102 protein-coding genes, 2 tRNA genes and 1 pseudogene (2 of these 105 cut by a window edge) are annotated in these 114,234 nt (G+C 66.0%); 43 read left to right on the top strand and 62 right to left on the bottom strand.

Going from position 1 to position 114,234, the window contains the following annotated elements; all coding sequences use genetic code 11:
* The 3 genes in view from BXU09_RS08775 to BXU09_RS08765 are tightly spaced (at most 42 nt apart) and all read left to right on the top strand, a layout consistent with a single transcriptional unit that may run on beyond the window.
* A protein-coding gene (locus tag BXU09_RS08775) for a NupC/NupG family nucleoside CNT transporter (protein ID WP_205684139.1) crosses the window boundary here: on the top strand, nucleotides 1-869 show its 3' portion. The gene continues 367 nt to the left of window position 1, outside the view; 869 of the gene's 1,236 nt are visible here — the last part of the coding sequence; the start codon falls outside the window, past its left edge; its stop codon occupies nucleotides 867-869.
* A 41-nt stretch (nucleotides 870-910) separates the two neighbouring features.
* The gene (locus BXU09_RS08770) at nucleotides 911-1,270 is read left to right on the top strand and encodes an ArsC/Spx/MgsR family protein (RefSeq protein WP_205684138.1); all 360 of its coding nucleotides are present in this window, start codon (nucleotides 911-913) and stop codon (nucleotides 1,268-1,270) included.
* 42 nt (nucleotides 1,271-1,312) lie between these two features.
* Nucleotides 1,313-1,801 (top strand): DUF1801 domain-containing protein, encoded by a 489-nt coding sequence (locus BXU09_RS08765; RefSeq protein ID WP_346417586.1) that lies wholly within the window; start codon nucleotides 1,313-1,315, stop codon nucleotides 1,799-1,801.
* On the opposite strand, the gene BXU09_RS08760 is transcribed toward BXU09_RS08765, so the two are convergent.
* From BXU09_RS08760 to dkgB, 13 genes are all read right to left on the bottom strand, one after another.
* Nucleotides 1,798-2,340, bottom strand: a complete 543-nt coding sequence (locus tag BXU09_RS08760; protein ID WP_078301913.1) for a dihydrofolate reductase family protein — start codon at nucleotides 2,338-2,340, stop codon at nucleotides 1,798-1,800. The two genes, BXU09_RS08765 and BXU09_RS08760, sit on opposite strands and share 4 nt — an antisense overlap.
* Nucleotides 2,341-2,351: 11 nt before the next feature.
* Nucleotides 2,352-4,391, bottom strand: coding sequence for a molybdopterin oxidoreductase family protein (locus tag BXU09_RS08755; protein ID WP_078301911.1), 2,040 nt, complete (start codon nucleotides 4,389-4,391; stop codon nucleotides 2,352-2,354).
* A 75-nt stretch (nucleotides 4,392-4,466) separates the two neighbouring features.
* Nucleotides 4,467-5,132: a Type 1 glutamine amidotransferase-like domain-containing protein gene (locus BXU09_RS08750; RefSeq protein ID WP_078301909.1), complete on the bottom strand. Its 666-nt coding sequence runs from the start codon at nucleotides 5,130-5,132 to the stop codon at nucleotides 4,467-4,469.
* A 112-nt stretch (nucleotides 5,133-5,244) separates the two neighbouring features.
* Complete coding sequence (locus BXU09_RS08745) at nucleotides 5,245-6,354, bottom strand: oxidoreductase (protein ID WP_078301908.1); 1,110 nt, start codon at nucleotides 6,352-6,354, stop codon at nucleotides 5,245-5,247.
* Nucleotides 6,355-6,453: 99 nt separating this feature from the next.
* A complete protein-coding gene (locus BXU09_RS08740; RefSeq protein WP_205684137.1) occupies nucleotides 6,454-6,636 on the bottom strand; it encodes a hypothetical protein in 183 nt (60 codons plus the stop codon).
* 42 nt (nucleotides 6,637-6,678) lie between these two features.
* The gene (locus BXU09_RS08735; RefSeq protein WP_078301905.1) at nucleotides 6,679-7,038 is read right to left on the bottom strand and encodes a DUF1801 domain-containing protein; all 360 of its coding nucleotides are present in this window, start codon (nucleotides 7,036-7,038) and stop codon (nucleotides 6,679-6,681) included.
* Entirely contained in the window at nucleotides 7,035-7,667 is a 633-nt protein-coding gene (locus BXU09_RS08730) for a dihydrofolate reductase family protein (RefSeq protein WP_078301903.1), read from the bottom strand. The genes BXU09_RS08735 and BXU09_RS08730 overlap by 4 nt, the downstream gene beginning before the upstream one ends.
* The gene (locus BXU09_RS08725) at nucleotides 7,664-8,059 is read right to left on the bottom strand and encodes a VOC family protein (RefSeq protein ID WP_078301902.1); all 396 of its coding nucleotides are present in this window, start codon (nucleotides 8,057-8,059) and stop codon (nucleotides 7,664-7,666) included. Before BXU09_RS08725 ends, BXU09_RS08730 begins: the two co-directional genes overlap by 4 nt.
* Before the next feature lie 33 nt (nucleotides 8,060-8,092).
* Nucleotides 8,093-8,452: a VOC family protein gene (locus BXU09_RS08720; RefSeq protein ID WP_078301900.1), complete on the bottom strand. Its 360-nt coding sequence runs from the start codon at nucleotides 8,450-8,452 to the stop codon at nucleotides 8,093-8,095.
* A complete protein-coding gene (locus BXU09_RS08715) occupies nucleotides 8,449-8,895 on the bottom strand; it encodes a YdeI/OmpD-associated family protein (protein ID WP_078301899.1) in 447 nt (148 codons plus the stop codon). The genes BXU09_RS08720 and BXU09_RS08715 overlap by 4 nt, the downstream gene beginning before the upstream one ends.
* A gap of 14 nt (nucleotides 8,896-8,909) precedes the next feature.
* Nucleotides 8,910-9,617, bottom strand: a complete 708-nt coding sequence (locus BXU09_RS08710; RefSeq protein WP_078301897.1) for a DUF899 family protein — start codon at nucleotides 9,615-9,617, stop codon at nucleotides 8,910-8,912.
* A 96-nt stretch (nucleotides 9,618-9,713) separates the two neighbouring features.
* Complete coding sequence (locus BXU09_RS08705; protein WP_078301896.1) at nucleotides 9,714-10,262, bottom strand: DUF4287 domain-containing protein; 549 nt, start codon at nucleotides 10,260-10,262, stop codon at nucleotides 9,714-9,716.
* Between the two features lie 244 nt (nucleotides 10,263-10,506).
* Nucleotides 10,507-11,334, bottom strand: coding sequence for a 2,5-didehydrogluconate reductase DkgB (gene dkgB, locus BXU09_RS08700; protein WP_078301894.1), 828 nt, complete (start codon nucleotides 11,332-11,334; stop codon nucleotides 10,507-10,509).
* A gap of 122 nt (nucleotides 11,335-11,456) precedes the next feature.
* Between dkgB and pnp the strand changes: the two genes are divergently transcribed.
* Nucleotides 11,457-13,622, top strand: coding sequence for a polyribonucleotide nucleotidyltransferase (gene pnp / locus BXU09_RS08695; RefSeq protein WP_078301893.1), 2,166 nt, complete (start codon nucleotides 11,457-11,459; stop codon nucleotides 13,620-13,622).
* A 90-nt stretch (nucleotides 13,623-13,712) separates the two neighbouring features.
* On the opposite strand, the gene BXU09_RS08690 is transcribed toward pnp, so the two are convergent.
* The 4 genes from BXU09_RS08690 to BXU09_RS08675 all read right to left on the bottom strand — a co-directional run bounded on the left by BXU09_RS08690 (nucleotide 13,713) and on the right by BXU09_RS08675 (nucleotide 23,208).
* A complete protein-coding gene (locus BXU09_RS08690) occupies nucleotides 13,713-13,952 on the bottom strand; it encodes a hypothetical protein (protein WP_078301891.1) in 240 nt (79 codons plus the stop codon).
* Nucleotides 13,953-13,979: 27 nt separating this feature from the next.
* The gene (locus BXU09_RS08685) at nucleotides 13,980-17,705 is read right to left on the bottom strand and encodes a DUF11 domain-containing protein (RefSeq protein WP_078301890.1); all 3,726 of its coding nucleotides are present in this window, start codon (nucleotides 17,703-17,705) and stop codon (nucleotides 13,980-13,982) included.
* A gap of 58 nt (nucleotides 17,706-17,763) precedes the next feature.
* On the bottom strand, nucleotides 17,764-20,064 hold the full coding sequence (locus tag BXU09_RS08680; RefSeq protein WP_078301888.1) for a hypothetical protein: 2,301 nt from the start codon (nucleotides 20,062-20,064) through the stop codon (nucleotides 17,764-17,766).
* A gap of 693 nt (nucleotides 20,065-20,757) precedes the next feature.
* On the bottom strand, nucleotides 20,758-23,208 hold the full coding sequence (locus BXU09_RS08675; RefSeq protein WP_078301887.1) for a transglycosylase domain-containing protein: 2,451 nt from the start codon (nucleotides 23,206-23,208) through the stop codon (nucleotides 20,758-20,760).
* A 280-nt stretch (nucleotides 23,209-23,488) separates the two neighbouring features.
* Between BXU09_RS08675 and ttcA the strand changes: the two genes are divergently transcribed.
* Nucleotides 23,489-24,379, top strand: a complete 891-nt coding sequence (gene ttcA, locus BXU09_RS08670) for a tRNA 2-thiocytidine(32) synthetase TtcA (protein ID WP_078301885.1) — start codon at nucleotides 23,489-23,491, stop codon at nucleotides 24,377-24,379.
* 72 nt (nucleotides 24,380-24,451) lie between these two features.
* On the opposite strand, the gene BXU09_RS08665 is transcribed toward ttcA, so the two are convergent.
* From BXU09_RS08665 to BXU09_RS08655, 3 genes are all read right to left on the bottom strand, one after another.
* Complete coding sequence (locus BXU09_RS08665) at nucleotides 24,452-25,435, bottom strand: acetyl-CoA carboxylase carboxyltransferase subunit alpha (RefSeq protein ID WP_078301884.1); 984 nt, start codon at nucleotides 25,433-25,435, stop codon at nucleotides 24,452-24,454.
* On the bottom strand, nucleotides 25,432-26,286 hold the full coding sequence (gene accD, locus BXU09_RS08660; protein ID WP_078301882.1) for an acetyl-CoA carboxylase, carboxyltransferase subunit beta: 855 nt from the start codon (nucleotides 26,284-26,286) through the stop codon (nucleotides 25,432-25,434). The genes BXU09_RS08665 and accD overlap by 4 nt, the downstream gene beginning before the upstream one ends.
* 92 nt (nucleotides 26,287-26,378) lie before the next feature.
* Complete coding sequence (locus tag BXU09_RS08655) at nucleotides 26,379-26,825, bottom strand: hypothetical protein (RefSeq protein WP_055363348.1); 447 nt, start codon at nucleotides 26,823-26,825, stop codon at nucleotides 26,379-26,381.
* A gap of 139 nt (nucleotides 26,826-26,964) precedes the next feature.
* Here BXU09_RS08655 and cutA point away from each other — a divergent pair, with 139 nt between their 5' ends.
* Nucleotides 26,965-27,288 (top strand): divalent-cation tolerance protein CutA, encoded by a 324-nt coding sequence (gene cutA, locus BXU09_RS08650; RefSeq protein WP_055363349.1) that lies wholly within the window; start codon nucleotides 26,965-26,967, stop codon nucleotides 27,286-27,288.
* 194 nt (nucleotides 27,289-27,482) lie between these two features.
* On the opposite strand, the gene BXU09_RS08645 is transcribed toward cutA, so the two are convergent.
* From BXU09_RS08645 to BXU09_RS08635, 3 genes are all read right to left on the bottom strand, one after another.
* Entirely contained in the window at nucleotides 27,483-28,130 is a 648-nt protein-coding gene (locus BXU09_RS08645; RefSeq protein ID WP_078301881.1) for a hypothetical protein, read from the bottom strand.
* Nucleotides 28,131-28,371: 241 nt separating this feature from the next.
* Nucleotides 28,372-28,447: transfer RNA gene (locus tag BXU09_RS08640), tRNA-Trp, on the bottom strand.
* A 75-nt stretch (nucleotides 28,448-28,522) separates the two neighbouring features.
* A complete protein-coding gene (locus tag BXU09_RS08635) occupies nucleotides 28,523-28,744 on the bottom strand; it encodes a hypothetical protein (RefSeq protein ID WP_078301879.1) in 222 nt (73 codons plus the stop codon).
* 87 nt (nucleotides 28,745-28,831) lie between these two features.
* Between BXU09_RS08635 and nth the strand changes: the two genes are divergently transcribed.
* The 3 genes from nth to BXU09_RS08620 are packed head-to-tail and all read left to right on the top strand — an operon-like array spanning nucleotide 28,832 to nucleotide 31,511.
* A complete protein-coding gene (nth, locus tag BXU09_RS08630) occupies nucleotides 28,832-29,506 on the top strand; it encodes an endonuclease III (RefSeq protein WP_078301878.1) in 675 nt (224 codons plus the stop codon).
* Complete coding sequence (locus BXU09_RS08625; protein ID WP_078301876.1) at nucleotides 29,503-30,753, top strand: MFS transporter; 1,251 nt, start codon at nucleotides 29,503-29,505, stop codon at nucleotides 30,751-30,753. Before nth ends, BXU09_RS08625 begins: the two co-directional genes overlap by 4 nt.
* A gap of 35 nt (nucleotides 30,754-30,788) precedes the next feature.
* Nucleotides 30,789-31,511, top strand: a complete 723-nt coding sequence (locus tag BXU09_RS08620; RefSeq protein ID WP_078301875.1) for a zinc ribbon domain-containing protein — start codon at nucleotides 30,789-30,791, stop codon at nucleotides 31,509-31,511.
* A 402-nt stretch (nucleotides 31,512-31,913) separates the two neighbouring features.
* On the opposite strand, the gene BXU09_RS08615 is transcribed toward BXU09_RS08620, so the two are convergent.
* The 3 genes from BXU09_RS08615 to hemC all read right to left on the bottom strand — a co-directional run bounded on the left by BXU09_RS08615 (nucleotide 31,914) and on the right by hemC (nucleotide 34,085).
* Complete coding sequence (locus tag BXU09_RS08615) at nucleotides 31,914-32,879, bottom strand: asparaginase (RefSeq protein WP_078301873.1); 966 nt, start codon at nucleotides 32,877-32,879, stop codon at nucleotides 31,914-31,916.
* 91 nt (nucleotides 32,880-32,970) lie between these two features.
* Entirely contained in the window at nucleotides 32,971-33,150 is a 180-nt protein-coding gene (locus BXU09_RS08610; RefSeq protein ID WP_078301872.1) for a hypothetical protein, read from the bottom strand.
* Nucleotides 33,151-33,155: 5 nt separating this feature from the next.
* Nucleotides 33,156-34,085 (bottom strand): hydroxymethylbilane synthase, encoded by a 930-nt coding sequence (gene hemC, locus BXU09_RS08605; protein ID WP_078301870.1) that lies wholly within the window; start codon nucleotides 34,083-34,085, stop codon nucleotides 33,156-33,158.
* A gap of 126 nt (nucleotides 34,086-34,211) precedes the next feature.
* On the opposite strand from hemC, the gene BXU09_RS08600 reads away from it, so the two are divergent.
* From BXU09_RS08600 to BXU09_RS08590, 3 genes are all read left to right on the top strand, one after another.
* Entirely contained in the window at nucleotides 34,212-35,543 is a 1,332-nt protein-coding gene (locus BXU09_RS08600) for a family 1 glycosylhydrolase (protein WP_078301869.1), read from the top strand.
* 114 nt (nucleotides 35,544-35,657) lie between these two features.
* Nucleotides 35,658-37,478 (top strand): ABC transporter ATP-binding protein, encoded by a 1,821-nt coding sequence (locus BXU09_RS08595; protein ID WP_078301867.1) that lies wholly within the window; start codon nucleotides 35,658-35,660, stop codon nucleotides 37,476-37,478.
* Between the two features lie 61 nt (nucleotides 37,479-37,539).
* Nucleotides 37,540-39,357: an ABC transporter ATP-binding protein gene (locus BXU09_RS08590; protein WP_078301866.1), complete on the top strand. Its 1,818-nt coding sequence runs from the start codon at nucleotides 37,540-37,542 to the stop codon at nucleotides 39,355-39,357.
* 337 nt (nucleotides 39,358-39,694) lie between these two features.
* Here the strand turns inward: BXU09_RS08590 and pyrE are convergent, their stop codons facing one another.
* On the bottom strand, nucleotides 39,695-40,255 hold the full coding sequence (pyrE, locus tag BXU09_RS08585) for an orotate phosphoribosyltransferase (protein WP_078301864.1): 561 nt from the start codon (nucleotides 40,253-40,255) through the stop codon (nucleotides 39,695-39,697).
* Nucleotides 40,256-40,352: 97 nt separating this feature from the next.
* On the opposite strand from pyrE, the gene BXU09_RS08580 reads away from it, so the two are divergent.
* From BXU09_RS08580 to BXU09_RS08570, 3 genes are all read left to right on the top strand, one after another.
* Entirely contained in the window at nucleotides 40,353-40,556 is a 204-nt protein-coding gene (locus tag BXU09_RS08580) for a helix-turn-helix domain-containing protein (protein WP_078301863.1), read from the top strand.
* Between the two features lie 151 nt (nucleotides 40,557-40,707).
* Nucleotides 40,708-41,460, top strand: a complete 753-nt coding sequence (locus BXU09_RS08575; RefSeq protein WP_078301861.1) for a ribonuclease H — start codon at nucleotides 40,708-40,710, stop codon at nucleotides 41,458-41,460.
* A 115-nt stretch (nucleotides 41,461-41,575) separates the two neighbouring features.
* The gene (locus BXU09_RS08570; protein WP_078301859.1) at nucleotides 41,576-44,038 is read left to right on the top strand and encodes a glycoside hydrolase family 31 protein; all 2,463 of its coding nucleotides are present in this window, start codon (nucleotides 41,576-41,578) and stop codon (nucleotides 44,036-44,038) included.
* Nucleotides 44,039-44,193: 155 nt separating this feature from the next.
* On the opposite strand, the gene BXU09_RS08565 is transcribed toward BXU09_RS08570, so the two are convergent.
* The 6 genes from BXU09_RS08565 to BXU09_RS08540 all read right to left on the bottom strand — a co-directional run bounded on the left by BXU09_RS08565 (nucleotide 44,194) and on the right by BXU09_RS08540 (nucleotide 49,261).
* Complete coding sequence (locus BXU09_RS08565; protein ID WP_078301857.1) at nucleotides 44,194-44,748, bottom strand: VUT family protein; 555 nt, start codon at nucleotides 44,746-44,748, stop codon at nucleotides 44,194-44,196.
* Between the two features lie 107 nt (nucleotides 44,749-44,855).
* Nucleotides 44,856-45,368, bottom strand: coding sequence for a hypothetical protein (locus BXU09_RS08560; protein ID WP_144012037.1), 513 nt, complete (start codon nucleotides 45,366-45,368; stop codon nucleotides 44,856-44,858).
* Between the two features lie 127 nt (nucleotides 45,369-45,495).
* Nucleotides 45,496-46,170 (bottom strand): arginase, encoded by a 675-nt coding sequence (locus BXU09_RS08555; protein WP_078301855.1) that lies wholly within the window; start codon nucleotides 46,168-46,170, stop codon nucleotides 45,496-45,498.
* Between the two features lie 114 nt (nucleotides 46,171-46,284).
* Entirely contained in the window at nucleotides 46,285-47,241 is a 957-nt protein-coding gene (locus BXU09_RS08550; protein WP_078301853.1) for a GNAT family N-acetyltransferase, read from the bottom strand.
* The gene (locus BXU09_RS08545) at nucleotides 47,238-48,227 is read right to left on the bottom strand and encodes a GNAT family N-acetyltransferase (RefSeq protein ID WP_078301851.1); all 990 of its coding nucleotides are present in this window, start codon (nucleotides 48,225-48,227) and stop codon (nucleotides 47,238-47,240) included. The genes BXU09_RS08550 and BXU09_RS08545 overlap by 4 nt, the downstream gene beginning before the upstream one ends.
* The gene (locus tag BXU09_RS08540) at nucleotides 48,224-49,261 is read right to left on the bottom strand and encodes a GNAT family N-acetyltransferase (protein ID WP_078301849.1); all 1,038 of its coding nucleotides are present in this window, start codon (nucleotides 49,259-49,261) and stop codon (nucleotides 48,224-48,226) included. The genes BXU09_RS08545 and BXU09_RS08540 overlap by 4 nt, the downstream gene beginning before the upstream one ends.
* A gap of 108 nt (nucleotides 49,262-49,369) precedes the next feature.
* On the opposite strand from BXU09_RS08540, the gene BXU09_RS20925 reads away from it, so the two are divergent.
* Both BXU09_RS20925 and BXU09_RS08535 read left to right on the top strand, forming a co-directional pair.
* Nucleotides 49,370-49,522 (top strand): hypothetical protein, encoded by a 153-nt coding sequence (locus tag BXU09_RS20925; protein ID WP_168174577.1) that lies wholly within the window; start codon nucleotides 49,370-49,372, stop codon nucleotides 49,520-49,522.
* The gene (locus BXU09_RS08535; RefSeq protein ID WP_078301848.1) at nucleotides 49,519-50,184 is read left to right on the top strand and encodes a PIG-L deacetylase family protein; all 666 of its coding nucleotides are present in this window, start codon (nucleotides 49,519-49,521) and stop codon (nucleotides 50,182-50,184) included. Before BXU09_RS20925 ends, BXU09_RS08535 begins: the two co-directional genes overlap by 4 nt.
* A 47-nt stretch (nucleotides 50,185-50,231) precedes the next feature.
* Here BXU09_RS08535 and BXU09_RS08530 read toward each other — a convergent pair whose 3' ends face one another.
* Nucleotides 50,232-50,528, bottom strand: coding sequence for a hypothetical protein (locus BXU09_RS08530; RefSeq protein WP_055363988.1), 297 nt, complete (start codon nucleotides 50,526-50,528; stop codon nucleotides 50,232-50,234).
* Nucleotides 50,529-50,631: 103 nt separating this feature from the next.
* Here BXU09_RS08530 and BXU09_RS08525 point away from each other — a divergent pair, with 103 nt between their 5' ends.
* Nucleotides 50,632-52,554 carry a bifunctional diguanylate cyclase/phosphodiesterase gene (locus BXU09_RS08525; RefSeq protein WP_078301846.1) on the top strand — a complete coding sequence of 641 codons (1,923 nt, stop codon included), beginning with the start codon at nucleotides 50,632-50,634 and terminating at the stop codon, nucleotides 52,552-52,554.
* A 175-nt stretch (nucleotides 52,555-52,729) separates the two neighbouring features.
* Here the strand turns inward: BXU09_RS08525 and BXU09_RS08520 are convergent, their stop codons facing one another.
* Nucleotides 52,730-53,842, bottom strand: coding sequence for a M20 family metallopeptidase (locus tag BXU09_RS08520; RefSeq protein ID WP_144012036.1), 1,113 nt, complete (start codon nucleotides 53,840-53,842; stop codon nucleotides 52,730-52,732).
* Nucleotides 53,843-54,063: 221 nt separating this feature from the next.
* A complete protein-coding gene (locus BXU09_RS08515) occupies nucleotides 54,064-54,255 on the bottom strand; it encodes a hypothetical protein (protein WP_055363991.1) in 192 nt (63 codons plus the stop codon).
* A gap of 335 nt (nucleotides 54,256-54,590) precedes the next feature.
* Here BXU09_RS08515 and BXU09_RS08510 point away from each other — a divergent pair, with 335 nt between their 5' ends.
* The gene (locus tag BXU09_RS08510; protein WP_078301843.1) at nucleotides 54,591-56,618 is read left to right on the top strand and encodes a S9 family peptidase; all 2,028 of its coding nucleotides are present in this window, start codon (nucleotides 54,591-54,593) and stop codon (nucleotides 56,616-56,618) included.
* Nucleotides 56,619-56,676: 58 nt separating this feature from the next.
* Here BXU09_RS08510 and BXU09_RS08505 read toward each other — a convergent pair whose 3' ends face one another.
* The 3 genes from BXU09_RS08505 to BXU09_RS08495 all read right to left on the bottom strand — a co-directional run bounded on the left by BXU09_RS08505 (nucleotide 56,677) and on the right by BXU09_RS08495 (nucleotide 59,974).
* On the bottom strand, nucleotides 56,677-58,587 hold the full coding sequence (locus tag BXU09_RS08505; protein ID WP_144012035.1) for a hypothetical protein: 1,911 nt from the start codon (nucleotides 58,585-58,587) through the stop codon (nucleotides 56,677-56,679).
* A gap of 164 nt (nucleotides 58,588-58,751) precedes the next feature.
* Nucleotides 58,752-59,615 (bottom strand): hypothetical protein, encoded by an 864-nt coding sequence (locus BXU09_RS08500; RefSeq protein WP_240501119.1) that lies wholly within the window; start codon nucleotides 59,613-59,615, stop codon nucleotides 58,752-58,754.
* A gap of 155 nt (nucleotides 59,616-59,770) precedes the next feature.
* Complete coding sequence (locus tag BXU09_RS08495) at nucleotides 59,771-59,974, bottom strand: hypothetical protein (RefSeq protein WP_078301839.1); 204 nt, start codon at nucleotides 59,972-59,974, stop codon at nucleotides 59,771-59,773.
* Nucleotides 59,975-60,071: 97 nt separating this feature from the next.
* Here BXU09_RS08495 and BXU09_RS08490 point away from each other — a divergent pair, with 97 nt between their 5' ends.
* From BXU09_RS08490 to BXU09_RS08465, 6 genes are all read left to right on the top strand, one after another.
* Nucleotides 60,072-61,016: an ABC transporter substrate-binding protein gene (locus BXU09_RS08490; RefSeq protein ID WP_078301838.1), complete on the top strand. Its 945-nt coding sequence runs from the start codon at nucleotides 60,072-60,074 to the stop codon at nucleotides 61,014-61,016.
* A gap of 322 nt (nucleotides 61,017-61,338) precedes the next feature.
* Complete coding sequence (locus BXU09_RS08485) at nucleotides 61,339-62,247, top strand: RIO1 family regulatory kinase/ATPase (protein WP_078301836.1); 909 nt, start codon at nucleotides 61,339-61,341, stop codon at nucleotides 62,245-62,247.
* Nucleotides 62,248-62,256: 9 nt separating this feature from the next.
* Nucleotides 62,257-62,658 carry a VOC family protein gene (locus BXU09_RS08480; RefSeq protein ID WP_078301834.1) on the top strand — a complete coding sequence of 134 codons (402 nt, stop codon included), beginning with the start codon at nucleotides 62,257-62,259 and terminating at the stop codon, nucleotides 62,656-62,658.
* Between the two features lie 105 nt (nucleotides 62,659-62,763).
* A complete protein-coding gene (locus BXU09_RS08475) occupies nucleotides 62,764-63,600 on the top strand; it encodes a CoA ester lyase (protein WP_078301832.1) in 837 nt (278 codons plus the stop codon).
* 578 nt (nucleotides 63,601-64,178) lie between these two features.
* A complete protein-coding gene (locus BXU09_RS08470; protein ID WP_078301830.1) occupies nucleotides 64,179-65,309 on the top strand; it encodes a carbohydrate kinase in 1,131 nt (376 codons plus the stop codon).
* A gap of 71 nt (nucleotides 65,310-65,380) precedes the next feature.
* On the top strand, nucleotides 65,381-66,319 hold the full coding sequence (locus BXU09_RS08465; RefSeq protein WP_078301828.1) for a pseudouridine-5'-phosphate glycosidase: 939 nt from the start codon (nucleotides 65,381-65,383) through the stop codon (nucleotides 66,317-66,319).
* A 66-nt stretch (nucleotides 66,320-66,385) separates the two neighbouring features.
* Here BXU09_RS08465 and BXU09_RS08460 read toward each other — a convergent pair whose 3' ends face one another.
* Nucleotides 66,386-67,714 (bottom strand): dicarboxylate/amino acid:cation symporter, encoded by a 1,329-nt coding sequence (locus tag BXU09_RS08460; RefSeq protein WP_078301826.1) that lies wholly within the window; start codon nucleotides 67,712-67,714, stop codon nucleotides 66,386-66,388.
* 254 nt (nucleotides 67,715-67,968) lie between these two features.
* Between BXU09_RS08460 and BXU09_RS08455 the strand changes: the two genes are divergently transcribed.
* From BXU09_RS08455 to BXU09_RS21440, 7 genes are all read left to right on the top strand, one after another.
* Nucleotides 67,969-69,678: an ATP-binding protein gene (locus BXU09_RS08455; protein ID WP_240501118.1), complete on the top strand. Its 1,710-nt coding sequence runs from the start codon at nucleotides 67,969-67,971 to the stop codon at nucleotides 69,676-69,678.
* Complete coding sequence (locus BXU09_RS08450) at nucleotides 69,675-70,346, top strand: response regulator (RefSeq protein ID WP_078301824.1); 672 nt, start codon at nucleotides 69,675-69,677, stop codon at nucleotides 70,344-70,346. The genes BXU09_RS08455 and BXU09_RS08450 overlap by 4 nt, the downstream gene beginning before the upstream one ends.
* A 157-nt stretch (nucleotides 70,347-70,503) precedes the next feature.
* Nucleotides 70,504-71,910, top strand: coding sequence for a dihydrolipoyl dehydrogenase (gene lpdA, locus BXU09_RS08445; protein ID WP_078301822.1), 1,407 nt, complete (start codon nucleotides 70,504-70,506; stop codon nucleotides 71,908-71,910).
* A gap of 173 nt (nucleotides 71,911-72,083) precedes the next feature.
* Nucleotides 72,084-72,158: transfer RNA gene (locus BXU09_RS08440), tRNA-Glu, on the top strand.
* Nucleotides 72,159-72,324: 166 nt separating this feature from the next.
* Complete coding sequence (locus tag BXU09_RS08435; RefSeq protein ID WP_078301820.1) at nucleotides 72,325-72,759, top strand: helix-turn-helix domain-containing protein; 435 nt, start codon at nucleotides 72,325-72,327, stop codon at nucleotides 72,757-72,759.
* Nucleotides 72,760-72,761: 2 nt separating this feature from the next.
* Nucleotides 72,762-73,097 carry a hypothetical protein gene (locus BXU09_RS08430; RefSeq protein WP_078301818.1) on the top strand — a complete coding sequence of 112 codons (336 nt, stop codon included), beginning with the start codon at nucleotides 72,762-72,764 and terminating at the stop codon, nucleotides 73,095-73,097.
* 374 nt (nucleotides 73,098-73,471) lie between these two features.
* Complete coding sequence (locus BXU09_RS21440) at nucleotides 73,472-74,170, top strand: hypothetical protein (protein ID WP_240501357.1); 699 nt, start codon at nucleotides 73,472-73,474, stop codon at nucleotides 74,168-74,170.
* Between the two features lie 806 nt (nucleotides 74,171-74,976).
* On the opposite strand, the pseudogene BXU09_RS21895 reads toward BXU09_RS21440, so the two are convergent.
* From BXU09_RS21895 to BXU09_RS08360, 12 genes and pseudogenes are all read right to left on the bottom strand, one after another.
* Nucleotides 74,977-75,255 (bottom strand): annotated as a pseudogene (locus BXU09_RS21895) (zinc ribbon domain-containing protein); the annotation flags it as partial.
* A gap of 501 nt (nucleotides 75,256-75,756) precedes the next feature.
* Nucleotides 75,757-77,106: an IS66 family transposase gene (locus tag BXU09_RS08415; protein WP_078301814.1), complete on the bottom strand. Its 1,350-nt coding sequence runs from the start codon at nucleotides 77,104-77,106 to the stop codon at nucleotides 75,757-75,759.
* Nucleotides 77,107-77,604: 498 nt separating this feature from the next.
* Complete coding sequence (locus BXU09_RS08405; protein ID WP_144012034.1) at nucleotides 77,605-78,651, bottom strand: transposase; 1,047 nt, start codon at nucleotides 78,649-78,651, stop codon at nucleotides 77,605-77,607.
* Between the two features lie 37 nt (nucleotides 78,652-78,688).
* Complete coding sequence (locus tag BXU09_RS08400; RefSeq protein ID WP_078301809.1) at nucleotides 78,689-79,243, bottom strand: hypothetical protein; 555 nt, start codon at nucleotides 79,241-79,243, stop codon at nucleotides 78,689-78,691.
* A gap of 62 nt (nucleotides 79,244-79,305) precedes the next feature.
* A complete protein-coding gene (locus BXU09_RS08395) occupies nucleotides 79,306-81,129 on the bottom strand; it encodes a nucleoside-diphosphate sugar epimerase/dehydratase (protein WP_078301808.1) in 1,824 nt (607 codons plus the stop codon).
* Nucleotides 81,126-82,691 (bottom strand): hybrid nucleoside-diphosphate sugar epimerase/sugar transferase, encoded by a 1,566-nt coding sequence (locus tag BXU09_RS08390; protein ID WP_144012033.1) that lies wholly within the window; start codon nucleotides 82,689-82,691, stop codon nucleotides 81,126-81,128. The genes BXU09_RS08395 and BXU09_RS08390 overlap by 4 nt, the downstream gene beginning before the upstream one ends.
* A complete protein-coding gene (locus BXU09_RS08385) occupies nucleotides 82,688-83,908 on the bottom strand; it encodes a glycosyltransferase family 4 protein (protein WP_078301806.1) in 1,221 nt (406 codons plus the stop codon). The genes BXU09_RS08390 and BXU09_RS08385 overlap by 4 nt, the downstream gene beginning before the upstream one ends.
* Before the next feature lie 9 nt (nucleotides 83,909-83,917).
* Nucleotides 83,918-85,117, bottom strand: a complete 1,200-nt coding sequence (gene wecB, locus BXU09_RS08380) for a UDP-N-acetylglucosamine 2-epimerase (non-hydrolyzing) (RefSeq protein WP_240501116.1) — start codon at nucleotides 85,115-85,117, stop codon at nucleotides 83,918-83,920.
* Nucleotides 85,056-86,165, bottom strand: coding sequence for an NAD-dependent epimerase/dehydratase family protein (locus BXU09_RS08375; RefSeq protein WP_078301803.1), 1,110 nt, complete (start codon nucleotides 86,163-86,165; stop codon nucleotides 85,056-85,058). Before BXU09_RS08375 ends, wecB begins: the two co-directional genes overlap by 62 nt.
* Nucleotides 86,162-87,211, bottom strand: a complete 1,050-nt coding sequence (locus BXU09_RS08370; protein ID WP_276205836.1) for a polysaccharide biosynthesis protein — start codon at nucleotides 87,209-87,211, stop codon at nucleotides 86,162-86,164. The genes BXU09_RS08375 and BXU09_RS08370 overlap by 4 nt, the downstream gene beginning before the upstream one ends.
* Nucleotides 87,208-87,951, bottom strand: a complete 744-nt coding sequence (locus BXU09_RS08365; RefSeq protein WP_078301802.1) for a glycosyltransferase — start codon at nucleotides 87,949-87,951, stop codon at nucleotides 87,208-87,210. Before BXU09_RS08365 ends, BXU09_RS08370 begins: the two co-directional genes overlap by 4 nt.
* Nucleotides 87,948-89,213: an oligosaccharide flippase family protein gene (locus tag BXU09_RS08360; RefSeq protein ID WP_168174575.1), complete on the bottom strand. Its 1,266-nt coding sequence runs from the start codon at nucleotides 89,211-89,213 to the stop codon at nucleotides 87,948-87,950. The genes BXU09_RS08365 and BXU09_RS08360 overlap by 4 nt, the downstream gene beginning before the upstream one ends.
* Nucleotides 89,214-89,379: 166 nt before the next feature.
* On the opposite strand from BXU09_RS08360, the gene rfbB reads away from it, so the two are divergent.
* From rfbB to BXU09_RS20205, 5 genes are all read left to right on the top strand, one after another.
* A complete protein-coding gene (gene rfbB / locus BXU09_RS08355; protein WP_078301799.1) occupies nucleotides 89,380-90,438 on the top strand; it encodes a dTDP-glucose 4,6-dehydratase in 1,059 nt (352 codons plus the stop codon).
* Nucleotides 90,435-91,334, top strand: a complete 900-nt coding sequence (rfbA, locus tag BXU09_RS08350) for a glucose-1-phosphate thymidylyltransferase RfbA (protein ID WP_078301797.1) — start codon at nucleotides 90,435-90,437, stop codon at nucleotides 91,332-91,334. Before rfbB ends, rfbA begins: the two co-directional genes overlap by 4 nt.
* Nucleotides 91,327-91,887, top strand: a complete 561-nt coding sequence (locus BXU09_RS08345) for a dTDP-4-dehydrorhamnose 3,5-epimerase family protein (protein WP_078301796.1) — start codon at nucleotides 91,327-91,329, stop codon at nucleotides 91,885-91,887. Before rfbA ends, BXU09_RS08345 begins: the two co-directional genes overlap by 8 nt.
* On the top strand, nucleotides 91,884-92,624 hold the full coding sequence (locus BXU09_RS08340; RefSeq protein WP_078301794.1) for a sugar nucleotide-binding protein: 741 nt from the start codon (nucleotides 91,884-91,886) through the stop codon (nucleotides 92,622-92,624). Before BXU09_RS08345 ends, BXU09_RS08340 begins: the two co-directional genes overlap by 4 nt.
* Before the next feature lie 172 nt (nucleotides 92,625-92,796).
* Complete coding sequence (locus BXU09_RS20205) at nucleotides 92,797-94,047, top strand: hypothetical protein (protein WP_144012032.1); 1,251 nt, start codon at nucleotides 92,797-92,799, stop codon at nucleotides 94,045-94,047.
* Between the two features lie 132 nt (nucleotides 94,048-94,179).
* On the opposite strand, the gene BXU09_RS08335 is transcribed toward BXU09_RS20205, so the two are convergent.
* The gene (locus BXU09_RS08335) at nucleotides 94,180-95,124 is read right to left on the bottom strand and encodes an IS110 family transposase (RefSeq protein WP_078301792.1); all 945 of its coding nucleotides are present in this window, start codon (nucleotides 95,122-95,124) and stop codon (nucleotides 94,180-94,182) included.
* 543 nt (nucleotides 95,125-95,667) lie between these two features.
* Here BXU09_RS08335 and BXU09_RS08330 point away from each other — a divergent pair.
* Nucleotides 95,668-96,675 (top strand): transposase, encoded by a 1,008-nt coding sequence (locus BXU09_RS08330; protein WP_144012031.1) that lies wholly within the window; start codon nucleotides 95,668-95,670, stop codon nucleotides 96,673-96,675.
* Between the two features lie 123 nt (nucleotides 96,676-96,798).
* On the opposite strand, the gene BXU09_RS20200 is transcribed toward BXU09_RS08330, so the two are convergent.
* Genes BXU09_RS20200 through BXU09_RS08320 form a run of 3 tightly spaced genes read right to left on the bottom strand, consistent with a single transcriptional unit; the run spans nucleotide 96,799 to nucleotide 100,924 of the window.
* Entirely contained in the window at nucleotides 96,799-97,656 is an 858-nt protein-coding gene (locus tag BXU09_RS20200) for a hypothetical protein (protein ID WP_144012030.1), read from the bottom strand.
* A 5-nt stretch (nucleotides 97,657-97,661) separates the two neighbouring features.
* Nucleotides 97,662-99,305, bottom strand: a complete 1,644-nt coding sequence (locus tag BXU09_RS08325; protein WP_078304884.1) for an O-antigen ligase family protein — start codon at nucleotides 99,303-99,305, stop codon at nucleotides 97,662-97,664.
* Nucleotides 99,306-99,307: 2 nt separating this feature from the next.
* Complete coding sequence (locus tag BXU09_RS08320; protein WP_078304882.1) at nucleotides 99,308-100,924, bottom strand: polysaccharide biosynthesis tyrosine autokinase; 1,617 nt, start codon at nucleotides 100,922-100,924, stop codon at nucleotides 99,308-99,310.
* A gap of 255 nt (nucleotides 100,925-101,179) precedes the next feature.
* Here BXU09_RS08320 and BXU09_RS08315 point away from each other — a divergent pair, with 255 nt between their 5' ends.
* The 4 genes from BXU09_RS08315 (at nucleotide 101,180) to BXU09_RS08300 (ending at nucleotide 105,205) form a co-directional block, all read left to right on the top strand.
* Complete coding sequence (locus BXU09_RS08315; protein ID WP_078301790.1) at nucleotides 101,180-102,238, top strand: glucose-1-phosphate thymidylyltransferase; 1,059 nt, start codon at nucleotides 101,180-101,182, stop codon at nucleotides 102,236-102,238.
* Between the two features lie 72 nt (nucleotides 102,239-102,310).
* Complete coding sequence (locus BXU09_RS08310; protein ID WP_078301789.1) at nucleotides 102,311-102,916, top strand: YceD family protein; 606 nt, start codon at nucleotides 102,311-102,313, stop codon at nucleotides 102,914-102,916.
* A gap of 1 nt (nucleotide 102,917) precedes the next feature.
* Complete coding sequence (gene moaC / locus BXU09_RS08305) at nucleotides 102,918-103,442, top strand: cyclic pyranopterin monophosphate synthase MoaC (protein ID WP_276205835.1); 525 nt, start codon at nucleotides 102,918-102,920, stop codon at nucleotides 103,440-103,442.
* Between the two features lie 68 nt (nucleotides 103,443-103,510).
* Complete coding sequence (locus tag BXU09_RS08300) at nucleotides 103,511-105,205, top strand: polymer-forming cytoskeletal protein (protein ID WP_078301788.1); 1,695 nt, start codon at nucleotides 103,511-103,513, stop codon at nucleotides 105,203-105,205.
* 156 nt (nucleotides 105,206-105,361) lie between these two features.
* On the opposite strand, the gene BXU09_RS08295 is transcribed toward BXU09_RS08300, so the two are convergent.
* Complete coding sequence (locus tag BXU09_RS08295; RefSeq protein ID WP_055362123.1) at nucleotides 105,362-105,751, bottom strand: helix-turn-helix transcriptional regulator; 390 nt, start codon at nucleotides 105,749-105,751, stop codon at nucleotides 105,362-105,364.
* A gap of 352 nt (nucleotides 105,752-106,103) precedes the next feature.
* Here BXU09_RS08295 and BXU09_RS08290 point away from each other — a divergent pair, with 352 nt between their 5' ends.
* On the top strand, nucleotides 106,104-106,355 hold the full coding sequence (locus BXU09_RS08290) for a hypothetical protein (RefSeq protein WP_055362122.1): 252 nt from the start codon (nucleotides 106,104-106,106) through the stop codon (nucleotides 106,353-106,355).
* A gap of 69 nt (nucleotides 106,356-106,424) precedes the next feature.
* On the opposite strand, the gene BXU09_RS08285 is transcribed toward BXU09_RS08290, so the two are convergent.
* The 5 genes from BXU09_RS08285 to tgt all read right to left on the bottom strand — a co-directional run.
* Nucleotides 106,425-107,960 carry a carboxypeptidase M32 gene (locus BXU09_RS08285; RefSeq protein ID WP_078304879.1) on the bottom strand — a complete coding sequence of 512 codons (1,536 nt, stop codon included), beginning with the start codon at nucleotides 107,958-107,960 and terminating at the stop codon, nucleotides 106,425-106,427.
* 56 nt (nucleotides 107,961-108,016) lie between these two features.
* Entirely contained in the window at nucleotides 108,017-109,312 is a 1,296-nt protein-coding gene (locus BXU09_RS08280) for a folylpolyglutamate synthase/dihydrofolate synthase family protein (RefSeq protein ID WP_078301787.1), read from the bottom strand.
* A 95-nt stretch (nucleotides 109,313-109,407) separates the two neighbouring features.
* Entirely contained in the window at nucleotides 109,408-110,352 is a 945-nt protein-coding gene (locus tag BXU09_RS08275) for a manganese-dependent inorganic pyrophosphatase (RefSeq protein ID WP_078301785.1), read from the bottom strand.
* Nucleotides 110,353-110,481: 129 nt separating this feature from the next.
* On the bottom strand, nucleotides 110,482-113,571 hold the full coding sequence (locus tag BXU09_RS08270) for an S-layer homology domain-containing protein (protein WP_078301784.1): 3,090 nt from the start codon (nucleotides 113,569-113,571) through the stop codon (nucleotides 110,482-110,484).
* A 346-nt stretch (nucleotides 113,572-113,917) separates the two neighbouring features.
* Nucleotides 113,918-114,234, bottom strand: the 3' end of a protein-coding gene (gene tgt / locus BXU09_RS08265; protein WP_078301781.1) for a tRNA guanosine(34) transglycosylase Tgt. 853 nt of this gene lie beyond the right edge of the window; the window shows 317 of its 1,170 coding nt (coding positions 854-1,170); the start codon falls outside the window, past its right edge; the stop codon is at nucleotides 113,918-113,920.

Here is a 114,234-nt window from a genome sequence, read left to right as displayed (position 1 = left end):
GCTTCCTGGGCGGCGGCCTGAGTCGCCTGCTGCAGACCAGCCGGGGCGAGAGCCTGTCGGCCACCGCGAACATCTTCGTGGGGCAGACCGAGGCGCCGCTGGTCGTGCGGCCCTTCATCGAACGCATGACCCGCTCGGAACTGTTCGCGGTGATGGTCGGCGGGCTGGCCAGCGTCGCCGGGAGCGTGCTGGTGGGGTACTCGCTGCTGGGCGTGCGGCTGGACTACCTGATCGCCGCGTCGTTCATGGCCGCGCCCGCCGGTCTGCTCATGGCGAAGCTGATCTTCCCGGAAACCGAACCCACCCAGGACTACAAGGGCGACATCCCCGAGGACCCGGAGGGCCGCCCCGTGAACGTGATCGACGCGGCGGCGCGCGGCGCGAGCAGCGGCCTGGGCCTCGCGCTGAACGTGGGCGCGATGCTGATCGCGTTCATCGGCCTGATCGCGCTGCTGAACGGCCTGATCGGACTGGTCGGCGGGCTGGTGGGCGCGCCGGACCTCAGCATCCAGCTGCTGCTGGGCTACCTGTTCGCGCCGCTGGCGTTCCTGATCGGCGTACCGTGGGAATCCGCGACGACCGCCGGGAGTTTCATCGGGCAGAAACTCGTCACGAACGAGTTCGTGGCCTTCGTCGAATTCGCCGAGACCCTCAAGGCCGGCGGCGTGAGCCCCAAGGTCGAGGCCATCGTGACGTTCGCGCTGTGCGGCTTCGCGAACCTGTCGAGCCTCGCGATCCTGCTGGGCGGCCTGGGCAGCCTCGCCCCCAGCCGCCGCCCGGACATCGCGCAGCTGGGCCTGCGCGCCGTGGCCGCCGGGACGCTCGCGAACCTGCTGAGCGGCACCCTGGCCGGAATGCTGCTCGGCTGACCGCCGGGCCTCCCCACGACGCTCCCCACTACACTTGAGGCATGACTGAACTGCAGGTACAGGTGTTCGGCACGCGCAAGAGCAAGGAAACGCGCGCCGCCGAACGCTTCTTCAAGGAACGCAAGATCAAGATCCATTTCGTGGACCTGAAAGAGCGGCCCATCGCCAAGGGGGAATTGAGCCGCTTCGTGCAGAAGTTCGGCCTGAACGCCCTGCTGGACCTGACCGGCAAGGCCTACGAACGCAGCAACCTCGCGTACCTGCGCACCACCGAGGACGGCGTGATCGCCAAGGTCATCGACGACCCGGACCTGCTGCGCCTGCCGCTGGTGCGCGCCGGGAAGCACCTGACGGTCGGTGAGGACCTCGAAGGCTGGAAGGCCATGCTGGCCGGATCGTGACCCACCCCGACCCGGTGGGCGAGCGGCTGGCGGCCCTGACCGATACGGATTCCGTTTGTTTCGTTAACAGATCGGAACACCACCGATCTGTTAACTCCACGTCCGGAACCCGTCTCTCTCCTACTCGCATCCGCTCGGATTGAACGGCTTTGTAAGCCATTCAATCGGATTCCGTATGACTGGCGCGGCGACACCCTGCGCCGCATACGCGCCCTGATCCAGGCGGCGCTGCCCACCGTGCAGGAGAGCGTGAAGTGGGCCAAGGCAGGCTCGCCCGGCGTGCCGGTGTGGGAGCACGCGGGGATCCTCTGCACCGGCGAGCCCCACGCGCGGGCCGTGAAACTCACGTTCCCTCGCGGGGCCAGCCTGCCCGACCCGGCCGGGCTGTTCAACGCCAGCCTGGACGGGAAGGTGCGCCGCGCCATCGACCTGCCCGAGGAGGCCACGCTGGACGGGGCGGCGTTCGGTGACCTGATCCGCGCGGCCGCCGCCGCGAACGAGCGGGCGCAGGCGGCGAGGAAAAGCCGCTAGCCTTTCGCGCTGGCGTCCGGCCCGTAGGTGAGGAGCAGCACGCCCGCACCCATCTCCCGCGTGTCCAGCAGGGTCAGGGGGACGTGCTCCAGCGTGTCGAAGAGGCGCCTGCCGCGCCCCACGATGACCGGAAAGACCATCAGGCGCAGTGCGTCCACCAGCCCACGGCGCAGCAGCGTCTGCGCGAGGGTGCCGCTGCCGTACACGAGCAGCGGGCCGCCCGGCTGTGCCTTCAGGGTCTGCACGTCTGCCAGCACGTCCGGCCCCAGTGCGGTGGCGTTCCAGTCGAGCGGGCCGGGACGGGAGGTCGCCACGAACTTGGGCAGGGCGTTCATGCGCTCCGCGAACGCGCCCGTCGCGGTCGGCCAGTACGCCGCAAAATCCTCGTAGGTGGTGCGGCCCAGCAGCAGTGCGCTGCTGGCGAACAGTTCGTCGCGTTTGAACGGCCCGTCGTCCGGGCGGTAGGGTGCGCGCCACGGCGAGTGTTCCTCGTACACGCCGTCCAGGGACAGGAACTCGGTGACGATCAGTGGGCGCACGCCTTACCTCCTTAAACGGGTTCGATGCGGATGCGGGTGTTGTGGAAGGTGCTGCCGCCCCCCAGGTCCGTCAGGGTCTGCGCGGTCAGTTCGTTGATGCTGCGGCCGTCCGGCGCGCTGAGGCCCCACCACGTCCCCTCCAGGATGGCCGCGCCGGGCTGAGCGGCGTCCGTGACCTTCACGCGGCGCTGCACGCTCCCGACCTCGCTGGTCAGCGTGGCGAGCCCCCCGTCGGTCACGCCGGACGCCTGCGCATCCTGGGGGTGCAGCAGCAGGTGCGGTTCACCCCCCTCGGCGCGGTTGAGGTTCGCCAGATTGCCGTAGGTACTGTTCAGGAAGTGATGCGCGGGCGGCGTGAGCAGCCGCACCGGGTACTCGGCACTCAGCGCCGCCAGCGGTTCGCGGTGGGCAGGGGCGGGGCTGAGCTGCACCCGCCCGCTGGGCGTCTCCGCGCCGTGCGCGTACGGCAGGAACCCGTCGGGGAGGTTCAGGCGGACGCTGCCCTCGGCCTTCAGTCGCTCGGGGGTGACGCCCGAGAGCAGGGGGTGGTCGGTGGTCAGCAGCTCGGCCAGCAGGTCGTCCACCGTCCAGTACACGCTGGGCTCGGTGACGCCCAGGCGCCGCGCGAGCTGCTGGAAGACCCAGGAGTTCGGCCGCGCCTCGCCGGGGGCGTCCAGCGTGGCCGGGTTGTAGCCCAGGTAGTGGTGGCCGTAGCTGGTGTACACGTCGGCGTGCTCGGCGAAGGTCGTGGCGGGCAGCAGGTAGTCGGCCAGCCGGGCCGTCTCGGTCATGGCCTGTTCCAGCACGACCACCAGCAGGTCGTCGCGTTGCAGGCCCGCGCGGACCCGCCCGGCATCCGGCGCGACGACCGCCGGGTTGCAGTTGTAGATGAACGTGGCACCAAAGCCCCGTTCCGGGCGCAGGGCGCCCGCGTACTCGTTCATGTTCACGCGCGCCGCGTCCGGGCGGATCAGGTGCGCGGCCCCCAGGCGGGCGCGGTTCAGCCGGAACGCGCCGCTGGTGCTCAGGGTGCAGCCGCCGCCCCGGTGTCTCCAGTCGCCGGTCAGGGCGGGAATCAGGGTCACGGCCCGCAGGTTCGTGCCGCCGTGCTCGTGGCGGGTCATGCCGTACCCCACTCGGAAGTACGTGGGGCGCGTCGTGCCGACCGCGCGGGCGAAGGTGCGGATCACGTCGGCGTCCAGCCCAGTGATCTGCGCGGTGCGTTCCGGGGTCCACTCGCGGGCCGCCTCGCGCAGTTCCTCGATGCCGGTCGTCGCCTCGGCGATGTACGCCTCGTCGGTCCAGCCGTGCGCGAACAGTTCATGCATCACGCCCAACGCCAGCGCGGCGTCCGTGCCGGGCCGGATCTTCAGGTGCTCGTCCGCAAAAGCCGCCGTGCGGTTGCGGTACGGGTCCACGCACACGATCCGCGCCCCGGCCTTGCGCGCCGCCGTCAGGTGCGGCGTCAGGTGACTGTTCGTACTCAGGGAATTGATGCCCCACAGCACGATCAGCCGGGCGTGCGCCACGTCGGCGGGGTCCACCCCGAAGCGCGTGCCGTAGCCCAGGCTCCAGGCCTCGGTGCCGGCCGTCGCGCAGATCGTCTCGTCCAGTTCCGGGGCGCCCAGCGCGCGGAACAGCGCGTGCACGTGCGTGCCCTCCATCAGGCCCATCGTTCCCGCGTAGTTGTACCGCAGGATGCTGCCGGGGCCGCGCGTGTCCAGCAGGGTGCGCAGGCGCGCGGCGATGTCGTCCAGCGCCGAATCCCAGGTCACGCGCTCCCAGACCGGCTCGGGGTCCGTCTTGGCATTCACGCGTTTCAGGGGGTACAGCGGCCGGTCCGGGTGGTTCGCGCGGGCCGGGTAATGCACGGTCTTGGCGCACGCGAAGCCCTTCGTGATCGGGTGCGCGGCGTCCCCGGTCACCTTCAGCATCCGCTCCGGCCCACCCGGCGTGTCGCGGCCCACCGTCACCTTCAGGCGGCAGGCGTCCGGGCAGTCCAGCGGGCAGGTGAGCAGCACATCACGCGAAAGAGAGTCGGGCGCGGTCATACCGCGAGAATACGCGCCCCCGCACCAAGTCGGGAGGGCCGGTTCAGGCGGACGGGGCCGGTAGGGTGGCGGCCGTCACGGGAACGCCCGCCACTCCCCTTCCGAGATGACCTGCACGGCGCCGTCCACCACCCGCAGGGCACTCTGGTCGTCGAGGGCGTAGGCGGGCCCGCCGATCTGCGCGGCCCAGGCCTCGGCGTCCGCCATGCGGTTGGTGGGGAACTCGGGGTAGTTCAGGTGCGGGAAGATCGAGAAGTCCACGAGGCCCAGCCCCCGGTCGTCGCCGTCCGCGCCGGGCCAGGACACGAACTGCGGGCCGATGCGGGGCGTCAGGACCATGCTCCCGGCGCTCACACCGACCCACACGGTGTCCGTCAGGTCGGGCAGCAGGTCGGCAAGCCCGGACTGACGTAGCCAGTGGGCCAGGAACGCCGCGTCGCCGCCGTCCACGAGCAGCACGTCGGCGGCCCGCACCCACGCCTCCCAGCGGTCGCGGGGCACGTGAGGCAGGGCGAGGAGTTCCAGCACCCCCACGCTCTGCCAGCCCAGGCCGGTCATGTAGGACGGCGGCTGACCCGAGATGAACCGCCACGCGCTCTCGGGCGTACACCAGGGGTGCCCGTGCTGCGCGGTGGGAATGCACAGGGCGCGGCACTCGGCGATGGGCTTGCCGAGCATCTCCACGAGCGCCGCGTGGATGCTGGCGTTCGTGACGCCCCCCGACGTGAGCAGCAACTTCACGCGGGGACCGGTCCGGTGGTGACAGGCTCCGGGGTACCGTCCTTCCTGGGGTTCATGGTGCGCTCAGTCTACTGCCCACGCACCGGGCGCCCCCGGTCAACCGGAGTCCTTATCAGACGGTGAAGGTCACGCCGGTCAGCCGTTCGGACAGCGCCCAGAGGTTCGCGGCGTCCTGCGTGTCGTGCGAGCGGGCGTTCGAGTCGACCCGTTCCGGGTTCCCGCCGAGTTGCAGCAGACCGCTGGGACCGTAGTACGCGCCGCCCGTCACGTCCGGGGCGGTCGCGGCGTACAGGGTGGGCAGCGCGCCGGTGGCCTGCGGCTGCGCGAACAGGCGGTTGGCGAGGGTCGAGCCCCGGCTGTCGCCCTGCAACCCGGTGGCGGCCCAGCCGGGGTGCGCGGCGACGGCCAGCACGTCCTTCCCGGCGGCGTTCAGGCGGCGTTGCAGTTCGTGCGTGAACAGCAGGTTCGCCAGTTTGCTCTGCCCGTAGGCGGGCATGGGCGCGTAGGGCCGGGCGTGCCAGTTGGCGTCCGCGAGGTTCAGTTCCCCGAAGCGGTGCGCGAAGGAACTGACGGTCACGACCCGCGCGCCCGCCGTGCGCTCCAGCAGCGGCATCAGCGCGGCACTCAGGGCGAAGTGACCCAGGTGGTTCACGCCGAACTGCGTCTCGAAGCCCTGCGCGGTGCGGCCCAGCGGCGGCACCATGATCCCGGCGTTGTTCACCAGGATGTCCAGGTGGTCGTACCGCGCCCGGAAGGCGTCCGCGAAGGCTTTCACGGAATCCAGGTCGCCCAGGTCCAGGGTCATCAGGACGACCTCGCCCTTCGGGTTCAGCGCGCGGATACCGGCGGCGGCCTTCTGTGCCCTCTGCTCGCTGCGGCAGGCCATGATCACGGTCGCGCCGCGCAGGGCCAGCACCCGCGAGGTTTCCAGGCCCAGGCCGCTGTTCGCGCCGGTCACGACCACGACCCGGCCGGTCTGGTCGGGCACGTTCGCTTCCGTCCACGCGCTGCCCTTGCGGCCCCGCGCGAGGTACGCGAGCGGCCCCAGCGTGTTCACGAACAGGCCCGCGCGCCACGCGGCCTTGCTGCCGCGCACGGCGTCCGGGCGGCGCAGGTTCAGATCACCCCACGCAGCAGCGAACAGGCCGACCTGCACGAGGCCGGCAGCCACGAGCGCGGCTTTCCGGGAGGCGGTGAGTTCAGAATGCTTCTTGAGCTGCATGCAGTCATCCTTTCAGGGCGAGGTGGGTGGACGGTAGCGTTCACCTGAAGGGGAACTGGGAATCATGCGGACTCCGGCCCGGCGGTCTGTACAAGGCATTTAACCGGAGTCCCTTTCATCGCTGAAGGCCAGTCCCCGCTCCCTCAGGGCCTCGCGCAGCAGCCCGAGTGCTTTCGGCCCCAGGCCGTGCAGTCCCGCGACCTCCTTCTCGGTGCGCGGCGCGAGGTCGGCCAGGGTGGTGATGCCCGCAGTCGCCAGGGCGCGTCGGGCTGGAGCACCCACGCGCGGCAGGTCGTCGGCCGGCGCGGCGTGGAGCTGCGCGATTCACTGCCGGACGATGCCCTGCACGGCGTCCGAGTGCGCGGCCACGGTGTCCGGGTCACGCAGGGTCAGCACCGCCCGGTCCGGCGTGACCCAGGCCAGCAGGCCCGCCGGATCGTCAATGTGCATGACCAGCGGCTCGGCGCGCACCTTCGCCCCGGTGTGCAGCACGACCTGCAAGGTCGATTCGGGCCGGAGTTTGAAGGTCGCGAAGTGATCCGCCAGCCGGAAACTCGGCGCGTTCCACTTCACCTCCTCCCGGATGGCCAGATCGGCCGCCAGGATCACGGCGCGCAGCTCGCCGATCTGCGCCCGGTGCGGGTGCTCCAGCGCGGCCAGGAACGCCGTCACGGCACTGTTCATGACCCGGCCCCCGGCGCGAGGCTCGACACGTCGTACACGTTCAGCACGTTCCCGGAGCCGGGGTAGGTCTGCGAGCGGATCAGCCGGAACTGCACCGGGGGGCGGCCCGTGAACAGCGGTGTACCGCCCGGCCCGGCCAGCAGCGGGAAGGTCGTCAGGTGCAGTTCGTCCACCAGTCCGCGCGCCAGCATGCCCTGCCACAGCAGGCGGCTCAGGATGATCAGGATGGGCGGCCCCTCGCCAGCCTTCAGGGTACGTACAGTCGCTTCGGCGTCCGCGACCTTCGCGGCGCGGGCGTTCGGGAACGGCGTCAGATCGCCCGGCGTGACGTGATCGGACACGATGACCGTCTCGATCTGCGCGATGCGACGCGCGAAGGCCCGGCGCACCGGGGTCGCCTGCGGGTCGCCTTGCACGCCCTGCCAGTACCGCAGGTTGTTCAGCGCGGACTCGTGCCCGGCGAGCAGCAGCGTCCCGGCAGCCTCCAGCACCTCCAGGTTGTGGTGGTCGAACTGATCGTCGCCGTCGTAATCGGGGTGCCGGTACTCGAACAGGGGCACCAGCGTCCGGCTGGCATCCTCGTAACAGCCGTCCAACGTGACGAAATTGCTGACGATCAGGGGCCTCATGGCGTCTGTGGGTGGGGTACGTTCAGCTGCCAGGACACGCCGTACGGGTCGTTCACCCACGCGAAGCGCGGACTGAAGTCGTAGTCGGCGGGTGGCATCAGAATCTCGCCGCCGTCCGACAGGCCCGCGTACAGCGCCTCGAACCCGGCGATGTCCGCGCAGTCCACGAACAGCGACGTGGACGGCGTGAACGTGAACGCATGCTGGACAGGACTGTCGGTCACGCGCAGCGCCAGGGTGTCCGTCAGGTGCAGGGTCGCACCGCGCACGGTGCCGTCCGGGTAGTGCTCCAGGCCCTCCACGCGGGCCTCCGGGAACACACGGGTGTACAGGGCCAGGGCGTCAGTGCACTGTCCCTGGAACATCAGGAAGGGCGTGATGGTGTGCGGCATGGTCAGTTCTCCTTCAGGGATGGGGGCGGTGGGCTATGGGCGGGCGCTGATCTGCTGCACAGCAAACCCGTTCCCGTCCGGGTCTTTCATGAACAGAAACCCGACATGGTTCAGGTCGTCGTCCGGGGTGGCGGGGCGCGGGGGGCCGCCGAGTACCTGGATTTCCGGGGCGTCCACGCCGCGCGCCAGGAGTTCCTCACAGGCGGCGCGCAGGTCATTCACCACGAGCTGCACGCCCTGAAGAGAACCGGGCGGCGTGAGCTGCACCAGTCGCCGCCCGCCGCCCATCTGGAGGTCGTGATCGACGTGAAAGTCCAGGCCGCCCTCGTAGAACGCCCTGGCGCGGTCGATGTCCGTCACGGGCACCACGACGACCTCCAGCGTCCAGTTCATGCGCCGCCCGACAGTGTCCCCACAGCCTTCGCCACGCGCCGCGCCCGCGTCTCCGGGTTCTTCGTGCCCTCCACGCTCAGGGTGTGCTGGCGTTTGCCGCTGTACGACAGCCGCGCAAAGGCGGCCAGTGCGGCGGGGTTCGCGTCCAGCGCGGCCTGGAGGTCTTCAGGCACGTCCACCTCGCGCGGGGCCGTATCGAGTTCCAGCGTGACCTGCACGCTGTCGCCGGCGCTCAGGCCCGCGTTTCCCCGGTGCCCGGCACTCACGGGAATCATGGAGCGTCCGCCCATCACGCCGATGGTGCTGCGGTACGCGTACCCGTTCAGGGTGACGGTCACGGCCGGTTTCTTCCCGCCGCCCAGCGCGTCCATGATCTGGGGGGGCACCTCGATGCCGGTCGCGGTCTTGCCCTCCTGCTTCAGGATTGCGCTGAATGTGGGCATGGAACCTCCGGTGCTCAGGGCTGCGTGGATGGAAGCGGCGCGTCGTACTCGTCGTGGCGTCTGGTCTTCGTGAAGGTACCGTCCTGCGGCCAGCCGGGCGGCGAGTCCTCCCACGCCTCCTGCCGGCCGTACGGGGTGATGTCCAGGTGCCCGGCGATGCTGGACATCAACTCCACTCCGCGCCCGTCCGTGCGGTATGTCAGGTGCGGCACGCCGCTGTGCAGCAGGTACACGCTGAAACCGGAGACCTCGCCCCCGCCGGGCCGTGTCCAGCCCCAGTCGTCGCCGAAGGTGGTGCCACCCGACGACACCCACGGCGCCGTCCAGCCCATCCGCGCCGAGTACGCCAGCAGCTTCTCCACGGGCGCGCGGGAGATCCGCACAAAACTGATGTCGTACGGCCCGAGGTGCGCGAGGTGCGGCACAGCGTTGTCGGCGTCATCCGAGCAAAACGCGCAGCCCTGCGACCACTGCGGCTCGAACATGAAGTGATGCAGGATCAGCTGCGAGCGCCCCGCGAACAGGTCGGTCAGCGTGACAGGGCCGCGTTCGCCCGTGAAGGAGTAGTTCTGCACGGGCGTCATGGGCAGGCGGCGGCGCTGCGCGGCGATGGCGTCGTGCAGGCGCGTCCCGGCCTTCTCCAGCGGCAGCAGCGCGGCGCGGGCGGCCGTCCATGCGGCCCGGTCGACGACGGGCGGGTGGGCGGGGGTGGTGTCGATCATCGTTGAACCTCCGGGGTGTTCAGGCAGGGCGCGACGACGGCGGGCAGCAGGGACGACGTGAAGGTGACGGACCGGGGGGGGTCACTGCGCGGCCCCTCACTGCGCGGCCCCGTACGCGGCGCGCAGCCAGTCCATGACCTCGGCGTCGATCTGCGCGGCGTCACCGATGCGCACGCGGTGCGTGACCATGCTGTTCCACGTTCCGGCCGCCTCGAAACGCTCCGTGGCCTGTGCGTCCCTGCGCTTGATACCCAGGTCCAGGCGCGCGGCGGTGGGCTGCACGACCGCGAATTTCTTGCCGCCCCGCGTGAAACTGACGTACGTGTCGGTGGGAGCGGTGTCCACGTCGGTCCCGAAGGCCTGCACAGACGCCAGCAGCGCGTCGTAGGCGGGTTTCCACGCGGCCTTCTTCCCGCTGAACACGGCGGCGACCCGGTCGTCCCTGGACGTGGTGGCGTGCCCGGCCTTGAGGAGCGCGGCGGCCACGGCGTTCGCGTGCCCGTGCCCCAGCCCGTAATCGCCTTTGAGCCACGTCACGATCTCGCCGTGTTTCGTGAGGCCCCGGTCTGCGCTTTCCGTGCGGAAGTCCGCGACGCTCTTGCCGGTCTTCGCCTGCACGCTGTCTAGGTACGCCTGAAACGACATCAGCGGTCACCCGTGCGGGCAGGGACAGGCGGGTGTGGGTAGGGCGGGACGGGGATGGGACGACGCATACAGCCTCCTGATACGGATTCCGTCTGACCTGACCGGCCTGAACGGGCAAGCCGGCGCTGGCAGGCTCGTAATCGTGGTTTTCCATACACTTCAGTTTAGCCTGGAACAGAATGACATGCAAGAAGAAGGGCCGGGAATGAATCTCTCCCGGCCCCTCCTCTCCCCGGCGGCGCGGTCAATCCCAGATGGGACGGGCACTCTCGGGATTGGCGATGCGCGCGGACTCGCCCTGCTCCAGCCCGGCGATGCGCTCCATGTCCTCGTCGGTCAGGCTCAGGGTCAGGGCGCCCAGGTTGCTCTGGAGGTTCTTGCGTTTGGTGCTGGACGGAATCACCGAGTATTCCTGCGCCAGCGCCCAGGCGAGCGCCACCTGCGCGGGCGTCGCGCGGTGCGCGCGGGCGATGTCCTGCAAGACCGGGTCGTCCATGACCTTCCCGACTGCCAGCGTCATGTACGACGTCAGGTGAATGCCCTCGCCACGCGCGAACTCCGCCAGGCGGCGGTTCTGCAGATACGGGTGGATCTCGACCTGGTTCGTGGCGATGGGCACGTCGCCCAGGATGGCGCGCGCCTGCTTCAGGCCCTCGATGTTGAAGTTCGACACGCCGATCTGCCGCGTCAGGCCCTGATCCAGTCCGTCCGCCAGGGCTTTCAGGTACTCCTCGGGTTTCACGGGGCCGTTCGGGACGGGCCAGTGGATCAGGGTCAGATCCACTGCCTCCACGCCGAGTTTCTCCACGCTGTCCTGCAGGCTGGCGACCAGACTGCTGCGGCCGTAGTTGTCGGGTTTGATCTTGGTGGTGATGAACAGTTCGTCGCGGTGAATGCCGCTCTCGGCCAGCACCTCGCCAATCTCGGCCTCGTTGCCGTAGCCCTGCGCGGTGTCGATGGCGCGGTACCCCACGTCCAGTGCGTCGCGCACGGAATCCATCACGACCTGATCCTTCAGGCGGAACGTGCCCAGACCGAACTTCGGAACGGAACCAAACTTGTCGATGCTCATACGGCGCACTATCCACCCGCGCAGGCCGGGAACTCAAGGTGCGCGCCGCGTGCATGAAGGGAGGGTGACGGGAGGCGTCTGGTCGCGGTGTCGGCCGCTCCGGGCGGGATAGACTGCCCCTTATGATCGGAAAGACTTACAAGACGATGCTGGGTGACCGGGAACTGAGCATCGAGACGGGCAAACTGGCCAAACTGGTCAGTGGCAGCGTGACCCTGCGTTACGGGGACACGATGCTGCTGGTGACGGCGCAGGCGCGCGAGGAGCGCAGCACGCTGGACTTCCTGCCGCTGACGGTGGAGTTCGAGGAGCGTCACTACGCGGTCGGGAAGATCCCCGGTAGCTTCCACCGCCGTGAGGGGCGCCCCGGCGAGAAGGCGATCCTGTCGGCGCGCATCACGGACCGGCAGATCCGTCCGCTGTTCCCCAAGGGCTACCGTCACGAGACGCAGGTGATCATCACGGTCATCAGCGCCGATCAGCAGAACCTGCCGGACGTGCTGGGGCCGATCGGGGCGTCAGCGGCGCTGAGCATCAGCGACATTCCCTGGAACGGCCCGACCGCCTGCGTGCGCGTGGGGCAACTGGACGGTCAGTTCGTGCTGAACCCCACCACCGATCAGCTGGAGCGCAGCAGCCTGGACTTGGTGGTGGCGGGCACGCGGGACGCCGTGATGATGGTCGAGGCGGGCGCGCAGGGCGCCAGCGAGGAGGACCTCGTGGCGGCCATCGAGTTCGCGCACGCCGGGATGCAGGGTGTCATCGACCTGATCGAGACGATGCGCGCCGAGCTGGGTCAGGAGAAGTTCAACATTCTGGCCGAGGGTGACCTGAGCACCGATCTGGTGCCCGAGGTGGCCGAGGCCGCCCGCGCCGCCGGTCTGCGCGACGCGCTGCTGACCGTGAAGAAGAAGGACCGTGGGATTCGCACGAAGGCCGTGCGTGACGCCGTGATCGCCGCGCGCGTGCCGAACCCCGACGCCGAGGGCGCCGCCGAGCAGATCGCGGCCCTGAAGGCGGCGTTCGGGAAGGTCGAGAAGCAGGAACTGCGCCGCCTTATCCTGGAAGACGACCTGCGCGCCGACGGCCGCAACAGCCGGACCGTGCGGCCCATCTGGATCGAGGCCCGCCCCCTGCCCCGCGCGCACGGCAGCGCGATCTTCACGCGCGGCGAGACGCAGGTGCTGGGCGTGGCGACGCTGGGCACCGAGCGTGACAACCTGCTGGTGGACGACCTGACCACCGACGAGAACGACAAGTTCATGCTGCACTACAACTTCCCCCCCTACAGCACGGGCGAGGTCAAGCGCATGGGCGGGCAGTCCCGCCGCGAGATCGGGCACGGGAACCTCGCCAAGCGCGCCATCCGCGCGGTCCTCCCGACCTTCGAGGAGTTCCCGTACGTGATCCGACTGGTGGGCGAGGTGCTGGAATCCAACGGCAGCAGCAGCATGGCGACCGTGTGCGCCGGAACGCTGGCCCTGATGGACGCCGGCGTGCCCATCAAGGCGCCGGTGGCGGGCGTGGCGATGGGCCTCGTGATGGAAGGCGAGAAGTACCGCGTCCTGACCGACATCCTGGGCCTGGAAGACGCGCTGGGCGACATGGACTTCAAGGTCTGCGGAACCGCCGAGGGCGTCACGGCCCTGCAGATGGACATCAAGGTGGGCGGCATCACCCCGCAGGTCATGCGTGAGGCGCTCGCGCAGGCCCGCGACGGCCGCCTGCACATCCTGGGCAAGATGGCCGAGGTGCTGGCCGCGCCCCGCGCGGAACTCAGCCCCACCGCGCCGCGCATCGTGAGCCTCAAGATCAACCCGGAACTGATCGGGAAGGTCATCGGGCCCGGCGGCAAGCAGATCCGCGAACTGGAGGCCATGGGCGCGCAGGTCACGGTCGAGGAAGACGGCACCGTGCGCATCTTCAGCGCCGACGGCAGCGCCGCCGAGGCCGTGAAAGCGAAGATCGAGAGCATCACCCGAGAGGCGAAAGTCGGCGAGGAATTCGACGGCACCGTCGTGAAGACCGCGCCGTTCGGAGCGTTCGTGAACCTGTACCCCGGCCAGGACGGCATGCTGCACATCAGCCAGATGAGCGAGGAACGCATCAACGCCGTCGAGGACGTCCTGAACGTCGGCGACAAACTGCGCGTGAAGATCGCCGGAATCGACGACCGGGGCAAGATCGACCTGATCCGCCCGGAACTCGAAGGCAAGATCGCGCCCCGCGAGGCCCGCGCGCCCCGCCCCGGCGGGGACCGTGGCGGCCGCCCGCCCCGCCGCGACTGAGGTTCACTGCGGTTCATGGTTGAAAGTTGATGGTTGATGGACGGGGGGCTGCGGCTCCCCGTTTCTTCTGTCGCAGCCGTGCGGTCTGCTTCAGCGTCTCAGTACGCGGCCCAGCACCAGCGCCGTGCCGGCCGAAGCGGCGATCATCACGATCAGCAGGGCGTACATCGGCGCGCCCTGGGTCAGCAGCACGCCCATCAGCGCGAAGGTCAGCAGTTCGCCGGCCACGCCGGGCCAGGACACGCGCGGCAGACTGCGGCCCAGCAGGGTCACGCTCCAGAAGGACAGGGCGGCGGCCAGCAGCGTGATCAGCCAGTGCAGGAGGCTCATGCGTCCAGTGTAGCGGGGTGGGGGGCTTCAGCGGATGGTGGTCTGAAAGCAGATGGTGACGGTCTCCCCGGCGGTCAGGACCCCCAGGTTCACGCTGAGCGCGCCGCTTCCGAAGGTGCCGCCCGAGTCGGTCAGGGTGGCCGCCACGCTGCTCAGGTAACTGGTCGAACCGCGCGTGAGCTTGACGCCGAAACCGGTCCCCGTGCCGGGCTCTTCGGCGTCGTAGGCGTTCAGGCGGGCGGTGACGTTGCCCGGCACGGCGTCCCTGACGACGTACCCGGTCGGGGCGCCCAGGTCCGCGCCGCCCAGGTTGTGGGTGATCAGGCAGTACTCCAGGATCTCGCCGGGTTTGCCGCCGCCGCTGGTGCCGAACGCCGTTCCCGCGCTGACGTTCCGCACCTCCTTGCGGACGCTGGTCAGGATCAGGCGGGTGTCGGTGGGGGCCGAGGTGTTGTTGCCCAGGGCCGTCTCGCCGGGCAGGGCGACGCTGGCCGTGTTCTGCACGCGGGTCAGGCCGCCCGTGACCTGCGCCTCGCTGGGCGCGGCAGCCGTGAGGGTCAGGGTCTGCGTGGCGTTCCCCGCCAGGGCCAGCAGCGTCCAGGTGACGGTGCGGGTGGCGCTGTCGTATGTGCCGCCGTGACTGGCGCTGACGAAGGTCAGGCCAGTGGGCAGCGTGTCGGTCACGGTGTACGCGGCGGCGGGCACGGCCGTGGTGTTCGTGACCGTGATGGTGAAGGTCAGGGCCTCGCCGGGCACGGCGTACGCGGGGCCGGTCTTGGTGACGCTCAGGTCCGTGATGGAGGACACGGGTACGGTGTACGTGGCGGGCGTGAGGTCGGTCGCGCCGTTGTTGTCGGTGGCCGTGAAGGTGAACGTGGCGTTCCCGGAAGATCCGGCGGTGGGCCGGAAGGTCAGCGTGGAGGCCTGCGCGGGCGTCAGGACGGCCCCGGCGGTCACGGGGGTCAGGCCGTCCGCGAACAGCAGCGTGCCCTGCGTCGCCAGGGGCAGCGTGGAGACCGTGAACGACTGGATGGTGCCGCCCGCGACGTCCGAGGCGCTCAGCGGGGCGATGCTGGCGGTGCCGGTGCCCGTGAGGGCCGCGTTCGTCACGTCGAGCGCCGTGGGCGGCACGTTGCAGCCCTTGGCTTTCAGCATGAAGTCGTCGAACAGGACCACGTCGCCCGGGTAGGGGGTGCCGTTGTCGTAGCCGGTCGCGCCGGGCGCGTACGGGTAGACGCGCACGTAGTAGGTGGTGGCGGGTTGCAGCGCGATCAGGTTGTCGGCGTTCCAGTGCAGGAACGTCTGCGCGTAGCTGCCCTGGTTCGAGTACGACGCGGCGTCGGCGGTACTGGCCAGTCCGTTGTCGAAGCTGATGGCGGCTCTGAACACCGTCGGGGACGTGAAGGCGGCGTTCGTGGCGACCTCCAGGCGGACGCGGTACGTGCCGGTCGCCTGCACGTTGCCGGGGCTGCTGTAGACCATGGCGCCCAGGCCGTACAGTTCGACGTGCTGCCCGCCGAAGCTGGAGTTGGTCGTGAAGGCGTACTGGAGGTACTTGCCGGTGTTCACGCCGGCGTCCAGGGTGCTGCGGCGCAGGTTCAGGTCGTAGGAGTTGATGGCGGCGGTGACGCCCGTGACGGCCTCGTTCGCGGCGGACGCGCCGACCGCGCCGGCCGGGTTGTTCGCGGCAGGTTCGATCGCGCCGGCCGGGCTGGTGCCGCCGCTGCCGTTGTGGTCCCAGCGGGCGAAGATGTCGGCGTAGGCGTTCGCGCCGGGGTTCGGGCGGCACAGGCTGGCCGGGAAGGGGTCGGTGGGCGTGGGGTTCACGGTGTTGGTGTCGGTGGCGCTGTTGTTGCCGGGGGTGGGGTCCACGGTTCCGCCGGGCGCGGTGATGGTGGCGACGTTCGAGACGCTGCCGGTGGCTGTCACGTTGGTGGTCAGGGTCAGCTCGTAGAACTGCCCGCTGTTCAGGGTGGGCAGCGCGTACCCGGCCTGCAACTGGGCGGTGGTGGGGCTGGACGCGCACTGGCCCGGCGTGCCGGAGCAGGTCAGGTTCAGGACCGTCAGGCCGCTGACGGCCGCGTCCCGCAGGACAGCGCCGGTCACGCTGCTGGGGCCGTTGTTCGTGACGCGGATGGTGTAACTGGTGGGGGTGTTCGCGTTCACGCTGGTCACGCCGTCGGTCTTGGTGACGCTCAGGTCGGCGGCGGGCGTGATGGTCAGGCGGGAGTCCTCGACCTCGCCGCTGTCCAGGCGGCCGGTGGGGCTCTGCACGCCGGTCGTGTCGTAACTGGCGCGCAGGCGCACGTAGTTCGTGCCGGCGCTCAGGCCGCTCAGGCCCGACCAGTTCAGGGTGACGCTGGTCGCGCCGGACGCGAACGCCGCGCAGGCCCGTTCGGACGCGACGTTCCCGAAGGTGCCGCCCCGGTCGAAGTCGATCCAGCCGCACACCTGCCCGGCGGCGCTGGCCCCGCTGACCGGGACGGTCAGGGCGTAACTGGTGGCGCTGGCGTTGATGGCCGGGAACGTCGTGACCGCGTCCTCGTCGGCCCCGTCGCCGCTTACGCCGGTGTTGTCCGCGCCGGGCGCCACGGCGCCGGGGCTGGGCGTGACGGCCGTCCCGCCGTTCAGGGTGCCGGTGTTGTCCGCGTCGGCGGCGCTGCCCAGCTTCAGGTCGCTCAGCACGTGGCTCGCGGCGGCGGTCGGATCGTAACTGGCGGGCGCGTCCCCGAAGTCCTCGGAGACGCTGACCGCGAAGTTGGTGGCGTCGGCGCCGATGCTCGCGTCACGGGTCGATCCGGCGGCCAGGCTGGTGTCGTACCCGGCGATGGGGTACACGCGGCTGGGCGTGCCGCTCAGGACGCGCACGATGGTCATGGACACGTCGAAGTTCAGCTGGCTGTACGTGCCGTTCACCTGCACGCTGCCGCACCCGGCGGGCAGTCCGGTGGCGGGCGTGCAGGTCCCCTGGATGTAGGCAGTGCCGGAGCGGAAGGCGGCGGCTCCCACTTGCGGTTGTCCTCCGACGGTGGTGATCGCCAGGTTGGCCGGTGTGCCGAGCAGCGTCATGCTGCCCCCGGCGTTCGTCAGGCGGAAGTTCGTGGCGATGCCCCAGGCGTCCACGGCGGGCGACCCGATGGCAGAGTTCCCGCCCAGGCCCGACAGGTGCAGCACGGGGTTGGTGACGGGCCGCGTGAACGTGACGGTCAGTTTTCCCCGGTCGCAGGTGGCGGCGCTGTCCAGCGCGCTGCTGCCGGGGTAGCAGGTCGTATCGGCGTAGAGGCGGATGAACTGCACCTGCGTGGTGTTGTTCGGGTTGGTGACGGAATACGTGGTGAACGATCCGTTCTGACGGGTGTCGCGGGTCAGCAGCGCCACGCCTTCCACGCTGCTGGTCGTGAAGCCCGGCGAGTACCCGGTGTACGTTCCGGCGCGCGCGTTCATCGCGGTTTTGATGGCACCCGCGCCGTCGTTCACGTACAGGGAGTTCTGGTTGGCGGCCGTATCCCTGGCAGCCGTGAAGGTGGTGCCCAGGCCCGAACGGAAGGTCGCGGAGGCCGTCCCACCGGCGTAGTTGCTGGCGGTCGTCTGGAAGGTGCCGGCCGTGCCGCTCCAGGTGGTGGGCGTGCCGCTCAGGTCGCCGACGATCTGGTACGCCCCGGCCGGGCCGGTCAGGGCGGCGGTGGCCAGCACGGCCCGCCAGGCGGCGCGCGACAGGGCGCGGGGGATCGTCGGTGTTGTCGTCTTCGTCACGGGCCACTTCCTTGCGTGCTGCGAATGTGAGGGTCACGGGGGGGGCGGTCGGGGCGGGTTACTGCACAGTTACCACGAAGTCGACCGTGAGGGTGCTGCCGGGCGCGACCGGGTCGGGCAGGTTGTTGCTGTCGGTGTCCGGGGCGATGTCGATGACGGTTCCGGCGGGCAGTCCGGCGGCGGGCGCCGTGGCCGTCCAGGTGCCGGTATTCCCGCCGACGCGGTAGATGGTGCGGGTGGGGAGCGGGTTGACGGTGAAGCTTTTCAGGATGGTGTTGGTGGGGACGGTGTCGCGCAGGAACATGGGGACGGGGGTGTTGTAGTTGTTCTTGGCGATGATGCGGTACGCGATGTCTTCCTGGGTGCGGGCGCCGGTCAGGCCGGTGGCGGTGTACCCGGCGGGGTTGTCGATGCCGTTGCGGGGGTCGCTGCCGGCCGTGACGCCGGTTTTCGCGGCGAATTTGGCGACGGCGACGTTCCCGGTGGGCGTGACGCGGATCAGGTCGTTGGGGTCGGTGACGCTGGTCTGGCTGTAGTTGCCGGTGGCGGTCTGGGTGACGGTGTAGTCGGCGGCGCGCGTGCCGGCGGGGATGGTCACGGCGGCCACGAAGGCGCTCTCGCTGCCGGCAGCCAGGACGGGCGTGATGAAGGTGTTGTAGTCGGGGCTGGCGGGGTTGGTGTTCAGGCGGGGCAGCAGGGTGGTGCCGTCGGCGGCGTAGTACTGGACAGGCAGGGTGGTCGTGGCGCCCGTGACGGCGTCGGTGACGGTCACGCTGCCGCTCAGGGCGTAGCTGTCGTTGTACTGGCCGTTGTTCACGACGTCCATGGGGAAGGCGGCGGTGGCGTCGGTGCTGACGCTGCTGCTGCCGTCGGTGGCGGCGCCGCTGGGGTCCACGGTCTGCACGGGGGTGGGGGCGGCGACCGCGCCGAGGGTGGGGGTGGTGTCTCCGAACTGCGCGGCGGGCGGCACGACCGTGTCGCGGGTGGAGTTGTTCGAGATCAGGTCGGCGTCGTTCAGGGAGTCCGCGCCGATCAGGACGCTGTACGAGGGGATGGCAGCGCTGTCGTCGGGGTCGGGGAAGGTGACCTCGGTGCGGTACACGGCCTGGGTGCCGCTGGGGACGATCAGGGTGGGGTACGTGGCGACCGTGGGGTTGGCCGGGTCGGTGGAGGGCCGGATGACGCTGCCCGTCACGGGGTCCAGGAAGCGGACGGTCACGCCGGTGGCCGTGTTCGTGAAGGTGCCGGTGGCGGCGTCGAAGGTGTAGGCGGGGTCGGCGGTGCCGTCGGCCAGCGCGGGGAACAGTTGCACGCGGTCGTCGAGGGTGCCGCCGTTCGAGAGGGTGTTCGTGAACACGGCCGTGTCGGCGGTGGTGTTGGTGTCGGCCTGCGGGTACGCGATCTGCTCGTCGCCGGAGATCCGGGCGATGGGCGTGCCGCCGGGGGTGGGGTCGGTGGTGGGCGTGCCGGGCGTCACGTAGCCGCTGCCAGTCACGACCGGATCGGGCGTCGCGCTTGTACCGGCCGCGACGGTGGGGACCGTGACGCTGGTGAGGGGTGGCAGCAGGGCCGGGTTGCTGATGGGCGTGCCGACCGAGTCGACGGGCGTCGTGGCGCCGCCGCCAGCGGTGTTGTCGAGGCTGGGGGTGTACACGGTGACGCGCGTGAATTGCAGGTCGGTGTCCACCGTCTTGCCTTCTTCCTGGTTGGTGGTGCCGCTGGCGTAGCCGTTGCCGGGCGTGACGAGCGGGTCGGCTCCGGCGGTGCCGAGGACGGTACCTTCGGGGGACGCGCCGAACACGCTGTCCTGGTTGATCTGAGTGGGGTTGGCGGGCAGGGTGATGACCTGCACGATCCGCACGGCACCCTCGTCGGTGCCGCTGGTGGCGGGGTCGTCGGCGGGGACGGTCACGGCGCTACCCAGGGTGATCTCGCTGCCGCGCGAGCCGTCCGTATTCAGGCGGTAGTACTGCACGGTCGCGCCGGAGTCGCTGCCGGTGGTGTCGGCGTTCAGGATGATGTCCAGCGTGACGTTCCCGTTGTTCAGCAGGGCGTAGCTGGTGGTGATGACCTGTCCGGGGACGGCGTTGGCGGTGACCACGGTGGTGGTGCCCAGCGCGGTCTGCGTGCCGCCGTCGGTGACGGCGCTCAGGTAGGTCACGTCGAAGTCGGGGGTGGGCAGCACGACGGTGGACACAGTGTTCGAGGCGGCACTCAGTTGCATGGCCGTGTCGCGGGGGTCCGGGAATTCGGCGCTGGCGGTGTTGGTGATGGTGGTGCCGGCCAGGGTGCCGGCGGCAGTGGCAGAACCGGTGGCCAGGGCGGCCAGCAGGGCAAGGATGCGGGGAGTGTGTTGCATGGGGGTTCCTCCGGTTCTGCGGGTGGGCGGGGCGTGGGGGTGGGCGGGGACTGGGGGCGGGCCGGATCGGGCCAGGGATCAGGACGGCAGCTGCCGGGAAGGGCAACTGCGATCTGAGGCGTCCGTACTGGGCGTCTCATGAAGGTTAGGCCAGTGGTTCTTACCTCTGGGTTGCTTGCCGGAAGGGCTTAAGGTCGCCGTTCCGGACACTCTCAGAACGATTCCACTGCGGCCTGAAGGGCTTCCACTGCCTTTATCCGGCCGCTGTAAGACGGCGTTATATCAACATGAAGACGGAATTCACTCCACGCTCACCAGACCGGATTCAGGCGTTCCGGAGCCGTTCAGCACGGCAAAAGGCCCACCTCGCATCAAACTGGCGAGGTGGGGGCTGGCGGTGAGAACAGGTCAGGCAGGGTGCGCCGGACGGGCCGAGCGTGACCGCACCACGGGGGGGAGGGGGCATCCGGGGGGATACCCGGAAGCGCCGTGCTACCGCCCCCGTCCGGGACCGTCACAGCGGGTTTCATACGGACTGCCGTCTGTTTCGTTAACAACTCGGAAGGGCACCGGGTTGCCAACTCCACGTCCGGAACCCGTGTTGTTCCCACTCTGCGGGGCAGCTCTACGAGTCGCATCCCCTCGGACCCAGCGGCTTTGCAAGCCATTCGATCGGAGTCCGTATCAGGACGGTCAGTTCAGCGGCTGAATCTCGTTCGGAGAGGGATCGGGGGTGACGGGCAGGGGCGGCAGCTCGTCCGGCTCCGGGAACTGCCCGTCGGGCAGGCCAGGGTCCGGCGTGACCGGGTCCGGAATCACGGGCTGCGGGTCGGTGCCGTCCGGTCCCGGTGGGGCCTCCGGCGGGGCGGGCGCCGGGACGCCCTGGCTGTCGTCCGGAACGCTGCTGGGGCCAGCATCGTCCGGCAGGGGGGCCGGGTCGGGAGCAGTGCCGGGCGGCTGGTTCTGCGTGGGGTCTGGGGTCTGGTCGTCCGGCCCGGCGCCGTCCAGGGTCTGATCGTCTGGCAGTGGGCTGTCCGGCGTCTGGGAGTCGGGAATCTGCGGGTCCGGTGCGGGGGGCGGGGTGGCCTGGGCGGGGTCGCTGCGGCGCTGGAAGAATCCGCCTGCGCCGCTGCGCGTCCCGCTGCCGTCACGCGCGACGGGTTCGTTGTCGGCTTCGCTTTCGCGGAAGGCCATGTTCACCTGCCGGACCACGCGGTACGTGATGCCCGGCGGTTCCGTGAAGCTGCTGGGGGTCTGCCCGGCCAGCGCCCCGGCGACCGCCCGCTGCCAGATGGGCGTGGGAATCTGACCGCTGAGCGCCCAGGACGGCAGCGAACCGCCCTCCTGCCGGCCCACCCAGACGGCCCCGGCGACGGTGGGGGTCACGCCGGCGAACCACAGGTCCTTGATGTCGTTGGTGGTGCCGGTCTTCCCGCCGACCGGCCAGCCGGGAATCTGCGCGCGGGTCGCCAGACCTCCCTGGGGGGCGGTCAGGTCGTTCACGACGCCGCGCAGCATGTCCAGGCCCAGCCAGGCGGTCTGGACGTCCCAGACGCGGCGGGGTCTGGGGGCGGGGCGGGTGTACAGGATCTCTCCGCGCGCCCCCTCGACCTTGCGGACCAGGGTGGGCGCGTAGTACAGGCCGCCGTTCGCGAAGGTGGCGTACGCGGCGGCCATCTGCAGGGGGCTGGCTTCCAGCGTGCCGATGGTCAGGGACAGGCCGCCGTCGGGGGGCGGCGTGAGGCCCAGGTCACGCAGTTTCGCCTCGAAGGTGGGAATGCCGAGTTCCTGCCCGATCCGCACGGTGGGCAGGTTCAGGCTGTGGTCCAGCGAGTAGCGCAGGGTCACGTACCGCCCGGTCCAGCGGCGGTCGTAGTTCATGGGCTGGTACGTGCCGCTGATGGGCGCGTCGAGCACGGTGTCGCTCTGCTTCCAGCCTTTTTCCAGGGCCAGGGTGTACAGCAGCGGCTTGATGGAACTGCCCACCTGCCGGCGGGCCTGCGTGGCGTTGTTCCAGTCGCTGGGGCGATCACCCGTGAGTTTCTGACCGACCAGGGCCAGCACCTCGCCGCTGTCGGGGCGGACCAGGGCGGCGCCCATGGTGGCGCCGTCGGGCAGGTCCGCGTCGCGGCTGGCCTGTTCGGCGGCGGCCTGCGCGGCGGCACTCATGCCGGTGTAGATCTTGCCGCCGCCGTACAGGGCCTTGGCTCCGATGATGGGCAGCAGTTCCTTCTCGACGGCCTGCAGGTAGAACTGGTTGGGGTAGAGGCGCGCGCCGCCCAGCAGGTTCAGGTTCTCGCCCAGCCGGGAGGGGCGTTCCAGCACGGCCGAGCGCAGCGTGCCGTCGTCGTTCCAGCCGATGCGCCAGCCTGCCGGGTAGATCGGGGTCTTCCAGGCGGCGTTCGCCTCGGCCTGCGTGACGTGACCGTCCTCGACCATCCGCGCGAGCAGGTCTTTCATCAGCGGCCGGAACGCCTGGAACTGCTTGTAACGCCGGTTCGGGGCGGGAATGATCGTGGCGAGGTACACGCTCTCGGCGAGGTTCAGGTCGGCGGCGTCCTTGCGGAAGTACGCGTTCGCGGCGCTGCCCGCCCCGATGATGTCGCGGCTCCCGCCGTCTCCCCAGTAGATGACGTTCAGGTACGCGTTCAGGATCTGGTCCTTGTTGAAGTTGCGTTCCAGCTGGAAGGCCAGGACGGCTTCCTTGAACTTGCGCTCGGCGGTGCGGGCGCCTTCCAGTTCGGCCAGCAGGGTGTTCTTCACGACCTGCTGCGTGATGGAGCTGCCGCCCTCCAGGTCGTTTTCCAGCACGCCCTTGACCAGACCGCGCGCAATGCCGATCACGTCCACGCCGCTGTGATTGTAGAAGCGGCGGTCCTCGCTGGTCACCACGGCCTTCTGCAACCACGGGCTGATCTGCGAGGCTTTCAGCAGGTCGCGGTTCACGCTGCCGCCGCTGCTGAGGCTGGGGGACAGCGTGCCCACCAGACTGCCGGCCCGGTCGTACACGCGGGTCTGACCGCTGTACTCCAGCACGTCCAGGTCCGAGACGCTGGGCAGGTCCCGCCCCCAGGCGTACCACGCGCCGCCCACTCCCGCCGCGACGACCAGCAGCGCGCCGCCCAGAACACCAGAGAACCTCATCCGGTTCACTGTATCGGGCAGACGGGGGCGCGCGCCGGAACGGCGTCACGGTCCGCCGGGACGGAACGCGCCGCGCCAGAGCACCCTGCGTCTGTGCGGGCCGGGGCGTGAGGGGAAGGCGTCATGCGGGGCAGTATGCCGCCCTTCAGCGCCGCGCGGCATCCCCCCAAAGCATGAGCGCCGCGTCAGGAAGGGCGGGTACGCCGACCAGCACGGACGCGGGCAGGCGCCGGGGAACACTTGACCCGCCGCGCAGCAGGTACCATCGTGGGCGCGCGCCATGAACCACACTCCCACCCCACCCGCACCCACCACCGATCCCGCCCGCCTGCTGGCCCCCATCGTCCGGGCGGCCGGGCAGGCCATCGGCGACTACCGCATGATCGAGAGCGGCGACCGCGTCATGGTCTGCCTGTCGGGCGGCAAGGACAGTTACACGCTGCTGGACGTGCTGCTGCACCTGCAACGCAAGGCCCCCATTCCATTCGAGATCATCGCCGTGAACCTCGATCAGGGCCAGCCGGGCTTCCCGACCGACGTGCTGCCCCGTTACCTGACCGAACTGGGCGTGCCGCACAGCCTGATCCGGCAGGACACGTACAGCGTGGTCCAGGAAAAGACGCGGCCCGGCAAGACCACCTGCGCGCTGTGCAGCCGCCTGCGCCGGGGCGCGCTGTACCGGCACGCCCGCGAGATCGGCGCCACGAAGATCGCGCTGGGCCACCACCGCGACGACATTCTGGAGACGCTGTTCATGAACCTGTTCTTCGGCGCGCGCCTGAAGGCCATGCCGCCCAAACTCCAGAGCGACGACGGCACGAACGTCGTGATCCGCCCCCTGGCGTACGTGCCCGAGGCGGACATCATCCGCTACGCGCAGGCCCGCGCCTTCCCGATCATTCCCTGCAACCTGTGCGGCAGCCAGGAGAACCTTCAGCGCAAGGTCGTCGGCGAGATGCTGCGGGGCTGGGAGCGCGAACATCCGGGCCGCCTGACGAACATCGCCCGCGCCCTGACCCGCGTGTCCCCCAGCCACCTGATGGACGCGGGCCTGTTCGACTTCGCGTCCCTGAGCGTCACGCCCGCCGAGGGCGACCGGGGGTTCGACCCCGACGACTACCCGCAGCGCGAATTCCTGAGCGGCGTGCAGGAACTGGAACTGCTGGGCTGAAGCCAGCCCCACCCGGCGTGAGCGCGGGGCCACGCACCCTTCAGTGCGTGGCCCCGTCCTGTGGTGTGGGCGTCAGGTCGTTTCGGTGTACGCGCCCAGGCGGCGGAAGCGCGCGGCGCGGCCGGATTTCAGGGTGGCGGGGTCCTGGGCGGCCAGTTCGCGCAGGTGCCGGGTGACGGCCTCGCCGACCGCGTGCGCGGCCTGCTGCGGGTTCAGGTGCGCGCCGCCGGCGGGTTCCGGGATGACTTCCTCGACGATCCCGAGTTCCAGCAGGTCCGGGGCGGTCAGGCGAAGCGCCTCGGCGGCCAGGGGGGCCTTGCTGGCGTCCTTCCAGATGATGCTGGCCGCACCCTCGGGCGAGATCACGGAGTACCACGCGTTCTCCTGAATCAGGACGCGGTTGCCCACGCCGATGGCCAGCGCGCCGCCCGAGCCGCCCTCGCCGATCACGACGTTCACGACCGGCACGCGCAGGTTCAGCATGCGGCGGATGCTCTCGGCGATGGCCCAGCCCTGGCCGCGCTCCTCGGCTTCCAGGCCGGGGTAGGCGCCCTGGGTGTCCACGAGCGCCACGACGGGCAGGCCGAACTTGTCGGCGAGGTCCATCAGGCGCACGGCCTTGCGGTAGCCTTCGGGGTTGGCGCTGCCGAAGCGGCGTTTGATCTTGCTTTTCGTGTCGCGGCCCTTCTGTTGCAGCAGCAGCATGACCGGCACGCCCTGCCAGCGGGCCGGGCCGCCGATCAGGGCAGGGTCGTCGCCGTAGCGGCGGTCGCCGTGCAGTTCCGTGAACTCGGTGCACAGGTGCTCCACGTAGTCCAGAGCCGTGGGGCGGCCGGGCGCGCGGGCCAGTTGCACCCGCTCCCAGCGGGTCGGGTCGGCCTTCGGAGCGGGCGGCTGCGCGGAAGTCTGGGCGGCGCGCAGGCGGTCCACCTCGGCGCGCAGCGGCGTGATGGCCGCGTCGAGGTTCTGCCCGGTGCGCTGCGCCGTGACTTCCAGGTCGTGCACGCGCGCCTCGAGTTCTTTCAGGGTGTCGAGACTGGTGGGGTTGGTGGTCATGCGCGGGCCTCTTGGCGGGTCAGCAGGCCCAGCAGGGACGCGAGGTACGCGCGCTGCTCGCGGCGGTCCACGACGGCGTCCACCATGCCGTGCGACAGCAGGAACTCGGCCCGCTGGAAACCGTCCGGGAGGCTCTGGCGGATGGTCTGCTGGATCACGCGGGGGCCTGCGAAGCCGATCAGGGCGCCGGGCTCGGCGACGATCACGTCGGCGATGGTGGCGAAACTGGCGGTCACGCCGCCGGTGGTCGGGTCGGTCAGGACGCTCACGTACGGCAGGCCCTGCTCGGCGAGCGTTTCGAGGGCGACGGTGGTCTTGGCCATCTGCATCAGCGAGAGCGCACTCTCCTGCATGCGGGCGCCGCCGCTGGCGGTCACGATGATCAGCGGCGTGCCGTGCCGGGCGGCGTGCTCGGCGGCGCGGGCGATTTCCTCACCGACGACGCTGCCCATGCTGCCGCCGCTGAAGGCGAAGTCCATGACGGCCAGCGTGACCGGCAGGCCCAGGATCGCGCCGGTGCCGGTCAGGATGGCGTCCGGGCGTCCGGTCTTCTTCTGGGCGCGTTTCAGGCGCTCGGGGTAACTCTCGGTGTCCTGGAAGTTCAGGGCGTCGGTGGGGTGCACCTGCCCGGACAGCTGCGTGAAGCTGCCCTCGTCGAGCAGGACCGCCACGCGCTGCGAGGCGTCCAGCCGCAGGTGATGCCCGCACTTGTGGCACACGAAGGCGTTCGTTTCGAGGTCGCGGTTGTACAGCCCCTCCTTGCACTTGGGGCACTGGGTCCAGAGATCGGGCATGTCCGCGCCACCCTGCTGCTGTGGGCGGCGGCGGCGGAAAAATCGGTCAAGCGCCATGTGGTGAGTCCTCCCGGATATGCATCCTTACCCGCGCATTCTAGTGGCCACCCGCACGGCAGTCTGCACCGGGTCCAATGCCGCCCCGGCCCTCAACCCAGCTTGCTTTTCAGGTAATCGTCCATCTGCGCGAGTTGCAGGTTCATATCCTTCTGCAAGGCGTCCACCCGCCCGGTCAGGGCCGAGACGTCCCCGGACCCGCCACGCGCGGCTTCCAGCACCCGGAACCGCTCGTCCAGGTGCGTCTGCAACTGCGCGAACCGGCTGCCTTCCTGCTGATCCAGACTGACGCGCAGCGCCTCCATATCCCGCAGCAGTTTGGCGCTGTCCGCCTGGGCGCGCAGCCCGGTGATGCCCGCCCAGAAGTAGAACACCAGGGTCAGCAGGGTCGCCACGACCAGCAGGATCAGCCCCATCGGCACGCCCCGGTACGTCACGAACCCCAGGCTCAGGGTGTGGGGGAACATCAGGGCGTTGGTGTTCAGCACGGCAAAGATCGCCAGGAGTACCAGCGCGATGATCAGGACAATGGTCCGCATACCCGCCAGCGTAACACCGCGCCTCTCATGAAGGCCCGCGCCGTCAGTTACGGGAACGTTCACGGTGTGGCCGCCGCGCCCCCCTCCCCCACCGCGCCGGGTGGTGCGGGGCGGTCGGGCGGGCGTATGCTGCGGGGGTATGTCACTCGTCGTTCTGGTCACACTTCCCCCCGAGCGGGCGCATGACCTGGCCCGCACCCTCGTCGCCGAGCACCTGGCCGGCTGCGTGAACATCGTGCCGGGCCTGCACAGCGTGTACCGCTGGCACGGCGAGGTCGCCGAGGACCCCGAGAGCCTGCTGCTGATCAAGACCAGCGGCGAGAAGTACCCGGACCTGGAGGCGCGCATCAAGGCGCTGCACCCCTACGAGGTGCCGGAAATCATCGCGTTGCAGTACGACCGCGCCCTACCGGAATTCCAGAGCTGGCTGCGCGAGGCCCTGAGCACCCCGCAGAAAGGCTGATACGGATTCCGTCTGTTTCGCTGACAACCCGGAACATCACCGGATTGCCAGCTCCACGCCCGGAACCCGTTTCTCTCCTACTCGCATCCGCTCGGATTGAACGGTCTTTGCAGCCCATTCAATCGGAGTCCGTATGACAGGCGCGGCAGGCGCCGCCCGGACAGTCCGGGCGGCGCCTGCCGGTGATGCCACGCTCAGCTGAAGTTCGACAGGATGACCTTCACGCCGCGCAGCTTGAAGGACATGGTGCAGCCCGCGAGGCTGTTCTGATCGGCGCTGATGGTGGCGTTCAGGCTGGCCTCGTTCGCGCCGCCCTCCGTGAGGGTGCGGATGAAGGCGTCCGTTTCCTGCGCGTCGGCTTTCAGGCTGACCTGATCGTCCGACACAGCGTACGTGACGCTGCCGCCCGCGACCGCGCCGCGGGTCAGGGTGAAGGTGACGTTTGGTTCGTCGCTGAAGCTGGCCTTGCCGGCGGCGTCCCGGACTTCCAGCGCCAGGGACTTGAGGGTCACGGCGACCGTGGCGGGCGCGGCGGCCACGCAGGCGCCCGTCACGACGGCCTCACTGAAGCCCGCCTGGAATTCCACGGCGCGCGGACGGATGCCGAACGGCACGTTGTCCGGGTACTCGATGTCGTCGAAGGTGCTGCCGGCCGTGCTGTAGCTGACGGTGCCGCGCACGGACTCGATGGTCAGCGGGGAGCTGGGGGCCAGGACCTTGCCGTCCAGCCCGGCCGGGTTCTCGACGGTCTGCGCGGGCACGAGGCTGCCGACGATCTTCCCGCAGCTGGCGAGGGTGGTGGCGAGGGTCAGGGCGGCGATCAGGGACAGGGTGCGCTTCATGGGGCTCCTTGAGAGGCAGGGCAGGGCGGGTAGGGGACGACTGAGCGGCGCGTGAGCGCAGGCCGGAACGCCTGGGCTGTCCGGCAGTGAAGGCAGTCTAGGGAGCCGGTCTGCCCCGGGCTGAGGAGCTTTTCACAGCCGACCTTCATGACGTGACCGTCCCGGCGCTGAAAGAGTCCTGTCAGGACACCGCCCGCGGCACGACAAACAAACACCCCCGCACGCGGCGGGGGCATTTCTGTGGCGGGCCCTGCAGGACTTGAACCTACGACCCTCGGTTTTGGAGACCGATGCTCTACCAACTGAGCTAAGGACCCTTGCTGACGTGCGTGGGGCACGGGCGCATGCAGAGTAGCAGAGCTTTACGGGGTGCGCAAGTGCGCGGGCGTGGATCAGATCAGGCCGCCGCCCAGCATCAGGCGCAACGCGCCGAGCAGCGCGACGACGGCGTTCAGGGTCACGGCACCCCGGTCGCGGGCGAGCGAACCGAAGATCAGGCCCAGCACGGCGGGCGGCAGCACGAACAGCCAGTTGAGCCAGCCGAGCAGCGGAAGGAAGCCCAGCACCAGGCCGATGGCGGCGAGGATGCCCAGGATCAGGGAGAGGGTTCTCATACCAGTCCATACGCGCTCTGACCGGCGGGGGTTGCGCGTCTGTTCCGCGCGGACGGGCGTGGGGGGTGGGGTGTAGCTTGGGCTGCGATGACTCTCAAACCTTCCAGATCGACTCCGGCGCGGTTGCCGGCAGGCGCGCGGGCGCGGGCGCCGCAGGTGCTGGGCGCGCTGGAGACGCTGTACCCGGACGCCCGCACGGAACTGGAGTTCCGCACGCCGTTCGAGCTGCTGGTGGCGACGGTCCTGAGCGCGCAGGCGACGGACGTGAGCGTGAACGCCGCGACGCCCGCGCTGTTCGGGGCGTACCCGGACGCGCACGCCATGAGCGCGGCGCAGCCGGAGGACATCGAGCCGTTCATCCGCCGGATCGGGCTGTTCCGGGGGAAGGCGCGGAACCTCGCGGCGCTGGCGCGGCTGCTGGTCGAGCGGCACGGGGGGGAGGTGCCGAACGATTTCGGGGCGGTCGTGGCGCTGCCCGGCGCGGGCCGCAAGACCGCGAACGTGGTCCTGAGTAACGCCTTCGGGTACCCGGCCATCGCGGTGGATACGCACGTGGGGCGGCTGGCGCGGCGGCTGGGCCTGAGCGTGCAGACCAACCCGGATAAGGTGGAAACGGACCTGCAGAAGCTGTTCCCGCGTGGGCGCTGGGTGTTCCTGCACCACGCCCTGATCCTGCACGGGCGGCGGGTCTGCACGGCGCGCGCACCGGCGTGCGGGGCGTGCGTGATGGCTGACTTCTGTCCGAAAGTGGGCGTGGAGTGAGCCAGCCGGAGCGCGGGCAGTCGTGGCGGTTCTCACGGCAGGTGTGGCTGTTCCTGGCGGCGGTGTTCTCGTTCGGGCTGTCGCAGGCGTTCACGAGTCTGTTCCTGAACTTCTACCTGCGGGCGCTGGGCCTGGGTCCCGAGTGGCAGGGCCTGATGAACGCCCTGCCCGCCGTCACGCTGGCCGCCCTGAGCCTGCCGGCGGTGGCACTGGCGCGGCGCATCAGCAACGCGCACACCCTGAAGGTCGGCGCGGTCCTGAGCCTCGTGGGGACCGTGCTGCTGGCCGTGGCGGGCGGGCCGGCCCTGGTGATCGCCGGGGCGCTGGTGCAGGGGGCGGGCGCGGCGCTGACGGTCGTGGCGTCCTCGCCGTTCATGGCGAACAACAGCGACGAACGCAACCGCGTGACGCTGTTCAGCGTGCAGAACGCCCTGATGACCGGCGCGGGCTTCCTGGGGAACCTGCTGGGCGGGCAGGTGCCGGGCCTGTACGCCGCCTGGACCGGCACGCCCGCCGACGGGCTGGGCGCGCTGCGCACGGCGCTGCTGGTCGCGGCGGCCCTGCAACTGGCCGGGCTGCTCCCGGTGCTGGGCCTGAAACCCAGCGGCAAGACCACCCGCGAGGGCCGCAGCTTCAGCATTCAGGACAAGGGCACCATGGCGCGGCTGGTCGCGCCGAACATCCTGGTGGGCCTGGGGGCCGGGGCGACCATTCCGTTCCTGAACGTGTTCATCGAGGGGAAATTCCAGATCAGTTACGCGGGCCTGGGCACCCTGTTCGCCTGGACGAGCCTCGCCACGGCCGCCACGGCGCTGCTGCAACCGCTGCTGGTGCGGCGCCTGGGGCCACTCCAGGCGGTGCTGGTCGTGCAGGCCAGTTCGCTGCCGTTCCTGGCGGTGCTGGGCTTCGCGCCGAGCCTGTGGCTGGTCACGGCGGCGCTGTTCACGCGCGGCGCCCTGATGAACGCCGCCGGGCCGGTGTACAGCGCGTACGCCATGAGCGCCCTGCCGGAACGCGACCGGCCCATGTACTCGGCCGTGAACGTGATCGCCTGGGACCTCGGGTGGGCGCTCAGCAGCGTCCTGTCGGGCGTGGTGCGCGGCGCGCTGCCGTTCACGCTGGCCTTCCAGGTCCTGTTCGCGTGGACGCTGCTGATGTACGCCGGGAGCGTGCTGGCCATCTACCTGGGCCTGTACCGCCACGCGAACCGCACCGCTTCCGCGCCCACCGCCTCACCGCCCGCGTGACCCCTTCACCCGGCCGGGGGGGTAGACTGCCAGTGATGAGTGACTCCTCCCCCCTTCGCCGCCTGCACCACGTTCAGGAACTGGATCTGAACCTTGATCGCCTGCGCGACGAGGAAAGCAACATTCCTGACGAGCTGCGCGCCGCCCGCGCCGAGCAGGAACGCCTGAACAACGAACTCGAGGACACCGAGATCACCCTCGAGGGCATCGACAAGCGCGTGCGCCAGCAGGAACTCGACCTGGCCGGCACCCGCGAGCAGATCGCCCGCGCCGAGGAAGAACAGGAGAAGAACGCCTTCGACGCCCGCGCGCAGTCCCAGTACGGCAGCCGCATCCAGATGCTCAGCGAACGCGCCGACGAGATGGAAGAGGACCTCGTGCCGCTGCGCGAGCGTCAGCGCGAACTGAACGAACGCGCCGCCGACCTGCGCGCCCAGCACCGCGCCCTGCGCCCCAACCTGAACACCCTGGAAGAACAGGACGACGCCCGCGTGCAGGACCTGCGCGCCCAGGGCGAAGCCGACCGTCAGGAACGCGCCCGCCTCGCCGGGGAACTCGACACCCGCACTGTGCGCGAGTACGACATGATCCGCCGCGCCAAGAAGGGACTGGGCGTCGTGGAGATCAAGGCCGGACGCTGCAGCGGCTGCAACGTCATGCTGCCCGTCAACGTGCAGCAGAAAGCCGCGCTGGGCAAACTGCCGCCCGTGAAGTGCCCCAGCTGCGGCCGCTTCCTGATCCGCCTCGACCTCGCGTAAGCCGGCCAGCATAGACCCCCACCCCGCCGCGTGGCCGGGTGGGGGTCTGCTTTGACTCCTCGCTGTGGCCCGGCACGCACGCCCCGGCGCACCACCTTCATACGGACTCCGATTGAATGGCTTACAAAGCCGTTCAATCCGAGCGGAGCGAGCAGGAGAGAAACGGGTTCCGGACGTGGAGTTAACAGATCGGAACGCCACCGATCTGTTAACGAAACAAACGGAATCCGTATCAGCAATGGTGCGGACAGGTTCATAATCATTGCAGACCAGCGATGAACACGCAGTGTTTACCCCTCCCCCTTGAGGGGGGAGGCTGGGAGGGGGTGAGCAGGAATGGCGTTACAGAAGACGTTTTCCCCGCTTGTCCTCTCTGGCGCTTGAACAGTGTCCGCACCACCTTCAGAACTCGTCGCGTTCGAACACCGCGCGGATCTGCTCTCGCGTCAGGCCCTGGCCCAGCAGGATCAGCAGCAGCAGCCGGGCCTTGTGGGCGTTCAGGAAACTGGCGGGAATCGCGCCGGCCTCCACCAGGGTCGCGCCGCCGCCCGCGTACCCGTACACGGGCAGGACCGGCCCGGCGTGCGTGCGGGTGGCGATGATCACGGGTTTGTCGGTCGCGTGGATCAGGGGCAGCAGTTCGGCCGGGAGGTTCCCGGTCCCCAGGGCCGCGATGACCAGTCCGTCGGCGCGCCCGGCGGCCTCGGCGTAGCCCTCGCCGGTCCAGCCGGCGTAGGCGTACAGGATTTCCACGCGGGCGTTCAGGTGCGCCGGGCGGTACGTGGCGCGGGGTTCGGGCCGCGCGAAGTAGTGCAGGCGGGGAGCGCGGCCCTCGCGGTCGATGCGGCCGATGGGGCCGGGGTAGCCGCCGAAGGCGTCCACGGCGGTCGTGTGGATCTTGGTGACGGTCCGCGCGTCGAAGATGTCCCCGCCGATCACGACGAGCGGCCCGCGCTCGCGGCTGCTGGGGTGCAGGGCGACGTGCGCGGCGTCCAGCAGGTTGGCGGGGCCGTCCCAGCTGACCTCCTCGGCGTGGCGCATGCTGCCGGTCAGGACGACCGGGACCGGCACGTTCAGGGTCAGGTGCAGCGCGAACGCCGTCTCCTCCAGGGTGTCAGTGCCGTGCGTGACGACAATCCCGTCGTGGTCCGGGGCGAGCGTCTCGATCAGCGCGGCCAGTTGCCCCATGTGCGCCGGGGTCATGTGCGGGCTGGGCAGGCTGAAGGGCTGCACGTCATGGACCTGCACGCCGTCCAGGCCGGGCACGCTGGGCGCCTGCTGCGGCGTCAGGCCGCGCCCGTCGGGACTGGGGCGGCTGGCGATGGTGCCGCCCGTGTGAATGACCGCGAGTCTGGGTGGGGTGGACATGCCCGTGATGCTAGAGCAACCGCGCTCCGCCGCTCCCCGGTCTGTCCGGACGGGGGCGGCGGGGCGCGGTCTGCGGGTCCGGAGGTCCGGGTCAGCGGCGGCGCAGTCTGGCCCACACGAACGCCAGCCCGAACACGACCAGCGTCAGGGGCAGTTCGGCGATCAGGGCGGCGTTCAGGGGCGTGCCGGCGGCCGTGCGCTGCCACAGACCGATGGCCAGCCACAGCAGCGCGGCGGCCAGGGCGATGGCCAGCGGGGGCAGGCGGTTCATGCCCCTCAGCTGCGCGCGGCGTCGATCAGGGCCTGGGCGCCCTGGGCGAGCATGTCGCCGGCCAGTTCGGCGCCCATGTCGGCGCACTCGCCGGGGTCGCCCTGCGTGGTGGCGCGGATGACCTGCGAGCCGTCCAGCGCCGCGACCCAGCCTTCCAGGGTCAGGATGCCGCCCTTGACGCTGGCGTGCGCGCCGACCGGGGCCATGCAGCCCGCGCCGAGGCCCGCGAGGAACTCGCGTTCGGCGGTGATGCGGTCGTCGGTGGTGTGGTCGTGAATGGCGTACGCGACCTCGATGGTCAGGTCGTCGTCCGAACGGGTCTCCAGGGCCAGGGCGCCCTGGCCGGGGGCGGGCAGCATGATGTCGGGTTCCACGAACTCGTCGATGCGGTGGCGCATCTCGGTGCGGATCAGCCCGGCGGCCGCGAGGATGATGGCGTCGTACTCGTCGCCGGCCAGCGCGGCGAGGCGCGTATCGATGTTGCCGCGCAGGTCGATCACCTGCAGGTCCGGGCGGTAGGCGCGCAGGAACGCCTTGCGGCGCACGCTGCTCGTGCCGATCCGGGCGCCCTGCGGGAGGTCCGCGAGGCGTTTCATGCCTTCCTTGCCGATCAGGACGTCACGGGCGTCCACGCGGCGCGGAATGGAGCTGACTTCCAGGCCTTCGGGCTGCTCGGTGGGCAGGTCCTTGAGAGAGTGAACGGCGATGTCGATGCGTTTCGACAGCAGCGCGTCCTCGATTTCCTTGACCCAGAAGCCCTTGTCGCCTTTCTGGGCCATGGCCTCGAGACTGCCGCGGTTGCGGTCGCCTTTCGTGCTGATGGTCTGAATGCGGAAGTCTGTGTCCGGCCATTCTTCCTTCAGGCGGCCAACCACCCACTGGGTCTGTGCGAGCGCGAGAGTACTGCCGCGCGTTCCTACCGTCACCATCCGCATAACCCGCACATTATACGGGTTGCGGGGTGCGAGGCGTCCCGGATGCGGCGGACATGAAGATACCCGCCGGACCCAGGCGGCCGGGGCCGGGGCTTTTCCGGCGCTGGGAGCGTGCAGAATGCAGGCATGACTTTCCCGGCAGGGTTCGTGTGGGGCGCGTCCACGGCGGCGTATCAGATCGAGGGTGGCGGCGAGACGGGCGGCGGCGGGGGCCGGGGGAGCGTGTGGGACCTGTTCAGCTGGGCGCGGGGCGTGCCGGGCGGCGAGGCGGCGGGCGGGCACGAGGGGCTCTGGCCGCGTGACCTGGACCTGCTGCGCGACCTGGGCGTGGGCGCGTACCGCTTCAGCGTGGCGTGGTCGCGGGTGCAGCCGGGCGGGCGCGGGCGGGCCAGTGTGCCGGGACTGGCCTTCTACGACCGCCTGACCGACGAGCTGCTGGGCCGGGGCGTGCAGCCGTGGGCGGCGCTGCACCACTGGGACCTGCCGCAGGCCCTTCAGGACGCGGGCGGGTGGCTGGCGCGCGACACGGCGTACCGGTTCGAGGAGTACGCCTCGCTGGTCGCCGAGCGCCTCGCTGACCGGGTGGCGGCGTTCGTGACGCTCACGGACCCGTTCACGGTGGTGGCGCAGGGGCACGTGCTGGGCACGCACGCGCCGGGGCTGCGGCTGGGCCTGGAGGCCTTCCCGGCCGCGCACCACGGGCTGCTGGCGCACGGGCTGGCGGTGCGGGCGCTGCGTGAGGCGGGCGCGCGGCAGGTGGGGCTGGCGAACGGGTACGCCCCGGCGTGGCCCGCCACGGACCGCGACGAACGGGCCGCAACCCTGATGAGCACCCTGCGCGGCGACCTGTTCACGGACCCGCTGCTGCGCGGCGGGTACCCGACCGCGCTGCTGAACCTGCTGTCCGAACGCGCGCCGCAGGTGCTGGAGGTCGTGCGGGCCGGCGATCACGCGGTCATGGCGGCGCCGCTGGATTTCCTGGGCGTGCACTACACCCAGCCGGACTGGGTGCGCAGCCGCAGCGGCAGCCGGCTGGGCCTGGAGGTCGGGACTGTCCCGGACCGCGAACGCACGGCGTCCGGCGCGTCGGTCGTGCCCGAGGGCCTGACGCAGACGCTGACCGGCCTGAAAGCCCGTTACGGCGACACCTGCCCGCCGCTGATCGTGACGGTCGGATCGGCCGGGGCCGCCGACACCGACACGCCGGACGAAGGGGGCCGCGTACGCGACGACGCCCGCATCCGCTACCTGGACCGGCACCTGGAGGCCGTGGCCGACGCGCTGACGCAGGGCGCCCCGGTGCGGGGCGTGTTCGTGCACAGCCTGCTGGACGGCTTCGAGTGGGACGCCGGGTACCGCCTGCGGACCGGGCTGGTCCACGTGGATTTCGGGACGCTGGAGCGCACGCCCAGGGACAGTTACCGCTGGCTGCGCGACCGGCTGCGCACACAGGGGTAGCCGGCCGGGGGAGTCGGCAGGGGGAGCCCGCCCGCCACCCCCGGGGTCCCGTCAGAACGGACATGCGCCACTCGGCGGATGCGCCGGCGCGGGCATCCGGCCTAGCCTGTCAGGATGACGGCGCCTGCTTCCTCCCCCTCCTCCCACCCGCCGGACGCGCCCTTACCGGGCAGGCCCTCGACGGCGCTGGGTGTGCTCGCCACGTACCTGGGCCCCCTGAAATGGCAGGTGATGGCGCTGGCGGCGCTGCTGCTGACCGGCACCGCCCTGAACCTGACCCTGCCGCAACTGCTGGCGCAGTTCGTGGATAACGCCCGGCTGGGCGCCGGGGCCGACCCGGCCCTGCTGGCGCGGCTGGCCGGCGTGTACATCGCGCTGGCGGTCGGCGTGCAGTTCATGACGGCCGGCGCGACGTACGTGGGCGCGCGGGTCGGCTGGACCGCCACGAACCGCCTGCGCGCCGACCTGATGGACCACCTGCTGTCCCTGGACATGCGCGAACACAAGGAACGCACGCCGGGCGAGATGATCGAACGCATCGACGGGGACGTGACGGCCCTCAGTAACTTCTTCTCGCAGTTCGCGGTGCGGGTGTTCGGGGCGGCGCTGCTGCTGACCGGCGCGCTCGTCATGTTCTTCCGCGAGGACTGGCGCGTGGGCCTGGGCGTCACGACGTTCACGCTGCTCACCCTGTACGTCATGAACCGCGTGCGGAAACTGGGTGTGGAACCCACCCGCCTGGAACGCGAGAGCAGCGCCCGCCTGTTCGGGTTCGTGGAGGAACGCCTGACCGGCCTGGAGGACATCCGCAGCCTGGGCGCCGGCGGCCACCACCTGAACCGCTTCCTGCGGGTGCAGCGCGAGTTCTTCACGCGCTCCATCAATTCCTGGCGGCGGCGCAGCGTGGTGTGGCAGCTGAGCATGCTGCTGTTCGCCATCGGGTACGTGGGGGTGCTGAGTACCGCCATCGGCCTGTACGCCGCCGGGAGCATCACGCTCGGCACGGCGTTCCTGCTGTACCAGTACATGACCCTGGTCGAGGAACCCATCGATCAGCTCACGCAGCAGCTTCAGGACCTCCAGAAGGCCGGGGCGAGCATCGGGCGCGTGTCGGAACTGCTCGCGCTGCGCACCGCCGTCACGGGCGGCGACACGCCGCTGCCCGCCGGGCCACTGGCCCTGGACTTCCGGGACGTGTCGTTCACGTACGCGCCCGAGGACCCCGAGGCGCGCGGCGTGCTGAGCGGCGTGACCTTCCACCTGCCCGCCGGGCAGACCGTGGGCCTGCTGGGCCGCACCGGCAGCGGCAAGACCACCCTGACCCGCCTGATCTCGCGCCTGTACGACGCCACGGCCGGAGAGATCACGCTGGGCGGCGTGAACATCACCCACACGCCCCTGAAGGACCTGCGCCGCCGCGTGGCCGTCGTCACGCAGGACGTGCAGCTGTTCCAGGCGAGCGTGCGCGACAACCTGAGTTTCTTCGACCCGACCGTCACGGACGCGCAGGTCGAGGCGGCCCTGCACGAGGTCGGCCTGGGCCTGTGGCTCTCGCGGCTGGAACAGGGCGTGCGCACCCCGCTGCCCACCGGCAGCCTCTCGGCCGGCGAGGCGCAACTGCTGGCGTTCGCGCGCGTCATGCTGCGCGACCCGAGCGTCATCATCCTCGACGAACCCAGCAGCCGCCTCGACCCCGCCACCGAGGCCCTGCTGACCGCCGCCATGACCCGCCTGCTGAGCGGCCGCACCGCCATCATCATCGCGCACCGCCTGGACACCGTCGCCCGCGCCGACCGCATCCTGGTCCTCGGCGGCGGCGAGGTGCTGGAAGACGGCCCCCGCGCCGACCTGGCCCGCGACCCGCACAGCCACTACGCCGCCCTGCTGCGCGCCGGAACGCTGGACGAGAACGCGCCGGAAGGAGTGCTGGCATGACGGGCCGCACGGCCTGCCCACTGCCCGCCCCCCGCGCGCCGCGCACCCCCTGGAGTCCCGCATGACCACCTCTCCCCTGCCGCCCGCCGCGCCCGCGAAGGAACGCACGTTCGCGCTGTCACGGGAACTGTTCCGCTACAAACCCGGCCTGTTCGCGTTCAACCTGCTGATGTGGGGCATGGTGCACGCCAGCCCCGCCCTGCTGACCCTGGCCGTCAGCGGCGTGTTCCGCCACCTGGAGGAGGCGGACGCCCTGAAGACCGGCGGGCAACCCCTGAATCCCGCCATCGCCGCCGCGTGGGTGGCGCTCGGGTGGTTCGCGTTCGTGCGCCTCAGCCGCTTCGGGATCTTCTACGGCGCGTTCCGCGCGTGGATCGAGCTGTGGTACACGCTGGACGCCCTGGTGCGCCGCAACCTGCTGGGCTACCTGCTCACCGCCCGCCGCTCCCGCCGCCTGCCCGACACGCCCGCCGAGGCCGTCAGCCGCTTCCGCGACGACGTGGACGACGTGGCCGGGTACACGGAAGTCTGGGTGGACGGCGCGGGCTTCGTCGCGTACTCCCTGATCGCCATCACCCTGATGGCCCGCGTGGACCCCCTGATCACGCTGCTCGTGTGCGCGCCGCTGCTGCTGATGATCGCGTTCGTGCAGCGCCTCTCCCCCACCATCCGCACGTACCGCCGCCGCATGCGCGAGGCGACCGCCCGCGTCACGGACTTCATCGGCGAGACGTTCGGAGCGGTCAGCGCCGTGAAACTCGCCGCGCAGGAAGACCGCATGGTCGGCCACCTGCGCGCCCTGGGAGAAACGCGCCGCCACGCCGCCCTGCGCGATGTCCTGCTGACCGAACTGATCCGCGGCGTGAACACCAACATGGTCAACCTCGCCGTGGGCCTCGTGCTGCTGCTCGGCGCGAACAAGGTCCGGGGCGGCGCGCTCGACGTGGCCGACTTCGTGCTGTTCATCGGCCTGCTCCCCCGCCTGACCGGAAGCATGGGCTTCTTCGGGGACGCCATCGCCCGCCACCGCCGCACCGGCGTCAGCTACGACCGCATGACCCGCCTGCTGCAGGACGCACCCGACACCACCATCGTCGCCCACCACGACGTGCACCTGACCGCCGACCCGCCCGCCCCCGACCCCGCCCCCACCCCGATCCCCCTGCAGGAACTGCGCGTGGAAGGCCTGAGCGCCACGCACGCCAGCGGCCTCGGCGTGCACGACATCAGCTTCAGCGTGGCGCGCGGCGAGTTCATTGTCATCACCGGCCGCATCGGCAGCGGCAAAAGTACCCTGCTACGCGCCCTGCTCGGCCTGATCCCCACCCAGAGCGGCCACACCTACTGGAACGGCCAGCCCATCGACGACCCCGCCACCTTCCTCGTGCCGCCCCGCAGTGCCTACACCGCCCAGATTCCCAACCTGTTCAGCGACACCCTCCAGGAAAACATCACCAGCGGCAGCCCCGACACCAACCTCAGCCGCGCCGTGAAACTCGCCGTCCTCGAACCCGACCTCGACAGCCTCGGCAGCGGCCTCACCACCCCCGTCGGCGCGCGCGGCGTGAAACTCAGCGGCGGACAGATCCAGCGCGCCGCCGTCGCCCGCATGCTCGCCCGCGACGCCGACCTCCTCGTCTTCGACGACGTCAGCAGCGCCCTGGACGCCCGCACCGAAGCGCAACTCTGGCAGGGCCTCGCCAACACCGACGCCACCTGCCTCGTCGTCAGCCACCGCCGCGCCGCCCTCCTGCGCGCCGACCGCATCCTCATCCTCCAGAACGGCACCCTCACCGACCACGGCACCCTCCCCGAACTCCTCGAGCGCAACGAAGAAATGCGCGCCCTCTGGCACGACGACGCGGTAGAGGGAGAGTAGGAAGGGCGACCCCTCAGTCAGCTTCGCTGACAGCTCCCCTCAAGGGGAGCCTGGGGACTGACTGACGTAATCTTCGTAGCCACCGAGCCCGTCGTGCGCGCAGCGCGCGGGGCGCACGCGGCGGGGGCGGACTCGCAGAGCTGCGCAGCAGAGGATGGCGTGTGAGGCGTGGCCGTCCCCGCCCAATCCCCACCACGAACCCCCGAGAAATACCTGCCCAGTGCCAACGAAAGCCCCCCCTGCCCCCCTGGGGTACTCGTATGAGCCGCTTGCGGAGGGGGCTGGGGGGTGGGGCAGCCCGCCGCAGGCAGCCCCGCAACAAGGCCCCCAGGAAACTTCAGATCTCCTGCAAGGGAATGGCCGCCAGCCACGCGGGCACCTCGTCCGGAGCGTACGTGTCGAACACGAGCCGCGTGAGGGACACGAGCGGGTAGCCCTCCAGATCGCCCTCGACGGGGCGGCGGTCGACGATGCAGGCGATGGCGGCGCAGTGGCCTCCGGCGGCTTCGGCGGCGCGGACGGCTTTGAGGACGCTGCCGCCGGTGGTGAGGACGTCTTCGACGGCGATGAAGGTTTCGCCGGGCTTGATGGTGAAGGCTTCGCGGATTTTCATGCCGCCGTGGCCGTCTTTCTCGGCGAAGATGGCGCGGGTGCCGTAGTGGCGGGCGGTTTCGTAGGCGAGGACGACGCCGCCCATGGCGGGGCCGATGAGCAGGTCGGCGTGGACGCCTGTTTCTTTGAGGCGCTGGGCGAGGGCCTGTCCGATCTGTTCGGTGAGGTGGGGGTGCTGGAGGAGGGTGGTGCTCTGGAGGAATTTGGGGCTGTGGCGGCCGGAGGCAAGGAGGAAGTGGCCTTCGTGGTACGCGCCGGCCTGCTGGTAGAGATCCAGGACGTTCATGGGGGTCAGTATTTCATCCTGGGCGGCCGGGGCGGTTGGGGGCCGGTTGGGGGGCTGGGTTCCATTGCGTGGGGGTGGGGTGGGGGCATGATGGTGCATGGATTCGGTGACTTTTCCGGGGGCGGTAGCGGTGGGGGCGCGGCGGCGTCTGCTGGGAATCTCGCTGGTGGCGTTGGCGCGGGAGGTGGGCGTGTCGCCGGAGGTGCTGCGGTTGCTGGAGGCCGGTGAGTACGATCCGCGCAGTCTGCATGTGGCGGCGCGGCGGGTGCTGGCGCGGCGGCTGGACATCACGCTGGAGTGACTGGCGGGGTGGGGTGCGTAGGCGTGCTGGCCGATGCGCCGCACCTGCGCGGCGCGGTTGAATGGCGTGTGAAGGAAACGTGGGGCGCAGGCGGGGCATTCGCCGTGAAGAATGACGGTCAGCGCGCGGTGCGTGTGGGGGGTGGTGCGGCGTGAATCAGGCGTTCGTGGATGCCAGCTGGAACGAGGGACCGGACGCCGAGGGGCGGCTGGTGGGCGTGGGCGGCTGGGGGCTGGTGCTGATCGTGCCGGGGCAACTGCCGGCGCGGTTTCAGGGGCAGCTGCGCGCCCCGGACAACAACGCGGCCGAGGTGCGCGCGGTGCTGGAGGCCGTGCGGGCCGCGCCGCCCGGCGAGGCGCTGACGGTGCATACGGATAACGAGGCGGTGATCGCGTCGGTCGGGCGCGGGCGGGGGCCGGAGGTGCTGACGGACGCGGCCCGCGAGGTACTGGAGGAGGTCGCGGCGCGGCGCGTGGGGCTGCGCGTGCGGTACGCGCCGCGCACGCGGCGGCACATGCTCACGGCGCACGAGCTGGCGAACGACGCGCGGCGGGGCCTGGGCACGCCGGGCCTGACGGCCACCCGGTCGGACGTGCTGATCGAGCAACGCGCCGCCGGCGACGAGGCCCGCGTGAGCCTGCGCCGCGCCGGGGAGCGCGTGACGGCGCACGTGTCGCTGGACGTGATGTCCGAGGTCCCGCCGAGCGCGCAGGCGCTGCTGGCCGCGGTGGGGCTGGCCCTGCCGGGCGAGGTGCTGGTGGTGCGGCGCGCCAGCCGGGTCGCGCAGGCCCTGTGGCACCGGCCCGAGCGGGCGCTACGGGCGGGCGCGCAGGCGACGCTGCAACTCGCGCGCCGCGCCGCCGACGAGAACGGCGTGCAGGTCGAATTCCTGGGCGTAGGCTGAGGGGACCGGTGAAAGTTGATGGTTGAAGGTTGATAGTCGATGGAGCCGCGCTTCTTCTGACTGTCAACCATCAACTTTCAACCATTGACTCCTGTCGCGCTACGCTGGGTCCATCATGAGATTCTCTTCGTTCGCGGTGGAAAGTGGTGGGGTGGCGGCGGCTGGCGGGCAGGGGTCCGAGGTGCGCGTGTGGGGCGAGTCGGACGTGCTGGTGGTGTCGGCGCCGTTGCCGGGGGTGCTGCGGGTGCGGTTGCTGCCGGAGGCGCGGGCGAACTCGCTGGGGTTTCCGCGCGTGCCGGTCAAGCAGAGTTTCGCGGTGCGGCCGGACCTGCCGGGGGGCCTGAGCCTGAATGCGGCGGACCTGGAGGACGAGCTGCTGGTGATCGGGGGCGGGTTGTCGTTCCGGCTGAACCGCGTGTCGGGGGCGTGGCAGGTGCTGACGGGGAGTGGGTCGTCGGCGCGGGTGCTGGTGTCGGCCCCCGTGTGGGGCGGCGAGGCGCCCACGCAGCGGCCGGCGCTGGATGCCGAGCGCTTCAACCTGCGCCGCTCGCGCCTGAGCCTGGACGCGCCGGAGGGCGCGGCGTTCCTGGGGTTCGGGGAGCGGGTCGGGCCGATCGACAAGCGTGGCATGCACCTGACCTTCTGGAACACGGACTGCTTCCCGCACCACACGGAGACGGACCCGCTGTACGTGTCGGTGCCGTTCACGACGGTGCTGCATGGGGGCCGGGCACACGGGGTGTTCGTGGACGAGCCGTGGCGGATGGAGGCGGACGTGGCGCGCGCGCATCCGCACGAGTTGCGGTGGGCGTCGGCGGGGCCGGAGCTGGACGTGTACGTGCTGTCCGGGCCGCGTCCGGCGGATGTGCTGCGGCGGTACGCGGACCTGACGGGGTACGCGCCGATGCCGCCGCTGTGGGCGCTGGGGGCCGGTCAGAGCCGCTGGGGGTACCGCACGGCGCAGGACCTGCGGGACGTGATTCAGGGGTACCGGGACCGGGGGCTGCCGCTGGACAGCGTGTACGTGGACATCGATTACATGGATGCGTACAAGGTGTGGACGGTGCAGCGCGCGAACTTCCCGGACCTGCGGGCGTTCGTGCGGGAGGCGGGGGCGCAGGGCGTGAAACTCGTGCCGATCATCGATCCGGGCGTGAAGGTGGAGGCCGGGTACGACGTGTACGAGGAGGCCGTGCGTGGGGATCATCTGGTCCGCACGGCGCGCGGGGACGTGCTGGTCGGCGAGGTCTGGCCGGACCCGGCGGTGTTCCCGGATTTCACGCGGCCCGAGGTGGTGAACTGGTGGGCAGGGCGGCACAAGTTCTTCGCGGACGCCGGGATTCAGGGCCAGTGGAACGACATGAACGAGCCCGCGTGCTTCAGCCTGCGCGAGCCGCGTGAAACCGAGGGCAAGACCCTGCCGTACGACGCGCGGCACGGGAACCGCCCGCACCTGGAGGTGCACAACGCGTATGCGAACGGCATGAGCGAGGCGAGCCGCGCCGGGTACGCGAAGTTCAGTCCGCAGGTGCGCCCGTGGATTCTCACGCGGGCCGGGTACGCGGGCATTCAGCGGCACGCGACCGTCTGGACCGGGGACAACACAGCCACGTGGTCGCACCTGTCCCTGAGCCTCCCCATGATCCAGGGCCTGGGCCTGAGCGGCATTCCGTTCGCGGGGGCCGACGTGGGCGGCTTCGGCGGGGACACGACCGGGGAGCTACTGGCCCGCTGGTACCAGGCGGCGGTCGGGTACGCGTTCCTGCGCAACCACTCGGCGCTGGGCACGGCCGATCAGGAACCCTGGCGGTTCGGGGACACCTTCACGGACGTGATCCGCGCGGCGCTGGAACTGCGCTACCGGCTGCTGCCACACCTGTATACCCTGGCGCAGGCGGCGACCCGCACGGCCCTGCCGGTCATGCGCCCGCTGGCGCTGCACTGGCCGGCCGACGAGGACGCCGTGCGCGAGGACACGCAGTACCTGCTGGGCGAGGGCCTGATGGTCGCGCCGGTCCTGCGGGCCGGGCACCGCCGCCGACTGGTGTACCTCCCGGCGGGCCGCTGGGCGGAAGTGTTCAACCTCTCGGAGTTCGGGGCCGTCCATGCGGGCGCGCAGCACGTCGTGGCGAACGCGCCGCTGCACACGCTGCCCATGTACCTGCGGGCCGGCGAGGCCATCCCGGTCACGGAACCCGCGCTGCACACCACCTCGGCGCGCTGGGAACGGCTGTCGTGGCTGGTGCACGCGGGCCCGGCGGGCTTCATCGGGCAGCTGTTCGAGGACGCCGGGGACGGCCCGGCCGGGGGGCGCCTGACCCGACTGGTCGGCGAGCGGCAGGGCACGCGCCTCGTCATCCGCCGCGAGGCCGAGGGTGACGCGCCCCCCTTCGAGCAGCGCGAGGCCCTGCACATCCTGGGTCTGTCGCACGTGCGTGAGGTGCAGGGCGCGGCCAGTTTCGCCTACGAGGACGGCGTGCTGCGCCTGACCCTCCCGGCCCGCTGGCAGACCGTGACGCTGAACCTGGACGAGGACGACGACGACACGGCGCCAACCGACGCGCTGCCCATCGACTGATACGGACTGCCGTCTGTTTCGTTGACGACCCGGAAGGACACCGGGTCGTCAACTCCACGCCCGGAACCCGCCCAGCTCCTCCTCTGCGGGGCCGCTCTACGAGTCGCGGCCGCTCGGGCCCAGCGGCTTTGCAAGCCATTCAATCGGTGTCTGGGTCAGGTGGCGGCGCGCGCGGCCCGGCGGATGCGGAACGCGAACAGCGCGGCGATCAGGTACTTGATCACGATGTCCGCGAAGATGATCTGCGCGATCTGCGAGGCGGGCATGTCGCCCCAGAAGGCCAGCAGGTTGAACAGCACGCTGTCCAGCGGGACGCTCACGGCGTTGCTGGCCAGGACCCGCGTCCACCAGTTGCGCTGGATCAGGCGCTGGTACACGGCGGTGTCGGCCAGTTCTCCGGCCAGGATCGCCAGGAAACTCGCGCCGATGAACCGCCAGGGCGTGCCGGTCAGCAGGGCGACGACGGTGTTCACGATCAGCGCGGCGGCAATGGCCACGTACACGGCGTTCAGGCCGCCCGCACGGTGAATGCGGTCACGCAGCGTGAACACGGCCGCGAAGAAGATGGTCCCCACGCTGAGCAGGCCGTACAGCGGCAGCGGCACGAAGGTGTTCAGCGTCAGGTTGGCGAGCAGGATGCTCAGGGCGTACAGGGCGATCAGCAGCAGGGGCAGCGGGGCGAGCAGGCTCCGCGCGGGGGTGGGTTTCATAGGGGTGACCTCCGGCCGCAGCGACAGCACAGGTCACGGGCCGCCCACGAGCTTAACCCATGACGGCTTTCAGAGGGGCGGGAGCTGGCGGGGGCCGCAGGGGGGGGTCAGCGGCGGCGGCCGAAACGCAGGCGGGACGGCGCGGGTTCCGGTGTGCTGGCCGGGGAATTCACGGTTTCCAGTTCGCGGACGGCACTCTGGAGCCATTCGGGGTACGCGCCCGCTTCGAGGATCTCGCTGCGGGGAATCCAGTCGGCGGCGCTGACCTGTTCGGGGTTCGGGTCGAGAATCCCGGCGCTGTACTCGGTGCCGAAGATCAGGTTCAGCCGGGCGTCCGCGCCGCTGTCCTGCGGGCTGCGCGAGGCGTGCGACCCGACGAGTTTCAGGTCGCTGACCACCAGTTTCACCTGCTCGCGGACCACGCGGCGCAGGTTCATCTCGACGAGGTTCAGGCCGCTGCTGGCACCCAGCAGCAGGCCGGGCAGGCCCTGGCGTCCGCCGGGCAGCAGCGGCTGACGCGGCTGAATGATCAGGTAGGCGTCCCGGTTGCGGATCAGGGCGAACACGCCGACCTGGTAGGTGGCGGGAAGGGTCTGTTCATCGGTGTGAATACTGGTCACGTCGGCTCCTGATCGCGCGGAAACGCAGGTGGGGGACTGCTGCGGGTTCCTCTACCCCGTCATTGTAGGCGTTGCCGCTGCGGGCCGCTTGCAAGGATGCAGGCCAACCTGTCGGGGGAATACCCGGTCAGGGTCGGGCCAGCGGCGGCACGATGGGGGCGGCCCGCAGGTCGGCGGCCAGCGACAGGAAGGCCGCGTCGTGCGCGGGGTTCGTCCAGGCGGGCGACTGCACCAGCAGCAGGCTGGTCACCCGCGCCGGGTCCGGCAGACCCGCGCCGGGTCGCGCCTGCCGGGTCAGGGTCACGCGGTCCAGCAGCGCGGGGGGCAGCAGGTCGCGGATCTCGCCGCGCGTGCGGTCCAGGTCGTGCCCCTCCGCGACGGGCAGGTCCGCGTGCCAGTCGGGGTACAGGGTGGTGACGTGACCGATCAGTCCACGCGCCAGTCCCAGGCCCGCCCAGTTGCCGGGCCGCACCCGCGCGGGGTCACCGCTGCGGCTGCCCAGGTCGTGGTGGGAATCGACGTTCAGCACGTCCAGGCCGGGGTGCGTTTCCAGCCACGTCCAGGCGTCCGCGTGGCTGAGCGTCACGAAGGCCGGCACGCCCGCGTAGGCGCGCAGGGCCTCCCAGCCGGGATACAGCGGAAAGTCGGCGTCCAGCGCCGCCCAGGTGCCGCCGCGTCTGCGGGCACGCGCAGTCCAGGCGTCCAGGCGGTCCTCCTCGCGGTCACGGGTGCCCCAGATGGGCGCGTCGAACACCAGTTCCCGCGTTCCCGAGAAAGCGTCCCAGTCGATACTCAGCAGCACGGACACAGCTTACGCGGATGGCGGATGGCGGATGGCAGATGGCAGATGGCAGATGGCAGCGTGTGCGCGGCCTGCCCGCCCATGTCAAGACCACCCACTGCCCACTCCCCTGCTTCACCCGAAGCGGATCACGTAGGACACGCTGGCGGGGTCGCGCACGAAGTCCAGGCGGTCGTTGATGGCGAGCATGGGGGCGTTATCGCTGGCGTTGTCGGTGCGGATGGTGGGGGCGCCCAGGGTGCGGGCGGCGCGGATCGCGGCGAGTTTCAGGGCGGTGGCGACGCCCTGGCCGCGCCAGGGGCGGGTCACGCCGGTCAGGCCAGTCAGGAGGTCGGGGCTGGCGTCGCTGCGGAACAGGACCGTCTGACCGATCCACTGCCCGCCGGCCTCGGCGATCAGGTACGCGTCGGGGAGCAGGCCGGGCTCGCCGAGGATGGCGTCCTCGAACACCTGCCGGGTCAGGGGCGTGGCGGGTTCGGCGCGGGGCACGTCCTGCCGCACGTCGTTCATCAGGGCGTGCAGGCGGCCCACGAGGTCCGGAGTGCCCGCCGCGCGCAGGTCGGCCAGGCTGCGGATGCGGACGCCGCGCGCCTGCACGCGATCTTCCAGCGCGGCGTACGGGGCAGGGTCGAAGTCCGGGACGTGCAGGGTGGACATGAAGTACCGCTTGCTACCCGTAAAGCCCCGGCGGGTCAGGAAGTCCGGCGCGACCGGGTGGTCCTCGCGGGCCAGGATGCGGGCAGATTCGGCGTGCCGGGCGCGCAGGTCGGCGGCCAGGGTGTCCCAGAGGGCCGCGCCGACCCCACGTCCCTGGGCGTCCGGCGCGACGGCAAGGTCCAGGTCGTAGCGGTGCGGGTGGAACGCGCCGGGGTTCTGGTGGTACCCGGCGACGCCCACCACCCCTGTGGCGTCGCGGGCCACCAGGACGGCCCAGCCGTGCCCCCAGTCCTGCTGATCGCGCATCTGGTGGCGGTACTCCTCGCCGGTCAGGGGGTCGTGCGGATTCGCGCTGGTCAGGATGGCGGCCGCCGCGTCCCACTCGTGCCCGGCGATGGGGGTCACGGTGGTCATCCGTCCACCCGGCCGCGCTGCATCTCGACCCACGCGACGCGCGGCCGGAAGCCCAGGCGCTCGTTCAGGGCCAGCATGGGGGCGTTGGTGGTGGCGTTCCCGGTCCAGACCTCGCGGGCACCCAGGTCGCGGGCGAGGTCCAGGGCGCGGAGTTTCAGCGCCAGCGCCAGCCCCTGCCGCCGCCAGGCGCGGGCGGTGCCGGTCAGGCCGGTGTTCAGGCGGTGCGGGTCGCCGTCCTCGAGTTCCAGTTCGGACAGCGCCGCGACCTCGCCGCCTTCGGTGACGGCCAGCAGCACGCCGCCCGGCAGGAAATGCGGGGCCTGCAGGCGCTGGCGGAAGTCCTCGGGCGTGACGGGCGTGGCGGGGGCGGTGCGGGGCACGTCGGCCCGCGCCTGCTGGAACCCCCGGTAGTACGCGTCACGGGCGGCGTCCTCGCCCAGCTGGGCGCACAGGTCGGCGTACGTGACGGCCCGCACCCCGGCCGGCAGGGCGCGCTGGGCGGCCCAGGCGTCCGGGTCGAAGTCCGCGAGGGTCAGGACGTTGTCGAAAAAGCGCATGACTTCCCGGAAGTCCCGGCGGTTCAGGAACGCCAGCGAGTCCGGGTCGTCCTCGTACGCGCCGGCCAGGACCTCGCGTGCGCCTCGCCCGCGCAGGTGGTCTTCCAGCGTGGCGGCCAGCGCCCGCCCGACGCCCTGCCCGCGCGCGGCGGGGTGCACGCCCACCTCGGCGTGGTAGCGGTCCGGGTGGTACATGCCCGCGAACTGCATGACGGACGCCACGCCCAGCAGCGCCGGCTGGCCGTCGCGGGTGGTTTCGGCGGTCCAGAGGGCCACGTGCAGGCCCAGCGGGTGCCCGCGCAGGGTGTCCAGGTGGTGGTCGAGCGCGGCCGCGCTCAGGGGGTGGCGGGGATTCACGGCTGTCATCAGGTCGGCCAGCGCGGCGTGGTCGGCGTCCGTGGCGGGGCGCAGCGTGAAGGGCGCGGTCATGCGGGGTCCTGAAGCGCTGCGATGGGGCGGCGCTCGCCGGTCACGGGGTCCAGGTGCAGTTCGTAGCGGCTGTGGGTGGGGCCGCGCTGGAACCCCAGCGCCCGGTTCATGTTCAGCATGGCCCGGTTGGGCGGGTCGTTGAAGGTGCGGATCTCGCCGCCCCCGGCGGCGACCAGGGCGCGCATCGCGGCGACCTTCAGGGCTTTGGCCACGCCGCGCCCCCGCTCCTCGCGGCGCACGCCGGTCATGCCGATCACGTAGAAGCCCGCCGGGTTGCTCATCAGGGTGCTGTAGCCCACGTACGGGCCGGTCAGGGGGTCGTTCAGTTCCGGGCGTACCGCCACGAAGGACAGCTCGTGGCTGAAGGTCGGGTCGTGCAGTTCCTGTTTCAGCCACGCGTCCAGGGGCCGCCGGGTCAGGGTCTGTCCCATCGGCACGTCCTGGAACAGTTGCCAGTCGAGTTCCCACAGGCGGCGGTCACGTTCGGGGTCACCGGCGAGGTCCGCGACGGAGCGCAGCTGCACGCCGCCTGCCGCCACGGCGTCCATCAGGTCGTCGAAGGCGTCCAGGTCGGCCCCGGCGATGTTCAGGCGGGACTCGAAGCGGTCCCAGGTGCGCGTGAAGCCCCGCGCGGCCAGGAACGCCCGGCCCGGCGCGTCGCGGTCCTGGTCGCTGAGCATGGTGCGGATGTCCTGCGCGCCCCGTTCCCGCGCCCGGTCCATCAGCGCGCCGTACAGCGCCGACCCGACGCCACGCCGCCGCGCGTCCGGATGCACGGTCACGCCGCCGAAGTACCGCCACTCCTCGAACGCGAAGTCGTCGTGACCCACGTGGCCCACGCCCACGATCCGCCCCGACTGTTCGGCCACCAGTTCAAGGCGGTACAGCGCCGGGTCGTGCGCGGCGTCCCAGACGGCCAGCAGGTCCGGCGTGACCGGCCAGTCGGGGTCGGCGGCGCTCAGCAGGGCCGCGATCTGGGCGAAATCGTCGGGTTTGCGCGGCTCGCGCAGCGTGAAGGTGGGCAGGGCAGTCATGCGTCCATCATGCGGGTCGCCCGGCCGGGGCCGCATCTGCCAGCACGCCTACGCGGCCCCGGCGGCGTGCCCCACGCGGTGACGCGCATGCGGGCCTATGCTGGGCGGATGAGCAAGGAACTGAACAGGACTCCGGTGGAATGGCTGGTCAAGGCCATTCCATCCGAGCGGATGCGAGTGGGAGAAGAGTGGGCTCCGGGCGCGGAGTGGGCAGAGCGGCGTCCTTCCGATCTGACCACGCAGCAGACGGAGTCCGCATGAAACTGCTGCTGATCGTGCCGCACCCGGACGACGAGGTGTACGGCGCTTCGGGGACGCTGATGGGCCACCTGGAAGCCGGGGAGGCCTGCGGGCTGGTGACGCTGACGCGCGGCGAGGCGGGCCGCACGCTGGGCCTGTGCGACACGCCGCAGGAACTCGCGCGGATGCGGGAAGTGGAACTCGCCGCGTGCCTGGACGTGATCGGCCTGACCACCCCCGAAGCGGTGGCGGGCGGCAGCGTGTTCGAACATCACCGCTTTCCGGACAAGTACCTGAAAGACGAGCCGCTGGAAGCCCTGGTGGAAGTGGCGAGCGAGGCCATGACCCGCCTGCGCCCGGAGATCGTGCTGACCTTCCCGCCGAACGGCAGTAACGGCCACCCGGACCACGTGACCACGCACCGCGCCGTGAAGGCCGCCTGGGACGCCCTGCCGCCCGGCGAGCGGCCCCGCCTGTGGTACTACGCCAGCGACGTGCCGCCGGAGAACGAGGCGCTGCGGGCCGAGTGGCTGCCGCCGAACGTCCGCCATGACGTGACGCGCTTCATCGTGCGCAAACTGCAGGCCATCGCCTGCCACCGCACGCAGGCGCTGAGCACCGTGGATTTCATCCGCAAGTACCCGGACCGCGTGACCCAGGAGACCTTCCACGAGGTGAGGTGAGCGGCGCGGGAAGAGGGCGTGAGAGGCGGGAACAGCCTCCCGCGTCCCTATTCCCAGTCGCTGACGGGAATGAAGTCCACGTTCTCGCCGTCGGTGGCGGTGACGCGGTAGTGGCGGTCGAAGCGCACGAGCAGTTCGCCCCGGTCGAAGTGCTGCGGGCTGACGACCGGTTTGCGGAACAGGTACGTGCCGTCGTCGTCGATGCCGATGTGGGCGCCCTTGGTGAAGCGGAACTCGACGACCTCGGCGTGCGGGCGGGTGCGGACGCGCACGCGGAACGTCTGCGGGTCGTCCTGCTTGACGTGCGGGTTGGCGGGCGGCTTCTTGCTGAACAGGTTGAACATCGTTCCCGCAGCATATCGGTTGCCGGGGCAGCCTCCCCGGCGGGCGTTGATCCGGCCGGTTCGTATGAAAACTGTGTGGAAACGGTTCATACACTGAACCCATATGCGCCGCACCGCCCCCTCCCCTGCCGCGCCGCTGCCAGAGACCTGGCGGCTGTCGATGCTGGTGGTCCTGCCGGTCCTCGTGCTGTTCATCGGGGCGTTGCAGGTGTTCTCCCGGCAGGACGCCTGGGACCGGACCTACGACCTGCCGCTGAACCTGATGCTCCTGACCCTGCTCAGCGGAATCTGGCTGGCCACCGCGCGCCGCTGGGCCACCCAGACCACGCTGGCGCTGACGCTGCTGCTCAGCTGCGCCGCGTTTCTGACCGTGAAACTGGCGCTGCTGGCAGCCGTGGTCCACGAGCCGGCGGTGCTGGTGCCGGAACTGATCGAGACGATGGTGTGGCTCCCCACGCTGTTCCTGTGGCGGCTGGTGGCCGACACGCCCCGGTCCATGATCAACGTCCTGAACGCCCTGCTGGCCGGCGTCGCCACCCTGAGCGGCGTGATCCTGCTCGCGCCGCTGCTGCGCGGAGAGCCGCTGCAACCGGACGTGATCCGGGCGCTGCTGCACCTGAACCTCTCGGCCGCCGTGACGCTGCACCTCACGTCGCTGTTCATGCAGCGGCACGAGGACCTGGGGCAGCGGCGCGGCGAGCAGAACGCCCTGCGCGCCCTCAGCAGCACCGACCTGCTGACCGGCCTGCCGGGCCGGACGCGCCTGCAGGAGGACCTGCGCCGCATGACGCAGCCCGGCTCGGCGTCGTTCGCGCTGCTGCACGTGGACGTGGACGGCTTCAAGATCGTGAACGCCACGCTGGGACACCCGGCGGGCGACACGCTGCTGTGCATCCTGGCGCGCGAACTGGAACGCCTGAGCGGCCCGGACGCCCAGGTGTACCGCCTGAGCGGCGACGAGTTCGTGGTCCTGCTGCCCGGCGTGACGCCCGAACAGGCGGACTGGACCGGGCAGACGCTCCTGCACGAGGCGGCCATCGAACCGAGCGCGCAGGTGGGCGTGGAAACCACCCTGAGCATCGGCCTGACCCTGTACCCACACGATTCCAGCGACCCGGACGAACTGCTGCGGCACGCCGACAGCGCCCTGTTCGCCGTGAAACGCGCCGGACGCCGCCGCCTGCGCCGCTACCACCCGGAACAGGACGCCCTGACCGAACGTTCGCAACTGCTGGCGCGGGAACTGGGCGGCGCCCTGCCCCGCCAGGAGCTGACGCTGGTATTCCAGCCGGTGTACCGACTGGCGGACCACCGGATCGTGAAGGCCGAGGCGCTGCTGCGCTGGACGCACCCCACCCTGGGCCGCGTATCACCGGCCGAGTTCATTCCGGTCGCCGAGCGCAGCGGCCTGATCACGCCCATCGGCACCTGGGTCCTGAACGAGGCGTGCCGCGCCGCGCTGGCCTGGCCGGACCTGACCATCAGCGTGAACGTCAGCGCCGTACAGCTGCTGCAGTTCGAGTTCCGCGCGACCGTGCAGGCCGCCCTGACCCGCAGCGGCCTGCCCCCGGCCCGCCTGGAACTGGAACTGACGGAAACCGCCGTGCTGTACGAGGACGCCCGCACCGCCCGCACCCTGCATGAACTGCGCGAGATGGGCGTGCAGATCAGCATCGACGATTTCGGGTCCGGGTACTCGAACCTGATGCGCCTGCGGACCCTGCCGATCACCGGCGTGAAACTCGACCGTTCCATCACGGCCGACCTGACCGACCCGGCCGCCGCGCAGTTCGCGCAGGCCCTCACGCAGGCCGTGACCGGCATCGCCCGCAACCTGGGTGCCGACGTGACCGCCGAGGGCATCGAGACGCCCGCACACCTGAGCGCCGTCCGGACGCTGCGCTGCCAGCTGGGACAGGGGTACGGTCTGGCCCTGCCCATGAACAGCACCGAACTGACCGAACGCCTGCTCCAGCAGCCCGCCCAGCCTGCCGAAACGCCGCAGCCGGGCCGCCTGATTCACTGATACGGACTCCGATTGAATGGGCTGCAAAGCCCATTCAATCCGAGCGAAGCGAGAAGGAGAGAAACGGGTTCCGGACGTGGAGCTGGCAATCCGGTGAAGTTCCGGAGTGTCGGCGAAACAAACGGAATCCGTATGACCGGACGGGCACCGGGTCGTCAACGAACCGGACGGACGTTCAGACTTCGCGCAGCAGGCGGGTCAGCAGGCGCACGTGGTCGGGCCAGCGGTCCAGGCGGACGTGCTCGTGCGCGGCGTGCGCTCCGTCGCCGGGGGCGCCCAGGCCGTCCAGGGTAGGGATGATCGGCGCGGTGAAGTTTCCGTCGCTGCCGCCACCCACGACGGCGCTGGGCAGGTCGAAGCCCAGCTCCAGGGCGATGTCGCGCGCCTGCGCGTACAGGGCCAGCGTCCCTTCGCTCTGCTCGAAGGGCGGGCGGTTCAGGCCGCCGGCGACCTGCACGGTCACGCGCGGGTCGCGGGGCGTCCAGGCGCGCACGGCGGCGTCCACCCGTTCGGCCTCCGCGAGGGTACTGACCCGCAGGTCCAGGTGCAGCGTGCAGTGGGCGGGAATGACGTTCACGGCGCTGCCGCCGCTGATCAGGCCCACGCTGACGGTCGTGCCGACGTCCGGCCGGGCGAGTGCCTGCAGGTCCAGCACGGCCTGCGCGGCGGCCGTGACCGCGCTCGCGCCGTCCTCCGGGCGGTTCCCGGCGTGACTGGCGACGCCGGTCAGGGTGAGGCTGAAGTCGCCGGTGCCCTTGCGTCCGGTTTTCAGGGCGTGGGTGTCCGCGACGGGCGGCTCGACGACCAGCGCGACCCGCGCCTCGTGGGCGGCGCGTTCGATGTGGGCGCGGCTGCCGGGACTGCCGATCTCCTCGTCCGGGGACAGCAGGACCGTGATGCCCCCGCGCGGCCAGTGGCCGTCCAGGGCGCGCAGCGCGTGGAACAGGCCCACGATGCCGGCCTTCATGTCGTACGTGCCGGGGCCGTACAGGCGCTCGCCGTCCACGCGCAGCGGCATGTGTTCCAGCGTGCCGTGCGGCCAGACGGTGTCGGCGTGCGTGAGGACCAGCACGGGACGGTCCGGCTGCCCCGCCTGCACGCCGAAGCGGAAGACGCGGGTGCCGCCGCCCAGGGCGTGCGTTTCGGCTCCCAGGTCACGCGCCCAGTCCTCCACGACGTCCATGACCCGCTGCACGGCGACCGGGTCACCGGACGGACTCTCGATGCTGGCCAGGGTGCGCAGGTCGGCCTGCATGGCGTTCAGGTCCGGAGTATCGAATTCAGGCATGAGCCGCATGCTACGCCTCTGCTGACCCGGCGGGCCCGCACGCCTGACAGCGGCGTTCAGCGGCACAGGATTCAGCGGCACAGGGGAACCAGAGAGCCGCCGTCAGGTCTGGCCTGCGGCGGCTCTCTGGTCGGACCTATGGATACCCCGGCGGGGCAACTCTACGGGTCGCGTCCGCTCGGACCGAACGGTTCTTGCAGACCCTTCAGCCGGAGGCCGTATCAGCTCAGCAGGGCGATCTCGCGGGCGTCCACTTTCAGGCGGGCGCTGCCCTTGAGGTACAGGTCATGCAGCGCCTGTTTCCCGAACAGCCGGGCGAGGCGGGTGGCGGTCATCTCGACGGTGCGACCGGCGAACTTCAGGCGAACGATATCGAAGGTTCCAGGAACCCAGGTGCAGGACAGTTCTTGCATGACAGACCTCCAGTAGGACGGGTAGGACGTGACGGACACCAGGGGCGCCGCCGGAGAGAAAAGAAGCAGGTCCGGCTCGATCAAGAAACGGGTCGGTTGGTCAGGTCTGGCCGTGTGAGGCGCAGTCCGGTGAACCCGGCGGTTCACCGACACTGGACTGCTCCTCTGGCCTGTTGGGCCGGTACGTTCAGACTAGCCGCCACCTGTATAGAAATAGGAAGGAAAAACTCTATCCACGTTGAGCAAGCCATCATGAATCCGGCGTTCATGCCACGCGGACACGCGCGCTGCCTCTGCGCCGGCGTACAGGGCGCCCGTGTGATTGACTGAACGCCATGAATTCATCCACCCCCGGCCCGGAAAGTCTGCTTTCGCTGGTGTTCCCGTCAGATCCGCAGGTCAGCCCGGACGGACGGCAGGCGGCGTTCGTGCTGACCCGCATCGAGGAGGACAACCCCCGCAAGCCCGACGCGGACTTCCCGCAACCGCGTTACCGCTCGCAGGTCTGGCTGACCGACGGCACGCACACCCGCGCCCTGACGCACGGCGAGGACCGCGACGGCACCCCCCGCTGGTCCCCGGACGGGCAGACGCTGGCCTTTACCCGCAAGGGCGCGGAGGGCGGTCCGCAACTGCACCTGCTGCCCCTGACGGGCGGCGAGGCGCGGCGCGTGACGACCCTGCGCGGCGGCGTGAGCGCCCCCCTCTGGAGCCCGGACGGGCAGTTCATCGCTTTCACGAGTACCGGCGACGACGAGGACAGACGCGACGAGCGTGGCGAGGCCCGCGTGATCACCAGACCCCGCTACCGCTTCAACGGCCGCGACTGGCTGCCCGAAACGCCCGCCCGCCTGTACCGCCTGCATGTCGCCAGCGGCGAACTGAGCGTCTGGCACGCCCCGGAGGTGGAAATCAGCGACGTGGCGTGGCTCCCGGACAGCAGCGGCGTACTGTTCGTGGCCGCCACCGACGAACTGGCGGGCGCGCAGTGGCAGCAGGAAGTCTGGCACCTGCCGCTGGACGGCGAGCTGCGGCAGGTCACGCGCTGGGCGTCCGCCGTGAGCGCCGTGATCCCGCACCCGGACGGCCAGCGGTTCGCGCTGCTGGGCCGCCCCGCCGGGCAGGGCAACACCGAACACACCCACCTGTACCTGCTGCCCCTGCACAGCGATCTGGACAGCCGCGACCTGCACAGCCGCGAGTCTGCCCCCGTCCGCCTGGACGCCGGGCACGACCACCCGGTCGGCAACGGCGTGGGCGGTGACTGCCACGTGGGCGCCCTACCCGAACGACCCGTGTGGCTGGACGACCACACCCTGCTGTTTTCCGCGACCGTGCGCGGCAGCTGCGGCCTGTTCACCGCCACCCTGGGCGAAGGCGACCAGCCCGGAACGGTCCAGGCCCACACCCACGACCCACAGGCCGTCATTCCGGCCTTCACCGCGCGCGGCGGCGGCCTCGCCCACATCAGCGAACGCGCCGACCGCTTCCCCGAAATCATCCTGAACGGCACCCAGGTCACCCACCTACACGCGAACCTCCCCTTCCCGGCCCGCACCCCTACCCGCGTGCCCTTCCCCACCGACCTCGGCGAGGGCGAAGGCTGGATCCTGCTGCCCGACGGGACCGACACCGTGCCCGCCCTGCTCAGCATTCACGGCGGCCCGCACACCGATTACGGGCACGCCTTCACGCACGAATTCCAGCTGTACGCCGCGCGCGGACAGGCCATCTGCTACAGCAACCCGCGCGGCAGCCTCGGCTACGGACAGGCCTGGGTGGATGTCATCCACGGCCGCTGGGGCACCGTCGACGCCAGCGACATCCTGACCTTCTTCGACACCTGCCTGGACACCCACCCCCGCCTCGACCGCACGCGCACCGCCGTCATGGGCGGCAGTTACGGCGGCTTCATGACCAACTGGCTCACCGCGCACACCACCCGCTTCCAGGCCGCCATCACCGACCGCAGCATCTGCAACCTCCTGTCCTTCGGCGGGACCAGCGACATCGGCCTGCGCTTCTGGGACGACGAACTCGGCCTGAACTTCCACCGCCGCGCCGACACCCTGAAACTCTGGGACATGAGCCCCCTCCAGTACGTCGAGAACGTGAAGACCCCCACCCTGATCGTCCACTCGGTCCTCGACCACCGCTGCCCCATCGAACAGGCCGAACAGTGGTACGCCGCCCTCACCCTCCACGGCGTGCCCACGCGCTTCGTGCGCTTCCCCGGCGAGGACCACGAACTGTCCCGCTCCGGCCGCCCGGACCGCCGCCTCACCCGCCTGACCGAATACCTGAACTGGCTCGACCGGTACCTCGCGCCCAGCACCGCACCCGCCGAAACAGCCACCGCCTGACCCAGGCAGCAGAGCGGGGCGGAGGTTCACGGCGAACCTCCGCCCCGTGTCATGGCACTCAGGGCACGTTGTACACGTTGTCCGGGTTGTTCCCCGACACACTCCCGCCCGTCTGCGAGTACAGCCCGATCCGCGTGTTGTACACCCCCGCCCCCACACGCGCCGTGTTGCCCGTCACGCTGCCCGCCGTGATGCTCAACGACCCGTCATTCCAGAAGCCACCCGCCACGTTGTTGTCATCCGCCCGGTTCCCACTGACCGTCGCGCCAGACAGCACGAACGTCGACCGCCCCGACTGCTGGTACGGACCGTCCAGCTTCACCCCACTGCCATACCACGCCACGTTGTTGCTGATCGTCCCGCCACTGGCCGTCATGCTGGCCCCCGCGTACAACCGCACGCCCCCACCACTGCCATCCCTGGCATCAATCCGGTTGGTCACGGTGTTGCCCGTGATGCTGCCACCGGTCATGTTGACGGTGCCGTTCACGGTGATCCCGCCGCCGGTCTTCACGGCGGTGTTGTTCCTGATCTCCCCACCCGCGAGGTTGAACGTGCTTCCTGTGGTCACGCGGACGCCTCCCCCCCCATCCGTATCGCCCGTCACCACGTTTCCGCTGATGCTGCCGCCGTCCATCGTCACCTGCGAGGCTCGGCCCACCTGAATGCCACCGCCATTCGTGACCGCCGTATTGCCATCAATCCGGGCAGAACCCCCGATATGGAAGACTCGGTCCTTGTTCACGAACAGGACGCCGCCCCCAGCGAACCGCACCCTGTTACTCGATATCTGCCCCCCCGTGATGTCGGTATCGAACCAGGTATTCACGCCACCGCCGTAATCCGCCGTGTTGCCTTTCACCATCCCGCCAGTGATCGCGGTTCTGCCTGAAGTCCAGATACCGCCACCGCCCCCTCTGCCACTGCTGTCGGTCTGCTCGTTGTTCTCGATGACTCCGCCTGAAATGTTCAGGACGGGACGGTTCCTGGCGGTGCATTCAGCGTCGATGCAGGAGTCCTGCACCGTGATGCCCCCGCCGAAGTAGGCGGTTTTGTTCCCACTGACACTGCCTCCTGAGACTGTCAGGTCACCGAGGGTGTAGATGCCGCCCCCGGCACTTCCCGAAGTGTCATTGGCACTGACCGTGACGGGATAGGTCGTCTCGTTGGCATCAATCCTGCCGCCGCTGACCGTGGTTCGACTGCCCACACCACCACTGAGGCCAGCTCCGTTGTACGCGGCTATGTTGCCGCTGATACTCCCGTCAATGAGGTTGACAACACCCTTATTGAAGATGCCGCCGCCATACCCCTGCTCGAGTGTGGCGTCGGCAGGTGCGGCCAGGGTGGCCTCGTTGCCGGTGACGTTCGTGCTGCCCTTCAACGTCAGAGTCGCGCCTTCCATGTTGTAGATGCCACCGCCTATGTTCGCCTTGCCGCCAGTGACGATCACGCCGTCCAGGGTCAGGGTTCCGGCGTTGCTCAGGACACCGCCGTACGTCACGGTGACGGCCTGGGTGTTCAGGTTGGCCGACTGGAGGCGGGCTACACCGTCCAGACTGGGGCGGCCGGTCGGTTCACTCAGTGCTGCACGGCGAAGACTCGCAGGCAGCACCCCTCCGGTGCCCCCTTTCAGCGTCCCGCCCTGCATGGTGACGGTGGCACCCTTGGCGACGTCCAGCGCGCGGCCTTTCCCGGCGGCGTCGATGGTCACGCCGGTCGCGATGATCGTCACGTCCCTGTCGATGGTCAGTGGGCTGGCGAGGGTCAGGGTGCCGGTGCTGGTCAGGCGCAGGGTATCGCCACTCTTGGCGGCGGCGAGGGTGTCCCGCAGGCTCCCCGCGCCGCTGTCCGCGAGGTTCGTCACGGGCGTTCCGACAGGCGTGGGCGTTCCTGTTCCACCTCCTCCGCAGGCGGCCAGGGTCAGGGTCAGCAGGATCAGGGCGGGCATCCGGGCATTCATGGTCATGGTCTTCCCTCCATCCCCCCAGGGCGGCCGGGCGGAGGGAATGGGGCCCGCCCGCGCGCTGAAGGTGAACGGAGTGTGCTGGGCGGGCAGTGACCGCACCGTGACCGCCTGCATGGGGTGGGGTACAGGAAAAGGGCCGGACGCTGTGGTCCGGCCCCCTTCTGTCAGTGGGTGTTACTCGTCGTCGCGGCGGTTGTTCCAGCCGCGGTCCGCGCGGGCGCGGGGGCGGTCGGGGGTCGCGTCGGGCGCGGCGCTTTCGCGGGGGCGGAAGCCGCCTTCGCTGGGGCCGCGGTCGTCGCGGGGACGGAAGGTGGGACGGTCGCCGCCACGGTCGTCACGGGGGCGGAAGCCGCCGCGGTCGCCGCCGCTCTGGAAGCCACCACGGTCGCCGCCGCGGTCGTCACGGGGACGGAAGCCACCACGGTCGCCGCCGCCCTGGAAGCCGCCACGGTCGTCACGGGGACGGAAGCCGCCACGATCGCCGCCGCCCTGGTAACCACCACGGTCGCCGCCGCGATCTTCGCGGGGACGGAAGCCACCACGGTCGCCGCCGCCCTGGTAGCCGCCACGGTCTTCGCGGGGACGGAAGCCGCCGCGGTCGCCGCCACCCTGGTAGCCGCCGCGGTCTTCACGGGGACGGAAGCCGCCACGGTCGCCGCCGCCCTGGTAGCCGCCGCGGTCTTCGCGGGGGCGGGCGCGGGGCGCTGCTCGCCGCTGCGCAGGCCACCCTGGCCCTGGGCTTCGCGCATTTCGCGCATCTCGCGGCGCAGGCCACGGATTTCCTTGCCCTGGGCTTCGAGCATTTCTTTCAGTTCGGCCAGGACGCCCAGCAGTTCGTCGGCGTCGATGTACTCTTCTTCCTCTTCGCCTTCGGCCCCGTCAGCGCTGATGCCACCTTCGGTTTCAGCTTCGGCTTCCTGAGCGTCCAGCACGGCGTCCTCGTCGGGTTCGCCTTCCAGCTGGGGGATAATGTCGCGCAGTTCTTCTGGCGTCTGCTCACCGGGGCGCAGCTCGTTGTTGTCCGTCATCTGATTGCTCCTTTTTCCTGCATCTGGCCCGCCTTACGGGCGCTGCTCCGGACACCGGTGGGGGTCACCGTGTGCGGGCGTGCCCCCGAGTGTAGCACCCGCGTGGGCCAGGTCCCTTCCGCGGGCGTTCACCGTTCGGGGGGCGGGCGGTCTGTTCAGCGGCGCAGCAGGGACCGCAGCAGCCGGAAAGACGCGGCCCACACGAGCACGCCGGTCAGCGCGGCGGCCAGCAGGGCCAGCAGCGGGTGCCACGCCGCGCCCAGCCACAGGGCCATCAGGCTGAACATGGCCGCGCCCACCGCGATCAGGGTGGCAAGGCGGCGGGCGTTGTCCACGGGCGTCCAGGATTCCAGGTCCATACGCGCAGCATGCCACGGCAGGGCGGGCGCAGATGCCCCGGCGCGGCGGGCGGCAGGAGTCACAGACGCGTCATGCGGGCCGCCTATACTCGTTCTCATGAAACGCGCCTTCCTTCTGCTGGGCCTGCTGGCGACCTCCGCGTCCGCGCAGCGCACCGTGAACATCGGCCTGGGGTACAACCCGGACGTGCAGTTCACGCCGTTCTACGTGGCCGACAAGCTCGGGTACTTCGGGGCGGAGGGCCTGAAGGTCAACTACCAGCACGGGTACGTGTCGCAGCTGCTGCCGCTGCTGCTGCAGGGCAAACTGGATTTCGTGGTGGGTGACCCCGAGGACGCCATCTTCGCCCGCAACCAGGGCGCGGACGTGCGGTACGTGATGACCATGTACCAGAAGAACCCGGTCACGGTGTTCAGCCTCTCGCCCCTGAACGGCGCGGCCAGCCTGAAGGGCAAGTCGGTGGGCATTCCGGGGCCGTTCGGCAGTTCGTACCACGCCATTCAGGCGCTGCTGGACAGCGCGGACCTGAGCGAGGGCCGGGACGTGCGCCTGAACTCGATCGGGTTCACGCAGGTGGACGCCGTGCGCGCCGGACGGGTGGACGCCGCCGTGGGCTACTCGAACAACGACGTGCTGCAACTGGCCCGCACGAGCGGCAAGCGCGTGTACACCCTGGACATCAGCGGCGCGTACCCGATGGTCGGCGTGGGCCTGATCGGCACCGGCAAGAGCCTGAGCGGCGACCTGGCGAAGAAGGTCGTGCGGGCCAGTCAGCGCGGCCTGAAATTCACGGTCGCGGACCCCGCCCGCGCATTCAAGCTCGCGCAGCCGGTGTTCGGCGCGAGCGGCAACCTGGACGTCCTGAAGGCCAGCACGCCCCTGATGACCGGCGCGTACAGCCGCGCCAACGGCATCGGCGCCATGGACTCGGCCGCGTGGACGAAAGCGGTCGCGGCCCTCGTGAAGCAGGGCAAACTGCCGGCCGGGGCGAAAGCCACCGATTACTACACGAACGCATTCATCAGCAAGACGCTGAAGTAAGGGCGCGGGCAGCGGGAGGCGGGGCGCAGTCACCGGGCGCCCCGCCTCTCTTTTTTGTCGTGTTCGAGCTGGGCCGCCGCATCGGCCGGGTGTGCTAGGCGTGATGGCCTACCGCGACCGGAGTTCGTGACACGCGCCGCTTTTGGCTGCTACGCTGAGTGTCAATCACCGAAAGGAGGTGCCTGTTATGACCAACATCACTGATGTCCAGACCGCCGCACACGGAGTCTTCGTTCCTGCAACCTGGAGTGATTTTGACGCACCAACACCGGCCACCTCTGCCTTCGGGCTGGCCTCCCTGCACTGACCGGACGGGGCGCCCATGAGCGCCCGCACCCACACCGACTGGTCCGACGACGACTGGACTGACACATCCTGGGACGACGAACGCTGGGATACCCCGCCGCGCCGCCGCGAGAAACGCAGCCCGGTCGGACGGCGCCACCTGGCCCACCTGACCGCCAGCGACCCCGAGGACGTGCAGGACGACGTGATCCGCCGCCTGACCGACCGTGGGTACATCACCGAGATCGTCGCGGAACTCAAGAGCGGCAAGGAAGCCACCGCGTACGTCGCGCGCGGCCCGCGCGGCAGTGTCCTCGTGAAGCTCTACCGCGACCTTCAGGCCCGGTCGTTCCAGAACGATCAGGTGTACCGCGAGGGGCAGGTCATCCTCGACGTCCGCGCCGCCAAGGCCATGCAGAAACGCACCCGCCTGGGCCTGGAGATGCTCCAGCAGGACTGGGTCCTGAGCGAGTACGCGCACCTGTGGACCCTCTGGAAGGCCGGACTGAACGTCCCCGAACCCCTCGCCGGGCCGCACCCGACCGCCTACGCCGAAACCGTTCCCGCCGTGGTCATGCGCCTGATCGGCACCGAGGATCACGTCGCCCCGCGCCTCAGCGACGCCGCCCTGAGCCCCGCGCAGGCCCAGCGCGCCTGGGAGCAGAGCCTTCAGGGCCTGGCTGACCTGCTCCGGCTCGGGTACGCACACGGCGACTACAGCACCTACAACCTTCTCTGGTGGGAGGACACCGTGACCATCATCGACTTTCCGCAACTCTCGACCCGTCAGAACCCCAACTTCCAGACCCTGCTGGCCCGCGACGCGCAGAGCCTCGCCACCAGCTTCCGCAAGCACGGTATCCAGACCGACGGGCAGAGCGTCCTGCGGGACGTGCAACGCCGCGCCCTGGGTCCCGCCCCGGAACCCCGCCTGCTGCTGCCGTAGGCTGCGGCCATGCGGATCCTGGAAACCTGCCTGTACGTGGACGACCTCGACCGGGCCGAGCAGTTCTACACCCAGGTGCTCGGCCTGACCCTGCACAGCCGCGTGCCGGGCCGACACCTGTTCTACCGGCTGGACGGCAGCATGCTCCTGATCTTCGACCCGCGCGCCAGCGCCCAGCCGGGCGACGTACCCCCGCACGCCGGAGCGCCCGGCGCGCACGCCTGCCTGACCCTCGACCCCACCCAGACGGACGCCTGGGAAACCCGGCTGCGCGCCGCCGGCCTGACCGTCACCCGCTACGCCTGGGGCGACCGGGGTGAGAGCCTGTACTTCCACGACCCGGCCGGAAACGTGCTGGAACTCGCCCCGCCCCGCATCTGGGGCCTCGATGCGCCCGGCGTATTACCGTGAACGCATGACCCACACCCTGCCCCGCGCGCTGCGCTTCCTCGCGGCGCTGCTCCCGCTGCTGCTCGCCACCAGCGCCGCCCGCACCCGCACCCCCAGGCGGCCCGCATGAACCCGCTGCGCTCCGGGCTGCCCCTGCGCTCCGTACTGTACGTGCCGGGCGACAAACCGCGCGCCATCGAGAAAGCCCGCACCCTGCGCCCCGACGCGGTCATCCTCGACCTCGAAGACGCCGTCGCCCCCGAACACAAAGCCCAGGCCCGCGAACACGTCCGGGACGCCCTGCGCACCCCCTGGCCCGTCCCGGTCCTGATCCGCGTCAACGGCCTGAACACCCCCTGGGAACACGACGACCGCGAACTCACCCTCACCGCAGGCGCAAGCGGCATCGTCCTGCCCAAAGTCGAAGACGCCCGCACCGCACGCGACCTCAGCCTCAGCCTGCCCCTCTGGGCCATGATCGAAACGCCCCAGGGCGTCCTGAACGCCCCCCACATCGCCGCCCTGCCCGGCGTGACCGCCCTCCTCGTCGGCACGAACGACCTCGCCCGCGCCCTGCGCACCCGCCCCCACCCTGACCGCACGCCGCTCCTGCACGCCCTCAGCAGCGTCGTCCTCGCCGCCCGCGCCCACGGTAAAACCCCCCTCGACGCCGTCTACAACGACATCCGCGACCCCCAAGGCTTCCAGCGCGAATGCCAGCAGGGCCGCACCCTCGGCTTCACCGGCAAGACCGTCATCCACCCCGACCAGATCGAAGGCGCCAACACCACCTTCGGCGTCACCGCCCAGGAAGCCGAAGAGGCGCGGGAGCTGATCGGCGCGTGGGAACAGGCCCGCCGCGAAGGCAAAAGCGTCGCCACGCACCGGGGCGCACTCGTCGAGCAGATGCACGTGGACGAGGCGCAGGAGGTTCTGGCGCTGTGGGGGGTGACGGAGGGGTAGGTGGGCGGCGGGGTTTCAGTGTGCGGCCCCACCCCCCAGCCCCCTACCCCAGAGGGGCAGGGGGAGCAGCGTTGCACTTGGCAAGAGGTTCTACCTATGCGGCGAAGTTGCAGTGGGCGCTGACGTGTCCGGCTTCGACGCCATCCTTCGCCCCCCTCAAAGGCCCGCGCGCTGCGCGCACGACGGCCGGTGGCAGTCTGCGGTCAGGTGATGGGTGGAACGCTTCGCGCCGCTGATCTACTTTGAAAACCCGGCTTTGGCAACAGCCCACAAAGTAGAACCTTCCAGCACGCACCAAGTGGGCTGGCCCGCCCGGCGTCGTGGCAACGCGGCCCGTCGTGCGCGCAGCGCGCGGGGCGAACGCCGCGAAGCCGGAGGCATGCAGCCCCATACGTGGCCGTTCCCGCATCATGCCCGCCGACCACCTCGGCGAAATACCTGCCCAGTGCCAACGCAAGCTCCCCCTGCCCCCCTGGGGTAGGGGGCTGGGGGGTGGGGCCGCACCGAAAAAGCCCACCCACACCCCAGACCCACCCACCTTGATTAATCACAGAAAGCGCCTTTATCATAGAAAGCAGATGCCCCTGACCGACACCGAATCCGCCCTCCTTGCCCTGATCCGCGAGACACCCCTGGCGACGCCGGAGGAACTGGCCCGCCGCCTGGGTTCCACGCGGGCGTCCGTGAATGTGCATGTGCGTAATCTGGTGAAGAAGGGCGCGCTGCTGGGGCGCGGCTACCTGCTGCCCGAGCAGGACGGGCCGGGCCGCGTGGTGGTGGTGGGCGGCGCGAACGTGGACGTGAAGGCACGCACCATCCAGACAGCGGTGCCCGGGACGAGTAATCCGGGCGTGTCGGCGCAGGCGCCGGGGGGTGTGGCGCGGAATGTCGCGGAGAATCTGGCGCGGCTGGGCGTGCCCGTGTCGCTGGTGAGTGTGGTGGGCCGGGACGGGCTGGGCGACTGGCTCCTGCGGGAGACGGAGGCGGCGGGCGTGGATGTGCGGCCGGTGCTGCGCGCGCCGGACGTGTCGACGGGGACGTACACGGCGGTGCTGGATGCGAGTGGGGAGTTGCTGGTGGCGGTGGCGGCGATGGCGGCGGTGGAGGCGCTGACTCCGGCGGCGTTGCAGGAGCGGCGGGGGGTGCTGCGGGGTGCGGCGTGGGTGGTGGCGGACGGGAACCTGCCGGAGGGGTCGCTGGCGCATCTGCTGTCCCTGGCGGCGGAGGCGGGCGCGGCGGTGGTGTTCGAGCCGGTGAGCGTGCCGAAGGCGGCGCGGTTGCGCCCGGCGTTGGCGGCGGGGCTGGTGCCGCAGGTGGTGACGCCGAACGTGCCGGAACTGGGCGCGCTGCTGGGCCGGGACGTGCCGGACGAGCCGGGGGCGTTGCGGGCGGCGGCCGCTGAACTGCACGCGCAGGGTGTGCGGTTGGTGTGGGTGCGGCGGGGCGCGGCGGGCAGCCTGCTGAGTGGCCCGGACGGCGTGACCGAACTGGCGGCCCTGCCGGCGGTGGTGCGGGACGTGACGGGCGCGGGGGACGCGATGCTCGCGGCGTTCCTGGCGGCGCTCGCGTCGGGGCTGTCTCCGGCGGACGCGGCGCGGCATGGTCACGCGGCGGCGGCGATCACGGTGGAAAGTGACCACGCGGTGTCGCCGCTGCTGACGCCCACCGCGATTCAGGCCCGCCTGATGGGGGTCGCCACGCCGAGCTAGCCGCACTGCCCAGCCGTTTCTTTCCGTTTCCGCTCTTCATTCCGGGCTGACTGCCCTTCCCGAGGTTTCTCATGACTCACGACATCAACCCGACCGTTGCCGCCTACCTGGACATTCACCCCGAAGTCGCCGCCGCCCTGGCCGAGGGCCGCGCGGTGGTGGCGCTGGAGAGCACGATCATCAGTCACGGCATGCCGTTCCCGCAGAACGTGGAGATGGCGCGCGGCGTGGAGGACGTGGTGCGCGCACACGGCGCGGTGCCCGCGACCATCGCGGTGCTGGGCGGGCGCCTGAAGGTGGGCCTCACGCCCGAGGAACTGCACCTGCTGGCGACCGACAAGGGCGTGGAGAAGATCAGCACCCGCGACCTGCCGGTGACGGTGGCACTCGGGAAGCACGGCGCGACGACCGTGGCGAGCACCATGCGCGTGGCGGCACTGGCAGGCATCCGCGTGTTCGCCACGGGCGGCACCGGCGGCGTGCACCGGGGCGCCGAGCGCAGCATGGACGTCAGCGCGGACCTGCTGGAGCTGGCGCAGACGGACGTGTGCGTGGTCAGCGCGGGCGTGAAGAGCATCCTGGATATCGGCCTGACGCTGGAGGTCCTGGAAACGCACGGCATTCCGGCCCTGACGCTGGGCAGCGAGGAGTTCCCGGCGTTCTACTCCCGCCAGAGCGGCTTCAGGGCGCCCCTGACGGTCGCCACGCCCGAGGAGGCCGCGCGGGTGCTGAAGGCGAAGTGGGATCTGGGCGTGTCGGGCGGCGTGATGCTCGCCAACCCCATCCCCGCCGAGGCCGAGATTCCCGCCGGGGAGATCAACCCGCAGATCGAGCAGGCGCTGCGCGACATGGACGCCCTGGGCCTGACCGGCAAGGACACCACCCCGTACCTGCTGGGCCGCATGGTGGAAATCACCGGCGGCCGCAGCCTCGCGGCGAACATCGCCCTGGTACGCCACAACGCCATGGTGGCCGCGCAGGTGGCCGTGGCGTACGCACAGTTGGGCTGATGGCTCAAGGCAGATGGCAGATGGACGCGCCCTGGCCATCTGCCATCTGCCATCTGCGTCCTTCCCTTACGCCGGTTGTGCGCTGCCCAGTTTGCGGCCTTCGCCGCGCTCTTCGGCCTGCACGTCGGCGTTCACGGGGGGGAGTTGTTCGCCGTTCAGGACGCGGGTGAGGCGGTCCATGTCGAGTTCCTTCTCGCTGCGGGCGACGACGAGGGTGGCGACGCCGTTGCCGATGATGTTGGTGATGGCGCGGCCCTCACTCATGAAGCGGTCGATGCCGAGGATCAGGGCGAGGCCCGCGACGGGGACGGTGCCGAGGGCGGCCAGGGTGCCGGCCAGGACCACGAAGCCGCTGCCGGTGACGCCGGCGGCGCCCTTGCTGGTCAGCAGGAGGATGCCCAGCAGCGCGACTTCCTGCGCGAAACTGAGGTTGGTGTTGGTGGCCTGCGCGATGAACACGGCGGCCATGGTCAGGTAGATGCTGGTGCCGTCGAGGTTGAAGGAGTACCCGGTGGGGACGACCAGTCCGACGACGCTCTTGTTCGCGCCAGCGTTTTCGAGTTTGGTCATCAGGCGCGGCAGGGCGCTCTCGCTGGAGCTGGTGCCCAGCACGAGCAGCAGCTCTTCCCTGATGTAACGCAGGAACTTCCAGAGGCTGAACCCGGCGAGCCCCGCGATGATGTTCAGCAGGACGAACACGAACAGGGCGCAGGTGACGTAGAAGGTGCCCATCAGGTACGCGAGTTGCTGGAGGCTGCCGACGCCGTACTTGCCGATCGTGAAGGCCATCGCGCCGAACGCGCCGATCGGGGCGAGTTTCATGATGAAGCCCAGGATGTTGAACACCATGACGCTGACCGCGTCGATGCCTTTCAGGATGCGCTGGCCGGGGTCGCCCATGCGGATCAGGGCGAACCCGCTGAGCAGCGCGATCAGCAGCACCTGTAGCAGGTCACCCTCGGTGAACGCGCTGACGAAGGTGGTGGGGATGACGTGCAGGATGAAGTCCGCGACGGTCTGCTCGCCGGCGGCGTCGGTGTACTTGGCGACGGCGCTGGTATCCAGGGTGGCGGGGTTGATGTTCATGCCGCGTCCGGGGCCGACGAGGTTCACGACGACCAGCCCGATCAGCAGCGCGGCGGTCGTGACGACCTCGAAGTACAGCAGGGCCTTGCCGCCCACCCGGCCGATCTTCTTGGTGTCGCGCATGCTGGCGACGCCGCTGACGACCGTGCAGAAGATGATCGGGCCGATGACGACCTTGATCAGTTTGATGAATCCGTCCCCGAGGGGTTTGAGTCCCTCCCCGACGGTGGGGAAGAAGTGCCCGACGGCGACGCCGATGACGATGGCGGTCAGAACCTGGGCGTACAGACTGCGGAAGATCTTGGGCATGGGTGAAGCCTCCTGGGGTGGTGGGCGGCTGGAGCGGCCAGCTGCGCTGAGGGCGGGCCGGGTCCAGGCGGAATGACGGTGACCCTGCGGCGGTGCAGGGGCGGTGCGGGTGGGGGTTGCGTTGCGTGTCAGGATGCGCGGTCCGGGGGGCGCCCCGTGAGCGGCGCGGCGCACCGCGTCTAGGGTGGGCCTGCTGCGCGCCGTCCTGGTGGCCGCGCACGCCCCTGCGGGCAGCGGTGGGTATCGTGCATGGCGTGAACACAAGGCCCACCCTGGCTGGGTATGCGTGCCGGGCGCGGGGGCTGTGGCAGACTGCCGGTACGTTGCCTGTCCGCCTGCCCGTTTCCAGTTCCGCGCGCCTGACGGCCCTGGCGCGCGAGGTGGCGCTGCCGCACACGCCGAGGCTGCTGCGGGTCGCGCCCCGGCTGTTCCTGACGACGCTGGGCGCGTTCCTGCTGCTGGCGTTGCCGCTGGCGGGGCTGGTCAGTCAGGGCGTGTACGGCGGGATTCACCGGTCGTTCGCGGAGCGGTCGTTGCGGGAGTCGCGGCTGGTGGCGGCGCTGCCGCCGGTCGTGGCGGCCCTGTCGGGCAACGCGGCCGAGCGGGCGAACCTGAACACCCTCATGAACCGTTACCGGGTGGTGCTGGGCGCGGATTACGTGGTGGTCACGGACCGCGCGGCGCGGCGCGTCACGCACCCGGACGCCGCGCGGATCGGGGAGCACATGGCAGGCGGGGATTTCACGGCGTTCCTGCGGGGCCGCAGCGTCACGGAGACGGTGCAGGGCACGCTGGGGCCGTCCGTGCGGGCCAAGGTGCCGGTCGTGGACGGGCAGGGGCGGGTGCTGGGGCTGGCCAGCGTGGGCTTCCTGCTGCCCCGCTTGCAGGACGTGTTCCGGGAGGTGCTGCGCGCCGCGCTGCCCTGGTACCTGGGCGCGCTGGCACTGGCACTGGCGCTGGCACTGGGCGTGGCGCGGCGGGTGAAGACCGAGATGCTGGGCCTGGAACCCGAGCAGATCGCCGGGGGCCTGCGGCAGTACCGGGCGGTCCTGAACACCCTGGAGGAGGGCGTGCTGGTCACGCGGGCCGGGCAGGTGTTCGTGATGAACCCGCAGGCGCGGTCGCTGCTGGGCGTGGCCGGGGGCACGCTGCCGCTGCCGTGGCCGCCGGGCCTGCCGCTGCCCGCGCCGGGGGCCGGGCCGGTCACGGCGGACGTGGCGGGCCGCCCGGTGCTGCTGGCGGCGCAGGACGCCGGGGACGGCGCGGTGGTGGTGACGCTGCGGGACCTGGCGCGCGTGCGGGCGCTGGCGGACGAGCTGACGCAGTCGCAGCGTTACGCGGAGCTGCTGCGCGCGCAGACGCACGAGTTCACGAACCGCCTGCACACCCTGGCGGGCCTGTTGCACCTGGGCGAGACGCGCGAGGCGCTGGCCCTGATTCACGAGCAGTCGGCGCGGCACGGCGCGCACGCGGACGCGGTGCGCTCGCTGCGGCACCTGCGGCTGTCGGCGCTGCTGCTGGGCAAGTTCGACCGGGCGGCCGAGCGGCGCGTCACCCTGACCCTGGACCCCCTGTCGGGCCTGCCGCCCCGGTTGCCGCCGGGCGTGCTGGACCTGCTGGAACTCGCCAGCGGGAACCTGATCGAGAACGCCCTGGAGGCGGCGAGCGGCACGCCGGACGCGCAGGTGCGGGTCCTGATCGCCGCCGACCCGGAGGGTGTGGTGCTGGAGGTCCGGGACAGCGGGCCGGGCGTCCCGCCGGAACTGACGGACTCGCTGACCCGCCGGGGCGTGAGCAGCAAGGGGGCCGCGCCGGACGGAACGCCGCGCGGGGTGGGCCTGGCACTCGTCGTGGACCGCGCGCAGGCGCTGGGAGCCACCCTCACGCACGACCGGGTCACGGACGCGGCCCGCACCTGGACGCGCTTCACGCTGGACGTGCCCCTGCCGGGAGGCGAAGAATGAGCGGCGTGACCTCTCCCCCACCGCTGCGCGTGCTGATCGTCGAGGACGACCCGCAGATCGCGTCGCTGCACTGGCGGCTGCTGGAACGCGCCGGGGGCTTCACGGTCCTCGGGCAGGCCGAGACGCTGGGCGTGGCGCGGGCCATGCTGCGCACCCTGCGCCCGGACCTGCTGCTGCTGGACGTGCACCTGCCCGACGGGCGCGGCCTGGACCTGCTGCGCGAGGCGCGCATGGACGGCGCGCGCGTGGACGCCATTCTGGTCACGGCCGCCAGCGACGCGCCCAGCGTGCAGGACGCGCTGCTGCACGGCGCGGCGGATTACCTCGTGAAGCCCGTGACGCCGGGGCGGTTCACGCTGGCGCTGGAACGCGTGCGGGAACGCGCGGCGCTGTGGGCGCAGGGGGACGTGCGCCAGGGGCAGCTGGACGCCCTGTTCACGCCTGCCCCCGCCGACGCGGCCGGCCTGGACCCGGACACGCTGCGCCGCGTCCGCACGGCCCTGCGCGAGGGCGGCCCGGTCAGCGCCGCCGAACTCGGCCTGAGCCTGAGCCTGAGCCGCGTGACCGCGTGGCGGTACCTCGAACACCTCGTCGAATCCGGCGAGGCCAGCGTCAGCACCGACGCCCGCACGGGCGGAAGGCCCGCCAAACGCTACCGCCGGGCGTGAGGATGGGCCATGGGTGATGGGTGATAGACCAGCTTCCGCTCAGGCCCATGCCAGAGCTTCCATCAACCATCCTCCATCACCTATCGACATCCCCTGTCCCTGACGGGGGAACGGGTCACCCTGGGCGTTTCGGGGGGGTGGTACGCTGCAAGGTGCTATGGATTCTTTCGACGTACTGGTGATTGGTGGGGGCCCCGCGGGTTACGTGGCGGCCATTCGTGCGGCCCAGCTGGGCTTCAAGACGGCCTGCGTGGACGCCTTCGAGCGGAACGGCAAGGCCAGCCTGGGGGGCACCTGCCTGAACGTGGGCTGCATTCCCAGCAAGGCGATGCTGGACAGCAGCGAGAAGTTCGAGGTCATGCAGCATGACTTCGCCGAGCACGGCATCAACGTGCAGGGCGCGTCCCTGGACATCGCGAAGATGCTGGGCCGCAAGAACGGCGTGGTGGACAAGCTGACGGGCGGCGTGGCGTACCTGTTCAAGAAGAACAAGATCACGTCGTTCTTCGGGCTGGGCAAACTGGTCCGCGCGGACGGTGACGGCTGGATCGTGGACGCCGCCGGTACCGAGGTCCGCGCCGCGCGCGTGATCGTCGCGACCGGCAGCAGCCCCCGCGCCCTGCCGCTCGCGCCGTTTGGCGGGCACATCGTGGAGAACAGCGGCGCGCTGGAATTCACGGCTGTCCCGGAGAAACTCGGCGTGATCGGCGCGGGCGTCATCGGCCTGGAACTCGGCAGCGTCTGGCGCCGCCTGGGCGCCGACGTGACGGTGCTGGAAGCCATGCCCGGCTTCCTGATGGCCGCCGACGACGCGATTGCCAAGGAGGGCCTGAAGCTCTTCAAGAAGCAGGGCCTGGACTTCCACTTCGGCGTGAACATCACCGCCGTCGAGCAGGACGACAGCGGCGTGAGCGTCACGTACACCGAGCAGGACAGGGAAGTCACCGCCCGTTTCGACAAGCTGATCGTGTCCATCGGCCGCGTGCCGCACACGCAGGGCCTCGGGGCCGACGCGGTGGGCCTCGCCCTGGATGAACGCGGCTTCGTGAAAGTCGACCAGCACTACCGCACCAACCTCCAGAACGTGTATGCCATCGGCGACGTGATCGGCGGCGCCATGCTCGCCCACAAGGCCGAGGAGGAGGGCGTAGCCCTCGCCGAGATGCTGGCCGGGCAGGCCGGGCACGTGAACTACGACGTGATCCCCTGGGTGATCTACACCAGCCCCGAAATCGCCTGGGCCGGCCTGACCGAGAAGCAGGCCAAAGACAGGGGCCTGAGCATCAAGACCGGGCAGTTCCCGTTCAGCGCCAACGGACGCGCCCTCGGCCACGGCGACACGCGCGGCTTCGTGAAGATCATCGCGGACGCCCAGACCGACAAGCTGCTGGGCGTGCACATGATCGGCGGCGGCGTCAGCGAACTGATCGGCGAGGTCGTGGCAATCATGGAGTTCGGCGGCAGCAGCGAGGACCTCGCCCGCACCGTCCACGCCCACCCCACCCTCAGCGAAGTCGTCAAGGAAGCCGCCCTGGCCGCCGATAAACGCGCGCTGCACATGTAAAAACCGCACTCCGGGCGGGGCGTGACCAGCGAAGTCCGCCCCGCCTTTCGTATGCGCCACGCAGACCACTTGACGAATTCACGCCAACCCTGTATCTTTCTGTGCGTGCCGGAAACGGCGCCCCTTGAAAGGCAGAAAGCGAAGGCGAAAGCCAACGACAACTGAAGTGGTGTGGCCCCATCGTCTAACGGTTAGGACACTACCCTTTCAAGGTAGCGATACGGGTTCGAATCCCGTTGGGGTCACCAAACAGCAAGCGCCTCTGCGAAAGCAGGGGCGTTTCTGATATTGCCCCCGCCGTCTGTGATTAGCAATTGTGTCTCCTGTCAAGAGGACAAGGCCGGGGACAGGCTTTTATCTTGACGCGAGTTCAGGAATAATACGGACTCCGATTAAGTAGATTATAATCGTTGCATCAAACAGATACCTCTGACCGCTCCTCTCGCGCATGACGCTGACACCTTCTGGAATCTCTACCGGGCCAGTACCTGTGCCGTCGAACGACGCAGAGCTCAATTCTTCGCACTCCTCGCAGAAGGCCGCCCCGTGCCAGAGATCCTTCAAGTGACCCGGTACAACCGGGTCACGGTCTACGGACTGGTCAAGCGCTACCGCGAACAGGGACTCGCCGGCCTCCGTGACGCGCGCCACGCCAACCAGGGCGCCCCCCGCCTCCTGACGGCCGAGCGACAACAGACCCTGGCCGCCCGACTGCACGCCGACTTCGAGCAGGGCGTCGTCTGGTGCGGTAACAAGAGTTTCCACAGGCGAGAGAACAGCGACCAGCACGAAGGCCCAGGAGGCAGGAGCTTGAAATTCCCCGGTCTCATGGGCCTTTATGCGAAGTGACTATGCCTCGCATCCCCAACCTACCGCAAAGCATCATCACCGCTCAGCTGAACCGGGTCACCAGCCTCAGTGGCCTCGTCCCCTACAGCACCCTGCGTAAAAGTGCCATCTCCAAAGAGATGGCGCGGGACACCTTTGCCTCCACGGAGGACTTCAAGCGTCGAGCCAGGAACGCGCCGGAGGGCGCGTTCCTGGCCATTGATTTCGTCATGGTGCCCCACGCCGGACGGACGATGGAAGGCGTGAACTACCACTACAGCGGTCAGGCCCAGACCCGCCTCGGTCATCAGTTCCTCAGTACCCGACACTTTCCCGGGGGCTTGAAAAAGTTCGGTTGAGACGCGACAACAGAACGCGTCTCCCGATGTCCTGGCCAAGCTGACCCACTGCTTCACCGCGCACTTCCCGGAGTTCCGCAAGAACCAGGTCGAGTTGCTCTCCCTCATGGTGCTCGCCCTCCTCAAGGGGAAAGACGTCCGGCATGCCGAACTCGCCTCGCGCTTCCCTGGAAGCGCGCACAACGCCTCCGTCATCCGCCGTGTGGAGCGCTTTTTTGACCGGCATCCCATCCAGCCGGCCGACGTCGCCCGGGTGGTCCTGACGCTCCTTCCCTCCGCACAACCACGCGAATTCATCCTCGACCGGACGTTCTTGGGCAGAACGGACGCCCATGAGGACGCCTGCCCGCAACTGGAAGTATGGCCAGACGGACGTGAACGTCCTGCTCCTGGCTGTCATCTGGCGGGGCGTCGCGATCCCCCTCCTCTACGAGCTGCTGCCCCATGGGGGCGGCAGCCATACGGAGATCCGGCACACCCTCATGGACGATGCCCTCTGCCTGCTCTCCGTAGCGGACATTCGGGTTCTGTACGCCGATCGCGAATTCGTCGGCTACAACTGGATTCAGGGATTGGCCTGCCTTGGGATTCCTATCTGCGTGCGCCTGCGGAGCGACACGCTCATGGACGACTGGACCGCCAAGGACTGGCTGAGTCGCTTGCAGACCGGCACAGCCGGTCTGCTGGTCGAGGACACGCTGGTGTACGGGCAACCGATGAACGTGGTTCTGACGCACACCCGAGACGGCGAGGCCCTGATCATCGCCAGTAACGCCGGAGCGGTGACGACGATCCAGAAGCGATATCGCCGGAGATTCTTGATTGAGACGGGCCAACACGATTACGGTGATACATCTCGAACCTTCTGCGTGTTCATCATTGAAGTGGCTTTGTCGATCCACCGCTGGTGGTATCGAGCACCCACAGGTCCAGCCCTCAAGGCTTGGAGTCGACGGACCTCAGCATCATCGGCCCAGAGGCACCAGCTCCCACCTCGTTTCGATTGCTTACCGTTCACGACGCCCCGGCGCAGCCATGTGTATAACGTCACGGCTGGCATCTCCAGTGCCTGAGCCAGTCCAGGCAGTGTCCACCAATCCCCCGCTCGAGGAGGAAGCCTTGAACGGACAGCACGCCCATCCGTCCCCTTTGAAAACTGGAGACCCAGACGCTGGGCGAGGCCTCGGACTTGAGTCACATTCCAAGTGGCCCGACGCTTTGGTGGACGCCAGCCGGCCGCATTCAGTTCGTCAGCGACTTCCAGCGCCGTTTTGCCTTCCCGTACCCCAGCTTCCACCCGTTGGCACACCTCCTGGTAGGTACTGACCTGATCGCACCGGGCGACTGGTCGGATCACGTGACCTTCAGTCACGTGATCACCCTGCCATTCGATGCACACGTCCATGTGTTCGTTCTTCGCGTCCCCCCAGACGGTGACCCGCTGGATCACCAATCGCAGGATCTCCTTGCGGTCCTGCATGGTCGTCATCGATGCTGACCACAATGCGGGGAGGGCCGTTGAAATCAGCTGCACCTGACGGATCTCCTCAGTGGTCAGCTGCCGAGGTTGCCGTTGTACGTGGCGATCGTACTCCTCTTTCAGGGCTCGTTCTGCCTCTAGCGCCTCCTCCCAAGCACGTTCCAAGGAACGTGCGACAAGGCGGTGCTCCGGCTCCACTCCCTGATACTGTCGAGCCGCACGAGCGGCCTCATACTGTGCCCGCTCCAGACGAGCGTGCCAGTGCCGGTCCAGCGCTTCACGGTCCCGATTCAAGCTGGACTGCGCTTCGAGCGACAACGCCACGCCGGCGGGCGTCAATGCCTCCAGCAATTGAGTGACGACCCAGCGGTCCACGGCCGTCCCCGCACAGCTGAAGCAGGGTGAACCCCCGTAATCCGTGACGTCTCGCGTGCAGCTGTAACGTACAGCTGGTCCTGTCGAGAGCTGATGGTAAGACGCAACCATCCGGTGTCCACAGCGCCCGCAGATCAGCAGTCCGCTGAGGAGCCCGGTGCCCCGTTTCGGGGCACCCGACCACGAACCGACATTCCGATTGGCCGCCAGGCGGGCGACATGTTCCTGGTACTGGTCCCAGGTGATGTAAGCCGGAAGATGATCTTTCAGCAGGACATGCCACTGGTCGGGCGGAAGCGACACCCGTCCTGTCGAGCTGTACCCAGCCAGCTTTTTCCTGGGGTCAACCTGTCGCCGACCGTATGCGTAGACCCCGGCGTATTGATCTGTCAAGGGTTTGGTGGAGCCTCAGTTCAGGATGGGGGCCTGCTCCTCGAAGGCCGTCGGTGACCGATAGCCCAACGACGAGTGACGACGACGACGGTTATCTGACATCTTTCAGTTTTAAGCCGCATGCTGGCGAGTGCCGTCCCAGACGACTAAAATCCGTTCCATTTCTCTTTCCAGCTCAAAAAGCCTTACCCAGCCGACACATTTCATCCTGACCTGATCAGCCAGTGCACCCCAGTCGGGCCAAGAGGAGACCTCTTGGCCCGACGCTGTTTGGTCAAGGTGCTCAACATGGCAGAGGAAGAAGCAGGCCACACTCAGGCACAGATAGCGTAAGACGCCCAGTTTGGTCTTCTGCCCGAATTTGCCGAAGGCAAATCGGCTCTTCAGTGGTAACTGCTCAGCAGGGCGAGCTCAGGGGTTGAAGTTGGGCATGAGCACGTCACCAGTAAACACGCTGACCAGGCCCTCCCAGACGCTGAGACCCTGCTTCTGCAACGTGGAGATATAGCTCCTGATCCGAGCGAAATTCTGCCCGCCCTCTGCGGACCGGAATCCCCCAGACACCTTGCGTTTCACGCACCAGGACCGCACGTCCCGTTCCGCCTGATTGTTGTCGAACGGTACCCGGCGATCATGCAGGAACAGCAGCACCGCTGCGCGGTGCTGCTGGCACCGTAACGCCAGATTCCGCCCGTGTGACTGCTTCGTCGGGCCGCGCCGCCCGTTCCAGGGCGACGCGGCCGGGTTGGCCAGTAAGCCCTCCTCAAGCAGTTCATCAAATCGCCGTTCAAACGCCGTGCGGGCCTCTGGGCTTAGCGTCCCAGCTTTGAGCTCGTGATACACCGTCCTCAGCGCTTCCCGAAGGTCCCCAGCCCAGACCTGCCCATGGTGTTCGGCCAATCCCCGCAGTTCCCGCAGCAGATGAGCACCGCACAGCGCATGCTGTGCCGGGAGTTTGAAGTATGAGCTCCAGGCGTCGTGGACCAGGATGCCCTTGTACTTCGGCAGGATCTTCATGTCCTCCAGCGCCGCGAGGCCGCGCCGGGCATGCTGGCCGTAGAACGTGAGCTGCGCGCAGCTCACGACATGCATCCATTGCAGCTTCCCGTTCACTCGGCTGCCGGTCTCATCTGCATGCAGCACCGGTTGCTGCGTCAGTGCCGTTCGGAGGTGCGACTCAAAGTCCTGCAGCCGATCGGCCGCGAGGTTGAGGTTAAGGGCGATGGTGCCATCACTGGGTCGCGCCCCGCAGAGAGCCTGCAGAATCTCACTGGTGCGTTCGAGGGGCACGAAGTGCGCCACGTTCAGATATACCGTCAAGGCGTGGACCCGTGGGCCGTATTGCACCTGACCCGTGACGTGCGTCGGGAAGGGTGCTCGTTGCCGGTGATGACAGCCAGGACAGATTTTGACGTCGGCGCGGTATTCGGTGACCTGAAGTTGCCACGCTGGGAGGTCATGGACCTGCCGAGTGACCTGAGTTTCGACTGGAACGTCCTCCCAGACCTGTCCGCAGCCGCAGTGTCCCGTGACAGGGAGGTGGACCGTGTGGTCGGGATGCGCTGACATCTTGAGGGTCGTGCCGGGGTGATCTGGCTGAGCGCCAGAAGACCGGCCGGTCTTCTGGCGCTCACTCTTGGGCTGCCAGGGTTTGTCCTGACTGGGTGGCTGATTGGATGTGTGGCTGGTCTTGGCCTGACGTCCTTCAAGCTCTTGAAGGCGTTTCAGGAGGGCCGCAATCTGCGCTTCGAGTTCACGGATACGTGCCTCGAGTCGTTCACAGTTTGGGCAGGGAGTCTCGTTGATGGTCCACCTTACCCAATCGACTCCCGGAAGTCACCCTGCTGAGCAGTTACCTTCAGTGTTTTGAACAGCGCTTCAATCTTCCAGCGACGTCGACCGGTCTGCCGGGCCGTCTGAGGCGTTCGTTGCCTGGAGGACACGATGAACCGCTGTTCCCGCTTCTCTCCTTTCTTGGCGGGCAACCAGACCCAGTACAGCCACAACTAGAGGTCAGGCAGGCCAGCAAGCATGACTGGGCACTGTTGGCGGGTGATGTCTTTCAGACGGTGCCCCTCTGTGGTCCTGCGATCCGCTCGCATCCCAATGGTGAAGTCCAGGCCCAGGTTCCGAACACCGTGCATGAAGGCCTGGCTGCTGAACCCTGCATCTGCAAGCAGATGCACGTGTTTGGTGCGTGTGCACACCTCAGATGGGAGCTGTCGGACCAAGAGTTTCCATTTCACTGCCGATGACGTGTCACGCGGCCTCAGGCAGGGGTCCATCCTGCTCAAGGCCGGTCAGGACGTACTTTTCTGCATTCAGAGCCGCCTGCTGTTGTGCGGCCCTCCACGTCACTCCTGGTACTTCCCGACGCACCCGTAACACCGCGTGAAAGGCCTCCACCACGCACCACACCCAGTTCTCCTGCGCCTGGATCGTCCGGCAATGACAACGTCCCAGCCCCAGGTTCTGCTTGAAGAACCGGTGAATCACCTCGATTCCCCAGCGGGCCTTCCAGGCCCGCAGCAGCGAGCGAACCGTGACGTCACCACCAAACGTGCTGAACAGGAAAAAGCGCGTCCACTCACCGTGCACTTTGCGCCACACGATCAGGACATCGAACCCACCGACCTCACGGGCGACCGGCAAGCGGCGGACACGCCATCCGAACTCCGCGTACAGGTGGCAGCGGTCCGGAGGGAATTGTTTGCTCAGCGCATTGAGGGTGAGGGACTCACCCTCGAACTGCACCGTCATATTGGCTTTGGCACGGATCAGGACCGGAATCTGATGCTGGCGACTGAAGGTCATGGCTGCATCCCTCCCGAACTCTCCATCCAACAGAAGACCCGCCATGGGGATGCCGGCCGTGAGGCAATCCTGGACGACGTGGATCATTTCCTGAGTCGCTGTACGGTACGGATAGCGCTCTGTATGCAGGGCCTGTGACACTTTGAATCGCTCCAGGAGTGGAACTGGATCTTCACCGAACCTGACCAGAGCAGCGGAGGTGAACTGATGACCGAGACGGGTCTGGGCCTGACCACTGTAGTGGTAGTTGACGCCTTCCATCGTCCGTCCAGCGTGGGGCACCATGACGAAATCAATGGCCAGGAACGCGCCGTCCGGCGCGTTCCTGGCGCGGCGCTGGAGGTCTTCTGTCGATTCGAAGGAGTTCCGCGCCATCTCCTGGGAGATGGCGCTTTTGCGCAAGGTGCTGTAGGGAACGAGACCGCTGAGGCTGGTGACTCGGTTCAGCTGAGCGGTGATGATGCTTTGCGGTAGGCTGGGTGTGCGAGGCATAGTCACTTCGCATAAAGGCCCATGAGACCGGGGAATTTCAAGCCCCTGCCTCCTGGGCCTTCGTGCTGGTCGCTATTCCCTCGCCTGTGGAAACTCTTGGTCGGACAAGCCGGAGCGCCAGGTCTGTCGGTGAAGGCGAGCCTTTCCCGCGCCAGATCTTGAAGCCCCAGGGGAGGCGAAGGTCACCACAGCAGACGTAGAGCATGACGACATGGAGGCCACGAACACTGTTCAGGGTGTGGATCCAGCCATCCAGTTCAGCGAACGCGCCCTCCTTTGAGATGGAGGTCGTGTCAACGATGATCTCGATGAGCGGTGGACGCCCCCGGCGTCCACGGAGGGAGTCCTGGAAGGTTCGCAGGGCGTGCTGGCGGATGGTTCGAATGAGGGTGCGCAACGACCAGTTCTGGTGGTTGAGGAATCGGCTGATGGCGCCCGGGGACTTGGCGGTGGACGCATGGAAGCGGGATATCCCAAGGGCTTCGAGGAAGCAGCTGAGCACCACCTGCATGTTGTCTCGATGCTGCTTTCGGGGGCAGGCAGTCAACATGTCAGAATAAAGCTGTCCAGCACGGTTGATCTTCTGTTTCACACCCTCATTCTGAGGTCAGAAGCCGTACTGGACGTCCTTTTCTAAAACTGAAAGATGTCAGTCTATCTAATACGACCAAATTTATTCTCTGGGATCACCAGTGCCAGGAGTTCGCGCACAGCTTCAGGGTCGTTGTTCTGCGCAGCTACTTGCAGAGAATAGAGCTGTGACGCAATTTGCCGTGCGTCAACTTGGGCCAATCGGGCAATGGATATCTTTGCATGAGTGGTAGCCTCAGCATCCTCGGTTGAGGTCAGCAATTCCTCATAAAGTTTTTCTCCCGGTCGAACACCGGTATACACAACATCTACATTGCGGGCGCCGCTTAGTCGAATCACATCATGAGCCAGATCGGATATGCGGACTGGTTCACCCATGTTTAGCACATATACACTTCCGTTATTGGCGAGTCCGCCCGCTTGTAAAACCAAGCGCGCCGCTTCAGGAATAGTCATAAAATACCGCACCATCTCAGGGTGAGTTACCGTGATTGGCCCACCTGATCGAATCTGGGCCATGAATGTAGGAACCACACTTCCACGGCTCCCCAGAACGTTCCCAAAACGTACAGACATGAACGCCTGCATAGGCTGAGCCTTCGCTGCTCCTGCGGAAACAACCATCTCGGCGACTCGTTTGGAGGCACCCATAACACTGGTCGGATTCACGGCCTTATCCGTTGAAACATTCACTAGCCTCTCTACACCAAACTCTAGGCAGAGATTTACGACGTTCTGCGTCCCAACAACGTTGTTCAAGATAGCTTCGGATGGCGCCTCCTCCATCAGCGGTACGTGCTTGTGCGCGGCCGCATGGAACACTACGTCTGGACGGTGTTGCTCAAACACTGCTCTCAGTCGTGGGAGGTCGCGCACATCTCCTATCAGACCCACTTGTTTTATTCCTGGCCATTCTCGCAACAACTCCTGCTGAACCGAGAATATGCTGTTCTCACCTCTTCCGAATAGTAGGAGGGTGGCAGGTTCATAGGACGCAATTTGCCGCACTATTTCTGAACCAATACTGCCTCCTGCACCTGTTACCAGCATTGTCCGGCCTTTAAGGTATCCCGCAATTTCAGAAGTATTCAGTTCTACAGGTGGGCGGCGCAGGAGGTCTTCTAGATTGACATCCCGAATCTGATTGATACTCACGTTGCCACTGAGAATCTCGAATACACCTGGAATAATCCGGTATCGCAGATCAGCACTTTGGGCCAGATCCATCACGCGCCGCACGAACTGACCTTCCGCAGAAGGAACAGCAATAAGGACCTCCTGTGCCCGTTCGCGGGCTGCTACCTCAGGTAGAGCGTCTACAGAGCCAAACACAGGTAAACCTACGACGCGACTGCGCAGCTTACTTGGCTCATCATCCAAGAAGCCGATAGGGTCCAGACCAGCTTCTGGGTGCCGCTGCATTTCACGGGCGATCAGACTGCCCGCATTCCCAGCTCCAACAATCAGCACCCGCCGCCGCTGCGCTGTACCTTGTGATCGCACGCGTTCACTCAGGAGACGGGCAATGAGCCGCACACCACCCATGGCCATGAAGCCCAATACACCCGCCAGAACCGGCACACTGCGTGGCAGTTGCAACCAGCCTTGCAGAACGAACCCCAGAGCGAACATAACTAGGGTCGCTAAAGCGGCGGCTCGCGCGAGAAGCTGCAAGTCACCCAGTCCGACCCGCTGCCACTTCTGACGGTGCAGAGCATAGTACGTTTCCATAGTGCCCATCACACCTGTACTGAGCAATAGGTATCCCCAGACGTTCACAGGCACCCCTTGATGCACAAGGTCTGGCTTTCGAAAAGCGTACGCCAAAAGACCAGCGACGGCCCACAGCCCTAAATCAATCAAGAATTTCCGCGCGACGGAGTTCATTTGTTCCCTGTGCCTTGTAGTACGGATCGGATCGTCAGGCGCGCTACGGCCAAGTCCATACCGAAGCTCAGTCGTTGTAAGTATGTAGTGTCACGGTGCACCTTCTCCTCATCCGGAAGATCGTCGCGTCCAGTCACCTGCGCGTACCCGGTGATTCCTGGACGCAAGCGGTCGACTCCACTGGCTGCTCGTAACTGCAGCACGGGTGTTTGGGTCAGTAGAGCTGGACGTGGGCCGATCAGGGACATTTCCCCTTTCACGACATTCAAAAGCTGCGGCAATTCATCCAAGCTAGTGCGTCTCAGGATGGCTCCAATGGGCGTGATTGAATTCATACCAGATTTGACCATGTCTTCGGTTGACAGGTTGGGCGTGCCTGCTCGCATGGTGCGGAACTTATAGATGGTAAATGGTCGGTGTCCTCTTCCAGCCCGCTGCTGCCTGAAAAGCACTGGCCCAGGAGAATCAAAGTGCACCAGTAGCGTGATCATAAAGAGGAGTGGGGCTATTGCCATCAGCAGTACTAAGGCTGCCAGTCGTTCTAGTGGTGTACGGAGCCATAGATAAAAGCGCTGAGTGCTCTTTAGACGGAAAGGTTGTGGCGTTTCCAACTGTTGCAAACTGCGCCCCGTGCGCGCCAGTGCCTGCCAGATCGGGTACGGTGGCGCCCAGTCAAGCTGTTCGCGTGCCTTGCTACTATCCACCTCCAGTGATCCCAGTAGTCGGGACAGCATGTTTGATCGCCCCACCATTCTGCCCAGCCCCCAGAGCAAATGTGTAGGCACTGCTACCAGCCAAGCCCGGCGTCCTTGCGCCTCTGCTAATTGGCGGGTCAGATCAGCTGTGGAGAGGTCTTCAGCATCGGATGCCAAGAACACTTGGCCCGGTGCGGCTGGATGTTGTAGAACCACAGCGACAAGGTCCGCAAGATTCTCGACATAAATCAGACTGCGCCGATTGCGTACGGCCCCCAGTGGCAGCGGCCATCCGCGCCCAGCCAGCCGGGCAAGTGCCATGAAGTTCGCCTTTACTCCAGGGCCATACACTAGGGGAGGTCTCAGGACGACAACCTCCAGCTTGCTGAGTTGTCCGAGTTCAAGCAGACCCTGCTCGGCTTCAAATTTGCTGATGCTGTAGGGGTCCGTAGGTGCGGGAATATTTTGTTCTGTGAAGGGTTGGCCGATTTCAGTAGCTTCCCCGTTGACTTTAATGGAACTGAGATATACAAATCGGCCGACGCCCGCCTGGGCAGCGGCCTGCGCGAGGGCCAGAGGCGCATCCCGATTCACTGCGCGGTAGGCCGTGAGAGGATCAGGATGAGTGTCGTTCATGACATGCACGCGGGCAGCCAAATAGACGACCGCCTGTACATCGCGTACCAGCGGTAGCCAATCGGTCTCTGCATCTGTTAGGTCGGGAAGGGCAACGTGTTCACTGCCCGCGGGTAAATCCTGACTGCGCCGAGCGGCAGCCCGTACCCGATACCCTCGCCGAAGTAGATCCTTACAGACGGCCTGGCCCACGAAACCGCTGGCACCTACGACAAGCACAATTTCCTTCACACTCTTCCTCCAACCTGCTTAAGCGTCCGTTCCAGATCATTCAGCAGGCTTTCACGCTCAAAATGCGCTTCGAAATACGCTCGACCTCGGAGTCCCATGGCATCTCGCTGATCCTGAGACAGCTGCCGAAGTACCAGTACTGCTTCGGCGAGCCCCTGCGCGTTCTGGGGTTCACAGGTGACCCCCGCCCCAGCCTCTCTGACGATCTCAGCGCCTTCACCCAGCAGGGAGGCGAGAATTGGTCGACCACAAGCCAAATACGACTGCAACTTTGCGGGAACGGTCAACGCGAACAGTTCATCACTGGTCAAGGACACCAACAGAGCGTCCGCCTGTGCGAAGAACCGCGGCATCTCGCTGGCTGGACGACTGCCTAAAAATCGCGCGCTGGTCAAGTTCCGCTTATACGCTTCAGATTCTAGTTCAGTACGCATACTGCCATCACCCAGGAAAATCCAGTTGATTGTCTCCTCCCGTAGGATCTCAGCCGCTTCCAGAACCGTCATGAGATCCTGGGCAGTACCCATGTTGCCAGCGAACATGACTGTGAATCCTTCGGGTAACCCCTGTTGCCTGGCCCAGTCGGGTTCGGGAGCGAGGGGCCGGTAAAGGCTCTCTGCATACTGCGGAAAGTAACTGATGCGATCAGGTGAGACGCCCAGGCGCTGAACTCTTGGAATAAAGGCTCGTGAGGTGACCAGAATCCGGTCACAGGCTTTATAAATGCCCTTAACCATCCATTCCACGACTTTCAAGGCTGCCGTGTGGGTGACGAAGCCGGTGGCAGCGAGACTTTCAGGCCACAGGTCCTGCACATAGAACACAATAGGTTGACCCGTCAACCATTTCATGACCATGGCCGGATACCCCACTGTCATGGGCGAAGGCTCGTACACAAAGATGACGTCATATCGGCCACGGGCCACCATAGGGCCTAGGACACTCCCCATCAGAGCAAATGACATGTAATTCATCAGCAACCGCGCGCCACTGCGCTGGCCACGGGCCAGCATTGGGACCCGCAACACCCGGATGCTACTGAACTGTTCTATCTGTACCTGCCGACCTGTGTACCCATGTGTGAACTGCCCTGATGGATAGTTCGGGTGCCCAGTCAGGACCGTGACTTGGTGACCGCGTTGATGCAGGCCTGTGACGATGTCATTGATTCTGAAGTTCTCAGGCCAGAAATACTGGGTGACCACCAAAATGTGCATCTGGCCAGCTTACCCCTTCCGCCACACCACGCGGTTCACGTAATCCGTATAGCTCAGGATTAGACGGACTACCTTGTGGGAGACGTTGGGCATGGAGTAATCATCCACGAGCCGCAACAGCCGTTGCTCCCCCCGGGGCTGAGTGTCCAGCAACGCGAGGCCCTGCATCACCCTGGTCACCTCTAGGCCCGTCATCATCACTGCGGCTTCTTCCATGCCTTCCGGGCGCTCGTGTGCCTCCCGGATGTTCAGGGCCGGGAAGTTGAGAATGCTGGACTCCTCAGTGATGGTCCCTGAATCTGAGAGGACGGCCCGGGCGTGCATCTGCAGATGCACATAGTCGTGAAACCCCATAGGTTTGAGAAGTTCTACGTTGGAGTGGAACTGCAGTCCGGCTGCATCGATGCGTTTCTGGGTTCGCGGATGCGTGGAAACGATCACGCGTTGCCCGAATTGGGTAGCCAGTGCGTTCAGGGTCTGATGTAACTTGCCCAGGTTTATGTCAGACTCTACGTTCTCTTCTCGATGTGCACTGACCACAAAATAGTTGTGGCGCTTTAGTGCGAGCCGGGTCAGAATGTCAGAGGCATCAATCTGAGGTCGGTAGTGCTGCAATACTTCGAACATCGGACTGCCAGTCTTGATAACACGGGCCGGGTCTAGCCCTTCACGCAGAAGGTATTCCCGTGCAATCGTGGAATACGTGAGGTTCACGTCGCTGGTATGATCCACAATTCTGCGGTTGGTTTCCTCAGGCACCCGCTGATCGAAGCAACGGTTACCGGCCTCCATGTGGAATATGGGAATTTTGCGGCGCTTGGCGTTAATCGCCGCTAGGCAACTGTTGGTATCTCCGAGAATAAGGAGAGCGTCGGGGCGCTCTTGCTCCAGAATGGGGTCGAGACGGATCAAAATCTGACCGATGGTCTCAGCCGCCCCAGCACCCGCGGCTTCCAAGAAGTGATCTGGAGAGCGCACACCGAGGTCCTGGAAGAACACGCCGTTGAGTTCGTAGTCGTAGTTCTGCCCAGTGTGGACAAGAACATGCTCAGTGTATTCGTCTAGCCTTGCCATGACTCGCGAGAGCCGAATAATTTCAGGTCGGGTGCCGACCACGGTCATGATCTTCATACGGCGGGTAGGTTGCTCATTCATGTTTTTCCACCAAGGCGAGATAGGTGTCGGGATTTTCTGGATCGTAAAGCTCATGGGTCCAGAACAGCGTCGTGAGCGCGCCTCTACCCACGTTCGTGATGTTATGCGTATGTAGCGTTGGAATGTCCACGTAAGAGGGCACACTGCCACTCACCCGAAAAGTTTTCACATCGCGTCCCGTGACGTGCCGCACCTTGATCTCAGCGTCACCCCCAGTGACCAAGAAACGCTCAATCTTTCGGGTGTGGTAATGATTACCGCGTGTAACGCCCGGGTGTGTAGTTGATAGGAAGACCTGTCCACCGTTGGGGCTCTTGATTGCTTCGAACAGAGTGCCTCTCTCATCGCTGTGCAGAGTTAGAGGTACTGGATAGCGGCCAGGGTATAAGTATGAGCGGAAGGTATTGAAAAGGTCACGATCAAAGGCGTCGCGCACATCAGGAATGATGTGCTGGTCATAGAGCATATGAAATGCACGCAGACGGTCAAGGATATCCCCTACTGTCAGTATCTGGCCCTGTATTCGACGATCACCGGTTTCCCCTTGGATAATGAAGGCCTGGAACTGGCGCGCTACTTCCTGTGCGTGAACCTGTTCGACTTGTGCATCAGCGTTCACGTCGGGTGTCTCTCCCTGAGCTAATTGCGCGCAAAAGGTCGACACCACCGAGTTATAAAACGGTTTGCCACCTTCACCAAAGACGCCGGGGAGAATCACGTTGGTGAATCGGGCACCACTGCGCTCAGCCCACCGCCGCAGCAGTTCGGCTGACTGCCGCTTTGAGGTACCGTAGGCCGTATCCCGCTCAATGTGTGTAGACGAGGAGAACAGCAGGTGCGGTCGGGCCTGCGTGGCCTCCAGGGCCGCTACCAGTTGCTCACACAGATGTATGTTGGTGGCGGCCACGTCGGCATCATTGCCACGATTCATTCCGGCAAGGTGAATCACCGCATCACAGTTTCCAACGAACGCCTGCGTGGCTGCTGGGGAACTGAATACCTCACGGTTCGTAGCGATCACAGTCGTATCAGGCTGCCCACACAGGTACGCGTGAATGTGCGTACCGAGTAGGCCGCGCGCGCCAGTGATGCCGATTCTCACGACTGACCGCGTTGGTGGGCCAGCAGTTCCCGCTCAAACGCAGGCAGCGAGCGCAGAAGGACTTCAATCTGCGCGACAGTCAGACGCTCGGTGTTATGTGAGGTGTAGTCCTCCACGAGAGACTCTTCGGGATCGCCCTCCGTGAAGTATTTAGCGTAGTTCAAGTCGCGGTCATCCATGACGATCCGTAGGTATTCACCCATATCTTCCGCACTGACCAGCTCGCCAGATGTTGCGAGAGTCTCGAATAATTTCTCAGCATGACGGGTGCCGATGATATCAATTGGGGCGTCAGCCTGGAAAAGATTACTGACTGCCTGAGCCAGATCTGCCACAGTAGAGGCCGGCGCCTTCCGAACAAAAATATCACCCTGTCGAGCATGCTCAAAAGCGAATAAAACAAGATCAATTGCACTTCTAAGTGATAGTAGGAAGCGAGTCATGTTGGGCTCAGTTACTGTGAGTGGACGGCCTTGCCTGATTTGTTCGACAAAGAGAGGAATAACTGAACCACGCGAATACATGACATTGCCATATCGCACGGTCGAGATGGTAGTAGGACTACCATCACCCAGGCGTCTCGCGGCGGCCGTGGCCACTTTTTCCATTAACCCCTTGGTCATTCCCATCGCATTGACCGGAAAAACAGCTTTATCAGTACCCAGACATACAACTGATCCAACCCTATGAGCAATAGCAGATTCGATAACATTATGACTACCCACGACATTCGTCATAACCGCCTGCATCGGAAAGAACTCGCAGGAAGGCACTTGCTTGAGAGCCGCAGCATGAAATACCAGATCCACGCCTTCCATGGCCTGGTCGACACTCTGGCGATCTCGGATATCACCTATGTGAAATTTAATTTTAGGATTCTTCATCCGCACACGCATGTGCTCCTGCTTCAATTCATCGCGACTGAACACACGGACCTCGGCAATATCTGAGTCTTTAACAAGCTGCAAAAGCTCGTTCCCAAAGGACCCCGTGCCGCCAGTAATCAAGACAACCTTATCAGACAGCTTATTTCCGGCCATATTCATATTTTTCCTCCTACCTGTCTACGATCCTGCATCTTCAGTTTTAGAGCTACCATCACCCTTAGCATGTGTGAGGCAAGCAAAGCCCTTCTCTTAACTATATCTAGAATTCCAAATCTGTGCATTTGACTTACATTTTTATCATGCCTTCTGTACTTTAAGAGAATTTTGTCGAGGAATACCACGTCCCCCATCATATTTGCTACTATACCTATCCATCCATCGTGAGTCCTGACACCGACTGGAATCTTTAGTGCGAACTCCAGCACATCTCGACGGAACGCAAGACAGCAACCAAGATATGAATTTTTGTGGAAGTTTTTTAAAACTCCAGCGCCACTATTATTTAGAGCAAAATATGAACTATGAATAACGGCACCACTATTATCGATAATTTCGGCGTTTGTTACAACCGCCATGGTTCTAGGATTACAGAATTCAGACATCACATTACTCACTTTACCATCAATCCATACATCATCTTGATCCGACAAAAATATAATATCTCCCCTCGCTCTTTTAAGGCATCTCTCGAATGTCGGTATAACTCCAAGATTACTTTTATTGATCTCGATTATTATCCTATCATCTTTTAAGCTCTTCAAGTATTCGATTGTTTCATCAGATGAACAGTCGTCCTGTATCAATATTTCGTCTCCTGAATCTATCTGCCCCAGGATACTATTAATCTGCGCGGGTATGTATTCGAAACCGTTATAAGTGGCCATACAGACAGAAATCATTGAGTTCTCCTTTTTAGATTCAGACTAAGTCTGAAGTAAATCGTTAAGTAGAATAGCAATATAAGAGCATGAAGCGCGGTTATGGAAACCAGAACCCCGCCTATTGAGTTTAGGGGTATAAGGACCACGCCAATCAGGATAGCAGCCACCACTGAGCAACCTTGCACAGCCGTCCTGATGTCTTGCCGTCCCATTCCAGTAATGGCATCAGCAAACGGAATCTGATACACTTGCAGGACTATTGGTATAGATAAATATCTTAAGTATGTACTAGAGTCTTCATATCCTTTACCCAACACATCATTCACAAACAATGAGAGACAATAAACCGCTATAGATATAATTAGACTGTACACACTAGATATCAGCAGAACGCGTTTCAGCAATGAGGTTGTTTCTTTATATTTTTCGCCGGCCTGAATAAATCTAGGATAGAAAATAGAATATATCGCACCGATCGGTATCAGCGCAACTGATGCAATTCTACTCGAGATACCATATGCTCCAACTACGGCCGGGTCATAAGTACGAGCAAGTATAATTTTATCCATATCTTGATAGCTATACTGAAAGGCACTGCCGAGGCTGAAGACTAAACCGTCTTTTAATCTTCTGGGCGAGATATTACTCTTTTCTAGAATTTTAAATTCTCTGTTTAAGTATATCAAAGACACTAAAGAAAAAACCGTCCCAGACAGAGCATACAGAAGCGCCCATTCATTTAATCTAATTCCTCTAAGGATTCCGTAGATTCCTAACAGTGTCATAGAAATAGCGGATACTGACTCCAAAAAAAGAAATGGGACTCTTGATTCTGTCGTAGTCTGGATTGACGACATTACTAAAGATAACCTACTGGTTAGCAGGTAGCCAATTCCAACAAACAAGCCGATCCACAAATTTTCAGTCCCATACGCTAGGTAGAATAAGATAAGTGCGACCAAAATACCGACTGGCATAAGCAAAAAAACCATCTTAATATTTTCGGCTACGACCTTCTCAGGGTTTCTTCCCAAAGAAATATCCCTTGATATGATAGAATATGCGCCTAAATCGACAAATGGCGATAAAGGCCCCAAGATTGCAAGCATTCCGATCACATACCCGAAATCGTTCGCACCTAACGCCTTTGCAAATAGAAAGAAGGAAAGCCCTTGGCCCGCTAGGCGAAGTCCGTACGCTAAAAATATTTTGGTTATCTGCTTACTCGATCGTGGCAAGCCGACACTGGATGTAATTTTTTTGTCAGCTTGGCTAGGCACTAGAAAGATTCCTCCTGATTAGCGCGCCCATCGCCAAGCACCAATAATATAGGCCAAGGCTATTTAACCATAAAGCCTTAGCTCTTCAAATACTCAAAAATCCGTAGTAAACTCACGACGACATGATCACACATCCGAGAAGAAGGTACACGATAGGAATCACCAGATGAATCATCCCAGAGAGACGTACACTCAATTCCAAAATATCCTCATCACTGGTGGCTGCGGCTTCATAGGTAGCAATTTCGTGCGGTACTGGCTAGCACAGCACCCTGAAAGCCGAGTAACAGTGTACGACAAGTTGACGTACGCGGGCCGCCAGGAGAACCTGCATGACCTGTGGGACAGCGCGAACGTCTCGTTGGTGGTGGGGGATATCGGGGATCAGGATCTGGTGCGCCGCACCTGTCAGGACGAGGGCATCGATCTGATCGTGAACTTCGCCGCCGAAACACACGTGGATCAGAGCATCCTGGGGCCGCTGGTGTTCACGGACACGAACGTGCGCGGCACGCACGTCCTGCTGGAAGTAGCGCGTGAACTGGGAATCCGCCTGCATCACATCAGCACCGACGAGGTGTACGGCCACATCAAGGACAACCACCAGAGCGTGGAGACGGATGAACTGGCCCCGCGCAGCCCGTACGCGGCCAGTAAGGCGGCCGCCGATCAGCTGGTGCAGGCGTACGCGATCACGTACGGCATTCCGGTGACGATCACGCGCGGCGCGAACAACGTCGGGCCGTACCAGTACCCGGAGAAGGCCGTGCCGTTGTTCAGCACGAACGCGATCCTGGGCGAGCCGCTGCCGGTGTACGGTGACGGGCTCCAGATGCGCGATTACGCGCACGTCTACGATCACTGCACGGGCATCGAGGCGGTGCTGCTCCGGGGCGAGATCGGCGAGGTGTACAACGTCGGCACCGGGCGCGAGATGACGAACCTGGAGATGGTGGACATCGTGCTGGAGACTCTCGGGAAGGATCACAGCCTCGTGAAGCACGTGACGGACCGCCCCGGCCATGACCGCCGGTACTCCATGAATGTGGACAAGCTGCGCACGCTGGGCTGGGAGCCGAAGTACGACCCCAGACAGGCGGTCGCGGAAGCTGCGAAATGGTACGTGGACAACCGCTGGTGGTGGGAGCCGATCCGCAGTGGCGAGTTCCGTGAGTACTACGACCGTCAGTACGCTGAGCGTCTCGCGGGCACCGAGGCGAAGTGACGGCGTTCACCACGTCCCGTCGGGGCATCATCCTGGCGGGCGGGTCCGGCACGCGCCTGTACCCGGCGACCATCGCGGTCAGCAAGCAATTGCTGCCCATCTACGACAAGCCGATGATCTACTACCCGCTGACCACGCTGATGCTGGGCGGCATGCAGGACATCCTGATCATCAGCACGCCCGAGGACACCCCCCGCTTCAAACAGCTGCTGGGGGACGGGTCGCAGTGGGGCATTCGCCTGGAATACGCGGTGCAGCCGAAACCGGAAGGACTGGCGCAGGCCTTCCTGATCGGTGAGGACTTCATCGCCGGGAATCCTAGTGCGCTGGTGCTGGGCGACAACATCTTCTACGGGAACGACCTGTCGGACCTGATGCAGGCGGCCAACGGTCGCGCCGAGGGCGCGACCGTCTTCGCGTACCAGGTGAGCGACCCGGAACGGTACGGCGTCGTGGACTTCGATGACAGCGGGAAAGCCCTGTCGATCGAGGAGAAGCCGACCGAACCGAAATCCGACTTCGCGGTCACGGGTCTGTACTTCTACGATGAGCGCGTGGTCGAGATTGCCCGCAGCATCAAGCCGTCGCCGCGCGGGGAGCTGGAGATCACGGATGTGAACAGCACCTACCTGAATGAGGGGCTGCTGGACGTGCAACTCATGCGCCGGGGTTTTGCGTGGCTGGATACCGGCACGCACGAGAGCATGCTGGAAGCCAGCCTGTTCGTGCAGGCCATCGAGCACCGCCAGGGCCTGAAGATCGCCTCGCCCGAGGAGATCGCGTGGCGGAACGGCTGGATCAGCACGGAGATGCTGCTGGAGCAGGCGCAGAAACTCGCCAAGAACGGGTACGGGAAGTACCTGCTGAAACTGAGCAAGGAGAAACGCCATGCCTGAACAGACCGCGGAGCACACCATCAAGCTGGCGCCCGAGTACGCGCGGGAACTGAAATTCGAGGCCTACCCGGCCGCCCCGCAGATCGAAGGCGTGTGGTTCCACGCGTTGAAGAAGAACCGCAGTGAGAACGGCGCGTTCATGGAGTACGTCCGCCTGGACGAGCAGGGCGTGCAGGGCCTGCCGGGCCAACTGACACCCCGGCAGATCAGCGTGTCGTGGGCGGCACCGAAACGCATCAATGCGTTTCACATTCACGTCAAGCAGGAGCAGAACGAGATCTGGTGCGTGTTGCAGGGTCAGTTGATGATCTGGCTGGTGGACTGCCGCGCCGGGAGCCCCACCCTGGGCGTGAAACGCAAACTGGTGTTCAGCGGCGAGCAGCCCATGATGGTGTACATTCCCAGCGGCGTCGCGCACGGCTACCAGGCGGGCGAGCAGGGTGCCACGTTGCTGTACACCATGGACGCCCAGTTCGACATCAGCGACCCAAACGAGGGTCGCCTGCCCTGGAATCACTTCGGTGACGACCTGTGGGCCGAGGACATGGGATGAAGATCCTGCTGACCGGCGGCGGCGGCCGCCTGGGCACCGAACTGCGTGCCCTGCTGCCCGGTATCGTGGCCCCCACGTCGGCAGAAATGAACATCACGGACGCCGCGCAGGTGCTGGACGTGGCACGCCGCGAGCAGCCCGATCTGATCGTGCACGCCGCCGCGTACACCGACGTGGGCGGCGCCGAGAAGGACCGCGACGCCTGCTGGAACGCCAACGTGGTCGGCACCCGCACCATGGCCGCCGCCGCGAACGCCGTGAACGCCAAACTGATTCACATCAGCACCGACTACGTGTTCAGCGGCGACACCGGTGGTTACCGCGAGGACGACACGCTCGGCCCGGTCGTCAACTACTACGCGCTGACCAAACTGGTCGCCGAGGAAGCAGCCCGCGCCGCGCGTGACCACCTGATCATCCGGACCAGTTTCCGACCGCGTGAGTTCGTTCATCCGGTTGCCTTCAGTGATGTGTATACCAGCCAGGACTACGTGGACGTACTGGCGCCCCAGATCGCGCAGGCCATCACGCACGCCCACGAGATCTCGCACACCCTGCTGCACATCGCTACCGAGCGCAAGAGCGTACTTGAACTGGCTCGTCGCCGCAAACCAGACGTGCGAGAAGGTAATAGATCGCAGGCATCTGTATCATTGCCGCAAGACGTTAGTCTGAACACTACACTCTGGCAATCGCAAAGCTTTTTCGAATCGTGCTTAGACACATCTAAACAATAAGGTTGAAGATGATATTTATCTGATTAGATACTCAGATTCTAATTTCGATTTAAATTCGCAATCTCTTAATAATTGGGGAAATTAATTATGAGTTCTCTAAATACTCTATTCAGCTCCGAGCTATGCAGACAAACCATAGAAGCTTCATTCGGGGATACGCGAAAGGAAATCCATGGAAAGGCCGTCATTCTATAAGATTTTATCCGATAGCTTAAGTTTTTTATGCATACTCATTCTCGCATTCGGCTTTGGCTCGAGTCAGTTAATTGGAGGAATTGATAATAATTATATTTTATTCATTGCAATGATGCCATTTTATTTAGTTTCATCCGTCGGCCTTGCTAGGTCTTGGAGGAAAATCTCCAGCTCAGCAGTAATAGCAATTGTAATATCACTTACAATGGTTTTTTTATGGGCCTATTCAGTTATGATGGGGATTATTAATGGGAATAATCTTTTTTTTATTATTCAAAATAATGCAGGTGTAATTGGCTATCTTATTCTGATTCCGCTTATATTCGCCAAGACCGATATGAAGATAGTGAGCATCCTACGCCTTTCTGGAATCATAGTTATGCTCACGACTATACTTTTAAAACTGCTGTCTAGCTTTGCAGGTTGGGATGTAACGAGCAATTTATCTCAAACTATTTTTGGACCATTCGTTGGGGATGGCGGCGTACGCTGGGGAAGAATTTTCACATACGCGCAATATCTAGTGTGTGTGCCTGTCATGTATTATTTAGTGGAGATATTTACATCAAAAGACGTAAATTATTTTAGAAGAGTAGTTCAAATTTTGACCATATTTTTGGGACTATACGTTATATTTTCAATTAGCATGAGTAAGGGTATGCAATTGGCCATTATTTTCTCTGCCTTATTAACATTTCTGGCATACTTAAGAAGCTCGAGATTCGGCTGGAAGCTAGCAATTCTCGCAATTCTATTCTCCTCAGCGTGTTTATCTGTATACTTGTCTGCTTTTCCAAGCAATATTATAAGTGAGAACTTTTTTTCAGAAGAAGACATATCAAACGTAGCTCGTTACGAGCAGCTAAGATATATCATAGATGACATAAAGCTGTTCGGAAATGGCTCTGGTGCAACAATTCTAAATTATTCGCGCGCGGAGGGTCAAGACTACGGCTTTGAGTTATCTTACATTGCTTTATTTCATAAATTTGGTATATTAGGGGTGATACCAATCATACTTTACGTAGTTACAATTCTATCTATAATACATCTTTGTGATACGACTTCGAAATTAAGTAATTCGGCCGCCCTAATATCGGCTATGTCCTTTCTAATGCCGGCAATAGGCAACCCAGGTCTATTTAGCTTACAAGAGACCATCACCCACTCAATGGTAATTACGGCAGTTTTTAAATACCGAAGCCTATCATTAATAGCAGTTGATTGAAATCTTTGATGACAGCAAACGGCTGACCGGGTAGGTCTGTGAGTCTGTGATTAGCAATTGTGTCTCCTGTCAAGCGGTCAAGGCCGGGGGGCGGCCCGTGGTTGAAGGGGAGACTAGCCGCAGGTCCGGCATTCAGGCGACCGATTGCACCTGCCAGGGAGCCTGATCCCGCACCATGGCGTTCAGATAGACCAGCAGTTTGCGCATGCAGGCCACCAGCGCGACCTTCGTCGGTTTGCCATTCCCGATCAGATGCTGATACACCGCTTTCAGCGTGGGATTCCACCGGACTCCTGACACCGCTGACATGTACAGCACCTGACGTACCGACGCACGGCCCCCCCAGATACTGCGGTGACCACGCACGGTCCCACTATCCCGATTGAGTGGCGCAACCCCGACCAGATTGGCAATCTTCTGCCTGGAGAGCTGGCCCAACTCAGGGAGTTGGGCCAGCAACGTCCACGCCATCACCGGGCCGACACCCGGAGTTGACGTCAACACGTCATAGGTCGCTTGGAACTTCGGATTCTGCTGAATCGCATCCCGGAGAGCTTGATCGAGCTGCTCACGACGCTCCTCGAGGTAGTGGATGACCTCACGAAGGTCCTGCTGGACGTAGGCATCCTGGCTGCTATTGAGCCTGTTGCGCTCCATGTTGAGCAGCTCGACCACCTGACGTCGGCGCGTCAGGATCGCCTCCAGCGACCGCTGCAACGCATTCGAGTGCACCTGCGCTTCCGGTTGCATCGTCTGCGCAAACCTGGCCAGGACCATCGCGTCGATCCGGTCAGTCTTCGCACGTTGGCCCAGTGCACGCGAGAAATGACGCACCCGGCGTGGATTCAACACCGTTGCCGGCCAGCCCGCTTCATACAGAGCCAGCACTGCGGCCCGTTCCAGGCCACCGGTCGATTCCAGGACGACCAAGTGCGGCTGAGCCTCAGACAGGCGAATCAAGAGTTCGGTGAGTCCAGACGCCGTGTTGTCCACGGCGAAGATCTCACCGCTTGGCAAGATCGCGACATCCAGCCGGGCTTTCGAGACATCGATGCCTACGAACGTCTCACCTGACATACTGCACCACATCCATCAGTGTGTGGGACAGCATTCCGGCCCGCGCCAGGCTTGCTCATGCGAACTCCAGGGTTCAAGCAATTGTTCGGCCTCTCAGTCGGAATGGGCGGCGACTCGGCGATCAATGCTAATCAACGGTCTTGCTGACCAAGCGCGATTTGCGCTCTACCGAGTCTCAGTCCCGCATCCAAGATACAAGCGCGCTTTCGAGTGCCCGGCCGGAAGCCGGGCACCCGAGCGACCGCTAATCACAGACGTTGTACCGAACCTTGCAGGACAGTCACGTGGGCGGCCCCATCCCAGCCCCCCTGACCGCCTGACAGAAATTATGAGAAAGCGTCCCCGATAGGGGACACTTTCTGTTTGTGAAGACCGAAAATGCCACCGGGGATGCCTCACGACTCTACCAAGCCATCCTCCCTCATCTCCAGGGTGCCCTGTGGAATGACGTCCGCAACGTCCATACCCTCGCCTGGATGGTCACGGGAATGCTGCTCTCTAGGCGCAGCACATCCTCCTTCTGGCTCCCTCACGTCCACTCCCGTGCGGAGCAGCGAACGCCGCTTTCGGCGCTGGTTGCGTAATAAGCACCTTCACGCGAGCCTGCTCTACGGCGAGGTCATCACTCGCGCACTCCGCGAGTGGGGCCAGGACACCCTGGTCCTCGCTCTGGATACCAGCGTCCTGTTCGAGAAATTCTGCCTCATCCGGGTCTCCGTTCTCTTCCGTGGGCGGGCCGTTCCACTGGTGTCCCGGGTCATAGAGCATTCCAGTGCCCAAGTCGATACGGACGAATTGCTCCCTGTGCTCGCAGAAGCCAAAGGCCTCCTGGACTTCGTGGGCATTCGTCAGGTCCGCCTGCTGGCGGACCGGGGTTTCTGCGACACCGACCTGATGGCATGGCTCCAGCACTGCGATTGGACCTACCGCATCCGTATCAAATCCACCCTGATCCTCAGCACGCCAGACGGGCAGCGCCTCTGCAAGATCAGCGACGTGAAGCTCCAACCGAGGGAAACGGCCTGCTTCCACCATGTGCGTCTGACCGGACGGCAATTCGGGCCGGTGCACGTCGTTCTGGGTCGTCCATCAGACGACCCGGAGCAATGGCAGGTGGTGAGCAACGAGCCCACCAGCGTGGACACCTTCGGCGAGTACGGCGAGCGTTTTCAGATCGAGGAAGGGTTCCTGGACGAGAAGAGCGGCCTGTTCGAGCTGGAAGCGTCCAAACTGCGGGATGCGAACAGCCTGGAACGGCTGGTCATGGTGATCTCGGTGGCGACGTTGCTGCTGGTCTCCGAGGGGCTGGACGTGGTGGAGCGTGGGGATCGACGCGTCGTCGATCCCCACTGGCAGCGCGGACTGAGCTACCTGAAAATCGGGCATAAAGCGATGAGCTACGCGCTGAGTCGAGGTCAGAGGTTCTTCAGAACCCTGAGATTGCGGGGCGGCCCGGACCCCGAGCCACCGAAGCCCAGAAAACGTGGCCAGCCGTCCTCGTTGGAAGCGCTTAAGAACGGCTGGCACGTCAGTTTTCACTTCATCTCATAAAATCTGTCAGGCGGTCAGCCCAGCCCCCTCATAGGATCTTTTTGCCCTTTTCCCTTACCGGCTTGACATACCAGGTTCAGGCCGTCAGTCACAGAATCGCAGATTTTGAGCTTTCATAAATTTTTATGGGACTTTGCTTTCAAAGTATATGCTATTTATTCTAATATCTCTATTATCTAATAGTCTAGCAAATGGATTAACTAGACTAATATATATGGGTGATTTATCAACACTAATTTTTATATGAGTCTCCTTTTCACCCAACTGGAAAGCACCTATCAAAGAATCGTTTTGTCTTAGTTCGATTTTAGGAAAAATGTTTGCAGCAGACTGACCATAAGCGGAGAGCTGCATCATACCTTCCCCACACGGGAACAGTATAACAGCCGGACTTTTTTTAATTACTGTCCATGCGTCATTCACTCTATCCCAGTTTGCCAGACTACCCAGGGGGGTCTCTATTTTATAATCAGAACTACACGTTCTAACTATTCGAAAGTTTCTAAAAGTTGCCATTCTTAGATCGACTTTAAATATGTCGTTGTAATACCCTAAAGTTAAAAGTCCTCTGCTTGGGACTTCAAATTTTATGTTTTTATTGCCATATATCTTAAAACTACGAAATTTTTGTCCATTTAAATTTATATTTATTTCTGGACTTACTCCATCACTAGATATTCCAGTTACGTTCATAGTAATAAATCCTGGTTTGCATAGATAACTATAGATCCAACCGTTTCCGTTCATTAAAAAGCCCCGGTCATCTAAAATTACACCGCCGTCATCCAGCATACCCCCAATTTTGAAATTACCGTTCTCCGAACATGTTTTTTCCAGCATTTTAATTTTTGGTTCGGGCACTTTATAAAACATGTAAAAAACTCCGCAACAGCTAAACACCGATAAAGTGGCTAGTAGGATCTTTTTCATTCCGCAAATCATGGCATGGTCACCTTTGATACAAATGAGAGCCTTAATCATTGCATTTATTCTAATGGCGCTTTATTTCCAATTAAGGAGTAACTATACACGCCTACAGGGGCAGGATTTTGATTTGAGTTATCTATCCTATATATCCTAATTTTAAATTCATTAAAATTAATATCTGATACGCCATCAATGCTTATCAGGCCAGAACGATTAGAATTTTGAGATATTAAGATATTTCTATCGCTAATTATTAGGCACTGGTCTACACATCCAAAAGTCAATATTTTATATTCACCGGGAGATCCAGAAAAATCCACGCTTGTGAGGTACCGATTTGGGTGACCAAATTTACGGTTTATATCTATATTATAAAAAGCTATATCTTGATATTTATCTTCTATAAAAAAAAGGTATTTTAAAATTACGGGTGCCAAGAAAGAAAGGACTATCAACAGACCCAATGAAAATGCGGTCAATGTACGCATTATATAAAAAATTATTCTACTAAGATAGTTGAATGATAATAATTCCTGATTAGGCTTTTTTTCAATATCCATAGAGGTAATTGCCTGTCTGTTAGCGATAGACCATCCAGAAAATAACCAAAATATCTCACCAAAAAACGGGCTAGGTACTACTAGTAAGTTATCAATACTACTCGCGCCAAAGAATCCAAATATTATCGATATCACCATGTAATTTCTGGATTTTACAGCTGAAGATGCAACTACCCCCAAAATCAAAGCTAATCCGATAAAACCGATAATTCCCGTCTCCGATATTTGTTGTAAAGATGCATTATGAGCAATAATCCAAGGCTTACCGGTATCTATAATAATATTAGATACCCATTCGGGACATTTCTGCACCCACAAAACGCACTCGGACTGCGATTCTAAATATTTGCCCAGCTGGTATGTTCCAATACCAAAAAGGGGGTTTTCAATAATGACCTGTCTCGTGGTGTCCCATATGATTTCACGTCCAGAACCAGATAGGGATAAAAGCCTTCCAAATACTTCAAAATTTATTAAGCTACTCCTATATAATGTATAAATAAAAATGAGTGCAAATAAAGAAACATAGGCTATTCTTTTCCAATCAGTTTTAATCAGCAAAACCGCCACAATTCCAGACACAAGACAAACTATAGCACCCCGACTACCTGATGCAATAATTCCAACAAATCCCGTAGAAAATAGGATCAAGCGAGAAAGCAATTGTATCCCGCTACTTAAACGAGGTAGCTCTGCGAAAAATGCTAGCATTACAATGATTGCACTAGCAATTCCCAAGGTAGTTGATGTCATATAAGGATGTATCAATCTTTGCTCTAAAATACTCTGACCTATCAAAATACTATAGATAAATGCGCAGAGAATAGCGAAACAAAGCCCAGCAGCCATGCATATTGATATTTTTCTAATATCCATAGTAGACCCTAGTCCTATGAGACCCAGGATTAATAAGGTTTTAATAGATCCGCCTAACAAAGCATATAGGCTATTATCGGTCATTAGTGATGCAAACAGCTGAGAAACGACATAAAAAAATATAACTACAGTAAGTTCTTGATTTAAGGCGGACAAATTCCTTATACCCAGAAGAGAGAGGGGTGATATGATGTATATCAGAGGAAGAAGGATGATAAATTTTTCGGCAAATGATATTTTTTTAGCTAAATTTACAAAACTTGACATATTTATTGCTTATAGGAATAGCTATAAGATCCCTCTTCCGACATATTAGCCTTATTGATTACTGCTCCAATAACATTTAAATTTGACCTCTCGGATCTACGCAAGGTGCTTTTAAGTGATCTCAAATCCGTACGACCATACTCAACCACAACTATAATTCCATCGACGTGCTGACCTATCAAAAGACCATCTGCTAAAGATAAAAGAGGGGCGCTATCAATAAGCACTATATCATAGTTAGCCTTCCAAAGGCGAACTGCGTCACCAATTGCGGTCTTGTTCAATAAAGACAAACTGTCGTGTAAGCCCGTACCGGAAGGCAGCACATCTACATATTCTTCTACCTTTAATGCCACAACATTATTAGGATCGCTGAGAGCATCTATGGTATTACGAGCACCACCTTCGCCAACTATTTGCACCCAATTATCTGATTCGCCATATTTTTTCCAAACTTCATTTTGAGTACCTCGCCTTAGATCCGCATCTACAATTAATACTCTTTTACCGCTGGCAGCAAAACTATCAGCCAACGTAGCCGTTACACTACTTTTTCCCTCTCCGGGGGCAGTGCTAGTAATCATTATTATTGGCTTTTCTGAATTTTTTAGTATATTAAGAGCGTTGACTCTTAAGAAACCCATAGCCTCATAGAGACCTGCTTGTCTACCTGCGCGTACTATGCCAGAGAAAACGATGTCCCTCCGCCTAATCCTAGGGACCGTGGCCAAGGTTGGAAGATTTATCTCAAGTAAATCATCCTCGCTCCTTATCGTTCTGTCGAAAATCGACAGCATGAAGGAAACCAGCACTCCTAGCATTAGCGTAAGCACAATTACAATCAAGCTATATAAAATTGGCTTAGGAGATTTCGGATTTGTTGGTATCTGGGCTCTAGATAATTCACTCAAAATACCATTTGTGGAGCTGGCTAATATCTCTGATTTAATTAAATTCTCCTGCAATGCAGTCCTTCTGGATGCAAGGGTTTGATAATCCGGACCGCTACTAACGCCAAGCCGATCAAGCTGCTCTTCTAATTGAAGAAGCTGAGCGCGGTAGCCTACGCTTGCACGGCGTATATTTTCTAGAGCCCTTCCTTTATCCCATTCAATTAAAGCATTACTAGTAGCATTTGCAATTAATGCAGATGCTTCAGCGGTTCGAGCCCGAGCTCGAATGATATATATACCGCCGTTTCCATTTATGCGATCTGCCCTGGACTCTAATGTGATTGACTTAAAATCTTGACTACTCAGTTCTCTTTTTAGCTTCTGGCTTATATACTCTCTTTCATCTAGAGGTATTTCATCTAAAGATGAAATAGATTCCACCAGTGGATTAATAATCACCGTGCTGCGTATTGCTTGCTGCAAGGCACCTTCCGGCAGAGGCTGCGAAGTTATCACCGCATCTCCTAAATTTATATTGCTAGATATAGACTGACTTCCAGATGCCAAGAGAACAGCGCTAGACTCATAAGACGGGGTCATGTTTTTAGATGCAATGTAAGCAGTCAACCCTAATGCCAAGCTGGTCAAAGAAATTACTGCCATGTTGCGTTTCATTGAAAAAACTAATGAGCTGACATCTATATCTCGGTCGCGTTTGTTTATCATTTTTACCTTTCTGTCTCGAGTATATTAACACGGGCTGATTGGGATTATCTTACAAGAGGGCTTATAGATTGAAGTAATTGTATTTTAAACTGCCTTCTCATTATATCACTAGATTTACACATGCAGCGAACACCTCTTTGAAAATGGAATTTATACGCCCTCTATTTCAAATTACAACGAGATGAATATTATTTTCCTAAAATAATTTTATTAACTTCTATTGCTGTTACCTTTTTTATCGTTTAACCTGTAGCAGTGAAAGCCATTATTCCTGCTGCTGGCCTAGGCACCCGCCTGCGTCCTCTCACGTACACGCGGCCCAAGCCGGTGTTGAGGGTTGCAGGCCAACCCATCATAGTGCATGCCATCGAGACCTTGCAGGCGGCCGGCATCACCGAGATCGGGGTGGTCGTTTCGGAGATCACGCGGGTCGAGATTCAGCATGCAGTCGGGGGCGTGGAGGGCGTGCAGGTGACGCTGATCGATCAGCATGAGCAGCTGGGGCTGGGGCACGCGGTGCTCGTGGCGCGCGACTGGGTGGGTCAGGACGATTTCTGCGTGTACCTGGGCGACAACCTGTTCGAGTTCGGGGCGAAACCGTTCGTGGAACGTTTCGCTGCCGAACGTCCGGCGGCGCTGATTGCGCTGGTGGAGGTCGAGGATCCCACGGCGTTCGGGGTGGCGCAGATGGACGGGACGCGCATCACGCGGCTGGTGGAGAAACCCAAGGTGCCGCCGAGCAACCTGGCGGTGGCGGGCCTGTACTGTTTCACGCCGCAGATCTTCTCGGTGCTGGACGGCATGCCGCCTTCCGCGCGGGGTGAGTACGAGATCACGGACGGCATCCAGCGTCTGATCGAGGCGGGCGCGGCGGTGCTGGGGCAGCCGGTGATGGGGTGGTGGAAGGACACGGGTCGCCCAGCCGACCTGCTGGACGCCAATCGCCTGCTGCTGGAGCGGGTAGTGCTGGACGTGCGGGGCACGGTGGAGGATTCGCGGATCACGGGCCGGGTGGTGATTCCGGCGTCGGCGCGGGTGACGCGCAGCAAGATCGTGGGGCCGGTGATGCTGGGCGAGGGCGTGGTGATCGAGGACGCGTACATCGGACCGTTCACCAGCATCGGGCAGGGCAGCGTGGTGCGGGGCGCCGAAGTGGAGCACAGCGTGATCGACGCCGAGGCGCGGATCGAGCACCTGAGTACCCGGCTGCAGGACTGCCTGATCGGCGTGCGGGCGCAGGTGCGGGGGGGCCGGACGGTGCCGCGCACGCACAAGTTGACCATCAGTGACGCGAGCGTGGTCGAACTCGCCTGAGCGCCGCGCGGGGAGTGGGCGTTTGGGTGTGGCGGCAGGGTTGTGTCAGGGACGGGGCCTTATCATGGGGGCATGACGGATTCACCTCGTATTCACCTGGGTTCCCTGCTGCGCTCCTCGACCGAGGACGCGCACGCCGAAGGCAGCCTTGATCACCTCCAGTACGAGCAGGGGCGCACGCTGCACACGTTGCGGTTCGCGGAACCCGCGCCGTTCGAGGTGGATGTCAACGCGCTGGGCAGCAACGAGATGTACCTGCAGGGCACCTTCGAACCGGTGCTGGTCATGGAGTGCGCCCGTTGCCTGCGGGAAGTGCATGTGCCGCTGGAGATCTCGCTGGGCACCCTGATGCGCTACGACCCGTCGGCCGACGCGCCGTACCTGGAGGAGGCCGAGACGGGCGAGGAGGTGCTGGTGTTCGGTGATCCGAACCTGGACCTCAGTGCGTACCTGGCGGAGACGACGCTGCTGAGCGCGCCGCTGAGCGTCCTGCATGACGAGGAGTGCCGTGGACTGTGTCAGGTGTGCGGGCATGACCTGAACGACGGGCCGTGCGAGCACATGGCGCAGGTGCCGGTCGAGGAGATCGACGATCAGCTGGGCACGCCGGAAGGCTCGTTGCACGCCCGGCAGAACCCCTTCGCGGCGCTGGCCGACCTGAAACTGCCGGAGGAGTGACGTGAGCCGCGAGACCCGGCCGGAACCCACACCGGAACTGACGCACTTCCGGGACGGCCTGCCGCGCATGGTGGACGTGACCGGAAAGGTCGCCACGGCCCGCGCAGCGACCGCCGAGGCGTGGGTGCGGCTGCCTGCAGCGGCCCGCGCGGCGCTGGAAGCCGGCACGAACCCGAAGGGTGATCCGCTGATCGTGGCGCGCCTCGCCGGGCTGGCGGGCAGCAAACGCACGGCGGACCTCGTGACGCTGTGCCACCCGGTTCCCGTGACGGGCGCGGACGTGCAGGTGACGCTGGAACCGGCGGGCGTGCGGGTGCTGGCGACCGTGCGGACAACCGCGCCGACCGGGGTGGAGATGGAGGCGCTGACGGCCGTGACGATCGCGGCCCTGAACGTGTACGACATGCTCAAAGCGGCCAGCAAGGCTATCGAGATCACCGACGTGCGGCTGCTGGCCAAGTCGGGCGGCAAGAGCGGCGATTACAGCGCGCCGTCCGCGGAGGCCGGGACCGCTGCGCTGGAGTGATGGGGGCCAGCGGGGGGGTGAAGCGCGGGCCGGGAACCCGGTTGGTCTGTTCAACGTAGAGGAAGCGTATGGGCGCAGAACGTCACAACCCGGAAGTCAGGTCGGCCGCGCCCGCGTGGCTGGACCTGCTTCACCTGGAAGCCGACGGCGCGCTCAGCGAGGCGCAGCGGGCCACCCTGCGCACCCTGGAAGAGCAGGACGGCGCGCAGGTGCAGCGGCAGCGGCGGCGGCTCACGGCCTGCGCGGCCGCCCTGGCGGCCTCCCCTCCCCTGCCCCGCAGCGTCGCGGCGGGCGTGGCGCGTGAGGTGCGGCTGGCGGCCTGTCTCGGGTCGCCGCCCGCGCTGCCGTCGTCGGTGGCAGCGGCGGTGGCGGCCGACATCCGTCTGGCCACGCAGCTGAATCCGGTACCTGCGCCCCGCAGCGTCGCTGCGCAGGTCGTGCGGGACGTGCGGCTGCACGTCGCGCTGGGGGCGTCGTTACCCCCGGCGGCCAGTGGCGCCGGGGCGGTGGCCGAGCGGGTGAACTGGAACGCGCAGCTTCAGCCGGGGCCGCTGCCGCCGGTGGGCGTGGCGTCCTGGGTGGCGGCGCGCGTCGCGGCGGAGGCGGGGGCCGCCAGCGTGCCGGAGATCGGAGCGGCCCCTTCCGCCGCCCTCTCCCCCGAGGTCCGTTCCCCCGATCTCCGTCCTGCGGTTGTCCCGTTCCCGCCGCTGAACGCGTTGGGTGCCCCGACCCGTCACAACCCGGCCCCCCTGATTCTGGTGGTGTCGCTGCTGCTATCCCTGACGCTGCTGGGGGTCGTGACCGTCTGGCCGAACCTCGCGGCGGGCGCGCTGGTGATTCAGACGCTGCTGGCGCAGGTGTCGCCGGTCGCGGGCGTGGGGCTGGCGCTGCTGCTGCTCACGAGCGCCCTGGTCAGCGCCCGGCCCACGCCGGTCATGCAGCGGCTGGGGGCCGGGGCGTTCGCCCTGAGCGCCGCCCTGACCCTCCCGGCGCTGTACGGTCTGGCCGGCAGCGGCGTCACCTTCGGGCAGGACGTGCAGGTGAGCGGCCGCGTGAACGGCAACGTGATCACGGTGGGCGGGAACGTTCACCTGAACAGCGGCGCGGACGTGCGCGGCGAGGTCATCACCCTGCTGGGCGACGTGTACCGCGCGCCGGACGCGCAGGTGGCCGGCCGGGTCAACGCGCTGCTGGGTCACGCGCCGGGGGACCGCGAGGCGCTGGCGACCGAGGCTCCGCGCGGGCTGGCGGCCGTGACCGCCTCGGCGTTCCGGCCGGTGCTGGGGTGGCTGGGCAGCGCCGCGTGGCCGCAGGTCTTCGTCACGCTGACCGGCGGGGCGCTGCTACTGCTGTTCGTGTCGGGGCTCGCGCCGGTGCTGGCGCGGCGGCAGCGCCACGCCCCGGTCCGGACGCTGGCGCTGGGCATCCTGGCGCTCGCGGTCCTGCTCGGCCCGGCCGGTGGGCTGGCCCTGGCGGGCCTGCTGGGTCCGGCCCTGATCGCCCTGGCCCTGACAGCCGTCCTGCTGGCGCTGGGCCTGAGCGTCAGCGCGTACGACGTGGGACGCGCCGTGGCGCTGCGGGCGCGGCTGCCGGTCCCGGACGCGGTGGGCGGCATGCTGGGCCTGTGCGCCGTGGCCGCCAGCCTGAGCGTGCCGCCCCTGGCCTTCGCGCTGGCCCTGGTGGGCGGCGCCTGGGGAGCCGGGACGCTGCTGCTGGCACGCGGGCAGGCGACCGAGACCCTGGACCTGCCGGGCGCCGCCTGATGCCGACTGCGGTTGAGTGGGTGCAGAACCATTCAGCCTGGACTCCGTCTGAACGCCCCATGGCCTTCCCACACTGAAACAGCCCGCGCAACAGCGCAGCACCGACCTGCGCGTTGGCGGGTCGGTGCTGGCTGCATTGCGCGTTGGCACTGAACGTCAGTTCAGGATGCGTTTGAGGTGCAGGTAGATCTCGTACCAGTCCTGCTTGTCGCGGGGGCGTTTGCCGCGCAGTTCGATGCGGGACAGGGTGCGAACCCAGTCGGGCGTGATCTGCGGTCCCAGCGTGGGATCGGCGACGAGGTCGGCCAGGCCCTTGGGCAGGGAGCCCTCGGTGGACGGACCGTAGAACTCGACCCCTTCGAGCAGGTCGTGAACGGTGATGGCGTACGCGCCGGCCAGGGTCTGGAGGGTTTCCAGGCTGGGGTTGGTGCGGCCGCGTTCGAGGTCGCTGAGGTACGGGACGCTGATCCCGGCCGTCTCGGCGACGTCCTTGAGCCGCAGCCCGCGTTCGCTGCGCAGTTCGCGGAGTCTTTCGTGCAGTTTCATTGTTCACCTCCTTGGCTGCGGCGTGGCCTCACGCTGCGTGCTGGATGTGGTCCAGCGGGGCAACGCGTGCCGCCTGGGGCGTCTTCCTCTGGTTCAGGCCTTGTTTGCCTGTGGGCAGAATGGGGCAGCCTTGGTTGGAGTGTAACACCGGGCATCGGTACGGTCAATACAGAATACGCCGCGCGACTTCTTGCCCATCCCGATACCGACCTGCTAGAATCTGCACAGATCGTAATCAGCACAGAGATTCTTGGTCAGCATAATCACCGTCTGGACCGCTCCCAGCGCCCGCTCTGGACCCTCACGGCCCCACCGACCTCGCCGCCCACCGGGCGGGAAGGAGTGCCCCCCCATGCGCTCACTGGACACCATCACCGAAAGCATCCGCCTGGGTCACGCCCACCCCACCACCCTCCTGAACACCTTCATCGAACTGGAAAACGAGGGCGGACTGGTCGCCGTGCGGCGCATGGAACGGCAGTTACAGCTGGGCGTGCGGGCCATGCGGGAGCGCGGCCACCCGCACAGCGACCTCGCCCAGAAGTGGCTGAACTCGGCCCGCGCGTACCTGATCACCCGCGCCGAGCGGCGACAGGCCAGCTGACCTGCACCCCTCCCAGCACACCACAGAGGCCCCCGGCGTGAACGTCACCGGGGGCCTTTCACGTTGCCGTCAGTCCAGGCGGTAGATCCCGCCGTACTTGCGGTGCAGGTACGCCACGTACGGGTCGGCGGTCAGGGCCTGCCCGGTGGCCTGCACGGTCAGTTCGGCCGGGGTCAGGCTGCGGCCGTGCTGGTGGACATGCTCGACCAGCCACGCGCGCAGCGGGCCGTACTCGGCGGCGCCCACGCCCTGCGCCACGGCAGGGTCGCGCTGCGCGGCCTCCAGCAGTTGCACGCTCAGCAGGTTCCCCAGCGTGTAGGTCGGGAAGTACCCGATCAGCCCGGCCGACCAGTGAATGTCCTGCAACACGCCGCGCGCATCATCGGGCGGGGTCAGGCCCAGGTACGCCTGCATCTTCGCGTTCCAGGCGTCCGGCAGGTCCCGCACCGCGAGGCTGCCCTCCAGCAGCGCGAGTTCCAGCTCGAAGCGCAGCATCACGTGGAAGTTGTACGTGACCTCGTCGGCCTCCACGCGGATCAGGCTGGGATTCACGCGGTTCACGGCGCGGTACAGCGCCCCGGCATCAAGCCCTTCGGTGACGGCAGGCGCGGCCTGCTGAAGCTGCGGGAAGTACCGCTCCCAGAACGGCAGGCTGCGGGCCAGCAGGTTCTCGAACATCCGCGACTGGCTCTCGTGCACGCCCAGACTCGCCCCGGCCGACACCGGCGTGCGCGCCCAGCGTTCATGCACGCCCCGTTCGTACATGGCGTGCCCGGTCTCGTGCCAGGTACCGAACAGGCAGGCGGGCCAGTACGGCTCCACGCGGGTCGTGATGCGGATATCGCTGCGGCTGAAGTTCGACTGGAACGGATGCGCACTCTCGTCCTGCCGCGCGAAACTGCCCTGCAACCCGAACGCCTCGCCCGCCACGCGCCACGCGAAGTCCTTCTGCGCCTGCGGGGGGAACGGGCGGGTCAGGACGCTGTAGTCGGCCGCGTCCCCGGCGGCGCGGATGCGTTCCAGCAGCGGCAGCGTGCGGTCGCGCAGGTCCGCGAACACCGCCTGCACCTGCGAGGCACGCATGCCCGGCTCGTAATCGTCGATCAGGGCGTCGTAGGGGTGCTCGCCAAAGCCCATCAGGTCCGCCTGACGGCGCGCCAGATCCATCATGCGTTCCAGGTGCGGCGCGAACGCCGAGAAGTCGCTGTGGCGGCGGGCCTCGATCCAGGCGTGGTGCGCCTCGTTCTGCGCGCGGGTGCGGTCCTCCACGAAATCGGTGGGGAGACGCGTGGCCCTGGCGTGGTCGCGGCGGGCGACGCGCACGACCGCCTCATCGGTGGGGGTCTGCGGCTGCGCGGCCGTCAGCAGTTCGCCCGTATCGGGAGCGGTGAACAGTTCGTGCGACAGGCCGGCCAGCGTGGCCAGTTGCTGCCCGCGCACCGGGGCGGCCTCCTCGGGCATGAAGGTCTCCTGCTCCCAGGACAGCAGGCTGGCGGCGGCGTTCAGGTCACTGACCTGCCCCAGGCGGCGGCCGAGGGCCTGCATGGTCGGGTGAACCGGCGTGGTCGGGGACGCTTCGGGGGCCGTCTGGTCAGGCGTGGTCATGACCATCAGGGTAGCGCTGCCCGGCGCACCGTAGGCCATCTGGCGGAGGCCGCCTCTTACTGCCAGCGTTCACGGCCCCCGGCGGCTTCGCCCAGCAGCAGGGGCCGCACCTCGCCCAGCAGGTAGAGGCTGCCGCACACCAGCGCCAGCGGCGCTTGACGGGCGGCTAGAACCGCCAGCGCCGCCGCCGGGGAGTCCGTGACCGTCACCGGCAACCCTGCGAACAGCGAGGCCAGTGCCTGCGGATCGGCCGCCCGTGGACTCAGGGCCGCGCGGGTCAGGATCACCTCGGACGCGCAGGAGCGCAGCGCCGCCACCACCCCGCTGATGTCCTTGTCGCCGGCCGCCCCGAACACCAGCGGCAGCGGGCCGACACCCAGTTCCCGCAGGGCGTCGGCCAGCGCCCGCGCGCCGTCCGGGTTGTGCGCGCCGTCCAGCAGCACCCGCCCACCCTGCCAGGACAGCACCTCCAGCCGGCCCGGCCACTGCGCGGCAGCCGCCCCGCGCGTCACGGCCCCGGCGGGCAGGTCCAGCCTCAGCGCCGCCAGGGCCGCCAGCGCCGCGTTACGCGCCCCGTGAGGCCCCAGCAGCGGCGTGTGCAGGGTCACGGGCCCGTCGGGGCCGCGCAGCGTCACCTGCCCCCCCTCCCAGCCCAGCAGACGGGTGCCGAGCAGGTGGTCGTCCAGCCGCCACAGGTCCGCGCCGGTCGCGGCGAAGATCGGCTCCACGTCAGCGCCCACCCCCACCACGGCCGGACGCCCGGCCCGCAGAATCCCGGCCTTCTCGGTCGCGATGGCCTGCGGGGTGCTGCCCAGGAATTCCGTGTGGTCCAGGCCCACGTTCGTCACGACGCTCAGCACCGGGTCCAGCGCGTTCGTGGCGTCCAGGCGGCCCCCCAGGCCCACCTCCATGACCGCCACCTGCACGCCCGCCTCGGCGAACAGCAGCGCGCCCAGCGCCGTCACGATCTCGAAGAACGACGCCTCGACCGCCTCCGCCTGCGGGCGCACGCGGGCCAGGGCCGCCGCAGCCACCTCCTCGGGCAGTTCCTGGCCGTCCACCATGAACCGCTCGGTGAACTGCGTCAGGTGCGGACTGGTGAACAGGCCGGCCCGCACATCCCCCGCGCGCAGCATGGCGGCCAGCGTGGCGGCCGTGGACCCCTTGCCGTTCGTGCCGCCCACCAGCACCGTCCGGAACGACCGCTGCGGGTCACCCAGCCGCGCCAGCAGCGCCTGCACCCGTCCCAGCCCCGGATGCACCCCGAACCGTTGCCGCGCGAACAGCCAGTCCAGCTCCGCCTGCCACGCCTGCGCCCTCACGTCCGCACTGCCGTCACGTCCTGCACTCATCCGCCCAGCATAGGCCGCGCGCCCCCGGCCATGGCAGTGGGGAGGAGTCCAGGCGGGCGTCGCCCGGCCTCCTCCCCACCCGCTGCCCGGCCGCCTCAGCCCTGGGGCGCGAAGTACCCTTCGAGGGTCGGCACGATCTGCTTCTTGCGGCTGATCCGGCGGCCCAGGTCCGCGACCGGCCCGTCCACCGTGACGCCGAACGCCTCGCTCAGCACCTTCCCTTCGGTGGCACTCAGGACCAGGGTGCGGTTCGTCTCGTTCAGGATGTCCACCACGCTGAGCAGCACGCCCGCCAGACCGTCCTCCGCCTTGACCTGATCCATCGCCGCGAGCAGTTCCGCCTGCCGGCCGAACACGTACGCCGGGTTCGTCGTCTCGATCACGCCGATCCCCCACGCCTGCGGCGCCGCCACGTCCCCGAACGGGAACACCTTGTAATCCATGCGCAGCAGCGCCTCGGCCGGCGTGTCGCCCAGGTCGCTCTTGGCGGCGAACATGGCCAGCGCGTAGGCCTCCACGTCCTCGATGCCCGCGACCGGCGCCAGGAACGCCACCGCGTCACGGTCCTCCTGCGTGGTCGTCGGGCTGCGGAAGTGCAGCGTGTCACTCAGGACGGCGCTCAGCATCAGCCGGGCGTCCAGCGGCTCCACGCTCAGGCCCGCCTCGCGGTGCAGTTTCAGCAGGATCGTCCCGGTGCAGCCCACCGGCTCAAAGCGCAGGTAAGCGGGCTGCGCGGTACTCAGGTCACCCAGTTTGTGGTGGTCCACCACGCGCGTCACGTTCAGCTCCGCGAGGTTCGGCGCGGACTGCGCACTCTCGTTGTGATCCACCAGCGCCACCGCTGCGCCCGCCGGCAGTTCCGGCAGCAGCGCCGGGGCGTCCACGCCCGCTTCACGCAGCACAAACGCCGTCTCGAAATTCAGTTCCCCCAGACGGAACGCCTGCGCGTCCACGCCCTGACGGGTCAGCAGGCGCGCGTACACCAGCGCGGCCGTGATGGCATCGGTATCGGGGTTCAGGTGACCAAAAACAGCAAGCATACCCGCAGTCTACCCGCACGTCTGCTCACCGCGAAACCCGCCGGGCTGCACAGGGCGCCGCACAACAGGAAAAACCCCCGCACGTGGCGGGGGCCTCTCCTGCGAATCCCTGGGGATTCAGAGTGGGGTTTAGAAGTTGACCTTGTAGCTGATCTTGAAGACGGAACCCTTGGCATCGGCGGCGCCGGGCACGACGGTGTTGTTCGCGTCGCGCATGCGCAGGTTGCCGTAGCCGTAACCGAAGCTCAGGTCGTAGTAGTTGGCTTCAACGTACACGAGGTCCTGGCTGATGGTGCGGCCGTGGTTGCTGTCGCTGAAGCTGCCCGCCGTGCCGGCCGTAGCGTTGCCCGAGCTGTCCAGAGCGCCCGCGACGTAGGGGGTGTAGATGCGGTTCTTGCCCTGGTAACCGGCGTAGTACACGGCCAGCTTGGTGTTGGGGAGCAGGAACTCGTTCAGCTTCACGCCGACGCGGTAGGTCACGTCGTTGGCGGCGTAGGTCTGGGTGGCCGTGCCGTTGTTGGTGCTGTACTGCTTGCTGTAGGCCTTGACGTACCCTTCGAGGCTGGGCTTGAAGGCGATGTTCAGCACGTCGGTCTTCACGTCCAGGGTGCCGTTCAGGGCCGTGTAGTCAGCAGAGGCGTCGTTCGCGGCGAAGTCGCTGTTCTCGAAGCCCGCGTTCAGGTTGATGTTCGCCACTCCGACCTTGGTGTTGTAGGCAGCGTTGCCGTAGAACACGTTGTTGGTGTAGCCGCTGGTGTTGCCGATCACGCGGTAGCGGGCCTTGAAGCCGAGCGTCAGGTCGAGGTTCTTGACCAGGGCGTTGGCGTCCTTGCCGTTGTGCTTGGCTTCTACGCCGTACTCGCTGTAGCAGGTGACGGCGTCGCTGGACTCGATCCCGGAGCAGCTGTTGACGCCCATGTCGTCGCCGGTCAGGTTGAAGGCGTTCTTGGTGCCATAGAGGCCCTTGCTGAACAGACCACCGTCGTCGGCGATGCGGGTGCTGCCGCTGGCAACGTTGCGGAAGAAGCCGCCCACGCTGAAGCCCAGGCCGGGGGTCACGTCGCCGCGCACGGCGTAACGCACGCCGTTCTTACCATCGAAGGCAGCGTCGAGGGGGGAGTTCGTGCCGGTCAGCATCTCGTAGTAGCCGCCGCGCACAGTGACCAGGTTGAACAGGCTGACGCGGCCGGTGACACCACGGTCAACGATGGCGGTCGGTTCCTTGTCAGTGTTCAGGGGGCTCTTGCCGTAATCCACGCTGTTATCCACGTAACCACCCAGGGCGACGGGACCGACGTTGGTGGCGACTTTCACGCCGAAGCCGGTGCGGCCGTTGACGTAGGGAGCGGTGCTGTTGGTGGTCGTGGGGGCCGCTTCCATGATCCCGGCGGTCGCGTTGTAACCGGCACTGACCGTGCGGTAGTTCAGGTCGCTGATTTTGACGGGTCCGAGGGTGCCGCTGGTCTTGGCGTAGAAGGCCGTCTGGACGTCCCTGGTGGTGCCGGTAGCGGCGGTGCTGCGGGCGTACTCGCTGTTGATCTGCCAGCCAGCAACTGCGCCTTGCAGGTCGGCGCTGTAGGCGGTGACGTCGTTGGGCGTTCCAGCAGGCTGGCCGAAAGCGTCAGCGCCTTCCTGCAGGACCTGCAGCCCAGCCTTGAGGGTACCGGCCGGGGTGATCTCGGCACGTACGCCGCGGTAGTACAGGTTGTCGCCGTTGGCGCCGCCACGGCTACCGTACACGGTGTTGATCATGGGCTTGAAGGCACCGATGACGGGCAGGGTGCTGCCGTCGATCTTCACGTTGAAGCCGTCGCCACGGCCGACTGCATCGTTGTCGCCGACGTAGTCGGAGAACTTGAATTTCAGGCCCTTGCCGAAGGTCACGGTCACAGGAGCGTTGCCCACCGTGAACGCAGCGGTAGCGTTCTTGAAGTAGAAGAACAGGGGGCGGTAGGTGATGCCATCCGTGCCGCTCACGTCAGGGTAGACGGAAGCGCGAACGTCGTCTGCCGTGCCATACACACCATCGGCGCCGGGGCCGGAAAGGTAGGTGGGGGCAGTCGCATTGCTAGGCAGACCGGCGCGGATGCCGAAGTTCACGTCGACGGTGTTGACGGTCAGGCCGCCGTTCCCCTTGACGTAGGCGCCGGTCACATCGCTCTTGGCGGTGTCGAATTTACCGCTGTTGCCGAAGGTGATACCGAAGCTGATGGTGGTGCTGCCTTCGGTCTTGACGGCCTTGTTGGGCAGGTTGCCAGCGTTGGAGAAGCCGTAGAAGTTTTCTTCGCCAGGCAGGACGATAGCGCGGCTGCCCGAGAAATCGGCGTAGTCGACAGCGCTATCCTTGGTGGTGGCGTTGCCGTCATCACCGGTGCTCAGCACGGTGCCGGGCAGCAGGCGGTCGATATCCATGTCGCGGGTCGCGCGGCCCACGAAGTACGTGGCGGACAGGGTGGGCTTGATGCTGAAGGCGTACTTCTCGAGCTGGGCGACGCGGTTGTCGAGGCTGGTGACCTTGGTCTCGACGACGCCGACACGGCCGGAGAGGGTGTCGAAGTCGGCGCGGGCGACGAGGTCGGCCTGGGCGGCTTCGACGGCGCTGACGCGGTCCTGGAGGTTCAGGATGTCCTGGTTCAGGAGGACGGTCAGGTCGTTCAGGGCGGCGATGGAGCTGGCGTTGTCGTCGACGTCGGCACGGAGGGTGTCGTAGTCGTCGGCGCGGGCGGTCAGCTCTTCGATCTGGCTGGTCAGGCCGGCCAGGGCTTCGGGTTCGCCGGTCTGCAGGGCGATGGCTTCGACGCGCTCTTCGAGGCGGGCGAAGTCGTCGCGGCTGACGGCGTTCTCTTCCAGGTCGCTGACGCGCACACCCAGGGCGGCGAGGTCGGCGGCGAGTTCCTGGATCGCGTTCTGCAGCGCGGTCAGGGTCTCGGAGTCCATGTCGCCGGGCACGACGGTGCCGGTCTTCATGTCTTCGAGGAGGCGGGCGATGATGACGGCCGCTTCGTAGCGGGTCAGGTTCTGCGTGCCGCGGTAGGTGCCGTCGGGGTAGCCGAGGATGATGCCGCTACCGACGAGTTTGTCGATGGCGTCCTTGGCCCAGTGACCGGCGGGAACGTCGGTCAGTGCGGGCACCTGGGGTGCGCTGGCGGGTGCGGCCGTCTGTGCGGCGGCGACGCCGAAGGACAGCGCGGCGGTGAGAACGAGCAGGCTTTTCTTCATATGAACCCCCAAAAGGTCGTCGCGCGTCGGAGGTACGTTCCGGCTCTGAAGATGACGTTGGGGCGAGTTGCCGGGTTTCCTCTCCCGGAGTGGTTCGCCGTTCGGTGTCTCTTTCGCGCAACCTGACGATTCCTTCCTGTCGGATGAAAACTGTCAGATCAGGCGGATGATACAAGCATGAAAGAGAGTGGGTCAACCCTGAGAGGGGCATGAATCGACGTTTTTACGCGATTAGGCCTATTTCTGATCAAGTCATGAAGGCTGACCGGGGTCGCGGGAACGGTCCGGGAAGCGCCGCCTGTGACAGTTCTGTCAGGGTTTAAGGGGTGTCAGTGTGGGTGAACGGTCAGTTGACGCGCGGGGGATTTGCACCGCGTCCCGTTTCGAGGGCCTGCCGGAACCAGTCCGGAATCTGTCCCTTGAAGTACCGCTGGGCCCACGTATCGGCCCACATGTGAAACTCACCCTGCGTAATGGCGGCGCGCGCACGTTCCACCAGGCGGTGCAGATAGCGCAGGTTGTGCAGTGACAGCATGCGGGGTGCCAGCATCTCCTCGGCCTTCACGAGGTGCGCGAGGTACGCGCGGGTGTAGTGCCGGCAGGCGTAGCAGTCGCAGTCCGGGTCCATGGGTTCCAGCTGGCGGCGCGGCGCACTGGAGTTCA

The organism is Deinococcus sp. LM3 (genome assembly GCF_002017875.1).
GTDB lineage: Bacteria > Deinococcota > Deinococci > Deinococcales > Deinococcaceae > Deinococcus.
The sequence above is the reverse complement of the archived record's forward strand: the minus strand, read 5'-3'. Positions and strand labels throughout refer to the sequence as shown.

Coding starts and splice junctions, on each gene's coding strand:
- BXU09_RS08535 (WP_078301848.1), top strand. CDS start 49,519: ATGAAACTGCTGCTGATCGTGCCGCACCCGGACGACGAGGTGTACGGC.
- BXU09_RS08590 (WP_078301866.1), top strand. CDS start 37,540: ATGACCACCTCTCCCCTGCCGCCCGCCGCGCCCGCGAAGGAACGCACG.
- BXU09_RS08525 (WP_078301846.1), top strand. CDS start 50,632: ATGCGCCGCACCGCCCCCTCCCCTGCCGCGCCGCTGCCAGAGACCTGG.
- BXU09_RS08710 (WP_078301897.1), bottom strand. CDS start 9,617: ATGATCGACACCACCCCCGCCCACCCGCCCGTCGTCGACCGGGCCGCA.
- BXU09_RS08290 (WP_055362122.1), top strand. CDS start 106,104: ATGCGCTCACTGGACACCATCACCGAAAGCATCCGCCTGGGTCACGCC.
- BXU09_RS08485 (WP_078301836.1), top strand. CDS start 61,339: ATGAGCGCCCGCACCCACACCGACTGGTCCGACGACGACTGGACTGAC.
- BXU09_RS08275 (WP_078301785.1), bottom strand. CDS start 110,352: ATGCTTGCTGTTTTTGGTCACCTGAACCCCGATACCGATGCCATCACG.
- BXU09_RS08460 (WP_078301826.1), bottom strand. CDS start 67,714: ATGCCCAAGATCTTCCGCAGTCTGTACGCCCAGGTTCTGACCGCCATC.
- BXU09_RS08515 (WP_055363991.1), bottom strand. CDS start 54,255: ATGCAAGAACTGTCCTGCACCTGGGTTCCTGGAACCTTCGATATCGTT.
- accD (WP_078301882.1), bottom strand. CDS start 26,286: ATGGCGCTTGACCGATTTTTCCGCCGCCGCCGCCCACAGCAGCAGGGT.
- BXU09_RS08720 (WP_078301900.1), bottom strand. CDS start 8,452: ATGAACTGGACGCTGGAGGTCGTCGTGGTGCCCGTGACGGACATCGAC.
- BXU09_RS08270 (WP_078301784.1), bottom strand. CDS start 113,571: ATGAAGAAAAGCCTGCTCGTTCTCACCGCCGCGCTGTCCTTCGGCGTC.
- BXU09_RS08520 (WP_144012036.1), bottom strand. CDS start 53,842: ATGCCTGAATTCGATACTCCGGACCTGAACGCCATGCAGGCCGACCTG.
- BXU09_RS08530 (WP_055363988.1), bottom strand. CDS start 50,528: ATGTTCAACCTGTTCAGCAAGAAGCCGCCCGCCAACCCGCACGTCAAG.
- BXU09_RS08510 (WP_078301843.1), top strand. CDS start 54,591: ATGAATTCATCCACCCCCGGCCCGGAAAGTCTGCTTTCGCTGGTGTTC.
- BXU09_RS08395 (WP_078301808.1), bottom strand. CDS start 81,129: ATGAACTCCGTCGCGCGGAAATTCTTGATTGATTTAGGGCTGTGGGCC.
- BXU09_RS08705 (WP_078301896.1), bottom strand. CDS start 10,262: ATGTCGTTTCAGGCGTACCTAGACAGCGTGCAGGCGAAGACCGGCAAG.
- BXU09_RS08450 (WP_078301824.1), top strand. CDS start 69,675: ATGAGCGGCGTGACCTCTCCCCCACCGCTGCGCGTGCTGATCGTCGAG.
- BXU09_RS08770 (WP_205684138.1), top strand. CDS start 911: ATGACTGAACTGCAGGTACAGGTGTTCGGCACGCGCAAGAGCAAGGAA.
- BXU09_RS08470 (WP_078301830.1), top strand. CDS start 64,179: ATGCCCCTGACCGACACCGAATCCGCCCTCCTTGCCCTGATCCGCGAG.
- BXU09_RS08295 (WP_055362123.1), bottom strand. CDS start 105,751: ATGAAACTGCACGAAAGACTCCGCGAACTGCGCAGCGAACGCGGGCTG.
- pyrE (WP_078301864.1), bottom strand. CDS start 40,255: ATGAACGTCCTGGATCTCTACCAGCAGGCCGGCGCGTACCACGAAGGC.
- BXU09_RS08735 (WP_078301905.1), bottom strand. CDS start 7,038: ATGAACAGTGCCGTGACGGCGTTCCTGGCCGCGCTGGAGCACCCGCAC.
- pnp (WP_078301893.1), top strand. CDS start 11,457: ATGATCGGAAAGACTTACAAGACGATGCTGGGTGACCGGGAACTGAGC.
- BXU09_RS08680 (WP_078301888.1), bottom strand. CDS start 20,064: ATGCAACACACTCCCCGCATCCTTGCCCTGCTGGCCGCCCTGGCCACC.
- BXU09_RS20200 (WP_144012030.1), bottom strand. CDS start 97,656: ATGATTAAGGCTCTCATTTGTATCAAAGGTGACCATGCCATGATTTGC.
- BXU09_RS08730 (WP_078301903.1), bottom strand. CDS start 7,667: ATGAGGCCCCTGATCGTCAGCAATTTCGTCACGTTGGACGGCTGTTAC.
- BXU09_RS20205 (WP_144012032.1), top strand. CDS start 92,797: ATGGAAAGGCCGTCATTCTATAAGATTTTATCCGATAGCTTAAGTTTT.
- BXU09_RS08570 (WP_078301859.1), top strand. CDS start 41,576: ATGAGATTCTCTTCGTTCGCGGTGGAAAGTGGTGGGGTGGCGGCGGCT.
- BXU09_RS08280 (WP_078301787.1), bottom strand. CDS start 109,312: ATGAGTGCAGGACGTGACGGCAGTGCGGACGTGAGGGCGCAGGCGTGG.
- BXU09_RS08725 (WP_078301902.1), bottom strand. CDS start 8,059: ATGCCGCACACCATCACGCCCTTCCTGATGTTCCAGGGACAGTGCACT.
- BXU09_RS08600 (WP_078301869.1), top strand. CDS start 34,212: ATGACTTTCCCGGCAGGGTTCGTGTGGGGCGCGTCCACGGCGGCGTAT.
- BXU09_RS08645 (WP_078301881.1), bottom strand. CDS start 28,130: ATGAAGCGCACCCTGTCCCTGATCGCCGCCCTGACCCTCGCCACCACC.
- rfbB (WP_078301799.1), top strand. CDS start 89,380: ATGAATCATCCCAGAGAGACGTACACTCAATTCCAAAATATCCTCATC.
- BXU09_RS08285 (WP_078304879.1), bottom strand. CDS start 107,960: ATGACCACGCCTGACCAGACGGCCCCCGAAGCGTCCCCGACCACGCCG.
- BXU09_RS08405 (WP_144012034.1), bottom strand. CDS start 78,651: ATGCCTCGCACACCCAGCCTACCGCAAAGCATCATCACCGCTCAGCTG.
- BXU09_RS08480 (WP_078301834.1), top strand. CDS start 62,257: ATGCGGATCCTGGAAACCTGCCTGTACGTGGACGACCTCGACCGGGCC.
- BXU09_RS08545 (WP_078301851.1), bottom strand. CDS start 48,227: ATGACCGCGCCCTTCACGCTGCGCCCCGCCACGGACGCCGACCACGCC.
- ttcA (WP_078301885.1), top strand. CDS start 23,489: ATGAACCACACTCCCACCCCACCCGCACCCACCACCGATCCCGCCCGC.
- BXU09_RS08335 (WP_078301792.1), bottom strand. CDS start 95,124: ATGTCAGGTGAGACGTTCGTAGGCATCGATGTCTCGAAAGCCCGGCTG.
- BXU09_RS08550 (WP_078301853.1), bottom strand. CDS start 47,241: ATGACCACCGTGACCCCCATCGCCGGGCACGAGTGGGACGCGGCGGCC.
- BXU09_RS08745 (WP_078301908.1), bottom strand. CDS start 6,354: ATGCAGCTCAAGAAGCATTCTGAACTCACCGCCTCCCGGAAAGCCGCG.
- BXU09_RS08500 (WP_240501119.1), bottom strand. CDS start 59,615: ATGACGGACAACAACGAGCTGCGCCCCGGTGAGCAGACGCCAGAAGAA.
- BXU09_RS08490 (WP_078301838.1), top strand. CDS start 60,072: ATGAAACGCGCCTTCCTTCTGCTGGGCCTGCTGGCGACCTCCGCGTCC.
- BXU09_RS08430 (WP_078301818.1), top strand. CDS start 72,762: ATGCCTCGCATCCCCAACCTACCGCAAAGCATCATCACCGCTCAGCTG.
- wecB (WP_240501116.1), bottom strand. CDS start 85,117: ATGAGCTTTACGATCCAGAAAATCCCGACACCTATCTCGCCTTGGTGG.
- BXU09_RS08310 (WP_078301789.1), top strand. CDS start 102,311: ATGACGGATTCACCTCGTATTCACCTGGGTTCCCTGCTGCGCTCCTCG.
- BXU09_RS08620 (WP_078301875.1), top strand. CDS start 30,789: ATGAGTGACTCCTCCCCCCTTCGCCGCCTGCACCACGTTCAGGAACTG.
- BXU09_RS08565 (WP_078301857.1), bottom strand. CDS start 44,748: ATGAAACCCACCCCCGCGCGGAGCCTGCTCGCCCCGCTGCCCCTGCTG.
- BXU09_RS08465 (WP_078301828.1), top strand. CDS start 65,381: ATGACTCACGACATCAACCCGACCGTTGCCGCCTACCTGGACATTCAC.
- BXU09_RS08635 (WP_078301879.1), bottom strand. CDS start 28,744: ATGAGAACCCTCTCCCTGATCCTGGGCATCCTCGCCGCCATCGGCCTG.
- BXU09_RS08690 (WP_078301891.1), bottom strand. CDS start 13,952: ATGAGCCTCCTGCACTGGCTGATCACGCTGCTGGCCGCCGCCCTGTCC.
- BXU09_RS08345 (WP_078301796.1), top strand. CDS start 91,327: ATGCCTGAACAGACCGCGGAGCACACCATCAAGCTGGCGCCCGAGTAC.
- BXU09_RS08340 (WP_078301794.1), top strand. CDS start 91,884: ATGAAGATCCTGCTGACCGGCGGCGGCGGCCGCCTGGGCACCGAACTG.
- BXU09_RS08475 (WP_078301832.1), top strand. CDS start 62,764: ATGAACCCGCTGCGCTCCGGGCTGCCCCTGCGCTCCGTACTGTACGTG.
- hemC (WP_078301870.1), bottom strand. CDS start 34,085: ATGCGGATGGTGACGGTAGGAACGCGCGGCAGTACTCTCGCGCTCGCA.
- BXU09_RS08675 (WP_078301887.1), bottom strand. CDS start 23,208: ATGAGGTTCTCTGGTGTTCTGGGCGGCGCGCTGCTGGTCGTCGCGGCG.
- BXU09_RS08715 (WP_078301899.1), bottom strand. CDS start 8,895: ATGCCCACATTCAGCGCAATCCTGAAGCAGGAGGGCAAGACCGCGACC.
- cutA (WP_055363349.1), top strand. CDS start 26,965: ATGTCACTCGTCGTTCTGGTCACACTTCCCCCCGAGCGGGCGCATGAC.
- BXU09_RS08385 (WP_078301806.1), bottom strand. CDS start 83,908: ATGCACATTTTGGTGGTCACCCAGTATTTCTGGCCTGAGAACTTCAGA.
- BXU09_RS08665 (WP_078301884.1), bottom strand. CDS start 25,435: ATGACCACCAACCCCACCAGTCTCGACACCCTGAAAGAACTCGAGGCG.
- BXU09_RS08320 (WP_078304882.1), bottom strand. CDS start 100,924: ATGATAAACAAACGCGACCGAGATATAGATGTCAGCTCATTAGTTTTT.
- BXU09_RS08370 (WP_276205836.1), bottom strand. CDS start 87,211: ATGAATATGGCCGGAAATAAGCTGTCTGATAAGGTTGTCTTGATTACT.
- BXU09_RS08755 (WP_078301911.1), bottom strand. CDS start 4,391: ATGACCGCGCCCGACTCTCTTTCGCGTGATGTGCTGCTCACCTGCCCG.
- BXU09_RS08655 (WP_055363348.1), bottom strand. CDS start 26,825: ATGCGGACCATTGTCCTGATCATCGCGCTGGTACTCCTGGCGATCTTT.
- BXU09_RS08615 (WP_078301873.1), bottom strand. CDS start 32,879: ATGTCCACCCCACCCAGACTCGCGGTCATTCACACGGGCGGCACCATC.
- BXU09_RS08595 (WP_078301867.1), top strand. CDS start 35,658: ATGACGGCGCCTGCTTCCTCCCCCTCCTCCCACCCGCCGGACGCGCCC.
- BXU09_RS08365 (WP_078301802.1), bottom strand. CDS start 87,951: ATGATTTCTGTCTGTATGGCCACTTATAACGGTTTCGAATACATACCC.
- BXU09_RS08580 (WP_078301863.1), top strand. CDS start 40,353: ATGGATTCGGTGACTTTTCCGGGGGCGGTAGCGGTGGGGGCGCGGCGG.
- BXU09_RS08505 (WP_144012035.1), bottom strand. CDS start 58,587: ATGACCATGAATGCCCGGATGCCCGCCCTGATCCTGCTGACCCTGACC.
- nth (WP_078301878.1), top strand. CDS start 28,832: ATGACTCTCAAACCTTCCAGATCGACTCCGGCGCGGTTGCCGGCAGGC.
- BXU09_RS08540 (WP_078301849.1), bottom strand. CDS start 49,261: ATGACTGCCCTGCCCACCTTCACGCTGCGCGAGCCGCGCAAACCCGAC.
- BXU09_RS08610 (WP_078301872.1), bottom strand. CDS start 33,150: ATGAACCGCCTGCCCCCGCTGGCCATCGCCCTGGCCGCCGCGCTGCTG.
- lpdA (WP_078301822.1), top strand. CDS start 70,504: ATGGATTCTTTCGACGTACTGGTGATTGGTGGGGGCCCCGCGGGTTAC.
- BXU09_RS08325 (WP_078304884.1), bottom strand. CDS start 99,305: ATGTCAAGTTTTGTAAATTTAGCTAAAAAAATATCATTTGCCGAAAAA.
- BXU09_RS08300 (WP_078301788.1), top strand. CDS start 103,511: ATGGGCGCAGAACGTCACAACCCGGAAGTCAGGTCGGCCGCGCCCGCG.
- dkgB (WP_078301894.1), bottom strand. CDS start 11,334: ATGAGCATCGACAAGTTTGGTTCCGTTCCGAAGTTCGGTCTGGGCACG.
- BXU09_RS08495 (WP_078301839.1), bottom strand. CDS start 59,974: ATGGACCTGGAATCCTGGACGCCCGTGGACAACGCCCGCCGCCTTGCC.
- BXU09_RS20925 (WP_168174577.1), top strand. CDS start 49,370: ATGAGCAAGGAACTGAACAGGACTCCGGTGGAATGGCTGGTCAAGGCC.